The organism is Paracoccus versutus (assembly GCF_029909795.1).
GTDB classification, from domain to species: domain Bacteria; phylum Pseudomonadota; class Alphaproteobacteria; order Rhodobacterales; family Rhodobacteraceae; genus Paracoccus; species Paracoccus versutus.
Genome location: NZ_CP038196.1, coordinates 791,768 through 904,527, shown reverse-complemented (window position 1 = coordinate 904,527; position 112,760 = coordinate 791,768). Strand labels below are relative to the sequence as shown.

At 69.1% G+C, this 112,760-nt stretch carries 102 protein-coding genes, 2 tRNA genes, 1 other RNA gene and 1 pseudogene (2 of these 106 running past the window's edge); 35 read left to right on the top strand and 71 right to left on the bottom strand.

Annotation, left to right across the window (positions count from 1 at the left end):
• The 3 genes from betA to betI all read right to left on the bottom strand — a co-directional run.
• Positions 1-895, bottom strand: partial view of a choline dehydrogenase gene (betA, locus tag E3U25_RS04420; RefSeq protein ID WP_116221702.1) — the 5' portion only. Its footprint begins 758 nt before the window's first position; only the first 895 of its 1,653 coding nucleotides appear in the window; the start codon lies at positions 893-895; its stop codon lies off the left edge, out of view.
• Positions 896-976: 81 nt separating this feature from the next.
• Positions 977-2,422: a betaine-aldehyde dehydrogenase gene (betB, locus tag E3U25_RS04415; RefSeq protein WP_116221093.1), complete on the bottom strand. Its 1,446-nt coding sequence runs from the start codon at positions 2,420-2,422 to the stop codon at positions 977-979.
• Positions 2,419-2,988, bottom strand: a complete 570-nt coding sequence (betI, locus tag E3U25_RS04410) for a transcriptional regulator BetI (RefSeq protein ID WP_116221094.1) — start codon at positions 2,986-2,988, stop codon at positions 2,419-2,421. The genes betB and betI overlap by 4 nt, the downstream gene beginning before the upstream one ends.
• Before the next feature lie 130 nt (positions 2,989-3,118).
• On the opposite strand from betI, the gene choX reads away from it, so the two are divergent.
• The 3 genes from choX (at position 3,119) to choV (ending at position 6,140) form a co-directional block, all read left to right on the top strand.
• Positions 3,119-4,072: a choline ABC transporter substrate-binding protein gene (choX, locus tag E3U25_RS04405; protein WP_116221095.1), complete on the top strand. Its 954-nt coding sequence runs from the start codon at positions 3,119-3,121 to the stop codon at positions 4,070-4,072.
• 159 nt (positions 4,073-4,231) lie between these two features.
• Positions 4,232-5,083 (top strand): choline ABC transporter permease subunit, encoded by an 852-nt coding sequence (choW, locus tag E3U25_RS04400; protein WP_116221096.1) that lies wholly within the window; start codon positions 4,232-4,234, stop codon positions 5,081-5,083.
• Positions 5,076-6,140, top strand: coding sequence for a choline ABC transporter ATP-binding protein (gene choV, locus E3U25_RS04395; protein ID WP_036749460.1), 1,065 nt, complete (start codon positions 5,076-5,078; stop codon positions 6,138-6,140). Before choW ends, choV begins: the two co-directional genes overlap by 8 nt.
• Here the strand turns inward: choV and E3U25_RS04390 are convergent.
• Both E3U25_RS04390 and E3U25_RS04385 read right to left on the bottom strand, forming a co-directional pair.
• A complete protein-coding gene (locus E3U25_RS04390) occupies positions 6,137-7,054 on the bottom strand; it encodes a DMT family transporter (RefSeq protein WP_244294958.1) in 918 nt (305 codons plus the stop codon). The two genes, choV and E3U25_RS04390, sit on opposite strands and share 4 nt — an antisense overlap.
• A gap of 39 nt (positions 7,055-7,093) precedes the next feature.
• The gene (locus tag E3U25_RS04385; RefSeq protein ID WP_114536122.1) at positions 7,094-7,693 is read right to left on the bottom strand and encodes a LysE/ArgO family amino acid transporter; all 600 of its coding nucleotides are present in this window, start codon (positions 7,691-7,693) and stop codon (positions 7,094-7,096) included.
• A gap of 83 nt (positions 7,694-7,776) precedes the next feature.
• On the opposite strand from E3U25_RS04385, the gene E3U25_RS04380 reads away from it, so the two are divergent.
• The gene (locus E3U25_RS04380) at positions 7,777-8,643 is read left to right on the top strand and encodes a LysR family transcriptional regulator ArgP (RefSeq protein ID WP_072460782.1); all 867 of its coding nucleotides are present in this window, start codon (positions 7,777-7,779) and stop codon (positions 8,641-8,643) included.
• Positions 8,644-8,682: 39 nt separating this feature from the next.
• Here the strand turns inward: E3U25_RS04380 and E3U25_RS04375 are convergent, their stop codons facing one another.
• From E3U25_RS04375 to E3U25_RS04335, 9 genes are all read right to left on the bottom strand, one after another.
• Positions 8,683-9,423 carry a YebC/PmpR family DNA-binding transcriptional regulator gene (locus tag E3U25_RS04375; protein ID WP_036749451.1) on the bottom strand — a complete coding sequence of 247 codons (741 nt, stop codon included), beginning with the start codon at positions 9,421-9,423 and terminating at the stop codon, positions 8,683-8,685.
• 65 nt (positions 9,424-9,488) lie between these two features.
• On the bottom strand, positions 9,489-9,737 hold the full coding sequence (locus E3U25_RS04370; protein WP_116221098.1) for a ribbon-helix-helix domain-containing protein: 249 nt from the start codon (positions 9,735-9,737) through the stop codon (positions 9,489-9,491).
• On the bottom strand, positions 9,730-9,936 hold the full coding sequence (locus tag E3U25_RS04365; RefSeq protein WP_072460783.1) for a DUF4169 family protein: 207 nt from the start codon (positions 9,934-9,936) through the stop codon (positions 9,730-9,732). The genes E3U25_RS04370 and E3U25_RS04365 overlap by 8 nt, the downstream gene beginning before the upstream one ends.
• Positions 9,937-9,938: 2 nt before the next feature.
• Positions 9,939-11,336 (bottom strand): class II fumarate hydratase, encoded by a 1,398-nt coding sequence (fumC, locus tag E3U25_RS04360; protein WP_116221099.1) that lies wholly within the window; start codon positions 11,334-11,336, stop codon positions 9,939-9,941.
• 92 nt (positions 11,337-11,428) lie between these two features.
• Positions 11,429-11,893 (bottom strand): SspB family protein, encoded by a 465-nt coding sequence (locus E3U25_RS04355; protein WP_084196773.1) that lies wholly within the window; start codon positions 11,891-11,893, stop codon positions 11,429-11,431.
• Positions 11,894-12,060: 167 nt separating this feature from the next.
• Positions 12,061-12,137 (bottom strand) — tRNA-Asp (locus E3U25_RS04350).
• A 28-nt stretch (positions 12,138-12,165) separates the two neighbouring features.
• Positions 12,166-12,242 (bottom strand) — tRNA-Asp (locus E3U25_RS04345).
• 142 nt (positions 12,243-12,384) lie between these two features.
• Positions 12,385-13,206, bottom strand: a complete 822-nt coding sequence (locus tag E3U25_RS04340) for a PRC-barrel domain-containing protein (RefSeq protein ID WP_072460786.1) — start codon at positions 13,204-13,206, stop codon at positions 12,385-12,387.
• Positions 13,207-13,361: 155 nt separating this feature from the next.
• A complete protein-coding gene (locus E3U25_RS04335) occupies positions 13,362-14,465 on the bottom strand; it encodes an anhydro-N-acetylmuramic acid kinase (protein WP_116221100.1) in 1,104 nt (367 codons plus the stop codon).
• A gap of 58 nt (positions 14,466-14,523) precedes the next feature.
• Here E3U25_RS04335 and tyrS point away from each other — a divergent pair, with 58 nt between their 5' ends.
• Positions 14,524-15,768: a tyrosine--tRNA ligase gene (gene tyrS, locus E3U25_RS04330; protein ID WP_116221703.1), complete on the top strand. Its 1,245-nt coding sequence runs from the start codon at positions 14,524-14,526 to the stop codon at positions 15,766-15,768.
• Between the two features lie 130 nt (positions 15,769-15,898).
• Positions 15,899-16,363: a DUF4177 domain-containing protein gene (locus E3U25_RS04325; RefSeq protein ID WP_116221101.1), complete on the top strand. Its 465-nt coding sequence runs from the start codon at positions 15,899-15,901 to the stop codon at positions 16,361-16,363.
• A gap of 70 nt (positions 16,364-16,433) precedes the next feature.
• Here E3U25_RS04325 and E3U25_RS04320 read toward each other — a convergent pair whose 3' ends face one another.
• Entirely contained in the window at positions 16,434-16,649 is a 216-nt protein-coding gene (locus tag E3U25_RS04320) for a SlyX family protein (protein WP_072460790.1), read from the bottom strand.
• A 48-nt stretch (positions 16,650-16,697) separates the two neighbouring features.
• On the opposite strand from E3U25_RS04320, the gene hisS reads away from it, so the two are divergent.
• From hisS to E3U25_RS04300, 4 genes are read left to right on the top strand one after another with little or no spacing between them, the layout of a single operon-like run.
• The gene (gene hisS, locus E3U25_RS04315; RefSeq protein WP_116221102.1) at positions 16,698-18,233 is read left to right on the top strand and encodes a histidine--tRNA ligase; all 1,536 of its coding nucleotides are present in this window, start codon (positions 16,698-16,700) and stop codon (positions 18,231-18,233) included.
• The gene (locus E3U25_RS04310; RefSeq protein ID WP_116221103.1) at positions 18,230-19,297 is read left to right on the top strand and encodes an ATP phosphoribosyltransferase regulatory subunit; all 1,068 of its coding nucleotides are present in this window, start codon (positions 18,230-18,232) and stop codon (positions 19,295-19,297) included. Before hisS ends, E3U25_RS04310 begins: the two co-directional genes overlap by 4 nt.
• Positions 19,294-19,971, top strand: coding sequence for an ATP phosphoribosyltransferase (gene hisG / locus E3U25_RS04305; RefSeq protein WP_116221104.1), 678 nt, complete (start codon positions 19,294-19,296; stop codon positions 19,969-19,971). Before E3U25_RS04310 ends, hisG begins: the two co-directional genes overlap by 4 nt.
• Positions 19,972-20,026: 55 nt before the next feature.
• Positions 20,027-20,395 carry a hypothetical protein gene (locus E3U25_RS04300; protein WP_116221704.1) on the top strand — a complete coding sequence of 123 codons (369 nt, stop codon included), beginning with the start codon at positions 20,027-20,029 and terminating at the stop codon, positions 20,393-20,395.
• Positions 20,396-20,449: 54 nt separating this feature from the next.
• Here E3U25_RS04300 and ftsY read toward each other — a convergent pair whose 3' ends face one another.
• Together ftsY and E3U25_RS04290 are read right to left on the bottom strand one after the other, a co-directional pair.
• Positions 20,450-21,562: a signal recognition particle-docking protein FtsY gene (gene ftsY, locus E3U25_RS04295; protein ID WP_116221105.1), complete on the bottom strand. Its 1,113-nt coding sequence runs from the start codon at positions 21,560-21,562 to the stop codon at positions 20,450-20,452.
• Between the two features lie 128 nt (positions 21,563-21,690).
• A complete protein-coding gene (locus E3U25_RS04290; protein ID WP_072460903.1) occupies positions 21,691-22,620 on the bottom strand; it encodes a class I fructose-bisphosphate aldolase in 930 nt (309 codons plus the stop codon).
• Positions 22,621-22,758: 138 nt separating this feature from the next.
• On the opposite strand from E3U25_RS04290, the gene E3U25_RS04285 reads away from it, so the two are divergent.
• Positions 22,759-22,974, top strand: a complete 216-nt coding sequence (locus E3U25_RS04285) for a hypothetical protein (protein ID WP_072460793.1) — start codon at positions 22,759-22,761, stop codon at positions 22,972-22,974.
• A gap of 155 nt (positions 22,975-23,129) precedes the next feature.
• On the opposite strand, the gene E3U25_RS04280 is transcribed toward E3U25_RS04285, so the two are convergent.
• Positions 23,130-24,326, bottom strand: a complete 1,197-nt coding sequence (locus tag E3U25_RS04280) for a phosphoglycerate kinase (RefSeq protein ID WP_116221705.1) — start codon at positions 24,324-24,326, stop codon at positions 23,130-23,132.
• 178 nt (positions 24,327-24,504) lie between these two features.
• On the opposite strand from E3U25_RS04280, the gene E3U25_RS04275 reads away from it, so the two are divergent.
• Positions 24,505-25,014: a peptidylprolyl isomerase gene (locus E3U25_RS04275; RefSeq protein WP_011748208.1), complete on the top strand. Its 510-nt coding sequence runs from the start codon at positions 24,505-24,507 to the stop codon at positions 25,012-25,014.
• Complete coding sequence (locus E3U25_RS04270) at positions 25,004-25,609, top strand: peptidylprolyl isomerase (protein ID WP_114534922.1); 606 nt, start codon at positions 25,004-25,006, stop codon at positions 25,607-25,609. The genes E3U25_RS04275 and E3U25_RS04270 overlap by 11 nt, the downstream gene beginning before the upstream one ends.
• A 517-nt stretch (positions 25,610-26,126) precedes the next feature.
• On the opposite strand, the gene gatB is transcribed toward E3U25_RS04270, so the two are convergent.
• On the bottom strand, positions 26,127-27,644 hold the full coding sequence (gene gatB / locus E3U25_RS04265) for an Asp-tRNA(Asn)/Glu-tRNA(Gln) amidotransferase subunit GatB (protein WP_114534921.1): 1,518 nt from the start codon (positions 27,642-27,644) through the stop codon (positions 26,127-26,129).
• A 198-nt stretch (positions 27,645-27,842) separates the two neighbouring features.
• Between gatB and E3U25_RS04260 the strand changes: the two genes are divergently transcribed.
• Positions 27,843-28,454 carry a UdgX family uracil-DNA binding protein gene (locus E3U25_RS04260; protein WP_116221106.1) on the top strand — a complete coding sequence of 204 codons (612 nt, stop codon included), beginning with the start codon at positions 27,843-27,845 and terminating at the stop codon, positions 28,452-28,454.
• Between the two features lie 458 nt (positions 28,455-28,912).
• Positions 28,913-31,456 (top strand): DNA ligase D, encoded by a 2,544-nt coding sequence (gene ligD, locus E3U25_RS04255; RefSeq protein ID WP_116221107.1) that lies wholly within the window; start codon positions 28,913-28,915, stop codon positions 31,454-31,456.
• Here the strand turns inward: ligD and ku are convergent.
• Together ku and E3U25_RS04245 are read right to left on the bottom strand one after the other, a co-directional pair.
• Positions 31,453-32,259 carry a non-homologous end joining protein Ku gene (gene ku, locus E3U25_RS04250; protein WP_116221108.1) on the bottom strand — a complete coding sequence of 269 codons (807 nt, stop codon included), beginning with the start codon at positions 32,257-32,259 and terminating at the stop codon, positions 31,453-31,455. The two genes, ligD and ku, sit on opposite strands and share 4 nt — an antisense overlap.
• Positions 32,259-32,537, bottom strand: coding sequence for a hypothetical protein (locus E3U25_RS04245; RefSeq protein ID WP_072460798.1), 279 nt, complete (start codon positions 32,535-32,537; stop codon positions 32,259-32,261). Before E3U25_RS04245 ends, ku begins: the two co-directional genes overlap by 1 nt.
• A gap of 132 nt (positions 32,538-32,669) precedes the next feature.
• Here E3U25_RS04245 and E3U25_RS04240 point away from each other — a divergent pair, with 132 nt between their 5' ends.
• The 4 genes from E3U25_RS04240 to tam all read left to right on the top strand — a co-directional run bounded on the left by E3U25_RS04240 (position 32,670) and on the right by tam (position 38,853).
• Positions 32,670-33,347: a hypothetical protein gene (locus tag E3U25_RS04240; RefSeq protein ID WP_116221109.1), complete on the top strand. Its 678-nt coding sequence runs from the start codon at positions 32,670-32,672 to the stop codon at positions 33,345-33,347.
• The gene (locus tag E3U25_RS04235) at positions 33,253-34,773 is read left to right on the top strand and encodes a Y-family DNA polymerase (protein ID WP_116221110.1); all 1,521 of its coding nucleotides are present in this window, start codon (positions 33,253-33,255) and stop codon (positions 34,771-34,773) included. Before E3U25_RS04240 ends, E3U25_RS04235 begins: the two co-directional genes overlap by 95 nt.
• A complete protein-coding gene (locus E3U25_RS04230) occupies positions 34,773-38,006 on the top strand; it encodes an error-prone DNA polymerase (RefSeq protein WP_116221111.1) in 3,234 nt (1,077 codons plus the stop codon). Before E3U25_RS04235 ends, E3U25_RS04230 begins: the two co-directional genes overlap by 1 nt.
• A 79-nt stretch (positions 38,007-38,085) precedes the next feature.
• Positions 38,086-38,853, top strand: a complete 768-nt coding sequence (gene tam / locus E3U25_RS04225) for a trans-aconitate 2-methyltransferase (RefSeq protein WP_116221112.1) — start codon at positions 38,086-38,088, stop codon at positions 38,851-38,853.
• A gap of 84 nt (positions 38,854-38,937) precedes the next feature.
• Here tam and rpmG read toward each other — a convergent pair whose 3' ends face one another.
• The 8 genes and pseudogenes from rpmG to E3U25_RS04185 form a co-directional block, all read right to left on the bottom strand.
• The gene (gene rpmG / locus E3U25_RS04220) at positions 38,938-39,105 is read right to left on the bottom strand and encodes a 50S ribosomal protein L33 (protein ID WP_036638206.1); all 168 of its coding nucleotides are present in this window, start codon (positions 39,103-39,105) and stop codon (positions 38,938-38,940) included.
• 199 nt (positions 39,106-39,304) lie between these two features.
• An RNA gene (gene rnpB, locus E3U25_RS04215) (RNase P RNA component class A) lies at positions 39,305-39,674 on the bottom strand.
• A gap of 204 nt (positions 39,675-39,878) precedes the next feature.
• The gene (locus E3U25_RS04210) at positions 39,879-42,269 is read right to left on the bottom strand and encodes an ATP-dependent helicase (RefSeq protein ID WP_116221113.1); all 2,391 of its coding nucleotides are present in this window, start codon (positions 42,267-42,269) and stop codon (positions 39,879-39,881) included.
• Between the two features lie 55 nt (positions 42,270-42,324).
• A complete protein-coding gene (locus tag E3U25_RS04205; protein ID WP_116221114.1) occupies positions 42,325-42,606 on the bottom strand; it encodes a hypothetical protein in 282 nt (93 codons plus the stop codon).
• 20 nt (positions 42,607-42,626) lie between these two features.
• A pseudogene (gene folE2, locus E3U25_RS04200) lies at positions 42,627-43,556 on the bottom strand (GTP cyclohydrolase FolE2); the annotation flags it as partial.
• A 118-nt stretch (positions 43,557-43,674) separates the two neighbouring features.
• Complete coding sequence (gene metZ / locus E3U25_RS04195) at positions 43,675-44,871, bottom strand: O-succinylhomoserine sulfhydrylase (protein WP_116221116.1); 1,197 nt, start codon at positions 44,869-44,871, stop codon at positions 43,675-43,677.
• Positions 44,872-44,940: 69 nt separating this feature from the next.
• Positions 44,941-45,546, bottom strand: coding sequence for an inner membrane-spanning protein YciB (locus E3U25_RS04190; protein WP_036756925.1), 606 nt, complete (start codon positions 45,544-45,546; stop codon positions 44,941-44,943).
• A 93-nt stretch (positions 45,547-45,639) separates the two neighbouring features.
• Positions 45,640-46,758, bottom strand: coding sequence for a DUF1223 domain-containing protein (locus tag E3U25_RS04185; protein ID WP_116221706.1), 1,119 nt, complete (start codon positions 46,756-46,758; stop codon positions 45,640-45,642).
• A gap of 258 nt (positions 46,759-47,016) precedes the next feature.
• Here E3U25_RS04185 and acnA point away from each other — a divergent pair, with 258 nt between their 5' ends.
• Entirely contained in the window at positions 47,017-49,776 is a 2,760-nt protein-coding gene (gene acnA, locus E3U25_RS04180) for an aconitate hydratase AcnA (RefSeq protein ID WP_116221117.1), read from the top strand.
• A 186-nt stretch (positions 49,777-49,962) separates the two neighbouring features.
• Here the strand turns inward: acnA and E3U25_RS04175 are convergent, their stop codons facing one another.
• Together E3U25_RS04175 and rpsD are read right to left on the bottom strand one after the other, a co-directional pair.
• Positions 49,963-50,739 carry a hypothetical protein gene (locus E3U25_RS04175; RefSeq protein WP_281029273.1) on the bottom strand — a complete coding sequence of 259 codons (777 nt, stop codon included), beginning with the start codon at positions 50,737-50,739 and terminating at the stop codon, positions 49,963-49,965.
• 78 nt (positions 50,740-50,817) lie between these two features.
• Positions 50,818-51,438: a 30S ribosomal protein S4 gene (gene rpsD / locus E3U25_RS04170; RefSeq protein ID WP_036756914.1), complete on the bottom strand. Its 621-nt coding sequence runs from the start codon at positions 51,436-51,438 to the stop codon at positions 50,818-50,820.
• A gap of 196 nt (positions 51,439-51,634) precedes the next feature.
• On the opposite strand from rpsD, the gene E3U25_RS04165 reads away from it, so the two are divergent.
• The 5 genes from E3U25_RS04165 to E3U25_RS04145 all read left to right on the top strand — a co-directional run bounded on the left by E3U25_RS04165 (position 51,635) and on the right by E3U25_RS04145 (position 55,496).
• The gene (locus E3U25_RS04165) at positions 51,635-52,006 is read left to right on the top strand and encodes a HesB/IscA family protein (RefSeq protein WP_036756906.1); all 372 of its coding nucleotides are present in this window, start codon (positions 51,635-51,637) and stop codon (positions 52,004-52,006) included.
• Positions 52,007-52,107: 101 nt separating this feature from the next.
• A complete protein-coding gene (gene tpiA / locus E3U25_RS04160; protein WP_116221118.1) occupies positions 52,108-52,851 on the top strand; it encodes a triose-phosphate isomerase in 744 nt (247 codons plus the stop codon).
• 132 nt (positions 52,852-52,983) lie between these two features.
• Positions 52,984-54,030: a methionine ABC transporter ATP-binding protein gene (locus E3U25_RS04155; protein WP_116221119.1), complete on the top strand. Its 1,047-nt coding sequence runs from the start codon at positions 52,984-52,986 to the stop codon at positions 54,028-54,030.
• A complete protein-coding gene (locus E3U25_RS04150; protein ID WP_116221120.1) occupies positions 54,020-54,694 on the top strand; it encodes a methionine ABC transporter permease in 675 nt (224 codons plus the stop codon). The genes E3U25_RS04155 and E3U25_RS04150 overlap by 11 nt, the downstream gene beginning before the upstream one ends.
• A 19-nt stretch (positions 54,695-54,713) precedes the next feature.
• The gene (locus E3U25_RS04145; protein WP_116221121.1) at positions 54,714-55,496 is read left to right on the top strand and encodes a MetQ/NlpA family ABC transporter substrate-binding protein; all 783 of its coding nucleotides are present in this window, start codon (positions 54,714-54,716) and stop codon (positions 55,494-55,496) included.
• Between the two features lie 133 nt (positions 55,497-55,629).
• Here E3U25_RS04145 and scpC read toward each other — a convergent pair whose 3' ends face one another.
• Positions 55,630-57,132: a succinyl-CoA:acetate CoA-transferase ScpC gene (gene scpC, locus E3U25_RS04140; protein ID WP_116221122.1), complete on the bottom strand. Its 1,503-nt coding sequence runs from the start codon at positions 57,130-57,132 to the stop codon at positions 55,630-55,632.
• Between the two features lie 126 nt (positions 57,133-57,258).
• Positions 57,259-57,684 (bottom strand): DoxX family protein, encoded by a 426-nt coding sequence (locus tag E3U25_RS04135; protein ID WP_116221123.1) that lies wholly within the window; start codon positions 57,682-57,684, stop codon positions 57,259-57,261.
• A gap of 103 nt (positions 57,685-57,787) precedes the next feature.
• On the opposite strand from E3U25_RS04135, the gene E3U25_RS04130 reads away from it, so the two are divergent.
• Positions 57,788-58,699, top strand: coding sequence for a LysR family transcriptional regulator (locus E3U25_RS04130; RefSeq protein ID WP_116221707.1), 912 nt, complete (start codon positions 57,788-57,790; stop codon positions 58,697-58,699).
• Here the strand turns inward: E3U25_RS04130 and E3U25_RS04125 are convergent.
• The 10 genes from E3U25_RS04125 to coxB form a co-directional block, all read right to left on the bottom strand.
• Positions 58,662-60,062 carry an FAD-binding oxidoreductase gene (locus tag E3U25_RS04125; protein WP_116221124.1) on the bottom strand — a complete coding sequence of 467 codons (1,401 nt, stop codon included), beginning with the start codon at positions 60,060-60,062 and terminating at the stop codon, positions 58,662-58,664. The two genes, E3U25_RS04130 and E3U25_RS04125, sit on opposite strands and share 38 nt — an antisense overlap.
• Positions 60,062-60,643, bottom strand: a complete 582-nt coding sequence (locus tag E3U25_RS04120) for a GNAT family N-acetyltransferase (protein ID WP_036756879.1) — start codon at positions 60,641-60,643, stop codon at positions 60,062-60,064. Before E3U25_RS04120 ends, E3U25_RS04125 begins: the two co-directional genes overlap by 1 nt.
• Positions 60,643-61,908, bottom strand: a complete 1,266-nt coding sequence (locus E3U25_RS04115; RefSeq protein WP_072460814.1) for a M16 family metallopeptidase — start codon at positions 61,906-61,908, stop codon at positions 60,643-60,645. The genes E3U25_RS04120 and E3U25_RS04115 overlap by 1 nt, the downstream gene beginning before the upstream one ends.
• Positions 61,905-63,293, bottom strand: coding sequence for a threonine synthase (gene thrC / locus E3U25_RS04110; RefSeq protein ID WP_116221125.1), 1,389 nt, complete (start codon positions 63,291-63,293; stop codon positions 61,905-61,907). Before thrC ends, E3U25_RS04115 begins: the two co-directional genes overlap by 4 nt.
• A gap of 10 nt (positions 63,294-63,303) precedes the next feature.
• Positions 63,304-63,975 carry an SURF1 family protein gene (locus E3U25_RS04105; protein WP_116221126.1) on the bottom strand — a complete coding sequence of 224 codons (672 nt, stop codon included), beginning with the start codon at positions 63,973-63,975 and terminating at the stop codon, positions 63,304-63,306.
• A gap of 65 nt (positions 63,976-64,040) precedes the next feature.
• Positions 64,041-64,865, bottom strand: coding sequence for a cytochrome c oxidase subunit 3 (locus E3U25_RS04100; protein ID WP_072460817.1), 825 nt, complete (start codon positions 64,863-64,865; stop codon positions 64,041-64,043).
• 34 nt (positions 64,866-64,899) lie between these two features.
• Complete coding sequence (locus tag E3U25_RS04095) at positions 64,900-65,484, bottom strand: cytochrome c oxidase assembly protein (protein WP_072460818.1); 585 nt, start codon at positions 65,482-65,484, stop codon at positions 64,900-64,902.
• Complete coding sequence (locus E3U25_RS04090; protein ID WP_036756965.1) at positions 65,481-65,738, bottom strand: hypothetical protein; 258 nt, start codon at positions 65,736-65,738, stop codon at positions 65,481-65,483. Before E3U25_RS04090 ends, E3U25_RS04095 begins: the two co-directional genes overlap by 4 nt.
• The gene (gene cyoE, locus E3U25_RS04085) at positions 65,738-66,655 is read right to left on the bottom strand and encodes a heme o synthase (RefSeq protein WP_036756869.1); all 918 of its coding nucleotides are present in this window, start codon (positions 66,653-66,655) and stop codon (positions 65,738-65,740) included. The genes E3U25_RS04090 and cyoE overlap by 1 nt, the downstream gene beginning before the upstream one ends.
• Positions 66,656-66,664: 9 nt before the next feature.
• Positions 66,665-67,561: a cytochrome c oxidase subunit II gene (coxB, locus tag E3U25_RS04080; RefSeq protein WP_036756866.1), complete on the bottom strand. Its 897-nt coding sequence runs from the start codon at positions 67,559-67,561 to the stop codon at positions 66,665-66,667.
• A gap of 160 nt (positions 67,562-67,721) precedes the next feature.
• Between coxB and tldD the strand changes: the two genes are divergently transcribed.
• The 3 genes from tldD to E3U25_RS04065 all read left to right on the top strand — a co-directional run bounded on the left by tldD (position 67,722) and on the right by E3U25_RS04065 (position 72,748).
• Positions 67,722-69,143 carry a metalloprotease TldD gene (tldD, locus tag E3U25_RS04075; protein WP_072460821.1) on the top strand — a complete coding sequence of 474 codons (1,422 nt, stop codon included), beginning with the start codon at positions 67,722-67,724 and terminating at the stop codon, positions 69,141-69,143.
• A gap of 104 nt (positions 69,144-69,247) precedes the next feature.
• On the top strand, positions 69,248-70,480 hold the full coding sequence (dprA, locus tag E3U25_RS04070) for a DNA-processing protein DprA (protein ID WP_370362670.1): 1,233 nt from the start codon (positions 69,248-69,250) through the stop codon (positions 70,478-70,480).
• Positions 70,481-70,588: 108 nt separating this feature from the next.
• Positions 70,589-72,748: an OmpA family protein gene (locus E3U25_RS04065; protein ID WP_116221127.1), complete on the top strand. Its 2,160-nt coding sequence runs from the start codon at positions 70,589-70,591 to the stop codon at positions 72,746-72,748.
• Positions 72,749-73,830: 1,082 nt separating this feature from the next.
• On the opposite strand, the gene phoB is transcribed toward E3U25_RS04065, so the two are convergent.
• The 11 genes from phoB to E3U25_RS04010 all read right to left on the bottom strand — a co-directional run bounded on the left by phoB (position 73,831) and on the right by E3U25_RS04010 (position 88,572).
• Complete coding sequence (gene phoB / locus E3U25_RS04060) at positions 73,831-74,520, bottom strand: phosphate regulon transcriptional regulator PhoB (protein ID WP_116221129.1); 690 nt, start codon at positions 74,518-74,520, stop codon at positions 73,831-73,833.
• A 3-nt stretch (positions 74,521-74,523) separates the two neighbouring features.
• On the bottom strand, positions 74,524-75,234 hold the full coding sequence (gene phoU, locus E3U25_RS04055) for a phosphate signaling complex protein PhoU (protein ID WP_036756850.1): 711 nt from the start codon (positions 75,232-75,234) through the stop codon (positions 74,524-74,526).
• Positions 75,235-75,252: 18 nt separating this feature from the next.
• The gene (gene pstB, locus E3U25_RS04050) at positions 75,253-76,050 is read right to left on the bottom strand and encodes a phosphate ABC transporter ATP-binding protein PstB (RefSeq protein WP_116221130.1); all 798 of its coding nucleotides are present in this window, start codon (positions 76,048-76,050) and stop codon (positions 75,253-75,255) included.
• Positions 76,051-76,070: 20 nt separating this feature from the next.
• The gene (gene pstA, locus E3U25_RS04045) at positions 76,071-77,414 is read right to left on the bottom strand and encodes a phosphate ABC transporter permease PstA (protein ID WP_036756844.1); all 1,344 of its coding nucleotides are present in this window, start codon (positions 77,412-77,414) and stop codon (positions 76,071-76,073) included.
• On the bottom strand, positions 77,411-78,601 hold the full coding sequence (gene pstC, locus E3U25_RS04040; protein WP_036756841.1) for a phosphate ABC transporter permease subunit PstC: 1,191 nt from the start codon (positions 78,599-78,601) through the stop codon (positions 77,411-77,413). The genes pstA and pstC overlap by 4 nt, the downstream gene beginning before the upstream one ends.
• Positions 78,602-78,662: 61 nt before the next feature.
• Positions 78,663-79,691 (bottom strand): substrate-binding domain-containing protein, encoded by a 1,029-nt coding sequence (locus tag E3U25_RS04035; RefSeq protein WP_116221131.1) that lies wholly within the window; start codon positions 79,689-79,691, stop codon positions 78,663-78,665.
• A gap of 253 nt (positions 79,692-79,944) precedes the next feature.
• A complete protein-coding gene (aroC, locus tag E3U25_RS04030; protein WP_072460827.1) occupies positions 79,945-81,045 on the bottom strand; it encodes a chorismate synthase in 1,101 nt (366 codons plus the stop codon).
• Positions 81,046-81,253: 208 nt separating this feature from the next.
• Positions 81,254-82,585, bottom strand: coding sequence for an HlyD family type I secretion periplasmic adaptor subunit (locus E3U25_RS04025; RefSeq protein ID WP_116221132.1), 1,332 nt, complete (start codon positions 82,583-82,585; stop codon positions 81,254-81,256).
• Positions 82,582-84,567 (bottom strand): type I secretion system permease/ATPase, encoded by a 1,986-nt coding sequence (locus tag E3U25_RS04020; protein WP_425355724.1) that lies wholly within the window; start codon positions 84,565-84,567, stop codon positions 82,582-82,584. Before E3U25_RS04020 ends, E3U25_RS04025 begins: the two co-directional genes overlap by 4 nt.
• Before the next feature lie 44 nt (positions 84,568-84,611).
• Complete coding sequence (locus E3U25_RS04015; protein WP_116221134.1) at positions 84,612-86,636, bottom strand: hypothetical protein; 2,025 nt, start codon at positions 86,634-86,636, stop codon at positions 84,612-84,614.
• 106 nt (positions 86,637-86,742) lie between these two features.
• Positions 86,743-88,572, bottom strand: a complete 1,830-nt coding sequence (locus tag E3U25_RS04010; protein ID WP_208861522.1) for a hypothetical protein — start codon at positions 88,570-88,572, stop codon at positions 86,743-86,745.
• 743 nt (positions 88,573-89,315) lie between these two features.
• On the opposite strand from E3U25_RS04010, the gene E3U25_RS04005 reads away from it, so the two are divergent.
• Entirely contained in the window at positions 89,316-89,891 is a 576-nt protein-coding gene (locus E3U25_RS04005; RefSeq protein WP_052095986.1) for a helix-turn-helix transcriptional regulator, read from the top strand.
• A complete protein-coding gene (locus tag E3U25_RS04000) occupies positions 89,888-90,409 on the top strand; it encodes a hypothetical protein (protein ID WP_052095984.1) in 522 nt (173 codons plus the stop codon). Before E3U25_RS04005 ends, E3U25_RS04000 begins: the two co-directional genes overlap by 4 nt.
• 35 nt (positions 90,410-90,444) lie before the next feature.
• Here E3U25_RS04000 and E3U25_RS03995 read toward each other — a convergent pair whose 3' ends face one another.
• The 5 genes from E3U25_RS03995 to E3U25_RS03975 form a co-directional block, all read right to left on the bottom strand.
• On the bottom strand, positions 90,445-91,164 hold the full coding sequence (locus tag E3U25_RS03995; protein WP_036756950.1) for a sulfate/molybdate ABC transporter ATP-binding protein: 720 nt from the start codon (positions 91,162-91,164) through the stop codon (positions 90,445-90,447).
• A gap of 8 nt (positions 91,165-91,172) precedes the next feature.
• Positions 91,173-92,060: a sulfate ABC transporter permease subunit CysW gene (cysW, locus tag E3U25_RS03990; protein ID WP_181180931.1), complete on the bottom strand. Its 888-nt coding sequence runs from the start codon at positions 92,058-92,060 to the stop codon at positions 91,173-91,175.
• Entirely contained in the window at positions 92,053-92,892 is an 840-nt protein-coding gene (gene cysT, locus E3U25_RS03985; protein ID WP_116221137.1) for a sulfate ABC transporter permease subunit CysT, read from the bottom strand. The genes cysW and cysT overlap by 8 nt, the downstream gene beginning before the upstream one ends.
• A 3-nt stretch (positions 92,893-92,895) precedes the next feature.
• On the bottom strand, positions 92,896-93,993 hold the full coding sequence (locus E3U25_RS03980) for a sulfate ABC transporter substrate-binding protein (protein ID WP_370362693.1): 1,098 nt from the start codon (positions 93,991-93,993) through the stop codon (positions 92,896-92,898).
• A gap of 243 nt (positions 93,994-94,236) precedes the next feature.
• Positions 94,237-94,527, bottom strand: a complete 291-nt coding sequence (locus tag E3U25_RS03975) for a hypothetical protein (protein WP_281029272.1) — start codon at positions 94,525-94,527, stop codon at positions 94,237-94,239.
• A 332-nt stretch (positions 94,528-94,859) separates the two neighbouring features.
• Here E3U25_RS03975 and E3U25_RS03970 point away from each other — a divergent pair, with 332 nt between their 5' ends.
• Together E3U25_RS03970 and E3U25_RS03965 are read left to right on the top strand one after the other, a co-directional pair.
• The gene (locus tag E3U25_RS03970; RefSeq protein WP_036756811.1) at positions 94,860-95,606 is read left to right on the top strand and encodes a sulfite exporter TauE/SafE family protein; all 747 of its coding nucleotides are present in this window, start codon (positions 94,860-94,862) and stop codon (positions 95,604-95,606) included.
• A gap of 27 nt (positions 95,607-95,633) precedes the next feature.
• Positions 95,634-95,984, top strand: a complete 351-nt coding sequence (locus tag E3U25_RS03965) for a RidA family protein (protein WP_036756808.1) — start codon at positions 95,634-95,636, stop codon at positions 95,982-95,984.
• Here E3U25_RS03965 and lpxB read toward each other — a convergent pair.
• The 9 genes from lpxB to E3U25_RS03925 all read right to left on the bottom strand — a co-directional run bounded on the left by lpxB (position 95,959) and on the right by E3U25_RS03925 (position 106,182).
• Positions 95,959-97,122: a lipid-A-disaccharide synthase gene (lpxB, locus tag E3U25_RS03960; protein ID WP_036756947.1), complete on the bottom strand. Its 1,164-nt coding sequence runs from the start codon at positions 97,120-97,122 to the stop codon at positions 95,959-95,961. The genes E3U25_RS03965 and lpxB overlap by 26 nt on opposite strands.
• Positions 97,123-97,288: 166 nt before the next feature.
• The gene (locus E3U25_RS03955) at positions 97,289-98,086 is read right to left on the bottom strand and encodes an LpxI family protein (RefSeq protein WP_036756803.1); all 798 of its coding nucleotides are present in this window, start codon (positions 98,084-98,086) and stop codon (positions 97,289-97,291) included.
• Positions 98,087-98,096: 10 nt separating this feature from the next.
• A complete protein-coding gene (lpxA, locus tag E3U25_RS03950) occupies positions 98,097-98,882 on the bottom strand; it encodes an acyl-ACP--UDP-N-acetylglucosamine O-acyltransferase (protein WP_036756798.1) in 786 nt (261 codons plus the stop codon).
• On the bottom strand, positions 98,875-99,303 hold the full coding sequence (fabZ, locus tag E3U25_RS03945) for a 3-hydroxyacyl-ACP dehydratase FabZ (protein WP_370362694.1): 429 nt from the start codon (positions 99,301-99,303) through the stop codon (positions 98,875-98,877). Before fabZ ends, lpxA begins: the two co-directional genes overlap by 8 nt.
• 127 nt (positions 99,304-99,430) lie before the next feature.
• On the bottom strand, positions 99,431-101,548 hold the full coding sequence (locus E3U25_RS03940; protein ID WP_116221139.1) for a hypothetical protein: 2,118 nt from the start codon (positions 101,546-101,548) through the stop codon (positions 99,431-99,433).
• Positions 101,545-102,390, bottom strand: coding sequence for a DUF4159 domain-containing protein (locus E3U25_RS24900; protein ID WP_338117739.1), 846 nt, complete (start codon positions 102,388-102,390; stop codon positions 101,545-101,547). Before E3U25_RS24900 ends, E3U25_RS03940 begins: the two co-directional genes overlap by 4 nt.
• Positions 102,387-104,315 (bottom strand): BatA domain-containing protein, encoded by a 1,929-nt coding sequence (locus tag E3U25_RS03935; RefSeq protein ID WP_338117740.1) that lies wholly within the window; start codon positions 104,313-104,315, stop codon positions 102,387-102,389. The genes E3U25_RS24900 and E3U25_RS03935 overlap by 4 nt, the downstream gene beginning before the upstream one ends.
• The gene (locus E3U25_RS03930) at positions 104,315-105,184 is read right to left on the bottom strand and encodes a DUF58 domain-containing protein (RefSeq protein WP_116221140.1); all 870 of its coding nucleotides are present in this window, start codon (positions 105,182-105,184) and stop codon (positions 104,315-104,317) included. The genes E3U25_RS03935 and E3U25_RS03930 overlap by 1 nt, the downstream gene beginning before the upstream one ends.
• Positions 105,181-106,182 carry an AAA family ATPase gene (locus E3U25_RS03925; protein ID WP_036755694.1) on the bottom strand — a complete coding sequence of 334 codons (1,002 nt, stop codon included), beginning with the start codon at positions 106,180-106,182 and terminating at the stop codon, positions 105,181-105,183. Before E3U25_RS03925 ends, E3U25_RS03930 begins: the two co-directional genes overlap by 4 nt.
• Before the next feature lie 61 nt (positions 106,183-106,243).
• Between E3U25_RS03925 and E3U25_RS03920 the strand changes: the two genes are divergently transcribed.
• Positions 106,244-106,789, top strand: coding sequence for a DUF1285 domain-containing protein (locus tag E3U25_RS03920; RefSeq protein WP_072460837.1), 546 nt, complete (start codon positions 106,244-106,246; stop codon positions 106,787-106,789).
• A gap of 2 nt (positions 106,790-106,791) precedes the next feature.
• Positions 106,792-107,547 carry a hydroxypyruvate isomerase family protein gene (locus E3U25_RS03915; RefSeq protein ID WP_036755700.1) on the top strand — a complete coding sequence of 252 codons (756 nt, stop codon included), beginning with the start codon at positions 106,792-106,794 and terminating at the stop codon, positions 107,545-107,547.
• Positions 107,548-108,821: 1,274 nt separating this feature from the next.
• Here the strand turns inward: E3U25_RS03915 and E3U25_RS03910 are convergent.
• The 3 genes from E3U25_RS03910 to deoC all read right to left on the bottom strand — a co-directional run.
• On the bottom strand, positions 108,822-109,451 hold the full coding sequence (locus tag E3U25_RS03910; protein WP_116221141.1) for an FMN-binding negative transcriptional regulator: 630 nt from the start codon (positions 109,449-109,451) through the stop codon (positions 108,822-108,824).
• A 246-nt stretch (positions 109,452-109,697) separates the two neighbouring features.
• The gene (locus tag E3U25_RS03905; RefSeq protein ID WP_116221709.1) at positions 109,698-112,016 is read right to left on the bottom strand and encodes an aldehyde dehydrogenase family protein; all 2,319 of its coding nucleotides are present in this window, start codon (positions 112,014-112,016) and stop codon (positions 109,698-109,700) included.
• A 2-nt stretch (positions 112,017-112,018) separates the two neighbouring features.
• Positions 112,019-112,760 carry the 3' portion of a deoxyribose-phosphate aldolase gene (gene deoC, locus E3U25_RS03900; protein WP_116221142.1) on the bottom strand. Its footprint extends 203 nt past the window's final position, so 742 of the gene's 945 nt are visible here — the last part of the coding sequence; its start codon lies beyond the right edge, outside the window; it ends in the stop codon at positions 112,019-112,021.

Sequence of the window (112,760 nt, the reverse complement as noted above, 5' to 3'; positions counted from 1 at the left end):
CGGTATATTGCATGTAGACCTCCAGGTGGTCCTGGAGATTCGCGCCCACGCCCGGCCGGTCCGCCAGGATCTCGATGCCATGCGCGCGCAGATGCTCGGCAGGGCCGATGCCCGACAGCATCAGAAGCTTCGGCGTATTGATCGAACTGGCCGAAAGAATCACCTCCTGCCGCGCGCGGAACACGGTGATGCCGCGGGTGTTGCCGACCTCGACGCCCACGGCGCGGCCGTCCTCGAAGACCACCCGCCGCGCCAGCCCGCGCCGCAGCCGCAGCAGCCCGGTCTCCTGCGCCGGGCGCAGATAGGCATTGGCGGCCGACCAGCGCCGCCCCTCCCAGATCGTCGCCTCCATGGCGCCGAAGCCTTCCTGGCGGGCGCCGTTGTAATCCTCGGTCGTCGGATAGCCGGCCTCGCGCCCGGCGCGGATGAAGGCGTCGAACAGCGGGTTCTTGCGCGAACCGCGCGTCACATGCAGCGGCCCCTCGCTGCCGCGATAGTCGCTGACCGCGCCATGCGAGGTCTCCATGCGCTTGAAATAGGGCAGCACGTCGGCATAGGCCCAGCCCGCCGCCCCGCTCTCGGCCCAGAAGTCGAAATCCCTGGCATGGCCGCGCACGAAGACCATGCCGTTGATCGAACTCGACCCCCCGACCACCTTGCCGCGCGGCGTGACCAGCCGCCGCCCGCCCAGATGCGGCTCGGGCTCGGATGAAAACCCCCAGTCATAACGGCGCATGTTCATCGGATAGCTCAGCGCCGCCGGCATCTGGATGAAGGGCCCGACATCGCTGCCGCCATATTCGACGATGTCCACGCGCTTGCCGGCCATCACCAGCCGGTAAGCCAGCGCGCAGCCGGCAGAGCCGGCGCCGACGATCACATAATCCGGGATCACGCCTGCCTCCCCTGCATCGCCCTGGCGGGCTTCTTCGTTGTCCAAATACCCATGCCGACCGTGCCGCCGGCGCGGCGCCGATCAATAGGGCGCATCGACGCCTCCCATGCCGACATAGACCGATTTCAGCTGCGAATAATGCTCGATGGCCGCGGCCGAGTTCTCGCGCCCGATCCCCGACAGCTTGACGCCGCCAAAGGGCGCCTCGACCGGGGTCAGGTTATAGGCATTGATCCAGGTGGTCCCGGCCTGCAAGGCCGCCGCGACCCGGTGGCCACGCGCCAGGTCGCGGGTGAACACCCCGGCCGCCAGTCCATAGGGCGAGGCATTGGCGCGGGCGACGGCCTCCTCCTCGGTCGCGAAACCCAGCACCGACATGACCGGGCCGAAGATCTCCTCGCGCACGATCCACATGTCATCCGAGGCATCGGCAAAGACGGTCGGCGGCACGAAGGCGCCCTCGCCCGGCCCGCCGCAGACCAGCCGCGCGCCCTCGTCGCATCCGCGTTGGATGGCAGCGCGGATCTTCGCCGCCTGGCCTGGGCTGACGATGGGGCCGTGCTGGGTCGCCTCGTCCAGCGGATCGCCGATCTTGATGTTCGCCACCCGCTCGGCCAGCCGGTCCAGGAAGGCGGGCAGGATGCCCTGCTGCACGAAGACCCGCGTCCCGTTCGAGCAGATTTGGCCCGAGGAATAGAAATTCGCCAGCATCGCCGCGCCGACCGCATCCTCCAGCGAGGCGTCGTCGAAGACGACCAGCGGCGACTTGCCGCCCAGTTCCATCGTCACATGCCGCATGCCCTCGGCCGCCGCGGCATAGACCCTTTGCCCGGTCGCGACCGAGCCGGTCAGCGACACCTTGGCCACGCGCGGATCCGTCACCAGCGCCGCACCGACCGCGCCGCGGCCCTGCACCACGTTGAAGATGCCGGCCGGCAAACCGGCCTCGGCCAGGATCTCGGCCAGCTTCAGGGCGCCCAGCGGGGTTTCCTCGCTGGGCTTGAAGACCATGGCATTGCCCATGGCCAAGGCAGGCGCCGCCTTCCAGCAGGCGATCTGGCTGGGATAGTTCCAGGCGCCGATGCCGGCGCAGACCCCCAGCGGTTCGCGAATCGTATAGACGAAATCGCCGCCCAGCGGGATCATCTGCCCGGTGACGGTCGGCGCCAGCCCGCCGAAATATTCCAGCGCATCGGCGCCCGAGGGCCAGTCGGCCACCCGCGTCTCCTGGATCGGCTTGCCGGTGTCCAGCGTCTCCAGCCGCGCCAGTTCCTCGCCCCGTTCGCGGATGATCTGCGCCGCCCGGACCAGCACCCGGCCGCGCTCGACCGGGCGCAGCGCCGCCCAGGCCGGCTGCGCGGCGGCAGCGGCGGCGGTCGCCTGCGCTACCTGCGCCGGGGACGCCTCGCGCAGCCGCGCGATCACCGCGCCGTCATAGGGGTAATGCACCGGCAGCGCCGCGCCCTCGCCCTCGACATGGGCGCCGTCGATGTAAAGGCTTGCCGGCGGTTGCGCGTCATGGCTCATGGCAGCACCTTTTCCAGATAGTCCAGCGTGGTTCGTTCGGCAGCGGCGGCATCGGCCTCGTTGGACAGCGCCGCGCGCAGGTAAAGCCCGTCGATCAGCGCCCCCAGCGTGCGGGCGATGGGCTCGGCCCCCGCCCCGGCCAACGGGCGCAAGGCCGTCAGCAGATTCGAGGCGAGCCGGCGGTGATAGACCCGCAACAGCCGCGCCGCCTCGGGCTCGACCAGCGCCAGCGCATAGAAGTTCAGCCAGGCGGCGATAGTATCGTGTTCGAAATTGGCGCCGTCGAAACTGGCGGCGATGATGGCGCGCAGCCGCTCCTGCGGCGTTTCGGCGCCGCGCAGCGCAGCGCGGGTCGAGTCGCCGTATTGCGCCAGGATATGCCGCATCGCCGCCAGGAAGATCCGCTCCTTCGAGCCGAAATAGTGATGCGCAAGCGCCGAGGACATGCCCGCCGCGCGCGCGATCTGCGCCACGGTGACGTCCAGCGAGCCCGCCCGGCCCACCGTGGCAATCGCGGCGTTGATCAGCGCCGCTTTTCGGATAGGTTCAGCGCCAAGCTTGGGCATGACAGGACACCATGGTGCAATTCCGTTGGAAAATTCGTGCAAGAGACCCGTATCTGGCAGATCATTGATTGACTCGTCAATCAATGAAAGCCTTAATCACATCACCCGTCAACGAACCTAGGAGATAAAGATGACATTTCGCCGCACTTCCGCAGCTCTTGCCGCCGGGCTGGTCGCCTCGCTCGCCACGGCCGGCATCGCTGCGGCGCAAGAGCCGATGGAGTGCCGCAAGGTCGTCTTCTCGGACGTGGGCTGGTCCGACATCAGCGCCACCACCGCGCTGGCCTCGACCGTGCTGGGGGCGCTGGGGTATCAGACCGAAACCAAGATCCTGTCGGTGCCCGTGACCTATACGGCGCTGTCCACCGACGACGTGGACGTGTTCCTGGGCAACTGGATGCCGACGATGGAGGCCGACATCGCCCCCTATCGCGAGGCGGGCACCGTGGACATCCTGCGCACCAACCTGACCGGGGCGAAATACACGCTGGCGACGAACAAGGCCGGGGCCGAGCTGGGCATCGCCGATTTCGCCGGGATCGCCGCGCACAAGGACGCGCTGGAGGGCAAGATCTACGGCATCGAGCCGGGCAACGACGGCAACCGCCTGCTGCTGGAGATGGTGGCCGGGAACAAGTTCGACCTGGGCACCTTCGAGGTCGTCGAAAGCAGCGAACAGGGGATGCTGGCGCAGGTCGCGCGCGCCGAGGCCGCCGGCAAGCCGGTCGTCTTCCTGGGCTGGGAGCCGCATCCGATGAACAGCCAGTTCCAGATGACCTACCTGGCCGGCGGGGACGAGGTCTTCGGCCCCGATTTCGGCGGCGCGCGCGTCGATACCAATACCCGCGCCGGCTATGCCGAGACCTGCCCGAACGTCGGCAAGTTCCTGCAGAACCTGGAATTCACCCTGCCCATGGAGAACGAGGTCATGGGCCTGATCCTGAACGACGGCATGCAGCCGGCCGAGGCGGCGCTGAAATGGCTCCGCGCCAACCCGGAAGCGGCGCAGCCCTGGATCGCGGGCGTCACCGCCGCCGACGGCGGCGATGCGCAGGCGGCGCTGGACAAGGTGCTTTCCGAATAAGGGCCGGGCAGGCGGGGGCGCCGCCGCCTGCTCCGCCTTGCTCATGGGACGGTTTTCTCTACCCTGGCCGGGATGGCGCGTCCGGGCCGTGCCGCCGCGACCCTGCGGCGCAACCCCCTGGAGCCCCGACGATCCCGCACGGCAGAAAGAAAGGGACGCATGGACCAACTGACCGCATTCCTGACCGAGACCAAGATCCCGGTGGGCCGGACCGCCAAGGCGATCTTCGACTGGCTCAACGCCCATGCCGCCGTGGTCTTCAATGCCGTCTCGCGGCTGATGGAGGGGCTGATCGGCGGCATCCTGAGGATGCTGGAATTCCCGCATCCGCTGGTCTTCACCCTGCTGGCCGTGGCCCTGACCTGGGCCTTGCAGCGCAGCTGGAAGACCTGCCTGCTGGTCGCCCTGGGCTTCCTGTTCATCCTCAACCAGGGCTATTGGAAAGAGACGATGCAGTCGCTGACCCTGGTGCTTGCCGCCTGCGTCGTCTGCATGGCGATCGGCGTGCCCATGGGCATCGCCGCCGCGCACCGGCCGCGGCTTTACGCCTGGATGCGGCCGGTGCTGGACCTGATGCAGACGCTGCCGACCTTCGTCTACCTGATCCCGGCCATCGTCTTCTTCGGCATCGGCATGGTGCCCGGCCTGATCGCCACGGTGATCTTCGTGCTGCCGGCGCCGATCCGGCTGACGCATCTGGGCATCTCCTCGACGCCCAGGGCGCTGGTCGAGGCCGCCACCGCCTTCGGCGCCACCCCGCGCCAGCTGCTATGGAAGGTCGAGCTGCCAAGCGCCACGCCGCAAATCATGGCCGGGCTGAACCAGACCATCATGCTGTCGCTGTCCATGGTCGTCATCGCAGCGCTGGTCGGCGCCTCGGGGCTGGGCGTGCCGGTGGTCCGGGCGCTGAACAGCGTGAACACGGCGCTGGGTTTCGAAAGCGGCTTCATCATCGTGGTGGTCGCGATCATGCTGGACCGGATGCTGCGGGTAAGGGGGCGCCATGACTGAGGCCAGGCAAGCCGCGCATAACGCGGTCGAGTTCGACAATGTGAACATCGTCTTCGGCGACGCGCCCCAGGCCGCGCTGCCGCTGATGGACCAGGGCCTGGACCGCGGCCCGATCAAGGCCGAGACCGGGCAGGTGCTGGGCGTCCACAACTGCTCGCTGACCGTGCGCGAGGGCGAGATCCTGGTGCTGATGGGCCTTTCCGGCTCGGGCAAGTCCACGCTCTTGCGGGCGGTGAACGGGCTCAACCCGGTCTGCCGCGGCGAGGTGCGGGTCTGGGACGGCGACCGCATGGCCTCGGTGACCAAGGCCTCGGGCGCCGAGCTGCGCCGGCTGCGCCGCGAATGCATCGCCATGGTCTTCCAGCAATTCGGCCTGCTGCCCTGGCGCTCGGTGCGCGAGAACGTCGGGCTGGGGCTGGAGCTGGCCGGCATCCCCGCCGCCGAACGCCGCCGCCGCGTCGATGCGCAGCTGGCCACCGTCGGCCTGGCCGACTGGGCCGAGCGCAAGGTGGGCGACCTGTCGGGCGGCATGCAGCAGCGCGTGGGCCTGGCGCGCGCCTTCGCCACCGAGGCGCCGATCCTGTTGATGGACGAGCCCTTCTCGGCGCTGGACCCGCTGATCCGCAACCGGCTGCAGGACGAATTGCTGGAATTGCAGAAGCGGTTCCGCCGCACCATCGTCTTCGTCAGCCACGACCTCGACGAGGCGTTCCGCATCGGCAACCGCATCGCGCTGATGGAGGGCGGCCGCATCGTCCAGGTCGGCACCGCGCGCGAGATCATCGCCCATCCGGCGAACGCCTATGTCGAGGATTTCGTCGCCCACATGAACCCCTTGGCGGTGCTGAGGGCCGAGGACATGGCCGAGCCGGGCGAGGCCACCGGCACCCCCATCGACCGCCAGACCCCGGTGCGCCAGGTCATCCAGGCCATGACCGAGACCGGCGCCGAGATGCTGCCCTTGCAGGGCGGCGGCCGGGTGACGCGGCAGGGTATCATGTCGCGCCTGGTGGTGCAGCGCGGCCAGGCCGGCGGCGCGCTGGAACACCCGGCCTAGCTTTCCCGCGTCGCCTCGGCCGGCGGGGTGATCGTGGGGCGCCGCAGCCGCGCCTCGCGCCAGGTGATATAGCTGATGGCGCCGATCATGATCGCGCCGCCGACCAGCACCCACAGGTCGACCGGCTCGGCAAAGGCCAGCGCGCCCAGAAGGCTGGCCCAGATCAGCTGCAGCAGGGTGACGGGCTGCGTCACCGTCAGGGGCGCGGCGGCAAAGGCCCGCGTCATCGCGTAATGCCCGGCGGTGGCGAAAAAGGCGGTGCAGGCCAGCACCGCGCATTGCACCAGCGTCGGCGGCACCCAGACCAGCGCCGCAACCGGCGCCAGGCCGATGCAGACCGTCAGCGACATCATCGCCACCACGACCGAGGCCGGCACCAGTTCCGACAGCCGCTTCGCCACCAGGTAGGAGCCGCCAAAGATCACCGCGGCGCCCAGCTGCGCCAGGTGGCCGGGCTCCAGCGCGCGGATGCCGGGCCGCAGCACGATCATCGCCCCCGCCAGCGCCACGGCGATGGCCAGCCCGCGCCGCCACGAGATCCGCTCGCCCATCAGCAGCGCCGCGCCCAGCGTGACCACGACCGGGTTGAGAAAGCCGATGGCGGTGACCTCGGCCACGGTGATGCGGGCCATGGCATAGAACCACAGGATCACCGCCAGCACATGCAGCCCGCCGCGCAGCGCGAAAAGCGCCCAGATGCGCGGGGCGAAGCCCTGCCGCAGCGCCGGCGCCAGCGCCGGGACCAGGAACAGCAGCCCGAAGGCGAAGCGGATGAAGGCGCCCTCGGCCGCGGGCAGCGCCTGCCCCAGCCAGCGCACCGTGCCGTTGACCGCGACGAAGCACAGACCCGCCACCAGCATCCACAGGATGCCCGGCAGGTCGTTGCGCGCAAGGGAATGGGTTGTCCTGCTCATCCCCACAGCCATGCCCTGCCGGCACGGCCGGCGCAAGGCTCAGCCGCCCAGCAGCAGGCCCAGGGCGATCGACCACATCACCAGCCCGACCAGCCCGTCCAGCACCCGCCAGGCCGCCGGCCGCGCGAACAGCGGCGACAGCCAGCGCGCGCCGTAACCCAGCGCAAAGAAGAACAGCACCGAGCCCGAGACCGCGCCGGCGACGAAGCCCGGCTTGTTCTCCCACCCCGCCGAGACCGAGCCGATCAGCACCACCGTATCCAGCCAGACATGCGGGTTGAGCCAGGTCAGCCCCGCCAGCACCAGAAGCGTGGCGCCCAGCCCCGCGGCAGGGCCCTGCCCGGCCCGCAGCGCCTCGCCGCCGCGCCAGGCGGCGCGAAAGGCGCGCGCGCCATAGGCCAGCAGGAAGGCCGCCCCGCCCCAGCGCATCGCCGCCAGGAACCAGGGCGCCTGCGCGGCGATGGCGCCCGCGCCCAGCACCCCGGCGGTGATCAGCACCGCATCCGAGACCGCGCAAAAGGCGCAGGTGGCCAGCACGTGCCGGCGCATCAGCCCCTGCTTCAGCACGAAGGCATTCTGCGCCCCGATGGCGACGATCAGCGACAGGGCGGTGCCAAGACCGGCGAAATAGGCATGCATGCGGCTCTCCTTCGCCCGCCGTCTTGCCCTGGCCCGTCACTTCAGGCAAATTCAAAATCGTTACGCTGGTTAAGGTTGCCTTAATGCTCGACTATGCCGCCCTGGCCGTGCTGGCCGAGATCATCCGCCGCGGCAGCTTCGAGGCGGCGGCGGCAGCGCTCGGCGTCACCCCCTCGGCAGTGTCGCAGCGCATCAAGGGGCTGGAAGAGCGGCTGGGCCAGGTGCTGGTCCATCGCGGCCCGCCGGCCCGCGGCACCGAAACCGGACTGCGGCTGATGCAGCATCTCGACCAGGTGCGGCTGCTGGAAACCACGCTCGCCGCCAGCCTGCGCCCGCCCGGACCGGCGGTGCTGCGGCTCGCGGTCAATGCCGACAGCCTGGCGACCTGGTTCCTGCCGGTGATGGCGGCGCTGCCGGCGCTCTACGACCTGGTGCTGGACGACCAGGACCATGCCGGCGACTGGCTGCGCCAGGGCCAGGTCTCGGCGGCGATCAGCTCCGACCCCGACCCGGTGCCGGGCTGCGACGCGCTGCCCTTGGGCGCCATGCGCTACCTGGCGCTGGCCACCCCCGATTTCCGCGCCCGGCACTTCCCCGACGGCGTGACCGAGGCCGCGCTGCGCGCCGCCCCCGCCGTCATCTTCAACGCCAAGGACGCGCTGCAATCGCGCTGGGCGCACAGGGCCATAGGCCGGCCGCTGCACCTGGCGGGCCACCTGATCCCGGCCTCGGAACCCTTTGCCCGCGCCATCGAACTCGGTCTCGGCTGGGGCATGGTCCCCGAAGCCATGGCCGCCCCGGCGCTGCGCGACGGCCGGCTGCAACCGCTGCTCCCCGACCTGGCCCTGGACGTGGCGCTCTACTGGCATGTGCAGCGCGCCATGGCGCCCGCCCTCGCCCCGCTGACCGCCGCCATAAGGAAAAGGGCCGCAGCAGAACTGCGACCCTGATTTCTCTGTTCCCCCAATACCCCCGCCGGAGGCGGAAATTCAAAGCTGCGCCGCCACATCCTCGGGAATGTCGAAATTCCCGGTGACGTTCTGCACGTCGTCGTCCTCTTCCAGCGCGTCGATCAGCTTCATCAGCTTCTGCGCCGTCTCCAGGTCGATCTCGGTCGGCGCCTGCGGCTTCCAGATCAGCTTGGCATGCTCGGATTCGCCCAGGGAAGCCTCCAGCGCATTCGAGACCTCGGCCAGGTCGGTGTCCGAGGTATAGATCCAGTGCCCGTCCTCGTCGCTTTCGACATCCTCGGCCCCGGCCTCGATCGCGGCCAGCATCACCGTGTCGGCATCGCCCGCGCCGGCCGGATACAGGATCTCGCCCTTGCGGTCGAACATGAAGCTGACCGAGCCGGTCTGGCCCAGGTCGCCGCCATATTTGGTGAAATAGCTGCGCACGTTCGACGCGGTGCGGTTGCGGTTGTCGGTCATCGCCTCGACGATGATGGCGATGCCGTTGGGGCCATAGCCCTCGTAGCGGATCTCGTCATAGCTCTCGGCATCGCCGCCCTGCGACTTCTTGATGGCGCGGTCGATCACGTCCTTCGGCATCGAGTTCGACTTGGCTTCCTTCACCGCAAGGCGCAGCCGCGGGTTCTTGTCGGGGTCAGGGTCGCCCATCTTGGCGGCGACGGTGATTTCTTTGGCCAGTTTCGAAAACAGCTTCGAGCGCAGCTTGTCCTGCTTGCCCTTGCGATGCTGGATATTGGCCCATTTGGAATGGCCTGCCATGGTATTTCCCGGAAATTTGGATATGTGCTGCGGCTTTTAGTCAGCCAGGGCGCAGGCCGCAAGCATTACGCCCGATTCTTGACGATCTCGGCCAGCACGTAAAGCCGCAGGGCGGTGGCCAGCCCCACCTCGGGCGGGCGGGCGGCGTCGATCTGGGCGATCAGCGCTGCGGTGGTGCGGCCGCCGACGCGGGCCATGCCGCGCAGCTCGCGCCAGAAGGCATCCTCCAGGCTGACCGAGGTGCGATGCCCGCCGATGGTGATCGAGCGCTTCACCGGCGCGGACATCGGCGGCAGCGGCGGCAGGTCACTCATCGCCTTGCTCCGGCCCCTTGCGATGCTGGTCCAGGTGCCGGGCGGCGCGCGCGGCGGCGTCCTGCTCGGCCAGCTTCTGGACCTTGCTGCGGCCGAATTTCGCCGCATTCTCGTCGCCCTGCCTGCGGGCGGAATCGCGGGCGGCGGATTTGCGCGCCGCCCGCAGGTTCACGACCTTGCCTGAACCGGACCCGGCCAAGATCAGTCTTCCGGGCCGATCATCTGCTCGGGCCGCACGATGCGGTCGAAGGTCTCGCCGTCGACGAAGCCGAGCGCGATGGCCTCCTCGCGCAGCGTGGTGCCGTTCTTGTGCGCGGTCTTGGCCACCTTGGTCGCATTGTCATAGCCGATGGTCGGCGCCAGGGCCGTCACCAGCATCAGCGATTCCTTCATCAGCTTCTCGATGCGGGGGATGTTCGCCTCGGTGCCCACGACCATGTTGTCGGTGAACGAACCCGCCGCATCGCCCAGAAGCTGCATGGATTGCAGCACGTTGTAGCTCATCATCGGGTTGTAGACGTTCAGCTCGAAATGGCCCTGCGAGCCGGCGAAGCCGATGGCGGCGTCATTGCCCATGACATGGGCGCAGACCATGGTCAGCGCCTCGGCCTGGGTCGGGTTGACCTTGCCGGGCATGATCGACGAGCCCGGCTCGTTCTCGGGCAGGATCAGCTCGCCCAGGCCCGAGCGCGGGCCCGAGCCCAGCAGCCGCATGTCGTTGGCGATCTTGAACAGAGAGGCGGCCACGGTCTTCAGCGCGCCCGAGAAGAACACCATCGCGTCATGCGCGGCCAGCGCCTCGAACTTGTTCGGCGCGGTGACAAAGGGCAGGCCGGTGATCTCGGCGATCTTGGCGGCGATGGCCGTGTCCCAGCCCTTTTTCGTGTTCAGCCCGGTGCCGACGGCGGTGCCGCCCTGCGCCAGCTCGTAGATGTCGCCCAGGGCCAGCTTCACCCGCTCGATGCCCTTCTGGACCTGATGCGCATAGCCGCCGAATTCCTGGCCCAGGGTCAGGGGCGTCGCATCCTGGGTATGGGTGCGGCCGATCTTGATGATGTCCTTGAATTCCTCGGACTTCGCGACCAGCGCCTTGTGCAGCTTTTCCAGCCCCGGCAGCAGCACGTCGCGCGCCTGCATGGCGATGGCGACATGCATGGCGGTCGGGAAGGTGTCGTTCGACGACTGGCCCATGTTCACGTGGTCGTTCGGATGGACCGGCTTCTTCGAGCCCATCTCGCCGCCCAGGATCTCGATGGCGCGGTTCGAGATCACCTCGTTGGCGTTCATGTTCGACTGCGTGCCCGAGCCGGTCTGCCAGACCACCAGCGGGAAGTTGTCGTCGAACTTGCCCGCCACCACTTCCGCGGCCGCCTGCACCATGGCCTTGCCGATGGCCGGGTCCAGCTTGCCGCTGGCCATGTTCACCTCGGCCGCGGCCTGCTTGATCGCACCCAGCGCGCGGATGATCGGCACCGGCTGGCGTTCCCAGCCGATCGGGAAGTTCTGGATCGAGCGCTGGGTCTGGGCGCCCCAATACTTGTCGGCGGGCACCTCCAGCGGGCCGAAGCTGTCGGTCTCGGTGCGGGTGGTCTTGGTCATGGCATGCTCCCTCACGGTGTTGCGGGGGTTCTAGGCCCGATGGCGCGGATTGGCAATCGGCATGCCGTGGTATGCCATGCGCTAACAGCGCCTCACTTGCGCCATTTGTCCAGGCTGACCACCTCGGCGCCGCCCTTCGCGCCCTCCTCGCCCGGCGCCTCGGCCACGGGCGGTTCTTCCTCTTCGGGCTCGTCCTCTTCCTCTTCGTGGTTCTCGAAACGCAGGCCGAACTCGACCGAAGGGTCCACGAAGGTGCGCAGCGCGTCGAAGGGGATATAGAGCGGCTCGGGCGAATTGCCGAAATTCAGCGTGATGTGAAAGCCCTCGGGCGTGACCGAGAGATCCTCGAACCAATGCTGGATGACGATGGTCATCTCGTCGGGATAGCGCTCGCGCAGCCAGTCGGCCATCTGCACCTGCGAATCGCGGGTGTCGAAGGTGATGAAGAAATGATGCTCGCCCGGCAGCCCCTCGGTGGCCACCGTTTGCAGCACATCCGCGATCAGCCGCTGCATGGCCCGGTGCATCATTCCGCCGTAATCTATTCCGCGTGCCATGGCGTCCTCCGTCGTGATTGGGGGCCAGCATAGGGAATTGAGGCGGCTTGAAAAGCCCCTTGCGCCGCTGCCGGGCGCGACCGCCGGCCGGCTTCTTCGTTCCCCAAATACCCGAAAAACCGCGCCGGAAGCGCGGCCGCAAAGCCATGGAGGATGAAGGGGAAAGATGGCGCGGTTGACGGGGCTCGAACCCGCGACCCCCGGCGTGACAGGCCGGTACTCTAACCAACTGAGCTACAACCGCGCATCTTTTCGGCGATATATGGTGGTGGTGGCGCGGTTGACGGGGCTCGAACCCGCGACCCCCGGCGTGACAGGCCGGTACTCTAACCAACTGAGCTACAACCGCGCAGACCACTTCCCCCGGATCGCCGTCCGGGGTGCGAGGGGGTTTACGCATGGCGGCGGATGCCGTCAAGGCCGATCTTGTGCAAAAAATGCAAGGGCGCCCCGAAAGGCGCCCCGCTTTGGTCCGAAAACGGCCGCAAGCCTTATTTCCGCACGGTCTTCTCGTCGAAATCCGGCAGGGCCTCCAGTTCGGCCTTGGTGTAGTTGGTGGCGAAGAAGGTGTCGTTGCCGATGGTCACCAGGTGGATCGCATCCACGCCCAGCAGCACCTTCTTGGCGCCGATGCCCAGGAAGCCGCCGATATCGGCGACATAGCCGACGACCTGGGCCGAATCATCCAGCACGATGTCGTTCACCTTGGCGATGTCCTGCCATTCGGCCGGTCGCTCCTCGAGCGCGGGCTCGGTCCATTCGGTGGTCGAGGGCTGGTTGGTGGTCCAGATGCGGCGGCTGGTCAGCCAGCTCGACAGCACGCCCGGCTCGGCCTCCGAGATCGCCGGCGGGTTGACGTCGGGCGGCGTCACCGGCGCCTCGGCCGAGGCATCCGCGGCGGCATCGGCCGCGTCGCCCGCGGCATCGGCGGCTTCCTCGGCGGCGCCGGCGGCATCGGTCGCGGCATCCTCGGCCGCTTCGGGCACGGCGTCGCCCGCAGGCGCGCCGGGGGCGGCGCCCATGCCGGCGGCGGCGCCGGTCGCATCATTGGCGGCATCGCTGGCCGCATCGGCGGCCTCGGCGGCGTCCTGGGCGGCCTCGGCCGCGGCGTCGCCGGTTTCCTCGGCCGCCTGGTCGGCAGCCTGTTCCGCCTGATCGGCGGCCTGCTCGGCCTGGTCGGCCGCCTGCTCGGTCGCGGTCGCGGCGTCTTCGACCTGCTCGGCGGGCATCTCGGCCGGCGGCGTGGTCTCGGTCTGCGCAAAGGCAGAACCGGCAAGGGCCAGGGTGGTGGCGGCGATGACAAGAGGTTTCATGGACGATGTCCTTTCCGGTTGTCGTTGTCACGGACGGCGGGTGCCGTCATATGCCCGTCCAACGTCACCATCCGCCGCATCGTTCCCGCGAAATGGCGCCGAAACAATCACAAGGCGGAAATCCGCCTGTGATCGCGCCCCGGCCGCAGGCCGCCTCAGCGCCGCGGCGGATGGCTGATGCGCCCGCCGCAGACCGGCCCCGGCGCCCCGGTGGTGCCCGGCCCCGAGGTCGGCAACCCGCGCAGCACCCGCACCGCCAGCCAGCCGAAGGCCTGCGCCTCGAGCATGTCGCCGTCCAGCCCCGCCTCCTCGACCGGCGCGACGCGGGCCGGCAGCCGCGTCGCCAGCGCCGCCATCATCGCGGCATTGTGTCGCCCGCCGCCGCAGACCAGGACCAGCCCCGGCGCCCGCTCCAGGGCCGCCACCCCCGCCGCCACCGCCGCGGCCGCGGCGTGGGTCAGCGTCGCCGCCGCATCGGCGTCCGAAAGCCCCGCCACCTCGGCCGCAAGCGTGGGGAAAGCGTCGCGGTCCAGCGACTTCGGCAGCGGCCGGGCGAAATGCGGATGTTCCAGGAAGCGGGCGACGACGCCCTCGTCCGGCCTGCCCTGCAAGGCGAGCCGCCCGCCCTCGTCCCGCGCCAGCCCGCGCCGGGCGCGCATCAGGTCGTTCACGGGCGCATTGGCCGGGCCGGTGTCGAAGGCGATGCAGGCCCCCGGCGCCTCGGGCGCCCCGGCGGCGGGATCGACCCAGGTCAGGTTGCCCACGCCGCCCAGGTTCAGGAAGGCCACCGGCGCGCGCGGCAAAAGCCCCCGCCCCATCGCCCATTCCGCGCAGGCCCAGTGGAAGAAGGGCGCAAGCGGCGCCCCCTCGCCGCCTTGCCGCACGTCCTCGCTGCGGAAATCCCAGACCACCGGCCGGCCCAGCTGCGCGGCCAGCGCCGCGCCCGAGCCCGCCTGATGCGTGCCGCGCCCCCCCGGATCATGCGCCAGCGTCTGGCCGTGATAGCCGACCAGTTCCGCCTCGGGGAACCCTTCGGCCAGCGCGGCATGGGCGGCGACCGACAGCGCGGCGGCATCCGCCACGTCCGGCCCGCCCGGCCATTGCCCCAGCGCCGCGTGCAGCAGGCCGGATTCGTTGCCGGAATAGGCGCGATAGGCGCTGCGGCCGAAACCGGCGATCCGCGTCCCGTCGGTCTCGATCATCGCCGCGTCCACCCCGTCCAGCGAGGTGCCCGACATCATCCCCAGCGCTTGGATCATCCTGCTTTCCCTTCGGCCCTTCCCCCGGTATATCCGCGCCAGTCGAAAGGAAAAGCCCATGACCTACCGTGCCAAATCCGATTTCCTGAACGTGATGATCGAGCGTGGCTACCTGGCGGACTGCACCGACATGCAGGCGCTGGACGAGGCCCTGATCGAAGGCCCGGTGACGGCATATATCGGCTATGACGCGACGGCGGCCAGCCTGCATGTCGGGCACCTTCTGAACATCATGATGCTGCGCTGGTTCCAGAAGACCGGCAACCGCCCGATCACGCTGATGGGCGGCGGCACCACCAAGGTCGGCGATCCCAGCTTCCGCAGCGAGGAACGCCCGCTGCTGACCCCGGACGCGATCCAGTCCAACATCGACGGCATGCAGCAGGTCTTCGCCCGCTACCTCGACTATGGCGACGGCCATGCGATGATGCTCAACAATGCCGAATGGCTGGACAGCCTGAACTACCTCGACTTCCTGCGCGACATCGGCCGGCATTTCAGCGTCAACCGCATGCTCAGCTTCGAATCGGTCAAGTCGCGGCTCGACCGCGAGCAATCGCTGAGCTTCCTCGAATTCAACTACATGATCCTGCAGGCCTATGACTTCCTCGAGCTTTACCGGCGCTACGGCTGCCGGCTGCAGATGGGCGGCTCGGACCAATGGGGCAATATCGTCAACGGCATCGACCTGACCCGCCGGGTGCTGGATGCCGATATCTGGGGCCTGACCTCGCCCTTGCTGACCACCTCGGACGGGCGCAAGATGGGCAAGTCGGCCGGCGGCGCGGTCTGGCTCAACGGCGCCATGCTGTCGCCCTACGAATTCTGGCAGTTCTGGCGCAACACCACCGACGCCGATGTCGGCCGGTTCCTGAAACTCTACACCGAGCTGCCGGTCGAGGAATGCGACCGCCTCGGCGCGCTTTCGGGCTCCGAGATCAACGCGGCCAAGATCATCCTGGCCAATGAGGTGACGACGCTGCTGCACGGCGCCGAGGCGGCGGCCTCGGCCGAGGCGACCGCGCGCGAGGTCTTCGAGCAGGGCGGCGCCGGCGGCGATCTCGAGGTGGTGACGGTCAGCGCCGACGCGCTGGCCTCGGGCCTGACCGTGGTGCAGCTGCTGGCGCAGACCGGCATCACCGCCTCGGGCAAGGAGGCCAAGCGCCTGATCGCCGAAGGGGGGCTGCGGCTCAACAACGAAGCCGTCAGCGACCCGCAGCTGGCGGTCGACGCGGCGCTGATCGGCGACGGGCTGAAGGTCTCGGTCGGCAAGAAAAAGCACCGCATGGTGCAGCTGGGATAGGCGCAAGCCGGGCCGGGCCGGGCCGGGCCCCTCCCCGGCCCGCCCCTCACGGCCGCGTGCAACGCGCGGCCCGGCGCTTCCCTTGCCTGCGCATCTCGCCTAACCTGCGGCGCAAAGGAAAGGCCCATGCATGAGCAGCTATGAATACACCGTCATCCCCGCCCCCGCGCGCGGCGAAAAGACCAGGGGCGCGCGCAGCGGCATCGAGCGTTTCGCCGCCACCCTCGCCGATGTCCTGAACGAGATGGCCCGCGACGGCTGGGACTATGTCCGCGCCGAAACCCTGCCGGCCGAGGAACGCTCGGGCCTGACCAGCCGCACCACGGTCTATCACAACCTGCTGGTCTTCCGCCGCCCGCTCGCCCAGGCCGAAGAGCGGCCCACCGCCGCAACGCAGCCGCAGCCGGCCCCAGCCGAGTCCCAGCCGGAACCCGAGCCCCCCGCCCGCGGCCCGTTCAGCCAGCCGATGCGGGCGGCGCCGAAACCCGCGGCCCCGGCCGCGCCGAACCTGCGCCCGCGCATGGCGGAACCGCCGCTGACCGCACCGCAAGCCCCGGCCCCCGCGGGCCCGCGCCTGGGCCCGGCCAGCCGCTGATTTCTCTGTTCTCCAAATACTCCGGGGTGAGCCCCCGGAACGGGGGCGAGGGGCAGAGCCCCTTACCCCCTCACCAATGCGGCGGCCGCTGGTCGGCCAGGGGCACGGTCCCCGCCTCGGCCTCGCGTTCCGCCTCGCGCTCCATCAGCATGCCGACATGGCGCGCCAGCCGCCCGATCTCGCCTTCCTGCCGGGCGACGATGCCCGACAGATCCTCGACGCTGCGCGCCAGATAGGCCACGGCCTCCTCCAGCCGTTCGATCCGTTCCTGCGTCTGCTTGTCCATCCATCCTCCATCCGCTAGACCGCCGCATGGAAAAGCCCGAGGCAAACCATGGCGAAAGATCAGAAGAAACAGCCCCGTCCCAAGGCCGAGACGCCCAAGGGGTTCCGCGACTATTTCGGCGCGGACGTGACCGAACGCAAGCAGATGCTCGACCGCATCGCCGAGATCTATCATCGCCACGGCTTCGAGCCCCTGGAAACCAGTGCCGTGGAAACCGTCGAGGCGCTGGGAAAGTTCCTGCCCGACGTGGACCGGCCCAATGCCGGCGTCTTCGCCTGGCAGGAATCGGACGTCCCCGGCGGCGGCTCCGGCGACTGGCTGGCGCTGCGCTATGACCTGACGGCGCCCTTGGCCCGCGTCGCCGCGCAGTTCCGCAACGACCTGCCCTCGCCCTATCGCCGCTATGCCATGGGCCCGGTCTGGCGCAACGAAAAGCCCGGCCCCGGCCGCTTCCGCCAGTTCTACCAATGCGACGCCGATACCGTGGGCTCGGCCTCGGTCGCGGCGGATGCCGAGATCTGCGCCATGCTGGCGGCGGCGCTGGAACATGCCGGCATCGCTCGCGGCGACTACCTGATCCGCATCAACAACCGCAAGGTGCTGAACGGCATCCTGGAGGCCATGGGCGTCGCGCAGGGCAAGCCCGCCGACGACGTGCTGCGCACCATCGACAAGTTCGACAAGGTCGGCGAGGACGGGGTGCGCCAGCTTCTGACCACCGGCCGCAAGGACGATTCCGGCGCCTTCATCGAGGGCGTGGGGCTGGCCCCCGAACAAGCCGGGCCGGTCCTCGCCTTCCTGACCTCCAAGGGCGCGGACAACGCCGAGACGCTTGCCAACCTGCGCGCCGCCGTCGGCGCCTCGGCCGTGGGCGCCGAGGGGGTCGAGGAACTGGCTCAGATCGCCGAGATGCTTTCCGCCATGGGCGTGGGCGAGGATCGCGCCGTCATCGACCCCTCGATCGTGCGGGGCCTGGGCTATTACACCGGCCCGGTCTTCGAAGCCGAGCTGACCTTCGAGATCCTGGACGACAAGGGCCGCAAGCGCCAGTTCGGCTCGGTCGCCGGCGGCGGGCGCTACGACGGGCTGGTGGAACGCTTCACCGGCCAGAAGGTGCCGGCAACCGGGGTTTCCATCGGCGTGGACCGCCTGCTCGCCGCCCTGCGCGCCAAGGGACTGATGGGCGGGACCGCGCAGGGCCCAGTCGTCGTCACCGTCATGGACCGAGAGCGCATGGCCGATTACCAGGCCATGGCCGCCGAGCTGCGCCAGGCCGGCATCCGGGCCGAGGTCTATCTGGGCAACCCCAAGAACTTCGGCAACCAGTTGAAATATGCCGACAAGCGCAGTTCTGATATTGCGATCATCCAGGGTGCAGACGAAGCCGCCAGGGGTGTGGTTCAGATCAAGGATTTGCATCTGGGAGCAATTATTTCAAATACAAACCTGAGCCATGAAGAATGGAAATCTCATCCTACCCAGATAGAAATTCCTCGCGATGAGCTTGCTGAAGCTGTCCAGGGTCTCGAGCGGACCATTGCTTCACGTAAGCGATCGCAGGCTCGTCTAAGAGGCGAAGGATGAGCAAGCGCGAGAAACAGGCCATCGGCCAGCAGATCCTAGCCGCCTTTCGCGCCGCGGGCGCCGAGGAAGTGGCGCCCGACCTGCTGCTGCCGGCCGAGACGCTGCTGGACCTTTACGGCGAGGACATCCGCGCCCGCGCCTATGTGACGCAAGACCCGATCCGGGGCGAGATGATGCTGCGCCCCGACTTCACCGTGCCGGTGGTGCAGATGCACATGGCGAACGGCGCCGAGCCCGCCCGCTATTGCTACCTGGGCGAGGTGTTTCGCAAGCAGGACCATGGCGAGACCCGGCCCGAGCATCCGCGCGACAACGAATACCTGCAAGCCGGCTTCGAGCTTTTCGCCCGCGACCCCGAGGCCGATGCCGAGGTCTTCGCCCTCTTCCACGCTATCCTCGCGCCCCTGCGACTGCAGGCCAGCATGGGCGACATGGACCTGCTGATGGATGCGGTGCGCGCCCTGCCGCTGTCCGGCGCCCGCCGCGCCGCGCTTCTGCATCACATCTGGCGGCCGCACCGCTTTGCCAAGGCGCTCGCGCGCTTTGCCGCCCCGGCCGAGCCGCGGGAGTTTCCCGAAAGCGCCGCGCCCTGGACCGGGCTGCGTTCGCCGGCCGAGATGCAGGCCCGCATCGACCGGCTGCGCAGCGACGCCGCCGAGGCCCCGCTGCCGCCGCAATGGGTCGAGCGGCTGGAGCGGCTTTTCGCCATCGAGGCCCCGGCGCCCGAGGCGCTGCGGCAGCTCCGCGCCCTCGCCGCCGAGATCCCCGACATCGCCGAGGCCGTGGACCGGCTGGAGCGCAACCTGGCGGCGCTGTCGGCACGCGGCATCGACGTGGGCGCCATCCATTTCGACGCCAGCCACGGCCGGTACACGATGGAATATTACGACGGCATGACCTTCAGCTTTGCCGCGGCGGGGCGCGCGGACTGGCCGCCGGTCGCCTCGGGCGGGCGCTACGACGCGCTGGCGGCGGTGCTGGGACAGGCGCAGGGCCGCTCGATCCCCGCGGTCGGCGGCATCATCCGGCCGGGTCTGGTCCATGAACTGGGAGGCATCGGATGATCCGGCTGGGCGTGCCGTCCAAGGGGCGGCTGATGGAGCAATGTTTCGACTGGTTCGCCGCCCGCGGCGTAACCCTGTCGCGCGCCGGCTCGGACCGCGAATATGCCGGCCGGGTCGATGGGGCGGACAACGTGGCGCTGGTGCTGCTGTCGGCGGGCGAGATCCCGCGCGAACTCATGGCCGGCCGCATCCACCTGGGCGTGACCGGCACCGACCTGATCCGCGAGAAGCTGGCGGGCTGGCGCAGCCATGTCGAGGAACTGGCGCCGATGGGCTTCGGCCATGCCGACCTGATCCTCGCCGTGCCCGCCTGCTGGAGCGATTGCGAGACCCTGGACGATTTCGCCACCATCGCCCGCGATTTCCGCGCCGAGCACGGCTTTCGCCTGCGCATCGCCACCAAGTATCACCGGCTGGTGCGCGCCTGGCTCTCGGCCGAGGAGGTCGCGGATTACCAGCTGGTGGACAGCCAGGGCGCGACCGAGGGCACGGTGGCCAACCTGACCGCCGAGGCCATCGCCGACATCACCTCGTCCGGGAAGACGCTGCGGGCCAATCACCTGAAGATCATCGGCGAGGAACCGATCCTGCGCTCGCAGGCGACGCTTCTGCGCTCGCGCGCGGCGGGGGACGAGGCCGAGGTGCGCGATTTCGCGGCGCGGCTCGGGCTTTAGAAACCCGCGGCCGGGCGGAAGCGTTGATGTCCCGCACCGCCAAGGGAGAAAGATGATGCGCCTGGTCGCCCTGATGCTGATCCTGTCCGCAAGCCCCGCGCTGGCCTCGTCCGAAGAGGCCTGGGAGCAGTTCCGCAAGGATGTCGAGAGCGCCTGCACGGCGCTGGCGCCCGAGGCGGGCGAGACGGCGATCGAGGTCAACCCCTTCGGCTCGGAGAGCTATGGCGCGGCGCTCTTGATCACCACGCTCGCCGATGGCGGGGTGGACCGCTATGTCTGCATCTATGACAAGCAGGCGGGAACCGCCGAGCTGACCGCGCCCTTTACGCCGCCGCAGGACGTGGTCGAGCCCATGGCCGACCCGGCGGGCAATGTGGCGCCGGTCGAGGACACCAGGACGGACGCGCATCTCGTCAAGCCGTGACGCCCGCGCCGGTTGTGCGGTCGCATGGGTATTTGAAGAACGAAGAAGCCGGGGTCAGTCCCCAAGCCCGACCAGCGCGCGGGCGAATTCGCGGGCGTCGAAAGCGTCGAGATCGTCGATCTGCTCGCCCACGCCGATGGCATGGATCGGCAGGCCGAAACGGTCGGCCAGGGCCACCAGCACGCCGCCGCGCGCGGTGCCGTCCAGCTTGGTCATGACCAGGCCCGAGACATCGGCCAGCTTCTGGAAGGTCTCGACCTGGCTCAGCGCGTTCTGGCCGGTGGTGGCGTCCAGCACCAGCAGGGTGTTGTGCGGTGCGCTGGGATCCTTCTTGCGGATGACGCGCACGATCTTGGCCAGTTCCTCCATCAGGTCCTGGCGGTTCTGCAAGCGGCCGGCGGTGTCGATCATCAGAAGGTCGGCGCCCTCGGCCTCGGCCCTGGTCATGGCGTCGAAGGCAAGGCTTGCTGGGTCGGTGCCCTCGGGCGCGGTCATCACCGGCACGCCGGCACGCTGGCCCCAGACCTGCAATTGCTCGACGGCGGCGGCGCGGAAGGTGTCGCCCGCGGCGATCACCACCTTCTTGCCCGCCGCCTTGAACTGGCTGGCGAGCTTGCCGATGGTCGTGGTCTTGCCCGAGCCGTTCACGCCCACCACCAGCACCACCTGCGGCCGCTTGGGATAAAGCGGCAGCGGCTTGGCCACCGGCGTCATGATGCGGGCGATCTCGCCGGCCAGAAGCTCCTTCAGCTCGGTGGCGGAAATGCGGCGTCCCATGCGGCCCTCGGCGATATTGGCGGTGACGCGCAGCGCCGTCTCGACCCCCATGTCGGCCTGGATCAGCATCTCCTCGAGCTGCTCCAGCATCTCGTCGTCCAGTTCGCGGCGCGGCTCGGCGATGGCGGGCGTGCGGCCGAAGATGCGGCCCAGCATCCCCGGACGCGCGTCGGGCGATGCGGCAGGATCGGCGGAGGGTTGGGGCTCCGCGACCGGGGCCGGCATGGGCTGCGCCGCCGGGGCGGGCGCCGGCGCCAGCCCGGCGGGCCGTTCGGGCGCCGATGCCGGCTTTTCCTCGCCGGCGCCGTCCGAGACGATCTCGTCCAGCCCCGCGCCGATCTTCGACGAGGACCGCGTCAGCCGGTCGCGCAGCTTCGAGAAAAACGACATGCACCCATCCTTCTGCTTGTGGCGCAGAACCTAGGGCTTCCGAGGCCAAAGGAAAAGGGCGCCCCGAACCGGACGCCCCTTCTTCGTTCTGAAAATACTCCGGGGTGTGGGGCAGAGCCCCACGGCAATCAGGCCTTGCCCAGGTAGATGTCCACCAGCTTGCCCAGCATCTCCAGCGCATCCTCGCGCGAGCGCTGGAAGCTGTTGCGGCCGATGATCGAGCCGTTGCCGCCACCGTCGCGGATGGCGCGGGCATCGTCGAAGACCGCATCCGCGCCCTTGGCCGCCCCGCCCGAGAACACCACGATGCGGCGGCCGTTGAAGGCCGACTGCATGCAATGCGCCACGCGCTTGGCCTGGGTCGAGATGTCGATGCCCTTGGCCTCGTAGACCTTTTTCGCCTCGCCCAGTTCCAGGTGGTCGGTCGAAAGCTTGATCTTGATGACATGGGCGCCGATCAGCGCCGCGATCTGCGCGGCATAGGCGGCAATGTCGATCGCCGTCTCGCCGTCCTTGCTGATCGCCTCGCCGCGCGGATAGGACCAGACCACGGTCGCCACGCCCTTGGCGGCGGCTTCCTTGCGCATCTCGACGATCTCCTCGATCATGTCGAGCGCCATGTCCGAGCCCGGATAGATGGTGAAGCCGATGGCCGAGCAACCCAGCCGCAGCGCATCGTCGACCGAGGCGGTGATCGCCTGGTTCTTGCCGGCCGTGTCCGACATGAGCGAATTGGCCGAGTTCACTTTCAGGATCGTGGGGATCTGGCCGGCGAAGGTGTCGGCGCCCGCCTCGATCATGCCCAGGGGCGCGGCATAGGCGTTGAGCCCGGCGTCGATCGCCAGCTGGTAATGGTAATGCGGGTCATAGCCGGCCGGGTTCGGCGCAAAGCTGCGCGCGGGGCCATGCTCGAACCCCTGGTCCACGGGCAGGATGATCATCTTGCCGGTGCCGGCCAGCTTGCCGGTCATCAGCATGCGGGCCAGCTGTGCCTTCACACCCGGCGCTTCGCCCTCGTAATTGGCGAGGATCTTGCGGACGGTATCGGTCATCTGCATCGGGAACTCCATGTCTGAATGCGGGCTGATTAACAGACCAGCCGGCAAGGGCAATCGCGATTGCGCTAACGGAACCCCCTGCCGGCGCCGGGCGTTGCTCTTGCGCTGGAACGGGGGGGCAATTGGGGGGAATTTCCAATGGCGAACGAAGATCCCGACGGCATTCCCGAACAGATCCGCCAGAACCGGCCCTTCTTCCTGGTGCTGGGACTGGCCTTCGTGGTCTCGATCGGGGCCTTTCTCTACATCCTGTTCCTCGACACCGACTCGCGCGACGTCTCGCGCAACGCGCCGCCCGCCGCGACCGCGCCGGTCGTGCCGGCCGGCGAAGCCGCGCCGGCCGAGGGGAACTGACCGCAGCCGGCAGGGGACGCATCCGTGCCCCCTGCCGCCGACGCGAATGCGCCTATCCGGCAAGGCCCAGGATTTAAGGCCCAGGATTTAAGGCCCAAGATTTCCGGGCGGAAAAGGCCCCGCAAAGGGCCCTTTCGCAGCCCGTCACGCAGGGCTCAGCGCATTTGCAGGGCCGCCACGCCGGGCAGTTCCTTGCCCTCCATCCATTCCAGGAAGGCGCCGCCCGCGGTCGAGATGAAGGTGAAATCGCCCGAGACCCCGGCCTTGTTCAGCGCCGCCACCGTATCGCCGCCGCCGGCGACCGAGATCAGCTTGCCCTCGCGGGTCAGCCGCGCCGCCTCTTGCGCCGCGGCATTGGTCGCGGCATCGAAGGGCGGGATCTCGAAGGCGCCGAGCGGGCCGTTCCAGATCAGCGTGCGGCTGGCCTCGAAGACCTCGCGGATCTTCGCCACCGTGGCGGGGCCGGCGTCCAGGATCATCGCGTCCGCCGGGCAGGCGTCCGCCGCCACCGTCTCGCTGTCGGCGCCGGCCTTGAATTCGCGCGCCACCACCACGTCCACCGGCAGGTGGATGGTGCAGCCGGTCTTTTCCGCCTTGGCCATGATCTCGCGCGCGGTATCGGCCATGTCGCGCTCGGCCAGCGACTTGCCGACCTCGATGCCCTGGGCGACCAGGAAGGTGTTGGCCATGCCGCCGCCGATGACCAGGTGGTCCACCTTCTCGATCAGGTTGCCGAGCAGGTCGAGCTTGGTCGAGACCTTGGCGCCACCGACCACGGCCGCGACCGGGCGCTGCGGATTGCCGAGCGCGGCGTCCAGCGCCTTGAGTTCCGCCTCCATCAGCCGGCCGGCCGCGGCGGGCAGGAGCCGCGCGATCCCTTCGGTCGAGGCATGCGCCCGATGCGCGGCCGAGAAGGCGTCGTTGACATAGACTTGGCCCAGGGCGGCCAGCGAGGCGGCGCAGGTCGCGTCGTTGGTTTCCTCGCCCGGATAGAAGCGGGTGTTTTCCAAGAGCAGGACATCGCCCGGCTTCAGGTCGGCCACGGCGCGCTTGGCCGGCCCGCCGATGGCCTCGTCCGCGAACTTGACCTCCTGGCCCAGGGCGCGCTCGAGCGAGGGCACCACCACCTTCAGGCTCATGCTGTCCACGCGCTTGCCCTTGGGGCGGTCGAAATGCGCCAGCAGCACCGGGATGCCGCCCTTGGCCTGGATGTCCTTGACGGTGGGCACGATCTTTTCGATCCGCGTGGCATCGCTGACCTGGCCGTTTTCGACCGGGACGTTCACGTCCACGCGGACAAGCACCACCTTGCCGTCAAGCTCCAGGTCGTCGATCGTGTTGAAATCCGCCATGCTCATGTCCCTTTCATGTTGGGCTGACCGTCCCCCGCCGGGGTTTTCCCGCATCATGACATTTTCGTCAACCGGCGGCAGAAGCCGGGCATGCGGCGAAACGCGCGGCGCCGGCGGGCGTTGTCTGGGCGGGGCGAAACGCTTATGCCTTTGCCCAAGCCATCAGAAGGAGACCCCCATGGCCGAGATCAAGGATCCCGAGAACACGGTCATCATCGAGCTGAAGGACGGCCCGGTGGTGATCGAGCTGCTGCCCGACGTGGCGCCGAAACATGCCGAGCGCATGAAGGAACTGGCCCGCGCCGGGAAATACGACAACGTGGCCTTCCACCGCGTGATCGAGGGCTTCATGGCCCAGACCGGCGACGTGGAACATGCCAACATGGAGAACAACTACAATCCGGGCCGCGCCGGCACCGGCGGCTCGGACCTGCCCGACCTGCCGGCCGAGTTCTCGCGCCTGCCGCATGACCGCGGCACGCTGGGCGCGGCGCGCTCGATGAACCCGAACTCGGCCAACAGCCAGTTCTTCATCAATTTCAAGGACAACCATTTCCTGAACGGCCAGTATACCGTCTATGGCCGGGTCATCGAGGGCATGGAGCATGTCGACAAGATCGCCCGCGGCGAGCCGCCGGCGAATCCCGACCGGATGATCTCGGTGAAGGTTGCGGCCGATGTGGAATAAGCTGCTGGTTCCCGCCCTGGTGCTGGCCGCCGGCGCCGCCGCCCATCCAGCCCTGGCCGAGGGCCTGCCGGGCGTCACCGACGGGCCGGGCCCGAACCTGGTGATCGAGGTGGCCGATTCCAAGGGCGCCGCCAAGGGCCGGATCGTGCTGGACCTTTACAACGACAAGGCGCCGAACCATGTCGAGCGCCTGGTGACGCTGGCGAAATCGGGCGCCTATGACGGGGTGGTGTTCCATCGCGTGATCGACGGCTTCATGGCCCAGACCGGCGATGTCGAATTCGGCAAGCACGGCAGCGATACCGCGCGGGCGGGCATGGGCGGCTCGAACATGCCGGACCTGGCGGCCGAGTTCAACGATGTCAGCTTCCAGGCCGGCACGGTGGGCATGGCGCGGGCGCAGGATCCCAACAGCGCCAACAGCCAGTTCTTCATCGACCTGGCGCCGGCGACCTTCCTGGACGGGCAATATACCGTGGTCGGCCAGCTGGTCGACGGCTGGGACGTGCTGAACGCGATCAAGAAGGGCGACCCGGCCGCCAATGGCGCGGTGGTCGAGCCCGACTACATGGTCAAGGTGACGGTCGAGGAGTGATCCCCGGCCCCGCCTGACCACGGCCCCGCGTTCCGGCGCGGGGCCTTTTCCATGGGGGGTGTCCGCCAAGGTCATCCGAGGATGACCCGCCTGCGATGCAGGACGAGGCGGCCAGTCGCGAAACGGCTCCGGTATCAGCAGCTGCCGGCCCGGATGCCAGCCAGACGGCTTGTCTATCTCGGGCCAGACCTCGTGCCAGCCATCCTGAACGATGGCTGAGGGCGCCCTCAGGGGTCTGATCTTGATACCCAAACTCGCCCCCGCAGCACGAGCATATCGCCCAGGATGGGCAATCTCCCGCTGGCCCATAGTGAAGGCTGCTGCAGACCGCAGACATGGCGGAAAGGTGCGGGTTTTTCATGCCAGGCGGGAATGGCGGAGGCTTGCCGATAGGCCGGACCGCGTGGCGGAAAACGGCCGAAGGGCTTGCCCTTGCGCGGCTGGGCGGGGCCGGAAAGGCCCCTTGCCCTGCCCCGCCCAAGCCGCGCCGCGGCGTGGGCCGGCTGTCCGCGGCGGATCAGGCCAGGGCGAGCTTCTTGGCCACCAGTTCGTTCACCGCGGCCGGGTTGGCCTTGCCGCCGGTGGCCTTCAGCACCTGGCCCACGAACCAGCCGGCCAGCTTGGGATTGGCCCGCGCCTTTTCGACCTGCGCCGGATTGGCGGCGATGATCTCGTCCACCGCCGCCTCGATGGCGCCCAGGTCGGTGACCTGCTTCATGCCGCGCGCCTCGACGATCTGGGCCGGATCGCCGCCTTCGGTCCACAGGATCTCGAACAGCTCCTTGGCGATCTTGCCCGAGATCGCGCCCGAGCCGATCAGGTCGATCACGCCGCCCAGTTGGGCGGCCGAGACGGGCGAGGTCTCGACGCTCAGCCCTTCCTTGTTCAGCCGGCCGAACAGCTCGTTGATGACCCAGTTCGCCGCCTGCTTGCCGTCGCGCCCGGCGGCGACCTGCTCGAAATAGTCGGCGCTTTCGACCTCGGCGGTCAGCACGCCGGCATCGTATTCGGACAGGCCCAGTTCGGTGACGAAACGCGCCTTCTTCTCGTCCGGCAGTTCCGGCATCGCGCCGGCGATCTCGTCCACCCAGGCCTGCTCGATCTCCAGCGGCAGCAGGTCGGGATCGGGGAAATAGCGGTAGTCATGCGCCTCTTCCTTGGAGCGCATCGAGCGGGTCTCGCCCCGGTCGGGGTCGTAGAGCCGGGTTTCCTGCACCACCTTGCCGCCGTCCTCGATGATGGCGATCTGGCGGCGGGCCTCGTAGTCGATGGCGGCCTGGATGAAGCGCAGCGAGTTCATGTTCTTGATCTCGCAGCGGGTGCCGAGATGGCTGAAATCGCCGGTCTCCTGGTAGCGCTCATAGGCGCCGGGCGCGCAGACCGAGACGTTCACGTCGGCGCGCAGGTTGCCGTTCTGCATGTTGCCGTCGCAGGTGCCCAGGTAGCGCATGATCTGGCGAAGTTTCGCGACATAGGCGGCCGCTTCCTCGGGGCCGCGGATATCGGGGCGGCTGACGATCTCCATCAGCGCGACGCCGGTGCGGTTCAGGTCGACGAAGGACATGTTCGGGTCCATGTCGTGGATCGACTTGCCGGCATCCTGTTCCAGGTGGATGCGCTCGATCCTGACGCGGCGGGCGACGCCGGGGGCCATGTCCACGATCACCTCGCCCTCGCCCACGATGGGGTGATAGAGTTGGCTGATCTGGTAGCCCTGCGGCAGGTCGGGATAGAAATAGTTCTTGCGGTCGAAGGCCGAGACCAGGTTGATCGCCGCCTTCAGGCCCAGCCCGGTCTTGACCGCCTGCGCCACGCAGAATTCGTTGATGACCGGCAGCATCCCCGGCATGGCGGCGTCGACGAAGGCGACATGGCTGTTCGGCTCGGCCCCGAAGCCGGTCGAGGCGCCGGAAAACAGCTTGGCGTTCGAGGCGACCTGGGCATGGACCTCCAGCCCGATGACCAGTTCCCAGTCCTGTTTCGCACCCTGGATGGTTTTCGGTTCGGGGGCGGTATAGGTCAGATGGTCGAGCATGGCATTTCCCCTGGCAAGGCTGCCCCGCCTTCTAGGCGCTTGGCGCGCGGCTCGCAAGGGTCGCGCGGGCGGTGGAACAAAGCCGCGGCCGGAAGGTTGGCCCCGACATGGACGGGATGAAAGCCATGGGATTTTTCCACGCCGCCCGGCTGCGTGCGCCCAGGCCGCAGGGCCGCGGGACCGGGAAGGAGGCGGCGCATGTCCACCGCGGAAGTTGAGGCCGGCTCGCTTGCCGAACTGGCCCAGGCCGAGGCGGCCTGCACGCGCTGCCCGCTTTATCTCCACGCCACGCAGGTCGTTCCGGGCGAAGGGCACCGGCAGGCGCGGATGATGGTGGTAGGCGAACAGCCCGGCGACAAGGAAGACCTTGCCGGCCGCCCCTTCGTCGGTCCGGCCGGGCAGCTTTTCGACCAGATCCTGGCCGAGGCGGGCATCCCGCGCGGGCAGGTCTTCGTCACCAATGCCGTCAAGCATTTCAAGTTCGCGCCCCGCGGCAAGCGCCGCCTGCACCGCCGCCCCAATGCCGGCGAGATCGACCGCTGCAAATGGTGGCTGGGGCAGGAACTCAAGCTGGTGGCCCCCGCCGTCCTGGTGGCGATGGGCGCGACGGCGGTGCGCAGCCTGCTCGGGCGACCGGCGACGATCTCGTCCCTGCGTGGCGAGATCCGCCGGCTGGAGGGCGGCATGCCGATGATCGTGACCATCCATCCCTCCTGGCTGCTGCGCATCCGCGATGCGGCCGAGCGGGAGACCGAGCGCAGGCGGTTCCTGGCCGATCTGAAGCGGGGCTGGGGGCTGGTGGGCGGCTGACCGCGCATTTGCGGGAACATTCGCGCGCTTGGCCGGTTCACATTCACCTTGGAAGCACAGGCCGGCGCAAGCGATGTCCCTCTCGTGCCCCGACAAGTCGGGACGCAATCGCAAAAGCGGTGGCGGTCCCGGTCGCGGCCGGCGGTTTCCGGGGTCGAGGCGGCCCTGCCCCTGGCGGTCGCGGCCCCGCTGCCGGATACGGCAGGGGCTGGACGGCTGCCGAACGGGCCGCCTCGATTTCGCTTGGTCCTGCGCCTTGCACGGGAACCAAGGCCGGCGCAGGGGGTTTGGAAAATCCCCCTGCCGGAACGCCCCCTCAACCGGAATGAGGCCCCAGCATGAGACCACCGCTTGCCGCAAAGGCCCGAACCAACCCGCCAATCGGGCGGCAGGACCGGCCGGCAGCGGGCCTGCGCGTCCCGTGGTCCGGCCGCTTTCAGCAACGCGGCGGCTGAGCCATGGCGCTGGAGACCTATCGCAAGAAACGCGATTTCGCCGCGACGCCGGAACCCAAGGGCGGGCGCATCCGCAAGGGCGGCGACGCCTTCGTGGTCCAGAAACATGCGGCGACGCGGCTGCATTACGATTTCCGGCTGGAGCTGGACGGGGTGCTGAAAAGCTGGGCCGTCGCCAAGGGGCCCAGCCTGGTGCCCGGCGAAAAGCGCCTGGCGGTGCATGTCGAGGACCACCCGCTGGAATATGGCGATTTCGAGGGCACCATCCCCAAGGGCGAATATGGCGGCGGCACCGTCATCCTGTGGGACCGCGGCACCTGGACGCCGGTCGGCGATCCGCATCAGGGCTATGCCAAGGGCCATCTGGAATTCACCCTTCATGGCGAAAAGCTGCATGGCCGCTGGCATCTGGTCCGCATGCGCGGCAAGCCGCGGGAAAAGCGCGAGAACTGGCTGCTGATCAAGGGCGAGGACGAATTCGCCCGGACAAAGGACGCGCCCGACATCCTGGAAGAGCGGCCGGAATCGGTCAAGACCGGCCGGCAGATCGCCGATGTCGCGGGCGAGGCGCCGGGCTGGTCCTCGAAGACCGGGCGCATCCGCAAGCCGGCCGGGCGGGCGAAAAAGCCGAGGGCCGCGCCGGAGCCGGACCCCGAGCCGCCCGAACCGGCGGCGGTCAAGGGCGCGCGCAAGGCGGCGATGCCGGGTTTCGTCGAGCCGATGCTGGCCACGCTGGCCTCGGCCGCCCCGCAGGGCGAACGCTGGCTGCACGAGATCAAGTTCGACGGCTACCGCCTGCAAGCGCGGATCGAGGCGGGACGGGTCAAGCTTCTGACCCGCAGCGGGCTGGACTGGACGACGCGCTTCGGCAAGGCCGTGCCCGCCGCCCTGCGCGACCTGCCGGTGGGCGCGGCCATCCTGGATGGCGAATTGGTGGTCGAGACCGATGCCGGCGCCTCGGATTTCTCGGCCCTGCAGGCAGATCTCAGCGCCGGGCGGTCCGACCGCTTCGCCTTCTACGCCTTCGACCTGCTTTATCTGGACGGATACGACCTGTGCAGGGTGCCGCTGGTCGAGCGCAAGGCGCTGCTCGGCCGGCTTCTGAGCCAGGAAGGCGGCATCCTGCGGTTCAGCAGCCATTTCGACGAAGGCGGCGCGCTGGTCCTGCGCCATGCCTGCCGGCTGAGCCTCGAGGGGATCGTGTCGAAGCTGCGCGACGGGCCCTATCGCGCCGGGCGCGGCCGGGCCTGGATCAAGTCGAAATGCTCGGCCCGGCAGGAATTCGTGGTGGCGGGCTATGTCCCCTCGTCGGTGTCGCGCCGCGCCATCGGCTCGCTGATCCTGGGCGTTTACGAGAATGGCGGCTTGCAGCATGTCGGCCGCGTCGGCACCGGCTTTTCCGCCGCCGTGGCCGAGGATCTGTTCCGCCGGCTGGAGCGGATGCGCATCCCCGACAGTCCCTTTGCCCAACGCCTGACCACCGACGAGGCGCGGCAGGCCCGCTATGTCCGCCCCGAACTGGTGGCCGAGGTCGAGTTCCGCGCCTGGACCGCCGACGGCCACCTGCGCCACGCCGCCTTCCGCGGCCTGCGCGAGGACAAGCCCGCGGCCGAGATCGTGCGCGAAACCGCGCAGCCTGCCGCGAAACCCCCGGCGCCGCAGCGGCGGCGGGTGCGGCTGACCCATCCCGACCGGCTCTATTGGCCCGAGGAAGGCGTGACCAAGGAAGGGCTGGCCGATTACCATGCCGAGGTCTGGCGCTGGATCGCGCCCTGGATCACCGGCCGGCCGCTGGCGCTGCTGCGCTGCCCGAACGGCATCGACGGCGAGCGGTTCTTCCAGAAGCACGCCTGGAAGGGGCTGAACCCGCATATCTCGCTGCTGCGCGATCCCAAGGAGCCGCAGGGCGAGCCGCTGATCGGCATCGAGGATCTGGACGGGCTGATGGGGCTGGTGCAATCGGCCGCGCTGGAGATCCACCCCTGGGGCGCGACCGCCGCCGATTGGGAACGGCCGGACATGATCACCATGGACCTCGACCCCGGCGAAGGCGTCGCCTGGCCGCTGGTGGTCGAGGCGGCGCGGGAGTTGCGCCGGCGGCTCGAGGATCACGGCCTTGCCGGTTTCGTCAAGACCTCGGGCGGCAAGGGGCTGCATGTGGTCGCGCCCCTGCGCCCGCAGGCGGAATGGCCGGCGGTCAAGGCCTTCACCAAGGCGCTGGCCGATGCCATGGCTGCCGACGATCCCGGCCGCTATGTCTCGACCATCAGCAAGGCGCGGCGGCGGGGCAGGATCCTGATCGACTATCTGCGCAACCAGCGCGGCGCGACGGCCGTCGCCGCCTATTCCACCCGCGCCCGGCCCGGCGCCGCCGTCTCGGCCCCGCTGCGCTGGGACGAGCTGGACGCCGGCATCGGCCCGGCCTGGTTCACCCTGCAGAACATGCCGACGCGGCTGGCCACGCTGGGCTCGGACCCCTGGGACGGCTTTCGCGCCGCCGCCGCACCGCTCGAGGCACCGCGCAGCCGCCGCCGGAAGGCAGGCTAGCGCCGCCTGGGCTTGCTTTCCGAGGCGATGCTTTTCTTCAGCGCCTCCATGATGTTGATGACATTGCCCGCCGTGGCCGGCGCCTCGGGCTTCGCCCTGACCGCGCGCTTGCGTCCCTTGGTCTTGGCCGCGATGATGTCCAGAAGCTTCTCCTGCACCGGATCGGCCACCAGCGAGGGCTCCCAGGGCACGCTACGCTCCTCGATCAGCCGCGTGACCAGTTTCAGCAGCCCGGCATCGACCTTTTCGTCGCCGATCCGGTCGAAGTAATCCGCCTCGGGCCGCACCTCGTCGCCATAGCGCAGGGTCCACAGCACGATGCCCTTGTCGCGCGGCTCCAGCATCACCGCGCGCTCGCGGCGGTAAAGCACCAGCCGCGAGATGCCCACCGTCCCGGTCGCGCCCATGGCGTCGCGGATCACGCCATAGGCTTCCTCGCCGATGGGATCGTCCGGGACCAGGTAATGCGGCTTGTCATACCAGATCCAGCCGATCGAATCGGCCGGCACGAACATGTCGATATCGATGGTGCGGGCGCTTTCCAGCGCCACCGAGGCGATCTCGTCATCCTCCAGCAGCACGTGGTCGTCCTCGCCGCGGGGATAGCCCTTGACCTCGTCCTCCTCGGCCACGGGCTTGCCGGTCTCGGCATCGACATAGCGGCTGACGACGCGGTTGCCGGTGCGGGCGTTGAGCGTGTGGAAGCGCAGCTTCTCGCCCTCGCCGGTGGCCGGCATCATCGACACCGGGCAAGTGACCAGCGACAGCTTCAGATAGCCCTTCCAGAAGGAACGCGGCGCCATCAGGGTTCGTCGCGGATGGGCCCGTCATCCGGGCGGCGGTCGGGCAGGTCGCCCCCCTCCGCGCGCTCGCGGTTGCCGGCGTGGTCGTGGTGCTGCTGGTTCTGCACATGCCGGCTGTCGAGCCCGCGCTGCTGCGAATGCCGCGCGGTGTCGCGGTTGGACAGAACCTCGTTCTCGGGCAGGTTCTCGGCCGTGCCGGGGGTCATGCCGCCCGAGGCGTCGCCCTTGCCCTGATCCTGCTGCCCTGCCCCGAATTTCTTGCGACTTGCATGGGCCATGGCGCTTTCCTCCTGCATCTCTGGCGTCAGGGGTCTCAACCGCGCTGGCGGTGCAATGTTCCCTGGTGCGGCCGGATTGACGAATCCCTGGACAAGGGATAGGAACAAATCAGGAACACATTGACTGAAACCATGTCCGCTCGCCCTTTCCCATCCGGGGTGGCGCCTTTCGGACGGGCGCCAGTCCCCGCGGCGCCGCAGCCGACCGCGCCGACCCTGTCCGAAGCCTTCGGCACCCGTCCCCTGGCGGGCGCGGCGCCCGGATTCGTCCTGGCCGCCCTGCCGCCGGGGCTGGTGCTTTGGGCGCAGGACCGGCTGAGCCGGGCCGAGTTCGGCGCCCCCTTCCTGCCCGGCATGGGCCGCGATCTGCTGCGGCTGGACCTGACGCGCCCCGCCGATGTGCTGGCGGCGCTGGAGGACGGGCTGCAAGGCCGCGCCCTTGCCGCCGTGGTGGGCGAGATCCATGGCCCCGCCCCGGCGCTGAGCTTTACCGCCAGCCGCCGCCTGGCGCTGCGGGCCGAGGCGGCGGGCCTGCCCTGCTGGCTGATCCGCCATGCCGCCCGGCCGGAACCCAGCGCGGCGCGGATGCGCTGGCGGCTGGCGCCGCTGCCCTCGGTCCCCGACCCGGACGACCCGCAGGCGCCGGGCGCGCCGCGCTGGCTGGCGGAACTGTTCCGGGCGCGCGGCCGGCCGCCCTCGACCTGGGTGGCGCGCCATGACCGGGCGGCGGATCGTCTCGATTTCTCTGCCCCGCCTCGCGATCGAGAGTTGGCAGAGCCGCGCCGCGCGCCGGGGCGACGCCTGGCCTGACGAGATCCCGCTGGCCCTGGCCGCGCCCGGCCCGCATGGGCCCGTGATCCATGCCGCGAACCGGGCCGCCGAGCAGGCGGGCGCCCGGATCGGCGCCCGCGCCGTGGATTGCCGCGCCATCTGCCCCGCATTGCGCATCGAGCCGGCCGAGCCCGACCGCGACGCGGCCAGGCTGGCGCGGCTGGCCTTCTGGGCGCGACGCTGGGGGCCCTGGAGCACGCCCGACGGCGATGACGGCATTGTCCTCGACACCACCGGCGCCGCGCATCTGTTCGGCGGCGAGGCGGCGATGCTGGCCCAGATCCAGGCCGGCTTCGCCCGCGCCGGGCTGACGGCCGGGCTGGCGCTGGCGCCGACGCGCGGCGCGGCCTGGGCGCTGGCCCGCCTTGGCCCCGAGCGCGCGATCTGCACCGATCCGCTGCCGGCGCTGGCGCCGCTGCCGGTCGCGGGGCTGCGGCTGTCGGACGAGACCCTGCTGCTCTTGCGCCGGCTGGGGCTCAGGACCATCGGCGACCTGGCCGTCATTCCGCGTCTGTCGCTGATGCGCCGCTTTGCCCGCGCCCTGCCGCAGGACAACCCGCTGGTCCGGCTCGACCAGGCGCTGGGGCGGGCGGCCGAGCCGCTGGACGCGCCCGAGCCCGCGCCCGAATACAGCGCCGAGGCCCGGCTGGCCGAGCCGGTGATGGACCCATCCGACTGGCTGCCCGGCCTGCTGGAGGCGCTTTGCGCGCAGATGGCGGCGGCGGATCGCGGCTGCCGGCGGCTGTGCCTGTCGGTCTTTCGCGTCGATGGCGAGCGGCGCGACATCCGCGTCGCCATGGCTGCGCCCACGCGCGATCCCGGCCACCTGCTGCGGCTGTTCGACGGCCGGCTGGAGCGGCTGGACCCCGGCTATGGCTTCGACCTGATCCGGCTGGCCGCCGAGGCGGTCGAGCCGCTGGCCCAGGCCCAGCCCGGCCTGGACGGCGCCGCGCCCCAGGGACTGGCGCTGGCGCGGCTGGTGGACCGGCTGGCGGCGCGCTTCGGCACGGCTGCGATCAGCCGCCCGCTGCCGCGCGAAAGCCATGTCCCCGAACGCGCCGAAACCCCCGGCCCGCCGCTGGCCGCCGACCCGGCCCCGCCCGCGCGCCCCGACCGGCCCATCCGCCTGCTCAACCCGCCCGAGGAGATCCGCGTCCTCTACGTCATCCCCGAGGGGCCGCCGGCGCAGTTCGTCTGGCGTCGGCAGACCCTGCGCGTCGCCCGCCATGCCGGGCCCGAGCGCATCGCCCCGGAATGGTGGCACGACCGCGCCGGCACGCGGCTGCGCGACTATTTCCGCATCGAGGACGACAGCGGCCTGCGGCTGTGGATCTATCGCGAGGGGCTGGTCCATGACGGCCGCGGCGGCACGCCGCGCTGGTTCCTGCACGGGATATTCGCCTGATGCCCGACCATCATTCCCGCCCCGAGATCCTGCTGCCCAAGGTCGAGGTCCCGAACCCGCCCGCGGATTACGTCGAACTGGCCGTGACCAGCGCCTTCAGCTTCCTGCACGGCGCCTCGCATCCGCGCGAACTGGCGCTGGCGGCGCATCTGATGGGCTATGACGCGCTGGGGATCGCCGACCTGAACAGCCTGGCCGGCGTGGTGCGGCTGCATGCCGCGGCGAAGAAGCTGCAGCTGCGCCCGGTGATCGGGGCGCGGATCGTGCTGGCGGACGGCACCGCCTTCCTGGCCTATCCCACCGACCGCGCCGCCTATGGCCGGCTCGCCGCGCTCATCACCAAGGGGCGGCGGCACGACCTGGACGGGAAATGGCAGCAGAAGGGGCGCTGCGACCTGAGCCTTGGCGACCTGGCCGCCCATGCGCAGGGGCTGCGGCTGGTCTGGCTGCCGGGCGAGGATCTGTCGCCCCTGCCCGGACTGGCCGCGCGCCTGCCGCAGCTGTCCCATGTCGCGACAAGCTGGCTTTATCGCGGCGACGACCGGGCGCGGATCAACCGGCTGGACCGGGGGGCGCGGGCCTCGGGGCTCTCCATCGTCGCGGTGAACGACGTGCATTACCACGCGCCCGACCGCCGCCCGCTGCAGGACGTGATGACCTGCATCCGCGAGGGCACCACCATCGTAGAGGCCGGCCTGCTGTTGGCGCAGAACGCCGAGCGTTACCTGAAACCCCCGGCCGAGATGGTGCGCCTGTTCTCCGACTGGCCCCATGCCATCCGCGCCACGCGCGAGATCGCCGACAGCTGCCGCTTTTCGCTGGACGAATTGCAATACGAATATCCCAAGGAGACCGTGCCCGCCGGCCTGACCCCGCAACAGCATCTCGAGGATCTGACCTGGCGCTGTGCCCGCCGGCGCTATCCCGACGGCATCCCGCCGCAGGTCCAAGCCACCATTCGCAAGGAACTGGATCTGATCGCACGCAAGGAATATGCGCAATATTTCCTGACCATCCACGAGATCGTGCGCTTTGCCCATGATGCGGCGATCCTGCACCAGGGCCGCGGCTCGGCGGCCAATTCGGCGGTCTGCTACGTCCTTGGCATCACCCCGGTCGATCCCGCCAAGCATCAGCTGCTGTTCGAGCGCTTCATCAGCGAAAACCGCAAGGAGCCGCCCGACATCGACGTGGATTTCGAACATGAGCGGCGCGAGGAGGTCATCCAGCACATCTATGACGAATACGGCCGCGACCGTGCCGGCCTCTGCGCCACGGTGATCCACTATCGCCCGCGCAGCGCCATCCGCGAGGTCGGCAAGGTCATGGGCCTGTCCGAGGACGTGACCTCGGCGCTTGCCGACACGGTCTGGGGCAGCTGGGGCAAGGACATCTCCGCCGCCTCGACCGACCAGGCGGGGCTCGACCTGGACGACCCGCTGCTGCGGCGCGCGGTCAGGCTGGCCGACGAGATGATCGGCATGCCGCGCCACCTGTCGCAGCATGTCGGCGGCTTCGTGCTGACCGAGGGGCCGCTGTCCGAGACCGTGCCCATCGGCAATGCCGCCATGCCCGAGCGCAGCTTCATCGAATGGGACAAGGACGACATCGACGAATTGCGCATCCTCAAGGTCGATGTGCTGGCGCTGGGGATGCTGACCTGCATCCGCAAATGCTTCGAGCTGGTCCGGGTGCATTACGGCAAGGCGCTGGCGCTTTCGGACTTCGACCATGACGACCAGCCGACCTATGAGATGCTGAAAAGGGGCGACAGCATCGGCACCTTCCAGGTCGAAAGCCGGGCGCAGATGGCCATGCTGCCGCGGCTGAAGCCCAAGGAGTTCTACGACCTGGTGATCCAGGTCGCCATCGTCCGTCCCGGCCCGATCCAGGGCAACATGGTCCACCCTTATCTGCGCCGCCGGGCGGGGTTGGAGACGGTCGATTACCCCGGCCCCAAGGATGGCGACCCGGACGAGCTGAAAAATATCCTGTTCCGCACCGAAGGCGTGCCGATCTTCCAGGAACAGGCGATGAAGATCGCCATGGTCGCCGCCGAATTCACCCCCGACGAGGTGGACGAGCTGCGCAAGGCCATGGCCACCTTCCGCTCGCGCGGGACCATCGGCCGGCTGGAGGTCCGCATGGTCGGCCGCATGGTCGAACGCGGCTACACCCGCGACTTCGCCGAGCGATGCTTCAACCAGATCAAGGGTTTCGGCGATTACGGCTTTCCCGAAAGCCATGCGGCGGCCTTTGCGCACCTGGCCTATGTCTCGGCCTGGCTGAAATGCCATCACCCGGCCGCCTTCGCCGCGGCGCTCTTGAACAGCCAGCCGATGGGCTTCTACGCGCCCGCCCAGATCGTGCGCGACGCGCGCGACCACGGCGTCACCGTGCTGCCGGCCGATGTGAACATCAGCGCATGGGACAATACGCTGGAGCCCTGCGACGGCGCCTTCGCCCTGCGCCTGGGCCTGCGCCAGATCGACGGGCTGTCCGAGGCGCTGGCCGGCAGGATCACGGCGGCACGGGACGAACCCTATGCCGACCTGGCCGACCTGAAGGCGCGCGCCGGACTCGATGCCCGCGCCATCCGGCTGATCGCGGCGGCGGACGGGCTGCGCTCGATGGGGCTCGACCGGCGGGCGGGGCTGTGGCAGGCGCGCGGCTTGCGCGACGCGCCGGAACTGCCGCTGTTCGGGCGCCGGGACGAGGGGGCCGAGCCCGCCGTCGCCCTGCCTGCCATGGCCCTGTGCGAACATGTCGCCGCCGATTACCAGACGCTGCGCCTGTCGCTGAAGGCCCATCCCATGGCCTTCCTGCGCCGCAGCCTGACGGCGCAGGGCTATGTCCCGGCGGCGGGCCTGGCGCGATTGCCGAACCGCGCCAGCCTGCGCATGGCCGGCATCGTGCTGGTGCGCCAGCGTCCCGGCAGCGCCAACGGCACCTGCTTCGTCACGCTGGAGGATGAGACCGGGGTGGCGAACCTGGTGATCTGGGAAAAGACCTTCGCGCGTTTCCGCAAGGTGGTGATGACCGCCCGCCTGCTGGAAGTGCATGGCCAGCTGCAGCGCGCCGCGGGCGTGACCCATATCGTCGCGCATTGGCTGGGCGACCGCTCCGACGCGCTGCTGCGCCTGGCCGGAGAGACCTCCCCGGCCCTGCCGGCCCCGCGCGCCGGCCATCCGCGCCAGGTCAGGGTGCTGCCGAAATCGCGCGATTTCCACTAGGGCCGCGACCGGCGCGCGCCCTGTTTCCGCCGCGGCCCATCCGCTAGGCTGCGGACGAATCGGGGGCGGAGGAAACGCCGTGCAATGGTCGGCCGCACAATATGCAAAATTCCTGGGCGACCGCACCCGCCCGGCGCGCGACCTGCTGGCGGCGGTGCCGCTGGAGACGCCGGGCCTGGTGGCGGACATCGGCTGCGGGCCGGGCAATTCCACCGCGCTGCTGGCCGAGCGTTTTCCCGGCGCGCAGATCGTCGGCCTTGATCCCGACGCCGACATGATCCGCACCGCCCAGGCCGCCCTGCCCGGCTGCCGCTTCGTGCAGGGGGATGTCGAAAGCTGGCGTCCCGAGGCACCGCCCGAGCTGATCTTTGCCAATGCCTCGCTGCAATGGGTGCCCGATCACCGGGCGCTGCTGCCGCATCTGGTCGGGCTGCTGCGCCCCGGCGGCGTGCTGGCGGTGCAGATGCCCGACAATCTGGACGAGCCGAGCCATGTGGCCATGCGCCGCGCCGCCGGCGATCCGCGCTGGTCGGCCCGGCTGGCCGGGGCGGCGGGGCAACGCCGGCCGCTGCTGTCGCCGGCAGAACTGCATGCCCTGCTGCGCCCGTCCTGCGCCCGCGTCGATGTCTGGCGCACGGTCTATCATGTCGAGCTGGACGGGCTGGAAGGGATCGTGGAATGGTTCCTCGGCTCGGCGCTGCGACCCTATCTGGACCGGCTGGACAAGGCCGAGCGGCCCGAGTTCCTTGCCGCCTATCGCCGCGGGATCGCGCCCCATTACCCCGAAGCCGCGGGCCGGGTGCTGCTGCCCTTTCCGCGCAGCTTCCTGGTCGCCACGGCCGCCTGAGGGGCTGGCGGAGCGGCGGCCCAAAGGAAAAGCCGCGCCCGTTGCGGGGCGCGGCCTTGCATGGTCCCGTCGAAGGGGCAGATCCTACTTGATCTTGCCTTCCTTGTATTCGACATGCTTGCGCGCAACCGGGTCGTATTTGTTGACCGTCATCTTTTCGGTCATCGTGCGGGCGTTCTTCTTGGTGACATAGAAATGCCCGGTCCCGGCCGTCGAGTTCAGACGGATCTTGATCGTCGTCGGCTTCGCCATCTCTTTCGCTCCTGCTGCGGGGCAAAATGCGTCTCGCCAACCCCGTGGAATTCTCTTGAAGCCCGCCTTTTAGCGGCAGAACGGGCGAAGTCAACCGGGAATCGGCCGGAAATCGACAGCCTTGCGGCGAAAATCGACCGCCCCCGAACCGTGCCCGCCAAAGGCCCGCGGGCCGCTTGCCGGAGCGATCAGGAAAGATTTGCGCGGATGGCCTGTAAGCCGGATTTTGTTCCGGGGTCGCCCCCTTCGATGACCATTCCTCTGGCCCCGCCATTGCTGACGGGGTCTAGCTGCCAACCCGGACCTGCTGGGGCGAAGGCGGCCCTGTCTTGCGACGCGCGGTCCCTATTCGGCATTGCTCCCGGTGGGGCTTGCCGTGCCGGGACTGTTGCCAGCCCCGCGGTGGGCTCTTACCCCACCGTTTCACCCTTGCCTGCGGCGTGCCGCCGGCGGTCTCATCTCTGTGGCGCTTTCCCTGGGGTTGCCCCCGCCGGGCGTTACCCGGCACCGTGCCTTCATGGAGTCCGGACTTTCCTCGACGTTGCCGCCGCGGTCATCCGGCCATCCGCGCAAGGCTCAGATAGGGCGCGGCGCCTTCGGGGTCAAGCGCCGCGCCGGTTGCGCCGCCGGATGAGTATTTGAAGAACGAAGAAGACGGCTGCGGCGGTGCAACCGCGCGGGATGGCCGGAGGCGCGGTTGTAGAGGATCCGCCGGTTCAGCGGGTGCAATCGGGGGGCGCGGCCGGGATGGCGGGGTGCGCGGCGCAGGCGCTTCAGAACGGCACGTCGTCCAGCGCGCCGCCGCCGGACGAGGGCTGCACGTAGCCCGCCTTCACCGTCTTGAAGCCGGTGGGGAACTGGATGGTCAGCGTGTCCTCGGCGATGCCCATGATGGTGCCATTGCCGAATTTCTGGTGGAATACCCGGTCGCCGACCGAAAACCGCGCCGCCGGCTCGGCGTCGATGACGACCGGGGTGCGATGCACGGGCTGGGCCCGCTGGGCGGAGCGTTCCTGCATCCGCTTCCAGCCCGGCGAGTTGTAGACATCGGCCCGCGCCGCGCGTTCGTGCATCACCGATTGCGCAAAGGGCTGGGCCGCCGCGCCATAGCCGCCGCCATAGAGGCCCGGCGGCGTCAGCACCTCGACATGATCCTCGGGCAGTTCGTCGATGAAGCGCGAGGGCAGGCTGGACTGCCATTGCCCATACATGCGGCGGTTGCCGGCAAAGCTGATCGTCACCAGCTCCTCGCCGCGGGTGATGCCGACATAGGCCAGGCGCCGTTCCTCCTCGAGCCCCTTCATGCCGCTTTCGTCCATGCTGCGCTGGCTGGGGAACAGCCCGTCCTCCCACCCCGGCAGGAAGACGATGGGATATTCCAGCCCCTTGGCGGCGTGAAGGGTCATGATACTGACCTCCTCGGACTGCTCGCCCTTGTCATTGTCCATGACCAGCGCGACATGTTCCAGGAAGCCCTGAAGGTTTTCGAATTCCTCCAGCGCCTTGACCAGTTCCTTGAGGTTGTCGAGCCGGCCCGGCGCGTCGGGGTTCTTGTCGTTCTGCCACATGGCGGTATAGCCGGATTCGTCCAGGATGCGCTCGGCCAGCTCGACATGGTTCACGCGGCTGTCCAGCGCATCGGCGTGCCAGCGGCCCATCGCCTCGGTGAACTGGCGCAGCGCCCCCGCGCCCTTGCCGCCAATCGCGCCGGTGGCGACGGCCGAGGCCGCGCCCTCCAAGAGCGACAGCCCGCGTTCGCGCGCCTCGACCTGGATCTTCTGCACCGCCTTGTCGCCCAGCCCGCGCTTGGGGACGTTCACGATGCGCTCGAAGGCCAGGTCGTCGGTGGGGCTGACCGCCAGGCGGAAATAGGCCATGGCGTCGCGGATTTCCTGCCGCTCGTAGAAGCGCGGGCCGCCGATCACCCGATAGGGCAGGCCGATGGTCATGAAGCGGTCCTCGAAGGCCCGCATCTGGTGGCTGGCCCGCACCAGGATGGCGATGTCGTTCAGGCTGCGCCGGCCGACGCTGTGGCGATGGCCGCCGTGGAAGGCCTCGATCTCCTCGCCGATCCAGCGCGCCTCGGCCTCGCTGTCCCAATGGCCGATCAGGCGGACGCGCTCGCCCTCTTCGGCCTCGGTCCAGAGCGTCTTGCCCAAGCGCCCCTTGTTCGCCGCGATCAGCCCCGAGGCGGCGGCGAGGATATGCGGGGTCGAGCGATAGTTCTGTTCCAGCCGGATCACCTGGGCGCCGGGGAAATCGCTTTCGAAGCGCAGGATGTTGCCGACCTCGGCGCCGCGCCAGCCATAGATCGACTGGTCGTCGTCGCCGACGCAGCAGATGTTGCGATGCGCCTGCGCCAAGAGCCGCAGCCACATGTATTGCGCGGTGTTGGTGTCCTGGTATTCGTCCACCAAGATATAGCGGAAGCGGTCCTGCCAGCCGCGCAGCACGTCGGGATGCGCCTGGAACAGGTTCACGCAATGCATCAACAGGTCGCCGAAATCGACCGCGTTCAGCTCCAGCAGCCGGCGCTGATAGGCGGCGTAAAGCCGGCCGCCGCGGCCGTCGAAGGCGCGTTCCTCGCCCTGGGGCAGCTTGGCGGGGGACAGGCAGCGGTTCTTCCAGCCGTCGATCAGATGCGCGAGCTGGCGCGCCGGCCAGCGTTTTTCGTCGATATTCTCGGCCTGGATCAGCTGCTTGAGCAGCCGGACCTGGTCGTCGGTGTCCAGGATGGTGAAGCTGGGCTTCAGGTGCAGCGCGCCATCGCCGATCAGTTCCGCGTGGCGGCGCAGGATCTTGACGCTGATCGAATGGAAGGTGCCGAGCCAGGGCATGCCCTCGACCATCTCGCCCAGAAGACGACCGATGCGGTTCTTCATCTCGCGCGCGGCCTTGTTGGTGAAGGTCACGGCCAGGATCTGCCCCGGACGCGCGCGACCAAGGTTCAGCAGATGCGCGATGCGGGTGGTCAGGGCGCGGGTCTTGCCGGTGCCGGCGCCGGCCAGCAGCAGCACGGGGCCGTCCAGCGCCTCGACCGCGGCGCGCTGCGCCGGGTTCAGCCCGTCCAGATAGGGCGCGGGCCGCACGCCCATGGCACGCTGGGAAAGCGGAACCGGGGCGGCTGCGGCCTCGAAGGCGTCCGAGTCGTCGAAATTGCTCATGCCCGCACCATAGCCCCGCAGCCGCGCTCGGGAAAGCCCGTCGTTCTCATTTCGTTCACAGGCCGCCTACCGCGGCGGTGAGTCCCCAGAAAACCAGAAAGGCCAGGGCGAGAAAAACCGCACCGACCGCGTAGCACCGGATGCGTTCGCGGCGGTTGCGCGGGTGGTACCAGTCCAGAAACCCGTGGCCGTCGAACAGCGGATTGGCATGGAGCATCCCGAACGCGAGGGGACCGGACGCCCGCCCCTCGGCCAGCCGTCGCCGGTGCCATTCAGGATAGCGATGGCCCAGACAAAGCCAGATTGCCGCCAGCCGGGCCGTCAGGAGACAGGCCATTCCGCTGGACAACCACAGCATTACGCCCTGAGGCCGGCGAAGATCGCAGGGTCCAGGCTGGCATGGGCGAAGGTCTCGCCCCGGGTCAGCACCGAGACCGCGTCATGGGAATGCAGCGATTCCTGGTGGCTGGCGACGACGCGGAAATCGCCGATGCGCGGCTCGGCCATCAGCTCGGCGGCAAAGGCGCGCACCGCATCCTCGACGAAGATCGGGTTGGCGGCGTTCAGCTCGGCAAAGGCCTGCTCGTCCTCGCGCTTGACCATGACCTGGGTTTCGGTGGCGACGGCGCGGCGGCACAGCGCCACCATGTCCTCGAACCACAGCGTATCGCCCTGCATCACCGCCGAGATGCGCGCCACCGACCGCTGCGAATGCGGCGTCGCCAGCTGGCCGCGCATCTGGCGCGCATGTTCGCTGAGTTCCAGCGAGCAGGGGCAGGTCGAGGAATACACGTAGTCGAAATGCATGATCCGCAGCCGCTGCCCGGCCCGTTCGGCCAGTTCCAGCGCGATGTCGTAATATTGCCAGCCCGACAGGCCCGAGCGCAGCGATTCGACCCGCATCGGATAGCTGAGCCGCATCATGATGCGGGCGTCGAAACTGCCCAGGTCGGATTTGTAATCCTCCAGCGCCGCCTCGAGCACGCCCATCGAGAACTGCTTTTCCGCATGGGCGTAGAACGAGCGCATGATGCGGCTCATGTTGATGCCCTTGCGGTCGGCTTCCAGGCTGACGGTGCCGGTGACGCTGGTTTCCAGCGCGATCTCGCCGCCCTCTTGCGTCAGGTAGCGGATCGGCAGGCGGAAGTTCGAGATGCCGACATGCTGGATCGGCGCGCGGGCGCCGACGATCAGGCTGGCCGGGCCGTTCTGCAGGTCCGGCAGGCTGGCCTTGTAGCTGTCGTCCACGCGGAAATCGGCCGGGTATTCGCGGCTCAGCGCCGGATAGGCGCGCTCGGTGGCGACGGGACGGGCGTCGGTCATGGTCGTCTCCCTGTCAGGACGGCTCCTATCTGGGGGCTCGGTGCCGGAAAAGAAAGGGGTCTCCGGCACTTCCGCGCGATGCTCAGCCCAGCGACCGGCGGATGTCGGCGATCAGGTCGCCGGCATCCTCCAGCCCGATCGACAGGCGCAGCAGGCCGGGCGTGATGCCAAGCGCAAGGCGCGTCTCTTCGGGCAGGCGCTGATGCGTGGTGGTCGAGGGGTGGGTGACGATGGATTTCGCATCGCCCAGGTTGTTCGAGATCTGGAAGATGCGCATCCGGTTCATCGCCGCGAAGGCCGCCTCCTTGGAGCCGAGGTCGAGGGCGACCATGGTGCCGCCCGCGCCCATCTGCCGCATGACCAGGTCGTGCTGCGGATGCTCGGGCAGGCCCGGATAGATCACGCGGGCGATCCCGGCCTGGTCCTTCATCGCGGCGGCAAGCTGCAGGGCGCTGTCGGTCTGGGCGCGCACGCGCAGCTCCATCGTGGCCAGCCCGTTCAGCATCAGCCAGGCGTTGAAGGGGCTGATCGCGCCGCCGGTGTGTTTCAGATAGGGCTCGGCCACCTCGCGCACGAAGGCCCGCGTGCCGCAGATCACCCCGCCCAGGCAGCGGCCCGAGCCGTCGATATGCTTGGTCGCGGAATAGACCACCACGTCGGCGCCCTGCCGGGCGGCGCGGGAATAGACCGGGGTGGCAAAGACATTGTCCACCACCACCAGCGCGCCGACCGCATGGGCCAGTTCCGCGACGGCGGCGATGTCCACCACCTCGAGCGTGGGGTTCGACACCGATTCGAAGAACACCGCCCGCGTGTCGGGCCGCAGCGCCGCGCGCCATTGGTCGATGTCGGTGCCGTCGACATAGGACACCTCGACCCCGAACCGGGCCAGCAGGTCCAGCACGTAGAGGCAGGAACCGAACAGCGCCCGCGACGAGACGATGTGATCGCCGGGCTTGAGAAAGCACATCAGCGCGCCGTTGACCGCCGCCATGCCGCTGGCGGTGGCAAAGGCGTCCTCGGTGCCCTCGAGGTCGGCGATCCGGTCCTCGAACATGCGCGAGGTCGGGTTGCCGTAGCGGGCATAGATGAACTCGTCCGGGCCGGCCCCCAGAAAGCGCGCCTCGGCCTGTTCGGCGCTGTCATAGGAAAAGCCCTGGGTCATGAACAGCGCCTCGGCCATCTCGCCATACTGGCTGCGGCGGATGCCGTGATGGACCGCGCGGGTGCGCGGATGCAGAGGCTGGTTCGGCTCCTGGGACTTCGACTCCGGGGACATGGCTCGCTCCTGATGCTCAGGGATTCGGGTTAAACCCGCCCGGCCAGCCATGCAAGGGTGCAGCCGGCGCTATTCGCCGTCGCGGGGCTGGGCGTGGCGCTCGAACAGGCGGGCGTTGGCGACGAAGAAGACCACCATGATCGCCGGCAGGCCGAAGGTCTTGAAGTTCACCCAGGCGGTTTCCGACATCAGCCGCCAGACCGCCTCGTTCGCCGCGGCAAGGGTCAGGAACAGCAGCGCCATGCGCAGGGTCAGGATGCGCCAGCCCTCGGCGTTCATCGGCAGCGCCTCGGACAGGACCAGCTCCAGCCAGTTGCGGCGCAGGACCAGGCTGGCGCCCAGAAGGCCCGCAAAGATCAGGTAGATGATCGTCGGCTTCATCTTGAAGAATTTCGGGTCGTTGAGCCAGACCGACAACCCGCCGAAGACCACGACCAGCACCAGCGTCGCGATCTGCATCGGCGACAGCCTGCCCGTCAGCCGCCACAGCGCCAGCGTGCTGAGCGCCAGCACCGGCACGAAGACCAGCGTGGCCAGGATGAAGCCGGAATAGTCCCGCCCCGCCAGGCTGACGGTCTGGTCGCGAAAGCGCATGAAGACCAGGAAGAACAGGATCAGCGGGCCGAATTCCAATGCGGCCTTGAGCCAGGGGGCGATCTTGCGCGATTCGGTCAAGGGAGGCTCCTGTCTGGGATGGTCGTCTGCGGCACGGGCCGGGTTTTGCCCCGGAGCCTGCGCCGGCGCAAGCCGGGGCGGCGCAGGCGCGGTTCAGTCCAGCCGGATCGCGGCCAGGATCGGCCCGCTGGCCGAGCGCGGGTCGCCCCGCCCCAGTTCCTGCGCCAGGATGGCATGTCGGGTATCGGCCGGGAAATCGGCGCTGTTCTGGCTGTCGCGGCGGACGGTCATGCGCAGCGGCGTGCGGCCGTCCCATTCGGCGATGCGCTCGGCCGCCAGCACCACGTTGCGGTATTCCAGCGCGATGCCGCGGTTCTCGCCGGCCTTGATCGCCACCCGCCGCTGCGGCGCATAGCGCACCAGGATGATCGCCACCCGGTCGGCGATGGCGCCGCGCGGCGTCAACTCGATGCGAAAGCCGTCCTTGCCCTGGCTGGACGAGACCATGACCGGCGCAGGCCGCGCCATCTGGGTCTGCAGCAGGCCCATCAGCTCGGCCGGGCGCAGCGCGATCAGCGTATCGGTGCCGCCGACGACGATCTGCGGCGTATAGATCGCGCGCTCGCCGGCCTGGTGGGCATAGACCTGCTGGCGGCGGGTGAATTCGGGGCGGGCGAATTCATCGGCCCAGCCCAGATAGTCCCAGTAATCGACATGCCAGGACAGCGCCAGGACATCCTCGCGGTCGGCCAGGTCGGCCAGCAGCTCGTCCGCCGGCGGGCAGGACGAGCAGCCCTGCGAGGTGAAAAGCTCGACCACCACCGGCGGGTGGCCGATGGGGCCCATCATGCCGGCGCGCGGCTGCACCTCGGCAAAGGAAACCATGGCCGAGGCGGCCAGCGCGCCGGGGTCGATGACCGGCGGCATGCCCTCGGCGGGAACGCCCGGCGCGCCCTCGGGCGCCTCGATCAGGCCGATGATGCCGTCGTCCTCATCCTCGGACAGGGCGGATTCGGACATGGCGGCGGGCGGGGCCAGGGGCGCGAAGGCGGCTCCATCGCCGCCGGTCCCGGAGGATGGCCCCTGGGGCGATTGCGGCGCCGCGGCAGCGGCCGGCGCGGGATCGGGGGCGGCCGCCCCGCCTGCGTCCTGCGCCAGGGCGGGCGCGGCAAATCCGCCCAGCAGCACCCACAGGGCGCAGGCCAGCCCCGGCAGGATCGCCGCCTTCCGCCCCTGTCCCCAAGCCGTCGTCTTGATGCGCCTTGCCGTCATGTCGCCCGTTTTCCCGGCCCCTTCGATCCGCAACAGCTAAACCGCCGCGCCGGGGAACGACAAATCAATGCTTTGTTAGTGCCCCGTTCCCGCAGCGTGACCGTGATGGAAAACCCACATCTTGCCGCCGCAGCGAAAATTTGGCATACAATGGCATACAAAGCCTGTCCCGCCCTCTTGAACCCCATCCCGAAAAGGGGCAAATGGCAGGCAGCACCGCCATTCAGCCACCTTTTTCAAGGATAGGGAGCCGAGTCCATGCCCATCGAAACCGGAACCGATACCGCCAAGACGCGCCGCCAGCTTCAGGTGGGCTCTCGGAGCTATGCCTATTACTCGATCGACGCCGCCACCCAGGCCGGCCTGGGCGATTTCTCGAAGCTGCCGGCCTCGCTCAAGGTGGTGCTGGAAAACCTGCTGCGCTTCGAGGACGGCGGCCGCACGGTCAGCGTCGAGGACATCAGGGCCTTCGCCGAATGGGCGCGGCAAGGCGGCCAGAACCCGCGCGAGATCGCCTATCGCCCGGCCCGCGTGCTGATGCAGGACTTCACCGGCGTCCCGGCGGTGGTGGACCTGGCCGCGATGCGCGACGGCATCAAGGCGCTTGGCGGCGATGCGCAAAAGATCAACCCGCTGAACCCGGTGGACCTGGTCATCGACCACTCGGTGATGATCGACGATTTCGGCAACCCCCGCGCCTTCCAGCGCAACGTCGAGCTGGAATATGAACGCAACCTGGAACGCTACACCTTCCTGAAATGGGGGCAGAAGGCGTTCAACAACTTCCGCGTGGTGCCGCCCGGCACCGGCATCTGCCACCAGGTGAACCTGGAATACCTGGCCCAGACCGTCTGGACCGACACCGATCAGGCGGGCGAGACCGTCGCCTATCCCGACACGCTGGTCGGCACCGACAGCCACACCACCATGGTCAACGGTCTGGCCGTGCTGGGCTGGGGCGTCGGCGGGATCGAGGCCGAGGCGGCGATGCTGGGCCAGCCCGTCTCGATGCTGATCCCCGAGGTCGTGGGCTTCAAGCTGACCGGCAAGATGATGGAAGGCACCACCGCGACCGACCTGGTGCTGAAAGTCGTGGCCATGCTGCGCAAGAAGGGCGTCGTCGGCAAGTTCGTCGAGTTCTACGGCGAGGGGCTCGACCACCTGCCGCTGGCCGACCGCGCCACCATCGCCAACATGGCGCCCGAATACGGCGCGACCTGCGGCTTCTTCCCCATCGACGCCGAGACGCTGCGCTACCTGCGCAACACCGGCCGCGACGAGGACCGCATCGCCCTGGTCGAGGCCTATGCCAAAGAGAACGGCTTCTGGCGCGGCACGGATTACGAGCCGGTCTATACCGACACGCTGCACCTGGACATGAGCGACATCGTCCCCGCGATCTCGGGTCCGAAGCGTCCGCAGGACTATACGCCGCTGAACCTTGCCGCCCGCGCCTTCTACAAGACCGTGGCCGAATATCGCGGCGTGGACATGTCGGCCGCGGCCGAGGAGATGGTCGAGGAAGGCGGCGGCGTGGTCGCCACCTCGGGCACCGACGTGCGCAAGAGCGTGGCGGTCGAGGGCAAGGACTATGCCATCCGCGACGGTTCGGTGGTGATCGCGGCGATCACCTCCTGCACCAACACCTCGAACCCCTATGTGATGATCGGCGCCGGCCTGGTGGCGCGCAAGGCCCGCGCGCTCGGCCTGACCCGCAAGCCCTGGGTCAAGACCTCGCTGGCCCCCGGCTCGCAGGTGGTGGGCGAATACCTGGAGGCCGCCGGCCTGCAGGAAGACCTGGACGCCATCGGCTTCAACCTGGTCGGCTATGGCTGCACCACCTGCATCGGCAACTCGGGGCCGCTGGGCGATGCGGCGATCTCCAAGGCGATCAACGACAACGACCTGGTCGCCACCGCCGTGCTGTCGGGCAACCGCAACTTCGAGGGCCGGATTTCGCCGGACGTGCGCGCGAACTACCTGGCCTCGCCGCCGCTGGTCGTGGCCTATGCCATCGCCGGCGACGTGAACATCAACCTGACCAAGGATCCGATCGGCCAGACGCCCGAGGGCAAGGACGTCTACCTCAAGGACATCTGGCCGACCTCGCAGGAGGTCGCGGAACTGGTCGAGGCCACCGTGACGCGCGAGGCCTTCCAGAAGAAATATGCCGACGTGTTCAAGGGCGACGAGCGCTGGCAGGCGGTCGAGATCACCGACAGCGAGACCTATGACTGGCCGCCGACCTCGACCTATATCCAGAACCCGCCCTATTTCCGCGGCATGTCCAAGAATCCGGGCCAGATCAGCAATATCGACGGCGCCCGCATCCTGGCAATCCTGGGCGACATGATCACCACCGACCACATCTCGCCCGCCGGCTCGTTCAAGCCGACCACCCCGGCCGGCAAATACCTGACCGAGCGCCAGGTCGCGCCCAAGGACTTCAACAGCTACGGCTCGCGCCGCGGCAACCACGAAGTGATGATGCGCGGCACCTTTGCCAACATCCGCATCCGCAACGAGATGCTGGACGGGGTCGAGGGCGGCTATACCCTGGGCCCGGACGGGCAGCAGACCTCGATCTTCGACGCCTCGATGGCCTATCAGGCGCAGGGCACGCCGCTGGTGATCTTCGGCGGGGTCGAATACGGCGCCGGCTCGTCGCGCGACTGGGCGGCCAAGGGCACCAACCTCTTGGGCGTCAAGGCGGTCATCGCCGAAAGCTTCGAGCGCATCCACCGCTCGAACCTGGTCGGCATGGGCGTGATCCCCTTCGAGTTCACCGGCGGCGAGAACCGCAAGACGCTGAACCTCAAGGGCGACGAGGTGATCTCGATCGACGGGCTGGCGGGCGAGTTCAAGCCGCTGTCGCAGGTCGCCTGCACCATCCGCTATGCCGATGGCAGCGAGAAGGTGATCCAGCTCAAGGCCCGCGTCGATACCGAGGTCGAGATCGAATACCTGGAGAATGGCGGCGTGCTGCATTACGTGCTGCGCAACCTGGCGAAAGCCTGATCCAGGGCCATCGGCCAGGAATGCCGGAGGCCAGGAATGACGGGCCGTCCCTTCGGGGGCGGCCTTCGCTTTTCCGGCGCCGTCGCAGGGAGTATTTGAGGAACGAAGAAGCCTGGGCCTGCCGGGATGGCCGGCGGAGTATTTGCAAGACGGTGAAGGCGGATGCCGCGCCCGGCGGCGGCGAGCCTATTCCTCGGTGCAATACCACAGGCTTCCGCCCACGGCGGCCGAACCGATCACCAGCGAACCCACCGCTACCGGCGAGGCCGCCATGCCCATCGCCGCTGCCCCCGCCGCCTCGAGCGTGCCGACCATCTGCCCCGAGGTCGCGGCCAGGATCGTGGCGCCGGGCCGTTGGGTCACCGCATCATAGCCGGCAACCGCCAGCGCATTGGCATTGCGGAAAGTCGCCTGCCGCGCCGTGTTCACCCGTTCGCAAAAGGTCTTGCGGCATAGCGCATTCCCTTTGCGCGGCCCCTTCTGCGCGCCGATATAGGTGTCGTGCTGCTTATCCCAGAGCAGGCAATAGCTGCCGTCGTCCGCCATCTGGTTGCGCCGCAGGATCTCGCGCAGGGTGACGTAGCCGGGACAGGAGATCCGTCCCCAACCGGAGAAATTCTTCTCCAACCGGCCGACATTCGCGCGGAACTCGTCATCGCGGAGATAGTTGATCGCTGTCCGCTCGCCGGCGATCGAGGTCTCGCAGGTCCAGAGCCGCTCGTCCCTGGCCGGATTCTCCTGCGCGCCCGCCGGCGCAGGCAATCCCATCGCCCCGATCAAAGCCACCACCAGCCCGCGCATCGCCTTCCCCATATCTGCCCTGCGTGCCGATTTGCCAGAATGTTTCGTCGCCATGCAAGCCGCTCGCCCCGCGCTTGCCCGATTGTGAACGGCGCGGCGCTGCACCGTTTTCCAAATATTCTGCCGGCCACACCGGCAGGCCCAGGCTTCTTCGTTCTTCAAATACTCCCTGCGACGGCGCCGGAAAAGCGAAGGCCGCCCCCGAAGGGACGGCCCGGCATTCCTGCGATCCTGAAGGGATCAGTTCTTCGCGTAGAATTCGACGACCAGGTTCGGCTCCATCTGCACGGCATAGGGCACGTCGCCCAGGGCCGGGGTGCGCACGAAGCTCGCGGTCATCTTGTTGTGGTCCACTTCCAGGTAGTCCGGCACGTCACGCTCGGCCAGGCCGACCGACTCCAGCACGATAGCCAGCTGGCGCGACCGCTCGCGGATCGAGATCACGTCGCCTTCCTTGACGCGATACGAGGCGATGTTCACGCGCTTGCCGTTCACCTCGACATGGCCATGGTTCACGAACTGGCGGGCGGCGAAGATGGTCGGCACGAATTTCGCGCGATAGACCACCGCGTCCAGGCGGCGCTCCAAGAGGCCGATCAGGTTCTCGCCGGTGTCGCCCTTGACGCGCTCGGCCTCGGCGTAGATGCGGCGGAACTGCTTTTCGGTCAGGTCGCCGTAATAGCCCTTGAGCTTCTGCTTGGCGCGCAGCTGGGTGCCGAAGTCCGACAGCTTGCCCTTGCGGCGCTGGCCGTGCTGGCCGGGGCCGTATTCGCGGCGGTTGAGCGGCGACTTGGCGCGGCCCCAGATGTTCTCGCCCATGCGGCGGTCGATCTTGTACTTGGCAGCGGTGCGTTTGGTCATCGCTGATCTCCTTCTTTATGTTATGTTCTCGAAGGGCGTTGTCCTTTGGCATATTGCCCGACAGGATTCCCCTTGCGGGGTCCACCAACACCAATGAAGCGGCGCTTATAGCCGCCCCGTGCCCGGAGTCAAGCACCCCTTGAGCGGCAGCCTCGATGCTCCTAAATGAGAGACAGCGAACAGAAAAGGGCCCGAGATGTTTTCGATCCCCGGCAAATCCCCCGTGACCATCACCCAGGCGGCCGAGCGGCAGATCGCCCGGCTGATGGCCCAGAAATCCGCCAGCGGGCTGCGCATCGGCCTGAAGAAGGGCGGCTGCGCCGGCATGGAATACACCATGGAGCTGGCCGAGACCGCCGCCCCCGGCGACGAGGTGGTCGAGCAGGGCGCGGCGCGGGTGCTGATCGCCCCTACCGCGCAGATGTTCCTGTTCGGGACCGAGATCGACTATGAATCCGGCCTGCTGGAATCCGGCTTCAAGTTCCGCAACCCCAATGTCACCGACAGCTGCGGCTGCGGCGAATCGGTCAGCTTCACCCCGCTGGAGGGTTCGGCCGCCAAAGCCTGAGCCTTTTTGCCGCAAGTTAGCGCCCACATCGCCCAGCCGTCTTGATCGCGCGAAATCCCCGGCCTAATCCCCTGTCAGTCCATGAAAAGGGAGAGAGGCAGATGGCCCCGCGCAAACTCGCCGCCGGCAACTGGAAGATGAACGGAACCCTGGCCTCGCTGGCCGAGATCGACCGGCTGCTGGCCGATCATCCGGCACCGGGCTGCGACGTGCTGATCTGCCCCCCCGCCACCCTGGTCCATGCCATGGCCGTCCGCGCGCAGGGCCGCATCGCCACCGGCGGCCAGGATTGCCACGCCAGGACCTCGGGCGCCCATACCGGCGACATCGCCGCCGCGCAGCTGAAGGATGCGGGCGCGAGCCATGTGATCCTCGGCCATTCCGAGCGCCGCACCGACCATGCCGAAACCGACGCCCAGGTCACCGCCAAGGCCGTCGCCGCGCATCAGGCGGGCCTGGTCGCGGTGATCTGCGTCGGCGAGACCGAGGCGCAGCGCGACGCCGGCCAGACGCTCGACGTGATCTCGGCCCAGCTTGCCGGTTCCGTCCCCGATGGCGCGACGGCCGCGAACACGGTGATCGCCTATGAGCCGGTCTGGGCCATCGGCACCGGCCGCACCCCCACGAACGACCAGATCGCCGAGGTCCACGCCCTGATGCGCGACCGCCTGGCCGCGCGCTTCGCCGACGGCGCCGACTTCGCCCTGCTCTATGGCGGCTCGGTCAAGCCCGGCAATGCGGCCGAGATCTTTGCCATCCCGCATGTGAACGGGGCGCTGGTCGGCGGCGCCAGCCTCAAGGCCGAGGATTTCGGCCCGATCATCGCCGCGCTTTCCGCAGCGTAACGCCGGCGAAAGGAACGCCATTCCATCCGAACCCTCCGGTTTGGAATGGCATTGCCCTTTTGCCGGGCACCTGCCCCTTGCCAAGCCCGGCCCGGCGGGCATAGGTCTCGCCTGACATTCAAGGCAGGGGCGATGACAGGGCCGGCAATCTCATTCCAGGGCGTGACGCGCCGCTATCCGCAGAAGGGCGGCAGCGACGTGGTGGCGCTGCACGACATCTGGCTGGACGTGCCGCAGGGCGCGATCACCGGCATCATCGGCCGGTCCGGCGCCGGCAAGTCGACGCTGTTGCGCATGGTGAACGGGCTGGAACGCCCCAGCGCCGGCAAGGTGATCGTGAACGAGCGCGACGTGGGCGCCGCCTCGGATGCCAGCCTGCGCCGGATCCGGCGCGAGGTCGGCATGATCTTCCAGCATTTCAACCTGCTGGCCAGCCGCACCGTGGCCGAGAACATCGCCCTGCCGCTGGAGATCGCCGGCGAGGAGCGCGCCAGGATCGCCCCCCGCGTCACCGAGCTGATCGAGCGCGTCGGCCTGACCGCGCAGGCCGGCCGCTACCCGGCCGAGCTGTCCGGCGGACAGAAGCAGCGCGTCGGCATCGCCCGCGCGCTGGCGACCGGGCCGCGCGTGCTTCTGTCGGACGAGGCGACCTCGGCGCTCGACCCCGACACCACGCGGCAGGTGCTGGACCTGCTGCAGGCCATCAACCGCGACCTGGGCCTGACCATCCTGCTGATCACCCATGAAATGGCGGTGGTGCGCGACATCTGCAGCCACGTGGCGGTGATCGAGGGCGGCCGCATCGTCGAGGCGGGCGAGACCTACGCGGTCTTCTCGAAGCCCGCCCATCCCACCACGCGCTCGTTCCTGACCGGCGTGACCGGCGTCGCCGTGCCGCAATTCGTCGCCGGCCAGATGCGGGACGCGCCCCAAGCCCCCGAGGCCGAGGCGGTGGTGCAGATCACCTTCATCGGCAGCCATGCCACCGACCCGATGCTGGCGCGTCTGACCTCGGAACGCGGGGTCAGCGTGAACATCCTGGCCGGCGCCATCGAAGAGATCGGCACCAGGCCCTTCGGCAGCCTGATCGTCGCCCTGCCCGCCCCGCGGCTCGAGGAATCGCGCCGCTTCCTCGAGGAACACGGGCTTCTGACCGAGGTGCTTGGCTATGTCGGCTAACCTGATCCCGATCCTGTGGCAGGCGACGCTGCAGACGCTCTACATGGTCGCCCTCTCCACCCTGCTCGGCACGCTGATCGGCGGGCCGCTGGGCGTGTTCCTGGCCACCTCGCGCCGGGGCGAGCTGCTGTCGGCGCCCTGGCTGAACACCGTCCTCGGACTGGTGGTGAACGCCACCCGCTCGCTGCCCTATATCATCCTGATCATCGCGATTATGCCGTTCACCAGAAAGCTGGTCGGCACTTCCATTGGCACCAATGCGGCCATCGTGTCGCTGACGCTGGCCGCCGCCCCCTTCATCGCCCGGCTGATCGAGACCGCGATCCGCGAGGTCGATTCCGGCCTGATCGAGGCCGCCCGCGCCATGGGCGCCACGCCCATGCAGATTGTCAGGAAGGTGCTGATCCCCGAGGCGATGCCCGGCATCATCCTGGGCCTGACGCTGGCCGTGGTCAGCCTGATCGGCTATTCCGCAATGGCCGGAACCGTCGGCGGCGGCGGCCTGGGCGATCTCGGCATCCGCTACGGCTACCAGCGCTTCATGCCCGAGGTGATGCTGGCCGTCGTGGTGATCCTGATCGTGCTGGTGCAACTGGTGCAATCGGCCGGCGAATGGATCGCCGCCCGTTTCGACAAGCGCGCGCCCCGCAACCGGGGCCGATAACCTGAAAGGACCAAGACCCATGCGCAAATTCAGCCTTGCCGCCCTGACCTCGGCGCTCGCCCTCTCCGCGACCCTGGCCGCGGCCGAGGAAATCAAGGTCGGCGTCTCGCCGGGCGAGCATGGCGAGATCATGGAAGAGGTCGCCAAGGTCGCCAAGGACAAGGGCCTGACCATCGACATCGTCGAATTCACCGATTACGTGGTGCCGAACCAGGCGCTGGCCGATGGCGACCTGCAAGCCAACAGCTTCCAGCACCAGCCCTATCTGGACAACCAGATCAAGGACCGCGGCTTCGATCTGGTCAGCATCGCCAAGACCATCACCACGCCGATGGGGGTCTATTCCGACAAGCTGAAATCGCTGGACGAACTGCCCGAGGGCGCCAAGGTCGCGATCCCGAACGACCCCACCAACGGCGGCCGCGCGCTGCTGCTGCTGCAGGACAAGGGCGCGATCACCCTGGCCGAGGACACCGGCCTCACCCCCTCGCCGCTCGACGTGACCGGGAACCCGAAGAACCTGAAGTTCCTGGAACTCGACGCCGCCCAGCTGCCGCGCGCCCTGGCCGATGCGGACATCGCCATCATCAATACCAATTATGCGCTGGATGCCGGGCTGAACCCGAACGAGGACGCCATCGCCATGGAAAAACCCGACAGCCCCTATGCCAATATCATCGTCGTGCGCAAGGGCGACGAGGACGCACCCTGGGCCAAGCAACTGGTCGAGGCCTATCACGACCCGGCGGTGAAGCAGTTCATCGAAGAGAAATACCAGGGCGCCGTCATCCCGGCCTGGTGATCTTCTTTGTTGTGAAAATACCCCGGGGGACGCCGATCCGACCCCGTCGAGGGGTCGGATCGGCGGGGGGCAGAGCCCCCGCCACCGCCTGACACGCAACGCGTCCGCGCAGGATCGGCCGGGCGCGTTTGCCTCATTCCGGCCTCATGCTGCCGGTCCGGCGCAGCCGGTCGTGCCAACTCAGCGCCTCCTCGACCAGATGCGGCGTATGCCCGCCCCGCGCCAGCGCGCGGGCATGGTAATCCTCCAGCCCGTCGCGCCATTCCGGCGCCACGCAGTTCTGCAGGACCACCCGCGCCCGCTCGCGCGGCGCCAGCCCGCGCAGGTCCGCCAGCCCCTGCTCGGTCACCAGGATGTCCACGTCATGCTCGCTATGGTCGACATGGCTGACCATCGGCACCACCGACGACACCGCCCCACCCTTGGCCATGGACTTGGTGACAAAGACCGACAGATAGGCATTCCTCGCGAAATCGCCCGAGCCGCCGATGCCGTTCATCATCTGCGTGCCCATGACATGGGTCGAGTTGACGTTGCCGTAAAGATCGAATTCCAGCGCCGTGTTGATGCAGATCAGCCCCAGCCGCCGCACCACCTCGGGGTGGTTCGAGATCTCCTGCGGGCGCAGCACCAGCCGGGGCTTGAACTCGTGGAACCGCGCCATCACGTCGCGGTATTTCGCCGCCGAAAGCGTGATCGAGGAGCCCGAGGCAAAGACCATCTTGCCCGCATCCATCAGATCGAAGGTCGAATCCTGCAGCACTTCCGAATACATCGTCAGGTCGTGGAACGGGCTGTCGATGAAGCCGTGCAGCACCGCATTGGCGATGGTGCCGATGCCGGCCTGCAGGGGATGCAGGTGGCTGGGCAGGCGCGAGCGCGCTACCTCGTGCTTGAGGAACTCGGTCAGGTGGCTGGCGATGGCGCGGGTCTCGGCGTCCGGGTCGTGGATGGTCGAGGAACTGTCCAGCTTAGTCGAGATCACGATGGCCGCGATACGCTCGGGCGGGACCGGGATGAAGGGGAAGCCGACCCGGCTTTCCGGCGTCACCACCGGGATCGGCGTGCGCGTCGGGCGATAGGTGGGGATATAGATGTCGTGCAGCCCCTCCAGCGCCTCGGGCTGGCTCAGGTTGATCTCGACGATCACCTTCTCGGCCAGAAGCGCGAAGCTGGCAGAATTGCCGACCGAGGTGGTGGGGACGATGCCGCCGGTCTCGGTGATCGCCACCGCCTCGACGATGGCGATGTCCACCGGCGGCAGTTGCCCGGTGCGCAGCTGCTCGACCGTCTCGGACAGGTGCTGGTCGATATACATCACCTCGCCCGCATTGATCGCCCGCCGCAGGGCCGGGTCGGACATGAAGGGGATGCGGCGCGACAGCACATGCGCCTCGGCCAGGGTCTTGTCGAGGTCGTTGCCAAGCGACGCCCCGGTCATCAGCGTCACCTTCAGCGGCTCGCGCCGGGCGCGTTCGGCCAGCGCCAGGGGCACGGCCTTGGCCTCGCCGGCACGGGTAAAGCCCGACATGCCCAGCACCATGCCGTCGCGGATCAGGCTGGCGGCCTGATCGGCGCCAACCACGCGCTGGCGCAGGGCCTTGTGGCGGATGCGGTGAAGGTAATCCTCGGTCATGGCGGCCTCCCTGGAACTCGGGCGATGATTAGAGCCATCGCGCAGGACTGACAAATCAACCCAGCCATGCGCGCAAGGAAAGGCCGGCCCGAAGGCCGGCCGCCGCAAGATCGTTTCGCGCCCGGATCAGCGGCGCTTGCCCAGCGACCAGGCCCCGTCGCCCAGCAGCGCCAGCGCGACCATGGTGACGGCCCAAAGCACCGGATATTCCCAGCCGCCGCCGGGATTGCCGAAGGCAAAGCCGTTGCCGCCATGGCCGAACCAGGCCGCGCCCAGCAGGACGGCGGCCAGGACCAGCGCGACCTGGCGGGTGAACAGGCCGGCGACCAGCACCAGCCCGCCCAGGATCTCGGCCAGCATGGTCAGGTAGCCGAGCGCGCCCGGCAGGCCGACGGACTGGAAATAGCCGGCGGTGCCGGCAGGCGTGAAGACCAGCAGCTTCGTCAGCCCGTGGACCAGGAACCACAGGCCGGTCGAGACCCGCAGGATGAAGGCGGCAATGTCGGCATTGCGCGTGGCGGCGGTCGTGCCGCCATGGCTAAGGTCGGTCATGATGCGTTTCCTTGAACTGTTCGCTGGTCCTCAGATAGCCCTTGGCGATTGTCGCGAAAACGGCCATATTCATGGAAATATTATCGCCGCCATGGAGATTGCGATGGACAGGATCGACGGCATCCGCGCCTTTGTCGCCGTGGTCGATGCCGGCTCGTTCACGCGGGCGGGCGAGCGGCTGGGGATCTCGAACAAGCTGGTCAGCAAATATGTCGCCGCGCTGGAGGGGCAGCAGGGGGTCACGCTTCTGAACCGCACCACCCGCGCCCTGTCGCTGACCCCCTCGGGCGAGCGTTACCTGGCCGCCGCGCGCCGCGTGCTGGCCGCGGTCGAGGAACTGGACGCCCAGGCCCATGCCGAGGAAGGCGCGCTGGCCGGCCGGCTGCGCGTGACCGCGCCCGTGACCTTCGGCGAGATGTTCGCGACCACCCTGACCCGCGATTTCACCCGCGCGCATCCGGGGGTCGAGATCGACCTGAACCTGTCGGACCGCTATGTCGACCTGGCGGCCGAGGGCTTCGACCTGGCGCTGCGCATCGGCCAGCTGCCCGATTCCAGCCTGATCGCCCGCCGCATCGGCCAGACCGAGGCCTGGGCCGTCGCCAGCCCCGCCTATCTGGGCGCGCATCCCCGCCCCGCCCGGCCCGAGGATCTGCGCGACCATGCGAATATCCGCGACAGCAATGCCCAGAACCCCGGCCGCGCCGTTTTCCTGGTGGATGGCAAGGCGGTCAGCGTCCCCCTGCCCGGCCGCATCACCGTGAACAGCGCCCAGGCGGTGCGGCACCTGGCGCTGGAGGGCGAGGGAATCGCGATGATCCCCAGCTTCGTCGTCGCCCGCGACCTGGCCGAGGGCCGGCTGGAACGGCTGCTGCCCGATTTCCTGCGGCCGCAGCTGGACATCCAGGCGCTGTATCTGCCGCAGCCCTTCATGCCGCCGCGGCTGACGGCCTATCTGGACCACCTGCGCATGGCGCTCAGCCCGCTGCTGAAAGAACCGCGCCCGGATTCATGATCCCCAGCGGATCGAGCGCCGCCTTGATCGCCCGCATCGCCTTGAGCCGCGCCGGATCGCCCCAGCGCTCCAGGTCGCCGACCTTCAGCCGCCCGACGCCATGCTCGGCCGAGAACGAGCCTCCGCGCGCAACCACCATGCCATGCACCAGCTCGGACAGCGCCTTGCGCCGGTCGTCGTATTCGGCACGGCTGCGACCTGGCGCCGGGAACAGGTTGTAATGCAGGTTGCCGTCGCCCAGATGGCCGAAACAGTTGATCCGCAACCCCTCGCCCGCCAGCCGCTCGCCGGCGTCGCGGATGAAGCCAGCGATCTCGGACAGGGGCAGGCTGATGTCGTGGCTGGCAACGGCGCCGATGCGGCGGTTCGCTTCGGGGATATGTTCGCGCAGGTGCCAGAAGCCCGCCGCCTGCGCACCCGATTGCGCGATCACCCCGTCGGTGACGAGGCCGCGCTCCATCGCGTCCACCAGTAGCCCCTCCAGCGCCGCCTCGGGGGGCAGCCCCTCGGGCAGGCCGACCTCGACCAGCACCGACCATTCGGCGCCGGGCAAGGGCTGGCGGATCTCGGGCAGAACCTCGGCCAGGAAGGCCAGCCCCTGCCCGCCGATCAGCTCGAAGGCGGTGACGCCGCCGGCCATGCGCCCCTCGGCCAGAGACAGCAGCGTCAGCGCCGCCTCGGGGCCGGGCACCTGCAGCATGGCGGTGCCGATGTTCGGCGGCGGCACCACCAGCTTCAGGCTGGCGGCGGTGATGATTCCCAGGCTGCCCTCGGCCCCGATCAAGAGGTCGCGCAGGTCATAGCCGGTATTGTCCTTGCGCAGCCGCTTGAGGTCGTGAACCACGGAGCCGTCGGGCAGCACCGCCTCGATCCCCAGGCAGAGCGCCCGCGCCGTGCCATAGCGCAGCGCGGTGACGCCGCCGGCATTGGTCGCAAGGCAGCCGCCGATGGCGGCGGTGCCCTGGCTGGCCAGCGACAGCGGGAACAGCCGGCCGGCGGTTTCGGCCGCGTCGCGCACGGCTTGCAGGGTCATGCCGGCCTCGGCCACCAGCACGTTCTCTTCGGGCCAGATGCCGCGCAGCGCCGTCATCCGTTCCAGCGACAGGATCAGCGCCGCAGGGCCGTCGGGCATGACCTGGCCCGCGACCAGGCCGGTGCCGCCACCGCGGGGCACGATGCCCACGCGCGCCGCGGCGCAGGCGCGGACCACGGCGGCGACCTCATCCGTGCTGCGCGGGGCGGCGACCAGCCCGGCCCGGCCCAGGTAGCGGCCGCGCGGCTCTTCCAGGTAGGCGGGTGTCACCTCGCGCAACACCCCTGCGGGCAGCATCGCGGCCAGGGCGTCATCGGCCTGGTTCAGCATCAGCGCACCTCGGTCTTGCCGCGCCGGTCGTGGCGCAGGTTGGCGTAAAGCACATGGTTGCGCCAGCGCCCGTTGATCTGGAGATAGCTTTGCGCCACGCCCTCGTATTTGAAGCCGGAACGCTCAAGCACACCGCGCGAAGGGGTGTTTTCCGGCAGGCAGGCGGCCTCGATCCGGCTCAGGTCCATCTCGCCGAAGGCGTGCTGCACGAGCGCGCCGATGGCCTCGCGCATATAGCCCTGCCGGGCAAAGGGCTGGCCGATCCAATAGCCGATGGTCGCCGATTGCGCCGGGCCGCGGCGGATGTTGTCCAGCGTGATCGCGCCCAGCAGCGCACCGTCGCGCCGGATCAGGAACAGGGGCAGCGCCGTGCCGTTGCGGCTGGCACGCTGCGCCCAATAGACCCGGTTGGTAAAGCCGCGCTTGGTCAGGTGATCGGGCGCCCAGACCGGCTCCCATGGGGTCAGGAAGGCGCGGCTTTCGGCCCGCAGCCCCGCCCAGAGGGCGAAATCCGCATGCGCCGGCAGGCGCAGCACCATCCGCTCGGTTTCCAGGCGCGGCGGACGGCGGCGCGAGAACATCAGGCGGCAAGCCTTTCGGCCAGCACCTCGCGCGAAGGCGCGCCGGCGACCGGCCCGTAAAGCGCCAGCGCCGGGCGGGCATGGGCGATCAGATGCTCGGCATGGGCGCGGATGTCGGCCACGGTCACGGCGTCGATGCGTTCCGCCACCTCGGCCGGGTCGGGCACCCGGCCCCAGATCGCCAGCGACCGCGCCATGCGCTCGGCCTGGCCGGTCGGGCTTTCCAGCCCCATCAGCAGCCCGGCCTTGAGCTGGGCGCGCGCGCGGGCCACCTCGGCCTCGGTCATGTCCTCGGCCGAGCGCTTCAGCTCGTCCACGGTCAGGTTGGCCAGGTCGGCGATCTGCTCGCCCGAGGTGCCGGCATAGATCGTCACCATGCCGGTATCGTCGTGGAAACCGGACTGCGCGAAGATCGAATAGCACAGGCCCTTTTCCTCGCGCAGCTTCTGGAACAGGCGCGAGGACATGCCGCCCCCCAACGCCGAGGTCCAGATCTGCGCGGCATAGAAATCGGGCGCCTGGTAGCCCGGCCCCTCGAAGGCCAGCGCGAAATGCGCCTGCTCCAGCCCCTTGACGCGGCGCGCCTCGGCGCCCTGCCAGCGGGCGGGCTCGCGGGTGGTCAGGGCGCGCGCCGGCAGGCCGCCGAAGATCGCCTCGACCTGGCGCAGGATGCGGTCGTGATCGACGGCACCGGCGGCGGCGACGATCATGCGCTCGGGGCCGTAATGCTCGGTGATGAAGCCCGACAGGTCGGCGCGGTCGAAGCGGCTGACCCGCTCGGCCGGGCCCAGGATGGTGCGGCCCATGGGCTGGTCGGGATAGGCCGCCTCTTGCAGCCAGTCGAAGATCACGTCGTCAGGCGTGTCCAGCGCCTGGCCGATCTCTTGCAGGATCACGCCGCGCTCGACCTCGATCTCGCGCTGGTCGAAGACCGGATTCATCACGATGTCCGAGATCACGTCCAGCGCCAGCTCCACATCCCCCGCCAGCACTCGCGCATAATACGAGGTCACGTCGCGCGAGGTATAGGCGTTGATATAGCCGCCGACATTCTCGATCGACTCGACGATCTCCAGCGCGCTGCGCCGGGCGGTGCCCTTGAAGGCCATGTGTTCGAGGAAATGGGCGATGCCGTTCTGCTCGGCGCGCTCGTCGCGGCAGCCGGCATTGACCCAGATGCCGATGGCGGCGGAATGCAGGCCGGGCATGTCGCGGCTGACGACGCGCAGCCCGTTGGGAAGGATGCTGTTGCGGATCTGGCTCACACTGTTCTCCGTTCAAGGATCAGCGATTTAATGGCCTCGGCGTCGTTTTCAATGCGGGTGATGCGCTCGTCGCGCTCGAACAGGTCCGCCATATGCGGCGGCAGGGGCGGGCGGATGGCGGTCGCGGCCTCGACCGCGTCGGGGAATTTCGCCGGATGCGCGGTCGAGAGCGAGATCATCGGCACACCCGGCCGCAGATGCTCGCGCGCCACCTTCACGGCGACGGCGGTATGCGGGCAGATCACCTCGCCGGTCTCGGCGCGGATGGTGGCGATCATCGCCGTCGTCTCCGCCTCCGAGGCGCGGCCCGAGACATAGGTCTCGCGCAGCGCCTGCAATGCGCCCTGGCTGATGACGAAGCCGCCGGATTTCAGCTCGTCCATCAGCCGCGACACCGCATTGCCGTCATGGTCATAGGCCAGCCACAGCGCCCGCTCGAAATTCGAGCTGACCTGGATGTCCATCGACGGGCTGATCGAGGGCTCGACCGTGCCCACCCGGTATTCGCCGCCAGTCAGCGCCCGGTGCAGGATGTCGTTCTGGTTGGTGGCCACCACCAGCCGGCCGATGGGCAAGCCCATGGCCTTGGCGATGGAGCCGGCGAAGACGTCGCCGAAATTGCCGGTCGGCACGGTGAAATCCACCTCGCGCCGCGGCGCGCCCAGGCTGACGGCGGCGGTGAAGTAATAGACGATCTGCGCCAGCACCCGCGCCCAGTTGATCGAGTTGACGCCGGCAAGCCCGACCGCGTCGCGGAAATCGTGGTCGTTGAACAGATCCTTCAGCCGTGCCTGGCAATCGTCGAAGGTGCCGTCGACGGCCAGGGCATGGACATTGGCGTCGGCGGGCGTCGACATCTGCCGGCGCTGCACCTCGCTGACGCGGCCATGCGGATACATGATGAACACATCGACGTTCGACAGGCCCCGGAACGCCTCGATCGCGGCCGAGCCGGTATCGCCCGAGGTCGCGCCCAGGATCGTGACCCGCTGCCCCGAACGCGCCAGCGCCAGCTGGAACAGCTGGCCGATCAGCTGCATGGCGAAGTCCTTGAAGGCCAGCGTCGGCCCGTGGAACAGCTCCAGCAGGTGATGGCCCGGCGCAAGCTGGACCAAGGGCGCGCGGGCGATATGGTCGAAGCCCTGATAGGCGCGGGCGATGGCGCCGCGCAGCTCGGCATCGCTGAAGCTTTCGCCGACGAAGGGGCTGATGACGCGGCGCGCGACCTCTTCATAGGGCAGGCCCTCGAAGCGGGCGATCTCGTCGGCCGAGAACATCGGGATCGCCTCGGGCAGGTAGAGCCCGCCGTCGCGCGCCAGCCCGGTCATCATCGCCTGTTCGAAGTCCAGGACCGGAGCCCGCCCCCGAGTCGAAACGTAACGCATCGCGTCTCCCCTAGTATTGCCGCTGCCTGATACGCCAGATCAGCGCCACTGTCATCCCTGCCCAAACCGCAGCGATCATGAACCATTGCACGGCATAGCTCAGGTGGTTGTTCGGAATGCCCTCGACCGCGACCGGGATCGGCTGCACGCCCTGGGCGTCGCCGCGAACCTCGGCCGCGACAACCAGGATCGGCTCGGTCCCCAGCTGCGCGGCCATGGCGGGCACGTCGCGGGCGAACCAGATGTTCTCGGCCAGGTTGGGCTCGGGCGTGGCGCTGCCCTTCTCGTCGGGCCAATGCAGGTTGCCCGCGACCTGCAGCCGCACCGGGGGGCGCGGGTCGCGCTTGTGGTCCTGGTCGACGAAGCCCCGGTCCAGCAGGATCCGGCGCCCGTCGTCGGTCAGGAAGGCCGAGACCACCTGGTAGCCCCCGCCCAGCTCGCGCGTGCCGGACAGCACGTTGATTTCCTCGCCCGTGGTCTGGCCCGAGACCAGCACCGGCATGTATTTCATCGACGGGTCCACCGCGGCCGGCAGGGCCACGGGCGCGCCCTCGATCCTTTGCTGGATCTGCGCGATCATCCCCTCTTTCCAGTCCAGCCGCTGAAGTTGCCAGACGCCCAGCGAGATCAGGATGGCGCAGCCCAGCACGCCGACGATCAGCGGGAACAGGTAACGGCGCATGGGCGGGCCTCCAAAGCAAACGGCGCGGGAACATCTGCCCCGCGCCGTGGAAATGTCTGTCGGGATCAGCGGCCCCAGATATAGATCACGACAAAGAGGAACAGCCAGACCACATCGACGAAGTGCCAGTACCAGGCGGCGGCCTCGAAGCCGACATGCTGCTGCTGGGTCATCTGGCCCTTGATCAGGCGGATCAGGCAGACGAACAGGAAGATCGTGCCGATGATGACGTGGAAGCCGTGAAAGCCCGTGGCCATGAAGAAGGTGCCGGCATAGACCGTGTCGGCCATGCCGAAGGCGGCGTGGCTGTATTCATAGGCCTGCAGCGCGGTGAAGCAGACGCCCAGGATCACGGCGACGATCAGCCCGTTGATCGTCGTCCTGCGGTCGCCCTCATGCACGAAGGCGTGGTGGGCCCAGGTCACGGCGACGCCCGACAGCAGCAGGATCAGCGTGTTGATCAGCGGCAGGTGCCAGGGGTCGAAGGTGACGATGCCTTCCGGCGGCCAGACGCCGTCCTTGATCGGGCTGTCCGGCCCCATCGGATACATGGCGTTCTTGATGAAGGCCCAGAACCAGGCGACGAAGAACATCACCTCGGACATGATGAACAGGATGAAGCCGTATTGCAGGCCGATCCGCACCACCGGGGTATGTTCGCCCGACTCGCCCTCGTTCACGACATCGACCCACCAGCCGAACATGGTGTAGAGAACGGCGGCCAGGCCGATCAGGAACATCCACGGCCCCTCGACCGGCAGCCCGAAGACCGTGATTCCCTTCATCCAGGCGACCGCGCCAGTCAGCATCACGAAGGCGCCGATCGCGCCGAGGAAGGGCCAGATCGATGGCGGCAGGATCTGATAATCGTGGTTCTTTACATGGGCCATGGCTGCGTTCCCGGCTGTTGCTGGTTCTTGTTGCTCAGTTTACGGTCGGTTCCGTTTTCGCGTCCAGCGCCGCCTGCTTGGGCGCGGGAGGATCGGTCCGGTGGAAGGTATAGGACAGGGTGATGTCGCGGATGCGGCCCGCGTCGCGGTCGTTCACCAGATCGGCATCGACGAAGAAGCTGACCGGCATCTCGACCCGCTCGCCCGGTGCCAGCGTCTGCTCGGTAAAGCAGAAGCACTCGATCTTGTTGAAGAAATAGCCGGCCGCATCGGGCGCCACGTTATAGCTGGCGGTGCCGGTGACGGGCTGGTCGGTATTGTTGATCGCCTCGTAGAAGGCGATGGCGTTCTCGCCGATCTTCAGCTCCATCTCGCGCTGCATGGGGCGGAAGGTCCAGCCGAGGTTGCTGTCGGCATTGGCGTCGAAGCGCACGCGGATCTTTTCCTCCAGCACGGTATCCGAGGCGGCCTCGGCCACGTTGGTCGTGCCGGCAAAGCCCGTCACCTTGCAGAACCAGGAATAGAACGGCACCGCCGCCCAGGAAAGCGCGCCCATCAGCACGACGACGCCGGCCAGCATGGCCACGGTGCGGCCGTTCGACCTCGGTTGCCCGCTCATTCGCCTGCCTCCTGGTTGGCCGCCGGCGTGCCCGGCGCCGCGACCGGCGCGGCATTGGCCGCCGGCGGATCGGGATCCTGCGGCAGCATCGAGGCGCGCGGCCGGTGGTCATAGCCCTGCATCATGTCGCCCTGGGTGATCTTGACCACCGAGAGCCCGAAGACCAGCGCAACGAAGGCCAGCAGCACGACCAGCAGCCCGATGTTGCGGCTGCGGCGGCGCTTGTGCAGCTCGTGTTCGACCTGGGGCAGCATCACCACCCCCCGATCCAATGCTGGACCAGAAGCGCCAGGAAATGCAGGAAGGTGTAGTAAAGCGACAGGCGGAAATAGCGCTTCTCGACCCGGTAGCCGTCGGCCTGGGCCTGGTCCTCGTCGCGGCGCAGGATCTGCCAGCCACCGGCGATGAACAGCACGTTCAGCACAGCCGAGACCGCCAGGTAGAGCGGCCCGCCGACCGAGGTGAAGCCCAGCCAGATCGCAAAGGGCGCCAGCACCAGCGTATAGGCGAAGATGTGGCAGCGCGTCACCCTGCGGCCATGCGTCACGGTCAGCATGGGGACGCCGGCCTTGGAATAGTCGTCCTTCATGAACAGCGCCAGCGCCCAGAAATGCGGCGGCGTCCAGAAGAAGATCAGCGCGAACATCAAGAGCGACTCGATGCCGATGCCGCCGGTGGCGCAGGCCCAGCCGATCATCGGCGGAAACGCCCCCGCCGCGCCGCCGATGACGATGTTCTGCGGCGTCGAGCGCTTCAGCCAGATCGTGTAGACCACGGCATAGAAGAAGATGGTGAAGGCCAGGAACCCGGCCGCGAACCAGTTCGCCGCCAGCCCCAGCATCATCACCGACAGGCCCGACAGCGCGATGCCGACCGCCAGCGCCTCGCCCGAGGTCACGCGGCCCGAGGGCACCGGACGGCCCGCCGTGCGGCGCATCACCGCGTCGATGTCGGCGTCATACCACATGTTGAGGGCGCCCGAGGCGCCGCCCCCCAGCGCGATGAACAGCACCGCGCAGAAGGCGACGAAGGGGTTGACCGGCTGCGGCGCGATCCACAGCCCGACGAAGGCCGTGAACACAACCAGCGACATGACGCGCGGCTTCAGCAGCGCGACATAGTCGCCGAAGCCCGCCTCGGCGGGCCCCTCGTATGCGTTGATATCGGCCACGGCCCGACCTTACTCTGCCGAGGCCAGCTTGATGGGGCTGGCGGGCAGGTAGTCCGAGGCGTCGGCGGCGAATTCCTCTTTCGCGCCGGCAAGCCAGGCGTCGTATTTCTCCTGGCTGACCGCCTTGACGACGATGGGCATATAGGCGTGGTTGATGCCGCAAAGCTCGGAACACTGGCCGAAATAGACGCCTTCCTGGTCGACCGAGAACCACAGCTGCGCGATGCGGCCCGGCACGGCGTCCTGCTTGACGGCAAAGGCGGGCACGGTCCAGGCGTGGATCACGTCGGTCGCCGTCACCTGCACCAGCACCTTCTTGCCGACCGGAACCACGACGGCATTGTCGGTGGCCAGCAGGTATTCGTCCTCGGAATAGCCGGCGTCGGCCAGGGCTTCCTTTTCCAGCATCAGCGCATCGAAGGCGATGGCGTCGTTGGGATATTCATAGGACCAATACCACTGGTGGCCGATGGCCTTGATCACCAGGTCGGGATCGTTCGGCATCTCCTGGCTGCGGAACAGGATCGGCAGCGAGAAGGCGCCGATGGCGACCAGGATCAGCACCGGGACCAGGGTCCAGATCACCTCGATCGGGGTGTTGTGGGTAAAGCGCGCCGGCACCGGATTCGCCCGGCGGTTGAAGCGCACGATGCAGATCAGCAGCAGCAGGCAGACGAAGATCGTCACGGCCGTGATGATGTAGAGCACGAAATGATCCAGCCATTGCTGGTCATGCGCCAGCGGGCTCGACGCCGGCTGGAAGTTCATCCCGCCGTTCACCGGCTTGCCGATCACCGGCAGATCGCCCAGCACGTCCTGCGCCCAGGCCGGCACGGCCGTCATCGTCGCAACTCCCAGGCTCATCACCGCCGCCACCCCGCGGCGCTTGGTCGCAATTGCCATCATCCCATCCCGTTGCCTATCATGCCACCGGCAGACCCCTGTCCCAGAGCCCCCAGCATTCGGTCCTGCACCAGAACCATATCTTACCCCGGCGGGCAAGCCATACCTATCGACTTCTTGTCAAAAAACCCCTAGGCCGGGCGACATGACAAGGACCGGTTCCATGACAGACGCCTCGTTTTCGCCCTTTCGGACGCATCTCGATCAGGACCGCGCGCTGCGCATCCTGCGCGACGCCCTGGCGGGCGCGGATGACGGCGAACTTTTCCTGGAACGCGCGCGTTCCGAGGCGCTGGTCTTCGACGACGGCCGGCTGCGCACCGCCAGTTATGACGCCGAACAGGGCTTTGGCCTGCGCGCCGTGCGCGGCGAGGTGACGGGCTATGCCCATTCGACCGAGATCGACGAGGCCGCGCTGAAGAAGGCGGCCCAGACGGTGCGGCTGGCGGTCGGCGCCGGCGGCGGCACGCTGGCCTTGCCACCGCAAGGCGAAATCCGCCCGCTTTACGCCGCCATCGACCCGGCCGAAGAGGTGCCCTTTGCCGCCCGTGTGGCGCTTCTGCGGCAAATCGACGCATTCGCGCGCGGACTGGACCCGCGGGTGGTCCAGGTCTCGGCCAGCATCGCGACTTCGGTGCAGGAAGTGGCGATCCTGCGCCCCGAGGGCGGGCTGGCCACCGACATCCGTCCGATGGCGCGGCTGAACGTCTCGGTCATCGTGGAATCCAACGCGCGGCGCGAATCGGGAACCGCCGGCGGCGGCGGGCGCATCGGCCTTACGGGCCTGGTCGCGGCCGAGCATTGGCAGGGGCTGGTGCGCGAGGCGCTGCGCATCGCGCTGGTCAACCTGCGCTCGGTCCCGGCGCCTGCAGGCGTGATGGACGTGGTGCTGGGGCCGGGCTGGCCCGGCATCCTGCTGCACGAGGCCGTGGGCCACGGGCTCGAGGGGGATTTCAACCGCAAGGGGCACTCCGCCTTTGCCGGGCTGATGGGCCGGCGCGTCGCCGCGCCCGGCGTGACCGTGGTCGACGACGGCACCATTCCCGACCGGCGCGGCTCGATCTCGGTCGATGACGAGGGCACGCCCCCCGGCCGCAACGTCCTGATCGAGGACGGGATCCTGGTCGGCTACATGCAGGACCGGCAGAACGCCCGGCTGATGGGGGTGGCGCCGACCGGCAACGGGCGCCGGCAAAGCCATGCCCATGCGCCCATGCCGCGCATGACCAATACCTTCATGCTGGCGGGGTCCGAGGATCCGGCCTCGATCCTTGCCGGGCTCGAGGACGGCATCTATGCGGTCGGCTTCGGCGGCGGGCAGGTGGACATCACCAACGGCAAGTTCGTGTTCTCCTGCACCGAGGCCTATCGGGTGAAGAACGGCCAGGTCGGCGACCCGATCCGCGGCGCGACCCTGATCGGCGACGGCGCGACCGCGCTGGGGCAGATCCGCGCCATCGGCAACGACCTGTCGCTGGATCCGGGAATCGGCAATTGCGGCAAGCAGGGGCAATGGGTTCCGGTCGGCGTCGGCCTGCCCACGCTGCGCATCGGCGGGCTGACCATCGGCGGCTCGGCGACCTGAACAGCCGCGATTCCAAGGGGTTGAAGAAATTCTTCGCCGGCTAACCCATTCTTAACCTTTGCCATGCGATGTTTCGGCCTGCGGATCAGGCAGAGGCATGGAACATGATGGCAAGGCAGCTTTCCTTGGACCCCCACCACGGACCCCGCCCAAAAGGGGAGGGGCTTGCGGCCTTGCGCCTCATCCGCTCTCGCAAGGTGGGGCCGGCGACCTTCCACCGGCTGCTGGGCGAACATGGCAGCGCCCAGGCGGCGCTGGCCGCCCTGCCCGCGATGGCCCAGGCCGCGGGGATCCAGGACTACACCCCCTGCCCCCTTTCGGTCGCCGAGGCCGAGATCGCGGCCGGCCGCCGCGCCGGCGCCCGGCTGGTGACCTGGGGCGACCCGGATTACCCCGCCCTGCTGCGCACGGTGGCCGAGGCGCCGCCGGTGCTGTGGCTGCGCGGCGACATGGCAGTGCTGCAACGCATGCCCGTGGCGGTGATCGGCGCGCGCAATGCCTCGTCGCTGGGCCTGCGCATGGCGCGGGGCATGGCCGCGGGCCTGTCGCAATCGGGCACGGCGGTCGTCGCCGGGCTGGCGCGCGGCATCGACACCGTCGCGCATGAGGCCGCGCTGCACGGCGGCACCATCGCGGTCATGGCCGGCGGCATCGACATGATCTATCCCAGCGAAAACGCGGCCCTGGCCGAGGCGATCTGCGAAACCGGCCTGCTCGTCACCGAACAGCCGCCGGGGACGGAACCCGTGGCCCGGCATTTCCCGGCCCGCAACCGCATCATCTCGGGCCTGTCGCGCGCCGTGGTCGTGGTCGAGGCCGCGCATCGCTCGGGCAGCCTGATCACCGCGCGCTGCGCGCTGGACCAGGGGCGCGAGGTGATGGCGGTGCCGGGCCATCCGATGGATGCGCGGGCCGCCGGCTGCAATGCGCTGATCCGCGACGGCGCCTTGCTGGTGCGCAATTCCGCCGATGTGCTGGCGGCCTTGCAATCGAACGCCCCGGCGGCCGCGGCGGAACAGCCCGCGCCGGCCCCTACCCCGACCGCCCCGGTCTCCGGGCGGGTCAGGCAGCCGGCCGCCGTCGCCCGCCGGCTTGCGGAACTGGGCCACGACACCCCCCGCCCGGTGGCGACGCACCAGCCGCGCGACGCCGGCGGCCCGGTGAACCTGGAGGGGCGGATCCTGGCGCGGCTTGGCCCCAGCCCGACCGAAGAGAACATGTTGATCCGCGACCTGGGGGTGCCCGCCGCGGTCCTTGCCCCCGCGATCCTGGCGCTGGAACTGTCGGGCCGGGTGCAGCGCATGGCCGGCGGCAGGCTGGCGTTGAGCGGCGGCTGAGGCCCCTCGCCTCTCCGATCACGCTGCGGTCACGCGCTTGTTGGGGAACTGCACCGATGGCCGACGGTTGATCCGGGATCAAGCGACCATCGGAAAAAGAGGACCGACATGCGCCGCATCTACAAGACCACGACCGCGATGGTGACCTGCCTGTCCCTGATCGCCCCGCAACTGGCGGTGGCGCAGGACCAGCAGGGCCAAGGCGCTGACGAACAGGTCATCCTGCCGCCGGACCAGCAAGCTGGGGCCGAGGCCGGGCAGCCGCAAGAGCCGCCCGAACCCGCGGCAGAGCCTGCCCCGGAACCGGCCGAACAGCCGCAGGCCGAGGGCGAGGCCCCCGCCGAGCCGCAGGCGCAGGGCGCCGAAACCGAAGCCCCCGCGGAACCTGCCGCAGAACCCGGCGCCGAACCGGCCGCAGAGCCGCAGGCCCAGGGCGAGGTCGCACCGCAAGAGCAGCCGGCCCCTTCCCCCGCACCCAAGCCCGAAGTGACCCAGGCCGAGGAGCCGCAACCCAAGCCCCCGGTGGTCGAGGCGGCCGAGCCGCCGGCCAAGCCCCAGGTCGCGCAACCCGAGCAGGCGGCCCCGCAAGGCGAGCCTGCGCCCAAGCCGGATACGCCCGAAGCCGTGACCACGACCGATCCCGCCCCCGCGCAAAAGCCGGATGCGGCCACGCCGCAGGATGCCGGCCAGGCCGGGCAGGCCGAACCGGCCCAGGACGCCGAGGCGCTGAAGAAGGCGCTCGAGGCCGAGACCTCGGCCGAACAGCCGCAATCGGCCGGGCAGGCGGAACCGCCGGCCGACCCGGCCCGCGCGGATGAGGCCCAGCCTTCCCAGACCCCCGATGCGCAGGAACTGGAACGCCGTCTGCAAGAGCAGGCGCAAGAGACCGGGCCCGAATCGGACCAGCCCTCGGAGCAGGCCCTGCCCGGCGAACAGGCCACGGGCGAAGAACCGCGCCCCGATGCACAAGAGCTGGAGCGCCGCTTGCAGGAACAGGCCGACGGCCAGCCCACGCAACCCGAAGAGACCGCGCCCGAGCAAGGCCAGACCGGGCAGGCCCAAACCGGGCAGGCCCAACCGGAGCAGCCCCAACCCGAGCAAGGCCAGCCGGAACAGGCCGCCGAGGTGCAGGCACCCGAGGCCCAGGCGCAGCCGAACGCCGTCGCGCAGCGCGCGGCCGAGGAAGCGGCCCCCGCGGCAGCCGCCGCCCTGGCCGCCGGCGATGCCGAACCGGCGCAGGGCCAGTTGGACGAGATGCAGATCACCGAGGAAAACGCCCGCAGTTCGGCCGAGGAATTCGCCACCTCGGTCATGCAGGGCATGCAACAGCAACAGCAGCCCGCCGCCGATCCGCAAGCGCAGGAGGCGCGCCAGGACGACGATGACGACGACACGGTCAAGGACATCGCCAAGCTGCTGCTTGCCGGTGCGGCCGGGATGGCGGTCGGCAAGATGCTGTCCAACGACCGCCATGTGGCGCTGAACACCGGCGACCGGGTGGTCGTCACCCTGCCCGACGGCAGCCAGCAGGTGATCAAGGACGACAATACCCTGCTGTACCGGCCCGGCTCGAACGTGCAGACGGAAACCTTCGACGACGGCTCGACCCGGACCACGGTGGTGCGTGCCGACGGCAGCCGGGTCGTCACCATCCGCGACGCGAACATGAACATCCTGCGCCGCACCCTGCTGCGTGCCGATGGCACCGAAACCCGGCTGATCGACGATACCCAGGCGCAGCCGGTGCAGATCTCGACCCTGCCGGCGCCGCCGCCGGTCCGCATCAACCGCGAGCGGCTGGACGAGGCCGCGCTGCGCGAGGCGCTGAACCGCGAGGCGGCGGTGGACCGCCGCTTCAGCTTGGGCCAGGTCCGCAACATCCCCGAGGTCCGCGCCCTGGTCGCGCCGGTGAACGTGCCCGAGATCACCTTCGACACCGGCTCCTCGGCGATCACCCCCGACCAGGCGCAGCAACTGGCGACGCTGGGCAAGGTGATCCGCGACAGCATCGACCAGAACCCGCGCGAGATCTACATGATCGAGGGCTATACCGATGCCGTCGGCTCGGATGCCGCCAACCTGGCGCTGTCCGACCGCCGGGCGGAATCGGTGGCGCTGGCGCTGGCGGAATATTTCCAGGTGCCGCCCGAGAACATGGTGGTGCAGGGCTATGGCGAGCAGTTCCTGCTGGTGTCGACCGACGGGCCCGAGCGGCAGAACCGCCGCGTCGCCGTGCGCCGCATCACCGACCTGCTGGCGCAGAACTGACTGCGGGCGTGGGGTGCGGGAGCTCAAGCCCGCAGCCGCGAGACCGAAAGCCAGCCGCGGGACCAGTTCCCGCGGCTGGCGGTTGCCGTCTGCACGACCCGGCAATCGGAAGGGAAGTTCCCCGGATCGGCAAGACCCGTAGACCCGTAGACCCGTAGACCCTAGCGGCAGATGGCTGCTGGGTCGAGCGATCGCTGGACCTTGCGGTCGCGCTGGGTGGGGATCTGGGCTTGCCCGTCCCGTCGGGCAACCAGATCGACCAGGTGCTGCCCGTGATAGCCGCGACCGGCAGCGACGATGCAGGCGGCGGGCGGCTGTTCAAGCAGCGCGGGCGCCGCACCTTGTCGGAAGCCTGGCCCGCCGCAGGAACGAGGCGAACCGGCAGTCCGCTTTCGTCGAGCACAACATGGATTTTGCTGGTCAGTCCTCCACGAGAGCGGCCAATGGCATGATCCGGGGCCCCTTTTCGCCGGCGGCATGCTGGTGAGCCCGGATGATGGAACTGTCGATCAACGGCATCGACTGGAGCGAAGCGGCCGCCAATGCCTCGAAAACCCCAAGCCAAACGCCCACCCTGACCCATCGGCTGGAAGCGGTCGCATGTGGACCGTAACGCTTGGGAAGGTCGCGCCAGGGCCGGCGCTGTCCGCAGGATGGAGAAGATCCCGTTCAGGACGCGCCGGTCGTCCGTCCGCGCAAGGCCACGAGGCTTGTCGGGAAGAAGCGGTGCAATCCGCGCCCATTCCCGATCCCTCAGCGCGAGAGGTGCCATTCAAGCTCCGCAAGACGCTCGAAGCACGAACCGTTCCCAAACGGAAGCCCGCTTGCGAGTGCAGAACCTGGAAGCCACGCGGCACTCCCGAACCGCCGGCGCTCCTCTGCGAAGGCTTGGCGCGCTGCGGTCCGCCGGGCATCCGCCAGCTCAGGACCGGGCCGGAGCTGCGGCCGCAGGATTTCGCGGATCGAGGCTCCCTGGCGAGGTAAGCCTGGAAAGCTCTAAGCCCCTTGGCCGCACCGGCCCCGCATGCAGGCGGGGGCCGCCAGCCATGGCAACGGGCGGGAAAACGGCGGTGGCCGGATCCTCAGCCCAGCGAATAGCCGGTGCCGCGCACCGTGCGCACCGGGTTGTCGCCGCCATGGGCCATCAGCGCCTTGCGCAGCCGGCCGACATGGACGTCGATGGTGCGGGTGTCGACATAGATGTCGCGGCCCCAGACCCGGTCCAGCAATTGCTCGCGCGTCCAGACCCGGCCGGGCTTTTCCATCAGCGTCGAGAGCAGGCGGAATTCGGTCGGGCCCAGGTGCAGCGGCTGGCCGGCGCGGAACACCCGATGCTCGCCCGCATCCAGGATGATGTCGCCGAAGCTGAGCCTTTCGCCCATCGAGGCCGGCCGGGTGCGGCGCAGCTGGGTGCGCAGCCGCGCCATCAGCTCGACCACGGAATAGGGCTTGACCACATAGTCGTCGGCACCGGTCTCCAGCCCGCGCACCCGGTCCACCTCTTCGGAACGCGCCGACAGCATGATGATCGGGATCTGCCGCGTCGAGGGATCGGCCTTGACCCGGCGGCAGATCTCGATGCCGCTGACATTGGGCAGCATCCAGTCCAGCACGATCAGGTCGGGCTGCTCCTCGGCCACCAGCAGCATGGCCTCGTCGCCGTTCTCGGCCAGCACGACGTCGAAGCCCTCGGCCTCGAGGTTGTATTTCAGCACCTCGCGCTGCGCGCCCTCGTCCTCGACGACCAGGACACAGGGTTGGGTCTGCGCCATGGATCAGGCCCCCTCCATGCGCGGCACGCTTTCGCCCTTGGGGCGCGGATCCTCGGGCAGCTCGCCCGTGGCCAGGTAGATCACCTGCTCGGCGATGCCGGTGGCGTGGTCGCCCATGCGCTCGATGTTCTTGGCGATGAAATGCAGGTGCATGCAGGCGGTGATGTTGCGCGGGTCTTCCATCATATGGGTCAGGAACTCGCGAAACAGCGCGTTATACATCTGGTCCACCTCGAGGTCGCGCTTGCGCACGTCGGCGGCCAGCGCGGCGTCGCGCTGGATATAGCTGTCCAGCGCGTCCTTCATCATCGCCTCGACCGTGGCGGACATGCGCCGCAGCGCCATGCCGGCGCCGTCGATGGCGGGCATGTCGGCCAGCACGTTGCTGCGCTTGGCGATGTTCTTGGCGTAATCGCCCACCCGCTCGAGGATATGCGAGATCTTGATGACCGACAGCACCATGCGCAGGTCGGTCGCCCGCGGCGCCCGCAGCGCGATCAGGCGCGCCGCCTCCTCGTTGATCTGATGCTCCAGCGCGTCGATGGCCTTGTCGCGGCGGCGGATGTCGTCGGCCAGCTCGCCGTCGCGGGTTTCCAGCGCGATGGCGGCGTCGTGGATGGCGCTTTCGACCATGCCGCCCATCTTGACGACCAGGGCCTGCACGGTTTCCAGGTCACGGTCGAAGGCGGACAGGATGTGGCGTTCGTTGTTCATGTCAGATCCCTTTCCGGCCTAGCCGATGCGGCCCGAGATATAGCTTTCGGTGCGCGGATCGCGCGGATTGGTGAAGATGTCGTCGGTGTTGCCGTATTCCACCAGGTTGCCCAGGTGGAAGAAGGCGGTCTTCTGGCTGACGCGGGCCGCCTGCTGCATGGAATGGGTCACGATCACCACCGAGAACTGGGCGCGCAACTGGTCGATCAGCTCCTCGACCTGGCTGGTGGCGATGGGGTCCAGCGCCGAGCAGGGCTCGTCCATCAGCAGCACCTCGGGCTGGGTCGCCACGGCGCGGGCGATGCAAAGCCGCTGCTGCTGTCCGCCCGACAGGCCGGTGCCGGGATCGTTCAGCCGGTCCTTGACCTCGTTCCACAGCGCCGCGCCGCGCAGCGATTTCTCGACGATCTCTTCCAGCTCGGCACGGTTGCGGGCCAGGCCGTGGATGCGCGGGCCATAGGCCACGTTGTCATAGATCGACTTGGGAAAGGGGTTCGGCTTCTGGAACACCATGCCGACGCGGGCGCGCAGCTGCACCGGGTCCACGCGCTTGTCGTAGATGTCCTCGCCGTCGAGCGTGATCTTGCCCTCGACCCGGCTGATGTCGATGGTGTCGTTCATGCGGTTCAGGCAGCGCAGGAAGGTGGACTTGCCGCAGCCCGAGGGACCGATGAAGGCGGTCACGGTCTTGTCCAGCAGATCGACGTTCACGTCCTTGATCGCGTGCTTTTCGCCATACCAGACCTGCACGTCGCGGGCGGCGATCTTGATTTCCGACTGGTCCACGCTGCGCTCCAGAAGTCTCATGTCGTTCATATCGGGTCTCCTTCCCGAGATTACCACCGGCGCTCGAACTTGCGGCGCAGGAGAATGGCAAGCAGGTTCATGCAGAGCAGGAACACCAGCAGCACGATGATCGCCCCCGAGGCGCGCTCGATGAAGGCGGGGTCGGCGCGCTGGGTCCAGTTGTAGACCTGGACCGGCAGGGCCGAGGCGGGTTCGAACAGCCCGTCCGGCGGGGCCGAGGGGAAGTTCTTGACGAAGGCCACCATGCCGATCAGCAAGAGCGGCGCGGTCTCGCCCAGGGCCTGGGCCAGGCCGATGATGGTGCCGGTCAGGATGCCCGGCATGGCCAGCGGCAGGACGTGGTGGAACACCGACTGCATCTTGGACGCCCCCACCCCCAGCGCCGCGTCGCGGATCGAGGGCGGCACCGCCTTCAGCGCCGCGCGGGTGGCGATGATGATGGTGGGCAGCGTCATCAGGGTCAGCACCAGGCCGCCGACGATGGGCGCCGATTGCGGCAGCCCGGCGAAGTTGATGAAGGCGGCAAGGCCCAGGATGCCGAAGACGATCGAGGGCACCGCGGCCAGGTTCGAGATATTCACCTCGATGATGTCGGTCCAGCGGTTCTTGGGCGCGAACTCCTCCAGGTAGATCGAGGCGGCGACGCCGATCGGCACCGACAGCACCAGCACCACCAGCATCATGTAGAGCGAGCCGAGGATGGCGATGCCGACGCCGGCGGCCTCGGGGCGCTGGTCCGAGGCGTCGGGGCTGGTCAGGAAGGACCAGTTCCACTGGGTCGCCAGCATGCCCTGCGCCTTCAGCGCATCGGCCAGTTGCAGCTGCGCCGGCGAGGTATTGGCGTCGCGCGCCGCGCTTTCCATGCTGACGCGGCCCTTGTAATAGCCGTCGACCCGGCCGTTCACCAGCACGCGGGCCTCGACGGTCTGGCCGATCAGCTCGGGGTCGGCCAGCACGCGGTTGCGCAGCTGCGCCGAGGCCTCTTTCGAGATCAGGCCCGAGACGTCCTTGTCGGACAGCTCGGCGATGGCGATGCCCTTGTCGGCGATGGACTGTTCCAGCGATTGCTGCAGGATCTTGCCATAGGTCAGGGTCAGGACCTTGCGCAGGTCGGCGGGGTCGCGGTTGCCGTTCTTGTCCAGCTGCGCCGCGTCCAGCGCGACCGGGATTTCCAGGTAGGTCTGGCGAAAGGCGCCGATGCCGCCGGTCAGGATGGTGAAGAGCAGGATCACCAGCATCACCATGGAGACCAGGATGGCGCCCAGCCCATAGGCGCGGAACCGCGCCTCGGCGGCGTTGCGCTTGCGGGTGCGCGGGTCGGCGGCCAGCAGCGACGGGCGGGGCTGCGCGCCTTGCAGGGTTGCGTCGCTCATTCGTATTGCTCCCGGTATTTGCGCACGACGTAGAGGGCGACGATGTTCAGCCCCAGCGTGATGACGAAAAGGGTCAGCCCCAGCGCAAAGGCGACCAGCGTCTCGGGCGCGGCGAAATCGTTGTCGCCGGTCAGCTGGCTGACGATCTTGACGGTGATCGTGGTCATGGCCTCGAACGGGTTCAGGTCCATGCGGGCGGCGGCCCCCGCGCCCAGCACGACGATCATCGTCTCGCCGATGGCGCGGGACGCGGCCAGCAGGACGGCGCCGACGATGCCCGGCAGCGCGGCGGGCAGCACCACCTTGCGCACGGTTTCCGATTGCGTCGAGCCCAGGCCCAGCGCGCCGTCGCGCAAGGATTGCGGCACGGCGTTGATGATGTCGTCCGACAGCGAGCTGACGAAGGGAATCAGCATGATGCCCATGACCAGCCCCGCCGTCATCACCGACGAGCCGGAATTGCCCAGGCCCAGCGGCTGGGCGAAGTAGTCGCGCAGCATCGGGCCCACGGTAATCAGCGCGAAAAGGCCGTAGACGATGGTCGGGATGCCGGCCAGCACCTCGATCATGGGCTTGGCCACGCCGCGCAGCCTGGCCGAGGCGTATTCGGACATGTAGATCGCCGCGAACAGCCCGATCGGCACCGAGACCGCCAGCGCGATCAGCGAGATGTAGATCGTGCCCCACAGCAGCGGCAGGATGCCCAGCTGCGAGCCGCCGCCGAAACGCGGCGACCAGGTGGTGCCAAAGAAGAACTCGTGCCAGGAATATTTCTGGAAGAAATGCCCGGTTTCGAACAGCATCGAAAAGACGATCCCGGCGGTGGTCAGGATGGCGATGCTGGAACACAGGATCAGCAGGCCCTTGACCATGGTTTCGACCGCGTTGCGGGCGCGAAAGCCCGGCGCGGCGCGGAAAAGCGCAAGGCCCAGCCCGGCCGCGGCCAGCACCAGCGCCAGGATGGCGACGGGCGTCGGGTTCGCCGCCGGCTGCACGAAGCGCCAGATCGCGATCAGGAACAGCGCCGGCAGCGCCGTCAGCAGGGCGGCGTTCCAGCCGTGATAGCTGGGCCGCGAATGCAGCCGCCGCACATCGCCCCCGGCCATCGCGACGACGCGCGCGCGGGCGACAAGATAGCCCGCGCCGGCAAGGGCAAGGACGACGAGCAAGGTCCATGAGACAGGCATGTGAGCCCTCGAGCCAGGGAAACGGAACGGGCGCGGGGGGCAGCCCCCCGCGCCCGGCAGGTCATTCGGAAAGGATCGCCTCGTCGGCGACGGCGGCCTGGGTCACGGCCAGTTCCGGGTCGGCCACCAGCCCATAGGCGGCCAGCGGCCCTTCCGGCCCGGCCAGCTCGTCCGAGACGAAGAATTCCGCGAATTCCTTCAGCCCCGGCACGGTGCCGATATGCTGCTTCTTGACATAGAAGAACAGCGGACGCGAAACCGGGTATTCGCCCGAGGCGATGGTCTCGGTCGAGGGGTTGACCCCGGCCATGGTCGCGACCTTCAGCTTGTCGGTGTTGTTCTCATAGAAGGACAGGCCGAAGACGCCGATGCCGTTCTTGGCCGACTGGATGCGGGCCAGGGTCTCGGTATAGTCGCCGTCGATGTCGATGGACTTGCCGTCGGTGCGCAGCGCCATGCAGGCCGATGCGCCCTCGTCCTCGCCCTTCTCGGCCTTCAGCACCTCGGCGGCGCCCGATTCCTCGCAGCCCGCGGCGATCACCTTTTCCTCGAAGACCTCGCGGGTGCCGTGCTTGGTGCCGGGCACGAAGGCCAGGATCTCCTGGTCGGGCAACTCGGCGCGGATGTCGCTCCACTTGGCATGGGGGTTCGCAACGACCTTGCCGTCGACCACGACTTCGGCCGCCAGCGCGTTGAACCAGTCGGCCGGGGTGAAGGCAAAGTCGTTGCCTTCGATGTCGCTGGCAAAGACGATGCCGTCATAGCCGATGCGGACTTCCATGATCTCGGTCACGCCGGCGGCCTTGCAGGCCTCGATCTCGCTGGCCTTGATCGGGCGGCTGGCGTTGGCGATGTCGATGGTGTTCTCGCCCACGCCCTCGCAGAATTTCTTCAGCCCGGCCGAGGAGCCGCCCGATTCCACCACCGGGGTCGGGAAATCGGTATTCTCGCCAAAGGCCTCGGCGACGATGGTCGAATAGGGCAGCACCGTGGACGAGCCCGAGACCTGGATCTGGTCGCGGGCGGCGGCAGCCGTGGCCGAAGCGGCGATCACGGCCAGCGCCGACACGGTGAATTTCGCGGATTTCATAGGATCACTCCTGACATTTCCATGGGGCCGGATTCGGCCTGTGCGTTCTCTAGAACGCCGGTGCGACGGTTATGCGAAAGCAATGTAACAGTTCCGCAACAATGCAGGGGTATCTGCAAAACGGTGAACGGCTGAAACCCGCCGCGCCAGGGCCTTCTCCGTTTTCCAAATACCCCATGGGGTGAATTGGCCCGGAACGGGCCAAGAGGGGAACGGCGTTCCCCTCCCCTTCCCCGCCCGTCGCGCGCCTTGCCTAGCCGATCCGGCCGCGCTGCCCGCCGGTCTGCGCCCGGTCGAGCAGCAGGTGGTCCAGGATCACGCAGGCCGCCATGGCCTCGGCGATGGGCACGGCGCGGATGCCGACGCAGGGATCGTGGCGGCCCTTGGTGATCAGCTCGATCTCCTCGCCCCGCCGGTCGATGGTGCGGCGCGGGGTCAGGATGGAGCTGGTCGGCTTGACGGCGAATCGCACCAGGATGTCCTGCCCGGTCGAGATGCCGCCCAGGATGCCGCCGGCATGGTTCGAAAGGAAGCGCGGGCCTTCGTTACCCATGCGGATCTCGTCGGCATTCGCGGTCCCGGTCAGGGCGGCGGCGGCCATGCCCTCGCCGATCTCGACGCCCTTGACCGCGTTGATCGACATCATCGCGGCGGCCAGGTCGGTGTCCAGCTTGGCATAGACCGGCGCGCCCAGCCCCGGCGGGCAGCCCTGGACCAGCACCTCGACGGCGGCGCCGACGCTGTCCTGCGCCTTGCGGATGGCGTTGAGGTAATCCTCCCAGGCCGGCACGGCCGAGGCGTCGGGCAGAAAGAACGGGTTGTTGCCGATCTCGGCCGCGTCGAAATTCGCCCGGTCCAAATGCAGCTCGCCCATCTGCACCATGTAGCCGGTGATCTTCAGCCCCGGCGCCAGCTCGCGCAGCACCGCCTGGGCGACGCCGCCCGCCGCGACCCGCGCCGCCGTCTCGCGCGCGCTGGAACGGCCGCCGCCGCGATAGTCGCGGATGCCGTATTTCAGATGATAGGCGATGTCGGCATGGCCAGGGCGGAAGGCCTGGGCGATCTCGCCGTAATCCTTGCTGCGCTGGTCGGTGTTCTCGATCATCAGCTGGATCGGCGTGCCGGTGGTTTTTCCCTCGAAGACGCCCGAGAGGATGCGCACCCGGTCCGGCTCCTGCCGCTGCGTGGTGAATTTCGAACTGCCGGGGCGGCGGCGGTCCAGGAATTGCTGGATCCAGCCCTCGTCTAGCGCCACGCCCGGCGGGCATCCGTCCACCGTGGCGCCCAGCGCCGGGCCGTGGCTTTCGCCCCAGGTGGTGAAGGTGAAGACGCGACCGAAGGTGTTGAAGCTCATGATTGCCGGACCCCTTTTTGCCTGCGATAGCCGCAGGCCGGGCAAGGGGCAATCCCCAGCCCGGCCCGCCGCCGGACCGGCCCGCAGGGGTGCCGCGGCAAACCGGGCCGCTGCGCGGGAAATTATCCTTTCCTTTCAATGCCAAGGCCGGTTCCGCGCCGAAAGCCACGCCAACCGGCACTGCCGGGCCGGCCCGCCGCCGCCAAGGCTAATTCTCGCGGAAGGCCCGCGACAGGCTGTCCTCGATCGGCTTGACCAGGTATTGCGCGAAGGTCCGGGCCGAGGTCTCGATCATGACCTCCGCCGGCATCCCCGGCGTCGGCCGGAAGCCATGCACCCGCCCAAGCTCCGAGGGCGGCAGGTCGATGCGCACCACATAGACCTCGCGCTGGATACCGTCGGTCTGCGTGGCCAGCGCATCGGCCGAGACATAGACCAGGTGGCCCTGAAGCACCGGGGTGGTGCGCTGGTTCAGCGAAGTCAGCCGCACCGCCGCCTTCTGCCCGACCTCGATCTCGTCGATGTCGGTGCGCGCGACATGGGTCTCGATGATCAGCGGCGCATCCTGCGGCAGGATCTCGAGGATCGGCTTGCCCGCCTCGATCACCCCGCCGGGCGTGTGGTAATGCATGCGCACGATGGTCCCCGACACGGGCGAGGTGATATAGGCCCTCTCCAGCACGTCCTGCGCCTTCAGCGATTGCTCGCGGACGCTGTCCAGCTCGGCCTCGATGCCCTGGCTTTCGTTCAGCGCGGCCTGCTTGTGCTGGGTCAGCGCCTGCTCGATCTCGCTTTCGGCCTTGCGCACGGCCTCTTCCGTCTCGGCGATCAGCGCCCTGATGCGGCCCCCCTCGCCCACGGCATCGGCGATGGCCCGCGCCAGGACGTTGACGTCGCTGCGCCGCACCAGCCCGCGCTGCAGCAGCGTGTCGCGAGCGCCGTGATCCTCGCGCAGCAGGGCAAGCTGGGTCTCGATGGCGGCCAGCTGGCCCTGGTAGCCCTCGATGCGCGACCGGCTGGCGGCGATATTGCTTTGCAGCAGGATGACCTCGCCATCCAGCCGGGCGCGGGCGGCGCGAAAGGCCGCCTGCTGTTCGGCCATGATGGCGGCAAAGCTGGGCTCGTCCTCATATTCCTGCAGGAAGCCGTCGAAGACCAGCGTCTCGGCGCCGGCATATTCCGCCCGCAGCCGGGCGCTGATCGCCTCGAGCCGGGCGCGGCGCAATTCCAGCTCGCGCCGGTTGGCGATGGCGGCGGTGCGGTCCAGCTGGATCAGCACCTGGCCCTCGGTCACTTCCTCGCCCTCGTCGACCAGGATCTCGCGGATGATGCCGCCTTCCAGGTGCTGGACGATCTTGTTGCGGCCGGTGGCGACGAAGCTGCCCGGCGCCATCACCGCCGCGGCAAGCGGCGCCCGGAAGGCCCAGGTGCCGAACCCGCCCAGGGACAGCACCAGCAGGGCGATGCCAAAGACCAGATGCCGCGTCACCGAGCGCGGAACCCGGTCATAGAGGCCGTCGGGGTCGGATCTGCTGGTCATCGGCCTGCCTCCGGTGCGGGGGGTGTCGCGGGCTGCCGGCCCGGCCCTGCCTGGGGCGGGGCGGCTTGCGGCTGGGCAGCCTGGGGTTGCGGGGCCTGGGCCTGCGGGGCTTGCGGCGGGCGGGCCATGGCGGGGGGCTGGTTGCCCGGCGGCTGCTTGCGGCTCGCCAGCCGCTCCAGCATCTGGTCGCGCGCGCCGAAGGCGGCGATCTGCCCGTCGGCCAGCAGCATGATGTTGTCCACGTCCTGGAGCAGCTGGTATTTCTGCGTCACGACGATCATGGTGATGCCGTCCTTCTTGGCCAGCGCCATCGCCCTGGACAGCGCGCGGTCCCCCGCCGTGTCGAGGTTCGAGTTCGGCTCGTCCAGCACCACCAGGCGGGGGCCGCCGAAAAAGGCCCGCGCCAGGCCGATGCGCTGCTTCTGCCCGCCCGACAGCGGCGATCCGTCGGCGGCCACGATGGTCTCGTAGCCCTCGGGCAGCTTGGCGATCATGTCGTGGACATCGGCCAGCACCGCGGCCTGGTAGATCTCTTCGTCGCGGGCGTCGGGCCGCATCCGGGCGATGTTGTCCTTGATGGTGCCGGGGAACAGCTGCACGTCCTGCGGCAGATAGCCGATGCACTGGCCCAGCTGGCGCTGGTCCCAGTTGCGCAGGTCCATCAGGTCCAGCCGCACGCTGCCCGAGGTGGGCAGGATCGAACCGACCAGCATCTTGCCCAGCGTCGTCTTGCCGGCGCCGGAATTGCCGACGATGGCCAGCGATGCGCCGGGGTTCAGCGAGAATGTGATCGCGTTCAGCACCACCCGCTTGGTCCCGTTCGGGACGTAGAGCAGCCGCTCGACATCCAGCCGCCCCTCGGGATGGGGCAGCTTCAGCCGCTGCTGGTTCAGCGGCGAGGATTTCAGCAGCGCCGAGATGCGGCCATAGGCGGCGCGCGACAAGAGCACGTGGTTCCAGCCCTCGATGGCGCCCTCGATGGGGGCCAGCGCGCGGCCGGCGATGATCGAGGCGGCGATGACCATGCCGCCGGTGATCTCGCCGTGCAGCGCCAGGTAGGCGCCCCAGCCCAGCAGTCCCACCTGCGTCAGCAGCCGCACCGCACGCGAGGCGCCGGCAAAGGCGATGTTGCGGTCCTGGGCGCGCACCTGCGCCGTCATCGAGCTGGCGGCGTCGCGGCCCCAGATGGTCACGGCCTCGGGGATCATCGCCAGCGCGTTGATGATCTGCGAATTGCGCATCATCGAATCCAGGTGCAGGTTGGCGCGGCTGAGGTGCCGGTTCGCCTCGGCAAAGGATTTCGCGGTGGCGCGCTGGTTCATCATCGCGATGGCCATCAGCAGGACCGCCGTGGTCAGCACCATCAGGCCCAGGTGCGGATGGACCAGGAAGATCGCCAGGATGAACAGCGGCGCAAAGGGCAGGTCCAGCAGCGACAGCAGCGTGCCCGAGACCAGGAAGCTGCGCACCTGCTGCAGATCGCCCAGCGTCTGGTATTCCTGCCCGGCGCTTTGCAGCGAGGCGCGCGCCGCCGCCGACAGGATGGGCGCGCCCAGCCGGGCCGAGATGTCGACCGAGCTGCGCAGCAGCATGCCGCGCCGGATGGCGTCGAACACCACCTGCAGCAGCACGGCGCCGACGATCACCACCGTCAGCATGACCAGCGTGTCGATCGAGCGGCTGGTCAGCACCCGGTCCGAGATCTGGAACAGGTAGATCGGGATCGCCAGCACCAGCATGTTCGAGACGCCGCTGAACAGCAGAACCCCCAGGATATTGGCCCAGATCCGGCGGATCGTCGCGCCCAGCGCCCCGGCGATGTCGGGCTCGGACACCCGCTTGTGGAAGGCGGCGCCGTCCTTTGCCTGCACCGTGGCGGGCGCCGGGGGAATGCGCCCGGCCTGCCGCTCGATGGTGGGGCCGGTGCCCATGGGCTTCGAGGCCGGCGGGCGGGGCTTCTCGCCCTGCCAATCGACGCACATCTCGGGTTCGAGCACCAGCCGCTCGCTGGTCTTGTCGGATCGGGTCATGCCAGCACCGTTTGCATGATGTCGGCGGGCACATCGGCATTCGTGCCGATCGGCACGAAATCGCCGTCGCCGGCATCGTCGCCGAGCATCCCCTCGGCCAGGAAAAGCACCGCCTCGCTGGCCAGGCCGGGCGGCGGGGTGGGCATCAGCGGATCGTGGGTCATGACCAGTTCGGCCTGGTGCAGCAGCGCGTCGGAATAGACCTCGCCACCGGCATAGATCGTCGCATCGACGCCGAACTCGGCGATCACCGCCGCGTTCACCAGCAGGTTCGAGCCGGTGACGACGTTGATCTCGCCCCCCGCCTGCAGAAGGTCGTCGCGATAGACCTCGATCTGGTCGGCATCGCCCAGCACGTTCGTCTGCCGCACCAGGTTGACCGAAACCATGTCGCCCTTGATATGCAGCACCCGCACCAGGTCCAGGCCCTGGAAGGCGGGATCGTTCAGCACCGATTGCGGCAGGCTGACATCGCCCGCCGCCGCCCCCGCCAGCATCGCCGCATGGTCCGCGCCGGTCGCGACCACGCCGGACAGGCCGACCTGATGGATGGTCGCATCGTTGATCAGCAGGTTGTCGCCCGAACTGATCCTGCCGCCATGGCCGTCGCTGACCATGATGCGGTCGTCGTCCAGCAGCACGTTGGTTTGCAGGATCGCGTTCAGGTTGATGACCTGGCCATCGACGATGATGAGATCGTAGCTCATCCCCAGCTCCAGCAGCGAGACGTGGTTCAGCGCGCCGTTCTCGCCCATCAGCAGCAGGGTCTGGTTGGCCTGAAGCGTGATCGAGGCGATGTCGTTGTCCGACATCAGGTTGAACTGCTCGATCCAGTTCATGCTGATGAGGCTGCCCTCCAGCGTCGCCGTCACCCAGTATTGCGGCGCATCATCGTCGCCCTGCGGCACCGGCATCGGGTTCGAGAAGCTGGTGTAGCTGGCGAAGTTCAGCCCCTGCGTCGGGCTGGCCTGGCCCTGCGCGGCGGCGGCAAGGCCGCCCAGCGCATCCGTATCGCTCCAGACATTGGTCTGGCTGATGATGTTGTAGCTGTAGACGCCCCCCGCCACGGCGACGACCGGCGCCGTCACCGCGGCGGAATGGATCGTGACCTGGTTGATCAGCGTATTGTTGCCCAGGATCAGGTCATGGCCCTGCCCGATCTCGCCGGGGCCGGCAACGCTGGTGGGACCGGCCGAGGTCGGGCCGTCGCGGCTGGTGACCGGGGCGCCCTCCTGCGCCTCGCGCGCCTGCTCGGCCGCCACCTCCTGGCGGTATGCGGGCATGAGCGCGTCGATGTCGGGACGGGCATCGACCTTGACGCCGTTCTGGTACAGGCCCTCGGCATCGGCGCCCTGGCGCGCATGGACCTCGGCGCCGGGGGCTTCGGTCTCGGGCAGGTCGGTCTGGCGGAAGGTCTCAGCGATCAGGCGAAAGGCGGGCTCGTCCGCCGGCATCGCCACCGGCAGGGCGATGCCCAGCTGCTCGGCCTGCGCGGCCAGCGATTCCAGCCGGTCCGTCAACAGCTGCAGATCGACCACCCCCTCGCGCATGGCGTCGGCATTCACCTGGTCGTCATCGGCCAGCCGGGTCTTCTGGACCACGATGACGGCGACCGAGCCCGGCACCGGCAGAACCCATTCCGGCACCGGCGTCACCACGCCGCCCGGCGGCTTGGCGGACCAGGGCACGCCGGCATTGGGCATGCTGGCGGACATCACCTCGGGCGAAACCGAGGCGCGCGGGAAATGGTGGTCCAGCACCAGCACGGGCGGGGCCGGATCGGCCGAAAGCCCCTCGCCGGGGCGATAGGGCGGTGCGTAGCGGATCTCGGGCTGGTAATCGAGCGGCTGATAGGAATGGTCGGCCGCCTGGTGGGTCGGTTCGACCGGGCCCAGGTCGGGGCCGGCCTTCCGGGCGGTCAGGCGATCGTATTCGATCCGCATCCGCCCATGTTCTTCCGCAAGGTGGAAAATTCCGATGAAGTGCCAGATCGCTTCTTCTGTCGCGTCGATCACCAGCATGTCTGCCACCTTCCTCGATAAAACAATTCCGGCAAGGCCGAGGGAAATCAATTAAACGGAAACCTGCGCAGGAAGACCCTGCGCAGGACGTTCGCGTGGGGGCCTGTCAGCCCAGATCGTCCTGGCCGATCACCGACGAGCTGAGATCGCCGCCGACCACGGTCATGTCGACGGTGTTGCCCAGCACGTTCGCACCCATCACGATGCTCTGGTTGAACGCCGAGGTATCCAGGATCGAGTCGGCCGAAGCGGTCGAATAGCCGTTGACATAGCCGTCATCGCCATTGTTCGACCCCCAGGTGCCGGCATGAGCATAGCCACCGTCGCCCGACATCACCTGGCCGCCGTCGCCGCCATTGCCGCTGCTGGTGTTCATGCCGCTGCCGCCCAGGGCATAGCCGCCGGTCGAGCTGGCCGCGCCGCCGGCGCCGCCGGTGGTGCCATTGGCCGCACCGCCCAGGCCGTTGCCGCCCACGGCATCGCCGTAGCCTTCGCCGGTGCCGTCCGCACGGCCGCCGTTGCCGGCCGCCGACAGGGCAGCGCCGAAGCCCGCGCCGCCGGCATCGCCCGAGGTCGCATCGCCCGCCATGGCCGCCGCGGCGGAAAGCGCCGCACCGATCCCGGCACCGATGCCGCCGGCGCCGCCCGCGTCACCCGCACCGCCGTCGCCGCCGTCGCCGGAGGTGCCGCCATTGCCGCTGTCGCTGTTGACGCCCACGCCGACCAGGCCCAGGCCAAGCGCGCCGGTCGGACCGGCATCGGCCGAGCCGGTGCCGCCGCCCGAGCCACCGGCCCCGCCAGCACCACCCGGACCGCCGGCCCCGGCGCCAAGCGCGCCTGCCAGGCTGCCGGCCCCGGCGTCGCCGCCGCTTGCGTCACCGCTCAGCCCGGCACCGATGCCGGCGCCAAGGCCCGCCGCATCGCCGCCATTGGCCGAGCCGCCCTGGCCGGCGCCCAGGCCAAGCCCAAGGGCCCCGCCGCCGTCGCCGTCGCCGCCCCAGGCCGCGGCGTCGCCGCCGTTGCCGCCATCGGAATGGCTGCCCGAGGCCAGCGCCTTGCCGCCATCGGCATCCGCATCGCCCGAGCCGCCGTCGGCGCTGCCGCCGCTGCCGCCCCGGCCGCCTTCGCTGCCGGCATCGATGCCGCGCTCGGCCGTGGCCGTGCCGCCGTTGACGCTGCCGTTCTGGTTGAAGTCGGCATTGTTCGAGACATGGGCGTCGCTCAGGTCGTCCTGGTCGTTCATCGTCCCGGATTGCGGGATGATGATGCCCACGTCGGCACCGCCGCCGTTCAGGGCATTGTTCAGCACGTTCTCGATATTGATGTCGTCGGTGCCGATGCTGATGTTGCCGTCGCGGTTGACCAGGAAATCGCCCATGCTGCCATGCGCGTTGTTCAGGTCGATGTCGGCATAGTCATTGTCGGTCGGCTGCCATCCCTCCAGGTCGAGGCCCACGCTGACATTGGTCGAGACGTTGGTCTCGACATCGGTATTGTTATAGGCCGTGTTCACCGCCTTGTTGTAGGCGTCGTTCGTCGCATCGTTGCGCGCGTCGTTGTTGGCGTCGTTATGCGCATCGTTGCTGGCGTCGTTGTCGGCCTTGTTCTTGGCCGCATTGCCGGCAAGGTTGCCCGCCACGTTGCCCGCAGCGTTATAGGCAAGCGTCTCCGAGGCGCTGCTGTTCGCATTGGCATTGGAGTTCGCGTTGTCGTTCGCGTTGCTCTGGGTCTGGGATTGGCCCTGGTCCTGACCCTGGCCCTGATCCTGGCCTTGACCCTGGTCCTGGTCCTGATCCTGGCCCTGCTTGTTCAGCTGGCCCTGTCCCTGGCCCTGACCTTGACCCTGGCCCTGATCCTGGTCTTGATCCTGGTCCTGATCCTGGTTCTGGTTGTTGATCGGCCAGGCGAAGAGATTCATGTTGCGGCTGCCAACCATCGTCATTTCCTCCTCTAGAGGCGGGGAAGATGCGGCCAGATCCTTCACAAGCACGCCTGCCCGCCCGGTTTCGGTGGATGAAGGCAAGCCGGTTGCGGTCGCCGGGCAAATGCCCACCGTCACGACGGCACGACCGTCCCCGTCCTGCTGCTGATAAGGGGGATCCGCATACCACCCTGCGCGGCCCCCTGCGGCCGGCCCGGAGGAAACCCGGTTCGCCGACCTGAAGGAAGGCTACGCCCCGCCCACCGATTCGGCCTAGCTGCTCGAAAAGGCTAGAGGGGGGGCTGCCCGAATACCCGAAGAACCCCTATTGGGCCTATAGCCGACCGGCCCCGGACATCCCCCCCATCGCCCGAAAGGATTAATCCCTTTCGCCAGGGGCACCGGGCCCGGCCCCGGCCGACCTCGCCAAAAGGACAAGCGCCGAAGCGGGGCCTCTACCTTGGAGGGAGTGGCCCGGTCATATTACAACTAAGTTGTGGTGATTCTTGAACTTATCTTTCGCTCTTTCCTTTAAGGCCGGGCGAAAACTTGCTAGGCTGAACCGTCCGGTCGGCTTGGGAGGGCCGACCGGGACGGGGGAGTAAAACCATACGCAAGAAGGTAGGAATGACATGAACATGGCATCTTGCGATGGCGTATCCAGTGAAATTCGTACGCTGTCTGGCCGGCCTGCGCGTGGAACGGCAGAGGTTCTCTTTGTCGGAACGCAATGCAACTTTTCCCACAGCCTGATTTCAGTGACCAGTCAGGAGCTGGGTCATATCACCGTGGCGGCCGCACTGTCCTTCGACGACTTCCGCAGCCTGTCCGAACTGACCGGCGAAAGGCCGACGCTGCTGGTTCTGGACGAACCGACCATGCGCGGATTGACCGAGGAGGATCGCACCTATCTACTGGCCTTGAACGACGTGGCGCTGGCCATCGCCTTTTGCACCGGCGCCTTCGGCCGGGCCTGCTACGAGGATGCCGAGCTGCGGCGGCGCGCTGCCAGCATCCTGCCGCTGAACATCCGGCTCGACGTCTGGCTTTCCGTCATCAAGCTGGTGGCGCATGGCGGCAACTACATCTTTCCCGAGATCATGTCCTCGGCCGGCGTCGCGATGCCGGCCGCGGTCCCGGACGAGCTTGGCCTGACCCAGCGCCAGCAGGACGTGCTGCGCCTGGTCGCCGACGGCCAGTCCAACAAGCGCATCGCGCTGAGCCTGGGCCTGTCGGTCCATACGGTCAAGCTGCACCTGCGCAATGCCAGCCTGCGCCTGGGTGCCCACAACCGCACCGAGGCCGCCATGCGCTATCGCGCATTACGATCGTGACGGCGCCGCCGCCGACAGCCGGGGCCAGCGCGGTCGAACCCGACCTGGATGCCGTGTTGCTGCGGGTCGGGCGGCTGAACTATGCTTGGAGCAATACCGAAAGCCTGCTCATCCACATGCTCGCCGGGCTGACCGGGATGGACAAGAGCGCCGCGGTGGTGGTCTTTCTGTCGGTCACGTCGACGCGCGGCCGCATCGAGATGGTCGAGCGTCTTGCGAAGCTGCGCCTGCCCGCCGGGCAGGAGCAGCAGGAACTGCTGGAGCTGACGGCGCGCTTCGCCCGGCTGTCCGCCGTCCGCCACCGCTACAACCACAGCATCTGGTCCTTCCAGGAGGACGGCTCGGTCTCGACGATCCTGATGCGGATCGCCGACCGGCGCGACCGCATCCACATGGGCCGCAAGCAGACCCTGGGCAGCGACGAGATGCTGCGGCTGGACCAGGACCTGGAGATGCTGTCCCAGCTGAACCGCAACATCTGGCGCTTCCTGCGCCAATACGACTATCCGATCGACTGAGGGCACGCACGGGATGCGCGCGCGCCGCCGCCGCGTCAGGCGTCGATGAACTCGCGCACGAAGGGCGTCGCCGGGCGAGCGCGGATGTCCTGCGGGCGGCCGACCTGCTCGATCCGGCCCATGGACATCACCACCACCAGGTCGGCCAGTTCCATCGCCTCGTCCTGGTCGTGGGTGACGAAGACCGTGGTCAGGCCGGTGCTGTCGTGGATCTCGCGCAGGCCCTGGCGCAATTCCTTGCGCACGCGGGCATCCAGCGCGCCGAAGGGCTCGTCCAGCAGCAGCATGCGTGGCTCGATCGCCAGCGCGCGGGCCAGGGCGACGCGCTGGCGCTGGCCGCCCGACAGCTGGCTGGGAAAGCGCCCGCCGATCTGCGGCAGCTGGATCAGGTCCAGAAGCCGGGTCACGCGGCGCCCGATTTCGGCCCGGTTGGGGCGCGAGCGGCGCGGGCGGGCGCGCAGGCCATAGGCGATGTTTTCGAACACAGTCATGTGTCGAAACAGCGCATAGCTTTGGAAGACGAAGCCGGCGCGGCGCTCTTGCACCGTCAGCCCCGTCGCGTCCTGCCCGTCGAAAAGCACCCGGCCGGACGTCGGGAACTCCAGCCCGCCCAGGATGCGCAGAAGCGTGGTCTTGCCCGAGCCGGAGGGCCCCAGCAGCGCCACCAGCGCCCCCGAGGGGATGGCCAGGCTGACCGGGTGCAGCGCGGTGGTGGAACCGAAGCTCTTGGCGATTTCGTCGATCTCGATATGCATGGGACACCTCAATGGCGGCGCGTTGCGGCAAGCTGGTCGGCGTGGCGCCATTCCAGCACGGTCTTGAGCGCCAGCGTCAGCAGGCCCAGTGCCGCCAGCACCGCGGCCAGGCTGAAGGCGGCGACCGAAAGATATTCGTTGTAGAGCATCTCGATGGTGATCGGCATGGTCGCGGTCTGGCCGCGGATCTTGCCCGAGACCACCGCGACGGCGCCGAACTCGCCCATGGCGCGGGCATTGCACAGCAGCACGCCGTAAAGCAGCGCCCATTTGATGTTGGGCAGGGTCACGGTCAGGAAGGTGCGCCAGCCCGAGGCGCCCAGCGTCAGCGCCGCCTCTTCCTCGGCCCGGCCCTGCTCGATCATCACCGGGATCAGCTCGCGCGCGACGAAGGGGAAAGTGACGAAGATCGAGGCCAGCACGATCCCCGGCAGGGCGAAGATGATCGGGAAGCCGCTGGCGACCAGCCAGCCGCCGATCAGGCTGTTGGTGCCGAACAAGAGCACCAGCGCCAGCCCCGCCACCACCGGCGAGATGGAAAACGGCAGGTCGATCAGCGTGATCAGGAAGGCCTTGCCGCGAAAGTCGAACTTGGTGATCGTCCAGGCGGCGGCGATGCCGAAGACCGCGTTCACCGGCACCGAGATCGCCGCGACGATCAGCGTCAGCCGGATGGCCGAGGTCGCCTCGGGCCGGGTGAGCGAGGCAAGCGCCTGGCCCGCGCCGCGTGCAAGGGCCTCGGCAAAGACCACGGCCAGCGGCGCCACCACCAGGACGGCCAGCCCGCCCAGCGCCAGGGCGATCAGCAGGACGCGGACCGGCCGGCTTTCCTCGGCCACCGGACGCCATTTCGCGGGTTTTTCGCTGGCGGCAGCGTGCAGCGTGCTGTCAAACATGACCAATCCTCCGCCGGCTCCAGATCTGGATCAGGTTGATCGCCAGCAGCATGGCGAACGAGATCAGCAGCATGGCGATGCCGATGGCCGCCGCGCCGTCATAGTCGAACTCCTCGAGCTTGATGACGATCAAGAGCGGCGCGATCTCGGTCTTCATGGGCAGGTTGCCGGCGATGAAGATGACCGAGCCGTATTCGCCGACCGCGCGGGCCAGGGACAGCGCAAAGCCGGTCAGCGCCGCGGGCAGCAGCATGGGCAGGATCACCCGGCGCAGGGTATGGAACCGCCCCGCCCCCAGCGTGGCCGAGGCTTCCTCGACCTCCTGCTCGATCTCGGCGATCACCGGCTGCACGGTGCGGGTGACGAATGGCAGGCCGACGAAGATCAGCGCGATCAGGATGCCCCATTGCGTATAGGCGACCTTGCCGCCCAGATCCCGGACGATGCTGCCGAAGACGCCGTTCGGCGCGTAAAGCGCGGTCAGCGCGATGCCCGCCACCGCCGTCGGCAGGGCAAAGGGCAGGTCGACCAGCGCGTCGACCAGCCGCCGGCCCGGAAAGTCATAGCGCGCCAGCACCCAGGCCAGCAGCGTGCCGAAGACCAGGTTGACCAGGGCGGCCAGAAAGGCCAGGCGGAAGGACAGGTAAAGCGCCGCCCAGACCCGCGGCGTGTTGATCGTGGCCCAGACCGCCTCGGGGCCGTAGCTGATGTCGCGTGCCAGCAGCGCGCCGACCGGCAGGATGACGATCAGCGACAGCATGGCCAGGGTGATGCCCATGCCGAGGCCAAAGCCCGGCATGGGGGATTTCTGCAAGCGGAACGCCAGCGCCATCGGTCATTGCCCCGAATAGATCTGGTCGAAGGTGCCGCCGTCGCCGAAATGCTCGGGCTGGGCCTGTTTCCAGCCGCCGAAATCGGCGATGCTCACCAGATCGAGCTGCGGGAACCGCGCCACGTCCTCGGGATCGGCGGCGCTGTCGTCCCAGGCGCGATAGTAGTGCTTGTAGGCCAACGCCTGCCCCTCGGGCGAATAGAGAAAGGCCAGATAGGCATCGGCCAACGCCTTCTGCTCGTCATCGGCGATGTTCTTGTCCACGATGGCGACCGGCGGCTCGGCCAGGATCGAGACCGAGGGCACGACGATGTCGAACCTGTCCTCGCCCAGCTCGTTCAGCGCCAGGTAGGCCTCGTTCTCCCAGGCCAGCAGCACGTCGCCGATCTCGCGCTGGGTGAAGGTGGTGGTCGAGCCGCGCGCACCGCTGTCAAGCACCGGGACATGCTTGAACAGCTCGGTCACGAAGCCCTTGGGGTCCTGGCCGTTCTTCTGCGCCCAGGCCCAGGCGGCAAGATAGTTCCAGCGCGCCCCGCCGCTGGTCTTGGGGTTCGGGGTGATGACCTCGACGCCTTCCTTGACCAGGTCGCCCCAGTCCTGGATGCCCTTGGGATTGCCCTCGCGCACCAGGAAGACGATGGTCGAGGTATAGGGCGCGCTGTTGTGCGGCAGGCGCGACTGCCAGTCCTCGGGCAAGAGGCCCCGCGTCGCGATCTGGTCGATGTCCGAGGCCAGCGCCAGCGTCACCACCTGCGCCTTGAGCCCGTCGATCACCGAGCGCGCCTGCGCGCCCGAGCCGCCATGCGAGGTCTCGATGGTCGGCGCCGCATGCCCTTCGGCCTGCCATTTCGCGGCGAAGGCGGCGTTCACCTCGCGATAAAGCTCGCGCGTGGGGTCGTAGCTGACGTTCAGCAGGCTGTTGTCGGCATGGACCGGACCGGCCAGCCCCAGCCCGACCACGCTGGCCACGATCGCCGCGATGCGCCGCAATCCCGGTGCCGCCGGACCGGCACCCCTGCACCTGGACTCCTCCGCGCCGCGAGAGCGAATCGACCGGCCATCGGCCGTCGGATTATCGGTTGCGGGAACGATGCGGGTCATGATGCTTGTCCTCCTTGCTCTGCTTACGGGAGCTTCATGACCATAATTACGACAGAGTTTATCGTTTATTGCAAGATAAAGACGCGTTCCCCCATCGTTTTTATTATAAATAAATATCAATGCTTTACATTGTGTATGGAAAATTTCCCGCAATCGCCGTTCATGCGGCAGGGGCGCTGACGGGACAAGGCCGGCCCGTTCGGGGCCGGCCTTGCTAGCGGATCGGGCGAGTTCGCCCCCTTCTCAATCGTCGTCGTCATTGTCGTCGTCGCGATCCCGCCTCCGCCGCCGCCTCGGGCGATCATCGTCGTCGTCATCGCCCCATCCGCGATGGCGGAAGGCGCGGCGGTCGTCGTCGCCCTGCCACCAGCCGCGATAGGCCCAGCCGTCCGGGACGCGCAGAAACAGCCGCTCGACCCCATCCCGGTGGAAACGGCGGGGAAAGTCGTCGTCATCCGCCAGGGCCGCTGCCGGAAGGGTCGCCGCGAATGCGGCCGCCGTCAGAATCACGCGAAAATGTGCCATGCGCTTCATCCTTTGATCCGAAGGTTGCAGGGGGATTACGCGGCACGGCGCGATCCATTCCCGGCGGATGGCGATTTTTTCAGGCAAGGCGCCGCGGGAACCATCGCCCTCGGGTCGCGTTCCGCTTTCGACCAGCAAGGGAGAGAATAATGAAAGGCATCATCGCCTGGCTTCTGGGCGTTCCGATCTTCGTCATCATCCTGCTTTACCTGACCGGCATCTTCTAGCCGACAGCGCCCGGAGCCCCCTCCGGGCGCTTTCCCGTCTGGCCCGCGGCGGCTGGACGCCCGAGGGCCGCAGGGCTAAGCATGGGCGCCCGCCACGAAGAGGAGCCGCCCGGCATGACCGATACCCTGCTGATGCTTGCCGCCGGTTTCCTTGGCGGAATGCTGAACGCCGTCGCCGGGGGCGGCACCTTCATCACCTTCCCTGCGCTGGTCGCCAGCGGCGTGCCGGTGGTCTCGGCCAATGCCACCAGCACGGTCGCCGCCCTGCCCGGCTATCTGTCCGCCGCGCTGGGGTTCCGGCGCGAGATCGCGCAGATCGAACGCGCGCTGGTGCTGCGGCTGACCTTCTGGACGCTGGCCGGCGGCATCGTCGGCTCGTGCCTGCTGCTGGTCTCCTCGAACCAGGCCTTCGCGGTGCTGGTGCCCTTCCTGCTGCTGGCGGCGACCTCGGTCTTCATCTGGGGCGCGCAGGTGCGGGAATGGGCGGCGCAGCACCGCAACGCGGCCGCGCCCTTCGGCGCCGGGACCATGGTGCCGGTGGCGATCTATGGCGGCTATTTCAACGGCGGGCTGGGCATCGTGCTGCTGGCGCTGTTCGCGCTTTGGGGCATGACGCAGCTGAACCAGATGAACGGGCTGAAGAACTGGCTGTCCTTCGCGCTATCGGTGATCTCGCTGGCGATCTTCGCGGCGGGCGGGCAGGTCGCCTGGTGGCCCGCGGCGGTGATGAGCCTCGGCACCATCCTGGGCGGCTACCTGGGCGCGCCGGTGGCGCGGCGCATCCCGGTCCCGGCGCTACGGGCATTGATCGCGGCCATCGGCTTTGGCATGACGGCACTGTTCTTCTGGCGGCTCTTCTGACGCCAGCCCAACCCGAAAGGATTTTCCATGTCCGAGATCAAGCGCATCGAGACCGGCCCCCGCATGAGCCAGGCGGTCGTCCACAACGGCACCGTCTACCTGGCCGGCCAGGTCGGCAAGCCGGGCGAACCCGTGGCCGAGCAGACCCGCGAGGTGCTGGCCCAGATCGACCGGCTGCTGGCGGAATGCGGCTCGGACAAGACCCGCATCCTGTCGGCGCAGGTCTGGCTGGCCGACATGGGCGATTTCGCCGAGATGAACGCGGTGTGGGACGCCTGGGTCGCCCCCGGCCACGCGCCTGCCCGCGCCACCGGCGAATCGGCGCTGGCGACGCCCGACTACAAGGTCGAGATCATCGTGGTCGCGGCGCAGAACTGATCGCCGCCATCACCGACCGCGCGGCGCGCAGGCCCGGAGCCTCGCCGCCGCGCCCCAGCCGCTCCATGGTCAGCGCCATCGCCGCCAGTTGCTCGGCCCGCTCATCGCCGTTCTCGATCAGCCGGAACAGCGCCTGCGACATGGGGCCGGGCTGGCAGTTGCGGCCCAGGAATTCCGGCACGGCGCGGGTCTCGCTGACCAGGTTGACCAGCGTCACCGTATCGGTCCGCAGCAACAGCCCGATGACCAGCCGGCTCAGCGGCGCCACGTCATAGCCGATCACCATGGGCACGTCGTTCGCGGCCAGGTCCAGGCTGACCGTGCCCGAGGCCGCCAGCGCCAGGTCGGCGGCGGCAAAGGCGGCGCGCTTCTCCTCGGGGTTCTCGACCACGACTGGCGCTGTAGGCCAGCGCCGCGCCATGTCGCGCACCAGGACCGAGACGCCGCGCACGGTCGGGATCACCACGCGGATCTCCGGCACCCGGTCGCGCAGCCGGATCAGCGCCTCGTCGAAGCGCGGGCCAAGCCGGCCCACCTCGGTCCGGCGCGAGCCCGGCAGGCACAGGACCAGCGGCGCATCCGGCGCAATGCCGTTCGCGGCGCGAAAGGCCGCCGCCTCGGCCGCGCCCGCCACCGGCTCGGCGGCGATGGGATGGCCGACGAAATCGCAGCTCATGCCGGCCGCCCGCATCAGCGGCGGCTCGAAGGGCAGGATGGCCAGCACATGGTCGATCACCTCGGCCATCTTCCCGGCCCGCCCCGCCCGCCAGGCCCAGACCGAGGGCGCGACATAATGGATGGTGCGCAGGCCGGGGTGCAGCGCCCGCGCCTGGCGCGCGACGCGCAGGCAGAAATCGGGGCTGTCGATGGTGATCAGCGCATCGGGCCGGGCCGCGGCGACGGCGCGGGCGGTCTCGGCGATCCGCGCCTTGAGCGCGCGATATTTCGGCAGCACCTCCCAGATGCCCATCAGGCTCAGCTCTTCCATGGGAAAGCGGCTCTCCAGCCCCTGCGCCGCCATGGCAGGACCGCCGACGCCCAGGAATTCGGCGCCGGGATCAAGGCTCTTCAGCCCGGCCATCAGGGCACCGCCCAGGTTGTCGCCCGAAGGCTCGCCCGCGATCAGGAAGAATTTCATCGCGCCGCTCCGCTTGCCATGCCCCGACATGGGTATTTGAAGAACAGAGAAGCGACCTGGACTTCTTCGTTCTCCAAATACCCTCCCGCCGCTCTCGCGGCCCTGTCACTTGAGTATTTGCGAAACGGTGAAGCAAGCCTCTTTCACCGTGTCCCGAATACTCATGTCACCCGCGCGCCCAGAGAAACAGCCCCGCCGCCTGGGCGCGGCGCATTGCCTCGGTCCGGTCCAGCAGGATGACGCTGCCCGCCTCCCAGGCGATCCCGGCCAGCCCGGCCTCGGCGGCCTGGGTCACGGTCTCGGGGCCGATGGTCGGCAGGTCGATGCGCCGGTCCTGGCCGGGTTTCGGCGCCTTGTAGAGCACGCCGCCAGCCCCCTTGGGATCGGGTTTCAGCCCGGCATGCAGCCTTGCGAATTCCAGCATGGCCTGGGTGCCCGGCAGCGCCTCGACGGCAAGGCAGAGCCCCTGAGCCACCACCGCGCCCTGGCCGATGTCCAATGCGCCGAGCCCGGCGACGATCTCGGCGGCGCGGGCCGCGTCCTTCTGGTCGCGCGGGCCGGGCTCGCCCACCAGGACGCCTTCGCCGGGCACCAGGTCCGGCAGGATCTGGTCGACGGAACAGATGGATATTCCCGCTTCCTCGAAGACGTCGAGGACCGCGCGCAGCGCCGCGTCGTCGCCCGACTGCATCCCCATCAGGATGCGCGGCACGATGGTCAAGGTGCGGGGGTCGAAAAGCTCGGGCTCGATCTTGGGGCGGCGGATGGCGCCGGCGAAGACCGCCTGCGTCACGCCCTGGTCGGCCAGCTCGTCCAGGAAGGGCACCAGCCGTTCGAGGCGAAAGGGCTTCGCCTCGACCTCGGGCCTGAGGTTGTCCAGCGCATAGACCAGCGGTTGGTCCAGCGCCGCGGCGATGGCGGGGGCGAGGCTGCCCTCGCCGGCGATCAGGGCGATGCGGCTCATGGATGCGCTCTCACGGATGGGGGGCCAGGAAGCTGCGGTCCGAGGGGCCGAGGATGAAATCCAGCACCTCGCGCACCATCGGCCCGTTCTCGGCCTCGGCCAGGTGCCGGGCGGTGTCGCGGAAGCTGCCCCGGCCCAGCTGCGCCAACATGTCGCGCAGCGCGTGGATGTCCTCGCGCGAGGCGCCGCGGCGCTTCAGCCCCACCAGGTTCAGCCCGTCCAGATGGCCGCGCGGCCCCTGCACCAGGCCAAAGGGGATCACGTCCGCCGTCACCATCGTCACCGCGCCGATCATCGCGCCGCGGCCGATGCGCACCCATTGATGCACGCCCGACAGCCCGCCCACGATCACGTCGTCCTCCAGTACGCAATGGCCGGCGACCGAGGCGTTGTTGACCAGGATCACCCGGTCGCCGATCCGGCAATCATGCGCGACATGGCTGCCGGCCATGAAGAGCCCGTCGTCGCCGATGCGGGTCACGCCGCCGCCGCCCTCGGTGCCGGGGTTCATCGTCACATATTCGCGGATGCGGTTGCGGGCGCCGATTTCCAGCCGCGTGCGCTCGCCCCGGAACTTCAGATCCTGCGGCACCTCGCCCAGAGAGGCGAAGGGAAAGACGATGGTTTCGTCGCCGATCGCGGTCTCGCCCGCCACCACGACATGCGATTTCAGCACCACGCCCCGGCCGAGGCTGACCTCGGGGCCGAGGACGCAGAAGGGGCCGATCTCGCATCCCGCGCCGATCTTCGCGGCAGGGTCCACGACGGCCGAGGGATGGATGCGGGTCTCAGCCATTCTCGCCACGGTTCAGCATGGCCATGACCTCGGCCTCGGCGGCGAGTTGGCCGTTCACCAGGGCGCGGCCCTCGAACTTCCAGATCTTGCCGCCGCCGCGCAGGGTTTTCATGTGCAGTTCCAGCACGTCGCCCGGCACCACCTTCTGGCGGAAGCGGCATTTGTCGATGGACATGAAATAGGTGCCCATGCCCTTGTCGGCGAGGTCCAGCGTCACCCCGACCAGCACCGCGGCCGATTGCGCCATGGCCTCGATGATCAGCACGCCGGGCATCACCGGCTCCTGCGGGAAATGGCCTTCGAAATGCGGCTCGTTCGAGGTCACGTTCTTGACGCCGACGCAGCTTTCGCCCGGCACGATGTCGCGCACCCTGTCCACCAGCAGGAAGGGATAGCGATGCGGCAGGATGCGCTTGACCATCGCCAGATCGACTTCGGTCGGCGGGATATAGGCGGTCTGGTCATCGTTCGGGGCGGCGGCCATGCGGTCCTCTTGGAATGTTTTCATTTGCCTAGCAACGGCGCGCGATCTTGGCAAGTTTCGCGCGTCAGCCCCCTGCCGCCGCCTGGGCGCGCAGCCGGCCGCGGCCCTCGGCCAGCCAGCCGGCCAGCGCCAGCCCGGCGATCAGCGCAAGCCAGGCCCAGCCGGGCAGCAGCGGGCGATGGGTCATGCCGCTGACCGAGGCCGCATTGCGCGGGGTGATGGCGATCCACGCCCCGCCCACGCCCTGGCCATGCGCCGGCCGTCCCTCGCGCACCGTGCGCAGGCCGGGCATGCCGTCGGAAAGCGGCAGCACCGCGCCCTGCGTGGCCTGGGCCAAGGGGCCCAGCACGGCGCCCGAGGCGACGGTTTCCTCGAACTCCCGCGGCGCGGCGGGGCCGAGCGCCAGAACCCGGCTGATCTCGCCATCCGCCAGCCGGTAGAGCCCAGGCCCCGGCGCGGTCCAGCGCGCGGTGAAGCGGCCGGGGCCGGCCTCGGCCAGCGCCACCTCTTCGGTCCGGCCATCGGGGCGGGTGATCGTCACCGGGCCGGCGGTCGGGTTCATGGTGCGGCGGGTGATCGTCACCGTCAGCTCGCCGCCGACATCGGCCAGCAGCGCCTCTTCTTCCAATTCCGGCTCCTGCATCGACCAATGCGCGATGCGGCGCAGCAGTTCGAGCTGCGGCCCGCCGCCCTCGAAGCCGCGGCCCCAGAGCCAGACCTGGTCCGAGGTCAGCATCGCCACCCGCCCCTCGCCCACCCGGCTGAGCAGCAGCAGCGGCTCGTCCCGCGCCCCGCTCAGCACCACCTGGGTGCGCGGGTCGGGGATGACCTGGGACATGCGCAGCCAGCGGCCCCAATGGCTTTGCGAACCTTCGACCGGGGCGCCCTGCAGGCCGGCGGTCACCGGGTGCCGCTCGCCCTCGTCGGTCAGGCGCGGCAGGAACGGCTCGTCATAGACCCGGCCGGTCGGGCGCGCAGGCAGGATCGCGCCCAGCGGCGACAGGTTCAGGCTTTCGACCGAGGACATCTCGGGCCCGGCCGAGACCAGGATCGCGCCGCCCTCTTCGACATAGCGCCGGATGTTGTCGTAATATTGCGGCAGCAGGATGCCGCGCACCCGGTAGCGGTCGAAGATGATCAGGTCGAAATCCCGGATCCGCTCCATGAACAGCTCCTGGGTCGGAAAGGCGATCAGCGACATCTCCTCGACGGGGACCGCGTCCATCTTGTCCGGCGGCCGCAGGATGGTGAAGTGGATCAGGTCCACGTTCGCATCCGATTTCAGCAGGTTGCGCCAGGTCCGTTCCCCCGCGTGCGGGGCGCCCGAGACCAGCAGCACCCGCAGCCGGTCGCGCACGCCCTGGATCTGCACGGCGGCCGCATTGTTGCGGTCGGTCAGTTCCGGCACCGCCGCCTCGGGCGGGTCGAATGCGATCGAGACCACGTTCTGCCCGGCATGTTCCGGCACCACCGGCAGGTCCAGCGTCACCCCCGGCGGCAGGTCGAGGCTGCGCATCTCTTCTCCGTCCAGCAGGATGCGCAGCCGGGCGGGGGTCTGCGCCACCTCGACGGGAACGGCGCCCTGGTCCTCGACGCGCAGGCGGATGGTGACGGGCTTGCCGATCAGCCCGTAGGCCGGCGCTTCCTCGATCACCAGCCGGCGATCCCAGTCCTGGGCCTGCCCGGTCAGCAGCACATGCACCGGCGCCGGGGCCGAGGCCGGGACCATCGGCGCATCATGGGCCAGCCCGTCGGTGACGGCGATCACCCCGGCCAGCCGGGCCTGCGGCTCGGCCGCCAGCGCACGGGTCAGCGCGGTGCCGGCCTGGGTGCCGTCCGGGTCGTCGCCCACGGTCACGCGGCGGATTTCCGTATCGGGCAGGGCGGAAAGCTGGCGGGTCAGTTCCTCGACGGCGGCATCGGTCTGTTCGGCCCGGCCCGGCAGCGACTGGCTGGCGCTGCGGTCGTCGAGCAGGATCACGATGTCCGACAACTTGTGGCGGATGCCCGATTCCAGCGCCGGCCCGGCCAGCGCCGCCGCCGCCGCCAGCCCGGCGATGCCGCGCCAGGCCCAGCCACGCAGGCCGCGCCACAACGACCACAGCGCCACCAGCAGCGCCAGCGCCGCAAGCCCGCCGACCAAGGGCCAGGGCAGCAGCGGATCGAAGGCAAGGCCACTCATTGCACGACCTCCTCCTGCCGCAGCCGCTCCAGCAGGGCGGGCACATGCACCTGGTCGGATTTGTAGTTCCCGGTCAGCACATACATGATCAGGTTGACGCCGAAGCGATAGGCCATCTCGCGCTGCCGCTCGCCCTCGAAGCCCGAGCCGATGCTGAACATGGGCAGGCCGTTCTCATCCATCGCCCAGGCCTCGGCCCAGGCATTGCCGCCGATGATGACCGGCGAGACGCCGTCGTTGAGATTGCGGAAGGGCACGCCCTCGGCCGCCTGGGCATCGGCGGGGGGCGCCTCGGCCCAGACCTCGCGGCCCTGGTAGCGGCCGGGAAAATCCCTGAGCAGGTAGAAGCTGCGGGTGATGACGTGATCGGCGGGGATCGGCGCCAGCGGCGGGATGTCCAGCGGCGCCGCCAGCCCCTGAAGCGCGGCGCCGCCGTCCGGCCCGCCCAGCCCGGCGATGTCGCCGTCGCGGGTGTCGAAGAGGATCATCCCGCCCGAGCGCAGGAAATGGTTCAGCCGGACATAGGCCTGGGGCGAGGGCGGGGCCTGCGCCTCGGTCACCGGCCAGTAAAGGAAGGTCAGCAGCGACAGGTCGTCCCGTTCGGGGTCGATGCCGATGGGCGTGCCCGGCTCGACCGTGGTGCGGGCGGTCAGGACATGGGACAGGCCGCGCAGCCCCGCTTCCGAAGCGGCATCGACCTCGGCATCGCCGGTGATCACATAGGCCAGCGCCACCTCGTCGGCGGCGCGCATCAGATGGGGGTCGGGCGGGGCCGCGGGATCGTCCTGCGCCCAAAGCGCGCCGGCCCAGATCAGCGCGGCCAGGGTCAGAAGCCACCTCATGCCGTCGCCCCCTGCCTGCCGCGCGCCAGCCAGGCGCTGCCAAGCGCATCCAGCGCGAAAAGGACCGCCGCCAGCGCGACCAGCCAGCCGCGCAGGTCGAGGCCCGGCGCCTCGGCCGCGCGCTCGATGCGGGCGCCGGGCCAGTCGGCGGGCGACATCGGCCCGCCCGCGTTCAGCGCCGCCACCCGCTCGCCGCCGCGATAAAGCCCGGCCGGGGCGCCCGGCGCCGGGCCGCGCGCGAAATCGGCCGCGGCGACCGGCGTGGCATCCTGCGGCTCGGTCGTGCGGCCGAAGCCGTCCAGCACCAGTTCGGGCAGCCAAAAGGGCTGTTCGGCGCGATCCGCCTCGGGCGCCGCGCTGCCGACCCGCGCGCTGCGCACCAGCCGGTCCAGCATCTCGACGAACAGGCCCGAGATCGCCAGGTTCGACCATTCCGCATTGGCCGTGGTGTGGAACAGCACCAGCTGCCCCTGCCCCAGCGCCGCCCGCGTCACCAGGGGCGTGCCGTCGGAAAGCTGGGCGATGGTGCGGTCGCCCAGGTCGGGCGCGGGCTCGGCCAGAAGCTGGGCGCGCACGGTGGCGTCCTGGGGCACCGAAAGCCCGGCAAAGGGCCCGTCGGCGGCAAAGGGCGCGACGCTGCGCGGCTCGCCCCAGGCCAGGGCGCCGCCGATGTCGCGCCCGCCGGCGCGCAGCCGCACGGGCAGCAGCGGCTCTTCGGCCAGCCGTTCCGAGGCGGCCATGCGCGGCCCGGCAAAACGGATCAGCAGCCCGCCGCCCTCGACCCATTCGCGCAGGCCCGGCTCTTCGGCCAGGCCGAACTGGTCGGCCAGCACGATCACGTCGGGCGAGGCTTGCAGCACGTCGCCCAGCCCCCCCTCGATCAGGTCGGTGGTCGGCGCCAGGGCCCGGCGCAGGTAGTGCAGCGGCGAGAGCAGCCGCTGGCCCTCGCCGGCGCGGTCGTCGCCGGCCAGCGCGACCTTGCGCCGGCGCAGGGAATCGTCGGCCAGCAGCACCGCCCCGGCCGAGCCATGGCCCTCGACCTCGAAGCGGGTGATGCGGTTGCGCAATTCCGAGGGCAGGTCGATGGGCACCAGCCAGCTGGTCACGCCCGCATCCGCCGAAGCCCCGCCGCCCTCGCCGGGGCGCAGCCGCGCCAGCTCGCGCGGCGTGCCCTGCGGGTCGAGGCCGATGGCCAGCACATCGGCAGCGGCCGCCCCGGTCGAGCGCAGCCGCAGCGCCGGCTGGTCGCCCGCCACCAGTTCCAGCGACTGCCGCGGGCCGTCGGGCGGCACCACGGTCACGCTGCCGCGCCCGGCAAGCGCCGCCAGCCATTCCCCCCGGCCGGGATGGTCCAGCCCGTCGCTGAGCCACAGCACCGACAGGCCCGCGGGCGCCTCGGCCAGCGCCGCCTGCGGGTCGGGGGGATAGCGCGTCTCCCATGCCGCGGGACGCAGGGCGCGCAGCTGCGCCGCAAGCTCGGGCGCGGGCAGGAAGGGCAGCGCGCCCGTCGCGGTGCCGTCGGCGACCAGCAGCGCCGCCGGCTGCCCCGCCGCCGCCGCGCGGTCCAGCGCGCGCAGGGCGCGGGCCTGGCGCTGCGGCCAGTCTGGCGCCGCCGCCCAGCCGGCATCCATCACCACCAGCAAGGGCCCCTGCCCGGCCTGATCCGGCGAGGGCTTCCACACCGGGCCGGCAAAGCCCAGGATCAGGGCCGCGATCGCCAGCACCCGCAGCAGAAGCAGCCACCAGGGCGTGTGCCGCGCCACCGGATGCGGATCCTTGAGCCCCAGCAGCAGCCGCGTGCCGGGAAAGCGCACCAGCTTCGGCGAAGGCGGCATGGCGCGCAGGATCAGCCACAGCACCGGCAGCGCCGCCAGCGCCGCCAGGATCCAGGGCGTCAGGAAGCCGATGGGACCGATCAGCAGCATCAGCCCTCCAGCACCGACCAGAGCCACAGCAGCGCCTGCGACGGCGCCGCCCCGGTGTCATGCGTGCCGAAATGCCAGCCCGCCATGCGCGCGGCGCCCGTCAGTTGCGCCCGGCGCTCGGCCAGCCGCGCCAGATAGGCCGCGCGCAGCCCGGCCGCGTCGCGCGTGTCGTGGCGCAAGGCCCCCGAGGCTGAGCGGAACAGCACCGCCCCCCGCCAGGGAAAGCCCTCTTCGTCCGGGTCCAGCACCTGCATCAGCGCGCCCTGCACGCCCAGGCCGGCGGCACGGGCCAGATAGTCCAGCACCGGCTGCGGATCGCCCAGGAAATCGTCGAACAGGATGACGCGCTGGCCGGGACGCAGGGCCTCGGCCGGGGGGGCGTCCTCGTCGCCCGGCAGGGGCGCGCGCGCGACCAGCGCCTCGGCCATGCGCTCGGCCTGCAGGCGGCCGGGGCGCGGCGGCTGGCCGGCCAGCGCCACCCGCTCGCCACCCGCCAGCAGCGCCATGGCCAGCGCCAGCGCCAGCAGGTCGGCGCGGTCGCGCTTGCTGGGCCGCTCGGCGCTGCCGGTGTAATCCATGCCCGCCGCGGCCGAGACCCAGATCGCCGCCGATTGCGCCACCTGCGCCTCGCGGTCGCGCACGAACTGCGCATCCGACCGGGCCGAGCGGCGCCAGTCGATGCTGCGCGCCGTATCGCCCGCCGTGGCCGGGCGGTATTGCCAGAAATCCTCGCCCATGCCGGCGCGGCGCTGGCCATGCGCGCCGGGCACCAGCGCCGCCGCCAGCCGCTCGGCCGACAGCATCAGCGCAGGCAAGGCGGCCGAGGCAGCCTCGGCGCCGGCGCGCAGCTGATCGGCCTGGGGTTTCACGCCGCCGCCCGCATCCGGTCGCCGAGCAGGCGCGCGATCACGCCCTCGATGGTCTCGCCGCGGGCGCGGGCGGCAAAGCTCAGCGCCATGCGGTGGCGCAGGACCGGGGCGGCCATGGCCTCGACATCGTCGAGCGTCGGCGCAAAGCGGCCGTTCAGCGCCGCCCGCGCCCGCGTGACCAGCGTCAGCGCCTGCGCCGCGCGCGGCCCCGGCCCCCAGACCAGCGTGTCGGCGATCCAGCCCGGCGCCTCGGGCGCGCCGGGACGCGCCGCGCGCACCAGGTCCAGGATCGCGTCCAGCACCGTCTCTCCCACCGGCATGCGCCGGATCAGCGCCTGCGCCGCGACCAGCCCCTCGGCGTCGAAGACGGCATGGGCCCGGCCCTGCTCGACCCCGGTCGTCGCCAGCAGGATGGCGCGCTCCGTGTCGCGGTCGGGATAGTCCACGTCGATCTGCAACAGGAAACGGTCGAGCTGCGCCTCGGGCAGCGGATAGGTGCCCTCCTGCTCGATCGGGTTCTGGGTGGCCAGCACGTGGAAGGGCCGGCCCAGCGGGCGATGCTCGCCGCCGATGGTGACCTCGCCCTCCTGCATGGCCTGCAGCAGCGCCGATTGCGTGCGCGGGCTGGCGCGGTTGATCTCGTCGGCCATCAGCAGCCGGGTGAAGACCGGCCCCTCGATGAAGCGGAAGGCGCGGGTGCCGTCGGGCCGGATGTCCAGCACCTCGGAGCCCAGGATGTCGGCCGGCATCAGGTCGGGGGTGAACTGGATGCGCGCCGAGTCGAGCCCCAGCACGGTGGCCAGCGTATCGACCAGCATGGTCTTGCCCAGCCCCGGCTGGCCGACCAGCAGGGCATGGCCGCCCGACAGGATCGCCGCCAGAACCTGCTCGACCACGGCATGCTGGCCGACGAAGCGATGCTCGACGCTGGCGCGGGCCTGGGCCAGGCGGTCGGTCAGCGTCAGGACTTCGGAAACCAGTTTCTCATTCTCGGCCATGACAATGCCCCGTTTCTGTTCTAGGACAACATAAAGGCAGGTGTGACGGGGTCCACAGGGAATGGAGGAAAAGACTGACAATGCCGTGAGCGATGCGGCCGGAATCGCCGCCGCGGCCAGCCGCGCCTCGAAAAAGGGGCCGCCGCCGGTGCATCTGTGGAACCCGCCCTTCTGCGGCGACCTGGACATGGAGATCCGCGCCGACGGCAGCTGGTTCTACAACGGCACGCCCATCGGCCGGCCGGAAATGGTGCGGCTTTTCGCCTCGATCCTGAAGCGCGAGGGGGATGGCTATTTCCTCGTCACCCCGGTCGAAAAGGTCGGCATCCGCGTGGTCGACGCGCCCTTCATCGCCGTCGATGCCGAAATCGGCGAAGACATCGTCTTCACCACCAATGTGGGCGACCGGGTCAGCGCCGGCCCCGAGCATGCGATAGAAATGCGCGGGACGCCGGAGGAGCCGCGGCCCTATGTCCATATCCGCCGCGGTCTTTGGGCACTGATCGACCGCAAGACATTCTACCGACTGGCCGATGCGGCTATGCCCGGCGAAAACGGGCGTATGGAATTGCACTCGGGAGGGACGGTCTTTCCCCTGGAGCCCTGACCATGGCGCGATTCGCCGCCAACCTGACCTATCTGTTCACCGAAATGCCCATGCTGCAGCGCTTCGCCGCCGCAAAGCGCGCGGGCTTTCGCGGGGTGGAAATCCTGTTTCCCTATGACCTCGCGGTCAAGGAACTGGCCCAGGCCGCGCAGGCGGCGGGGGTGGAGTTCGTGCTGATGAACACGCCGCCGCCGAACTGGGCCGGCGGCCCGCGCGGCTTTGCCGCCGAGCCGGGCAACGAATCGCGCTTTCGCGGCGATTTCGACCGTGCCCTGCGCTTTGGCCGGGCGCTGGGGGTCAAGCACCTGCATGTGATGGCCGGCAAGGCCCAGGGCGGGCTGGCGCGGCGCACCTTCGTCGAGAACCTGAAATGGGCCTGCGCCCGCGACGCCCGCGCCAGCCTGACCATCGAGCCGATGAACCGCAACGACATGCCGGGCTATTTCCTCGACAGTTTCGAACTGGCGGCCGAGATCCTGGACGAGGTCGGGGCCCCGAACCTGGGCCTGCAATTCGACGTCTATCATGCGCAGATGATCCATCGCGATGCGCTGACCGTCTGGCAGCGCCATGCCCGCCGGGTGCGGCACATCCAGATCTCGGACTGGCCCAGCCGGCACGAGCCGCGGCAGGGCGACATCGACTTCGCCGAACTGTTCCGCGCCATCGACGCCTCGGGCTATGGCGGCTGGGTGAGCGCCGAATACACCCCCCGCACCTCGACCGAGGCCGGGCTGCGCTGGCTGCGCCTGGCCTGACCGAGCGGCGGCGCGCGTCTGCCTGCGGTTTTCGGCCGTGTGCGCGCCGCACGGACCGCGTCCCCTCGGCTTGGACGGCAGGCGTTCGGCGGATTGGAGGCTTGCAGCCCTCGGCACCGGCCAAGCCACCCTGGACCTCGACCGAGGCCAAGCTGCGCTGGCTGCGCCTCGCCAGACCGGGCGGCGGGGCGCCCCTGCCTGCGGTTTTCGACCGCGTACCACCCACACGGACCGCGTCCCCTCGGCCTGGACGGCAGGCGTTCGGCGGATCGCGGGCTTGCAGCCCTCGGCACGGGCCAAGCCACCCGGCACCGCGACCGAGGCCAAGCTACACTGGCTGCGCCTGGCCCGATCGGGCGGCGGAGCGCCTCTGCCCGCGGTTTTCGACCGCGTGCGACCCGCCCGGACTGCGCCCCCTTGGTCTGGACGGCAGGCGTTCGGCGGATCGCGGGCTTGCAGCCCTCGGCACGGGCCAATCCACCCGGCACCGCGACTGAGGCCAAGCTGCGCTGGCTGCGCCTCGCCTGACCGGGCGGCGGGGCGCCTCTGCCTGCGGCTTTCGGCCGCGTGCGCCGCACGGACCGCGTCCCCTCGACCCGGACGATGCGTCGGCGGATCGCGGGCTTGCAGCCCTGGGGCACGGCCAAACCGCCCGGCACCGCGACAGAAGCCGGGCTTGCCGCGGCGGGGCGCTGTCCTTTGCGTTCCCCTCATGAGATTTGTCAGCCTGCTGGCGACTGTTCCTTGCGATCCCATGGCGGGGCTTGTCGGCCTTCGGATGAATGTCCTTTGCCACCCCCGGCAAGGCTTGCCGGCCTGCGAACAAATGGCCTCCGCGATCCCATGGTGGGATTTTCCGGTCGGCGGGCGAATATCCTTTGCGATCCCCTCGCAAGGTTTGCCAGCCCTCGAACCAAAGGCAGGTTCGGCGGAACCGATCCGCAGCACGCCGCCTCCGAACCGGAGTCGCAGCCCTGCGGCGAGCCGAGGTTTCGGCGCCAGGACCATGAGGGCGGCCCGTGGCAGGGAAAGAACGCCGCCGCAAAGCGCGTGGTGTTCGTCGGCGAATGCCGTGATCTTTGCGCTTCGCCGGCGCAGGATGCCACGGAAGGTCGGGGATAGCCGTTGCAATGCAACCGATCGACCCGCCGAGGGATCGAAGCCCTCGTTCTCCGGCAATGGCGCAGGCGCGGACCGGCGTGCCGCGCCGTTCGAATCCCGCCGTCCAGCCGCTTGTCGCGCCTGTCCCGGCCGCCGTTATCGAGGCTCAGCGGCTAGGCATCCCCCGGCCGCCGCCTTGCCATCGTTTCGGCCATCGCCGCGTGCCCGCTGGCCCTCAGCCCTGCGATGGCGCCCTGGTAATCGCGCGCCTCGCGGTTCTGGCTCAGCTTGGACTTTGCCAGCGTCCGGCGGATCTCGATGCGAAAGGCGACGATGCCGGCCAGCATCTGCTGCATGTAATCGGCCGGCGCATCGGCCATGCGCCAGGCATCGGCGCCGTTCAGCCGCCGCTCGTGGCTGCGGGTCAGCAGGCCGACCGCCGCGCGCTTGGCCCGCTCGTCATGCTGGAAGGCGATGCCGCCATGGACATGGACCACTTGGTAGTTCCAGGTCGGGACGTGGCGATGGTGCTCGGGCTTGGTCGGGTAGAAATTGGGCGAGACATAACCGTCCTCGCCGCGAAAGATCGCCAGCACCTCCTGGCCCTCGGCGATCAGCCGGTGCATGTCGTTGGCCAGCACCACATGGCCGATCAGCGTGCCGTCGGGGCCGGCCAGCAGCGGGACGTGGTTGGCGACCAGCCCCTCGGGGGTCTGCGCCACGATGCAGGCCAGGGGCGCCGCCTCGATGAGCGCGGCGATCTCCTGCGGGTCGATCTCGTGGAAATGCGGCGGGATATACATGGGCGATTCCGATGCTGGGACCGCCCGAGTTTGTCCGCTGGGCGCGCGGATGACAACGCCATCCGCCCACCGCAGTCGATGAACTAACAGGCTGCTGAAAAAGTCCTTGCGACAGGACAGCGCGGGCGGGGAGCCGGGAAATCCGCCTCAAATTTGCCGAAAACACCCCATTTTCGGGCCGATATTAGCTGGATCCAGAACGATTTCCGCTTCGCCGCCCTCTCAAAATCCTTTTTCAGCAGCCTGCTAATAGGCCGCGCTGCCGGTGCCGGCGGGAAGCGCGCCATAGGGAAGCCAGACGGTCTTGGTCCGGCTGGCGGCGCGCAGGAACTCGCGGCCCTGCGCCTGCGGATCGCTCCAGTCGCGCGGCGCCGGGGTCCAGACCGGGATCAGGGTCTCGGCCGCGGCGCGCTGCACCTCGGCCAGCCCCTCGCCCTGGCCGGCATGCCAGATCGCCGAGACGCCGTCATGGCCGGCCAGCGCCCGCGCCAGTTCGTCACGCGGGCCGGTGACGATATTGACCACGCCGCCCGGCACGTCCGAACAGGCCAGCACCTGCGCCAGCGTCAGCGCCGCCATCGGCCGGTCCTGCGACGGGATCGCCACCACCGCATTGCCCATGGCGATGGCCGGCAGCACCAGCGCCATGAAGCCCGCCAGCGGCGCGGCCGTGGGCGCGACCAGCCCCATGACGCCATGCGGCTCGGGCTGGACGTGGCACAGGTGGCCGGGCTTGGCCGAAACCGTGGCGCCGTCGTATTTGTCGGCGAAACCGGCATAGAAGAAGCAGCGGCGGATCGCCGCATCGACTTCGGCCGGGCTGGCGTAGCCGGCGAACTCGGCGCGGCGCTGCGCCAGGTTCTCGGCCAGGAAATACAGCACCTGCGCGCGGCCGTGGCCGCCCAGGCCCTGCCATTTCGTCAAGGCCCCCTGCGCCGCTTCGACCGCGTTGCGGATGTCCTTGCGGTTGCCCAGGGGCACCAGTTCGTCCTGCGCCGCATAGCTGGCGCCGCCGTCCGGGCGCTTCTGCGCGCCGCCGATGTAAAGCTTGACCGTGCGGTCGATCTCGGGCGCCTCGGCCGGGGCGATTTCCGACGGCGCCGGGTCGCGCTGCGCGGCGACCGGGGCGGCCAGATAGTCCAGCATCCCCTCGCGCCCGCCCTCGCGGCCATAGCCCGAATCGCGCAGGCCGCCAAAGGGCGCGGCGGCGTCGAAGAGGTTGGCGCAATTCACCCAGACCACGCCCGCCTTGATCCGCGCCGCCATGTCGGTGGCCACAGTCGCGCTTTCCGACCAGACCGAGGCCGCCAGCCCATAGCGGGTATTGTTGGCCAGGTCCGCCGCCTCGTCCGGGGTACGGAAGGTCGAGAACGTGGCGATGGGGCCGAAGATCTCCTCGACCATGCCGGGATTGGCGGGGGCGATGTTTCGCAGATAGCCCGGCGCGATGAAGCAGCCCGGCGCCGCGGCGCCGCCGACCAGTTCCGCCCCGGCGGCGGTCGCGCGGTCCAGGATGCGCAGGATGCGGTCCTTTTGCACCGGATCGACGATGGCGCCGACATCGGTGGACTTGTCGAGCGGCGCGCCCAGCCGCAGCTTGCCCATCCGCGCCCGCAACAGCGCCTCGAACCGCGCGGCGACCGATTCGGCGACCAGGATGCGCGAGCCGGCGCAGCAGACCTCGCCCTGGTTGAACCAGACCCCTTCGACCACGCCCTCGACCGCGGCGTCCAGGTCGGCGTCCTCCATGACCACGAAAGGCGACTTGCCGCCCAGTTCCAGCGTCAGCCGCTTGCCCGAGCCGGCGGTGGCACGGGCGATGCCGCGCCCGACCTCGGTCGAGCCGGTGAAGGCGATCTTGTCCACCGGGGCCTGAACCAGCGCCGCGCCGGTCTCGCCATCGCCGGTGACGATGTTCACCACCCCGGCGGGCAGGCCGACATGGGCGCAGATCTCGGCGAATGCCAGCGCGGTCAGCGGCGTGTATTCGGCAGGCTTCAGCACCACGCAATTGCCGGCGGCCAGGGCCGGCGCCACCTTCCAGGCCAGCATCAGCAGCGGAAAGTTCCAGGGGATGATCTGGCCGCAGACGCCCAAGGCGGCATGGCCGGGAAACTCGGTCTCGGCCAGTTCGGCCCAGCCGGCATGGTGGTAGAAATGCCGCACCACCAGCGGCACGTCGATGTCGCGGCTTTCGCGGATCGGCTTGCCGTTGTCCAGGCTCTCCAGCACCGCAAGGAAACGCTCGCGCTTCTGGATGGTGCGGGCGATGGCATAGAGAAAGCGCGCCCGGTCGTGCCCCGGCATGGCGCCCCAGCTGCGCTGCGCCCGGCGGGCGGCGCGCACCGCCTTTTGCACATCGCGGGCGGTGCCCTGCGTGACCTGCGCCAGTTCCTCGCCACTCGAGGGATCGCGGCTGGCGAAGGTCTCGCCCGGCCTGGTGAAACGCCCGGCGATGAAATGGCCGAAGCTGCCGCGTTCGCGCAGCCAGTCGCGGACGGCCGAGGCGTCCTCGGGCGCGGGACCGTATTCCATGCTTTCCATGATCTCGCTTACCTTCGGCATCATCACCCCGCGGCCAGACGATGGGCGGCTGCATAGCGCCCGGTGACGTGATGGGAAACCTGCCGCTCGATGTCGGAGAGCAGCGAGCTGGCACCGATGCGGAAAAGGCTCGGGTCCAGCCAGTCGCGGCCCAGCTCCTCGGCCATCAGCACCTGCCAGTTCAGCGCGTCCTTGGCCGTCTTCAGCCCGCCCGCCGGCTTGAAGCCGACGGCGAAGCCGGTCCGGTCGCGATAGTCGCGGATCGCCCGCAGCATGACCAGCGACACCGGCAGCGTGGCGTTCACCGGCTCCTTCCCGGTCGAGGTCTTGATGAAATCGGCGCCGGCCTGCATGGCGACATGGCTGGCCCTGGCGACATTGGTCAGGGTCTTCAGCTCGCCCGTCGCCAGGATCGCCTTCATCCGGGCCGCGCCGCAAGCCTCGCGCATCTCGCAGATCTCGTCGTAAAGCGCCGCCCATTCGCCGCGCAGCACCAGCGCGCGGGAAATCACGATGTCGATCTCGTCCGCGCCCTGGTCCAGCGCATAGCGGATCTCGGCCAGCCGCAGGTCGAGCGGCATCAGCCCGGCAGGAAAGCCGGTCGCGACCGAGGCGACGGGGATCGCGCTGCCCCGCAGCGCCCGTTTCGCCGCCGCCACCATGGTCGGATAGACGCAGACCGCGCCGGTGGTCAGGTGATCGACCCCCAGCGCCGCCAACTGGCCGGCATCGACCGGCTGGCGCGCCTTGGCGCAAAGCCGCGCC

Bases quoted from the DNA above. Each gene is read 5' to 3' on its own strand.
- E3U25_RS04010 (WP_208861522.1), bottom strand. From the start codon at position 88,572: ATGGTTGGCAGCCGCAACATGAATCTCTTCGCCTGGCCGATCAACAAC.
- lpxA (WP_036756798.1), bottom strand. From the start codon at position 98,882: ATGGCTGAGACCCGCATCCATCCCTCGGCCGTCGTGGACCCTGCCGCG.
- E3U25_RS04240 (WP_116221109.1), top strand. From the start codon at position 32,670: ATGTCCGCTCGCCCTTTCCCATCCGGGGTGGCGCCTTTCGGACGGGCG.
- E3U25_RS04245 (WP_072460798.1), bottom strand. From the start codon at position 32,537: ATGGCCCATGCAAGTCGCAAGAAATTCGGGGCAGGGCAGCAGGATCAG.
- E3U25_RS04300 (WP_116221704.1), top strand. From the start codon at position 20,027: ATGCGCCTGGTCGCCCTGATGCTGATCCTGTCCGCAAGCCCCGCGCTG.
- phoB (WP_116221129.1), bottom strand. From the start codon at position 74,520: ATGGCGCAGACCCAACCCTGTGTCCTGGTCGTCGAGGACGAGGGCGCG.
- E3U25_RS03980 (WP_370362693.1), bottom strand. From the start codon at position 93,993: ATGACCCGCATCGTTCCCGCAACCGATAATCCGACGGCCGATGGCCGG.
- dprA (WP_370362670.1), top strand. From the start codon at position 69,248: ATGATGGCAAGGCAGCTTTCCTTGGACCCCCACCACGGACCCCGCCCA.
- tpiA (WP_116221118.1), top strand. From the start codon at position 52,108: ATGGCCCCGCGCAAACTCGCCGCCGGCAACTGGAAGATGAACGGAACC.
- E3U25_RS04185 (WP_116221706.1), bottom strand. From the start codon at position 46,758: ATGACGGCAAGGCGCATCAAGACGACGGCTTGGGGACAGGGGCGGAAG.
- ku (WP_116221108.1), bottom strand. From the start codon at position 32,259: ATGGCGCCGCGTTCCTTCTGGAAGGGCTATCTGAAGCTGTCGCTGGTC.
- E3U25_RS04310 (WP_116221103.1), top strand. From the start codon at position 18,230: ATGAGCAAGCGCGAGAAACAGGCCATCGGCCAGCAGATCCTAGCCGCC.
- E3U25_RS04325 (WP_116221101.1), top strand. From the start codon at position 15,899: ATGAGCAGCTATGAATACACCGTCATCCCCGCCCCCGCGCGCGGCGAA.
- E3U25_RS04125 (WP_116221124.1), bottom strand. From the start codon at position 60,062: ATGCTGAACCAGGCCGATGACGCCCTGGCCGCGATGCTGCCCGCAGGG.
- gatB (WP_114534921.1), bottom strand. From the start codon at position 27,644: ATGCTCGACCATCTGACCTATACCGCCCCCGAACCGAAAACCATCCAG.
- E3U25_RS04370 (WP_116221098.1), bottom strand. From the start codon at position 9,737: ATGAGTGACCTGCCGCCGCTGCCGCCGATGTCCGCGCCGGTGAAGCGC.
- fumC (WP_116221099.1), bottom strand. From the start codon at position 11,336: ATGACCAAGACCACCCGCACCGAGACCGACAGCTTCGGCCCGCTGGAG.
- choV (WP_036749460.1), top strand. From the start codon at position 5,076: ATGACTGAGGCCAGGCAAGCCGCGCATAACGCGGTCGAGTTCGACAAT.
- E3U25_RS03935 (WP_338117740.1), bottom strand. From the start codon at position 104,315: ATGCTGCTGATCGGTCCCATCGGCTTCCTGACGCCCTGGATCCTGGCG.
- acnA (WP_116221117.1), top strand. From the start codon at position 47,017: ATGCCCATCGAAACCGGAACCGATACCGCCAAGACGCGCCGCCAGCTT.
- tldD (WP_072460821.1), top strand. From the start codon at position 67,722: ATGACAGACGCCTCGTTTTCGCCCTTTCGGACGCATCTCGATCAGGAC.
- pstA (WP_036756844.1), bottom strand. From the start codon at position 77,414: ATGAGCGACGCAACCCTGCAAGGCGCGCAGCCCCGCCCGTCGCTGCTG.
- E3U25_RS04390 (WP_244294958.1), bottom strand. From the start codon at position 7,054: ATGAGCAGGACAACCCATTCCCTTGCGCGCAACGACCTGCCGGGCATC.
- rpsD (WP_036756914.1), bottom strand. From the start codon at position 51,438: ATGACCAAACGCACCGCTGCCAAGTACAAGATCGACCGCCGCATGGGC.
- E3U25_RS04380 (WP_072460782.1), top strand. From the start codon at position 7,777: ATGCTCGACTATGCCGCCCTGGCCGTGCTGGCCGAGATCATCCGCCGC.
- E3U25_RS04120 (WP_036756879.1), bottom strand. From the start codon at position 60,643: ATGTTCTCGCGCCGCCGTCCGCCGCGCCTGGAAACCGAGCGGATGGTG.
- E3U25_RS03910 (WP_116221141.1), bottom strand. From the start codon at position 109,451: ATGTATATCCCGCCGCATTTCCACGAGATCGACCCGCAGGAGATCGCC.
- E3U25_RS03965 (WP_036756808.1), top strand. From the start codon at position 95,634: ATGTCCGAGATCAAGCGCATCGAGACCGGCCCCCGCATGAGCCAGGCG.
- E3U25_RS04100 (WP_072460817.1), bottom strand. From the start codon at position 64,865: ATGGCCCATGTAAAGAACCACGATTATCAGATCCTGCCGCCATCGATC.
- E3U25_RS03920 (WP_072460837.1), top strand. From the start codon at position 106,244: ATGGAGGAAAAGACTGACAATGCCGTGAGCGATGCGGCCGGAATCGCC.
- E3U25_RS04210 (WP_116221113.1), bottom strand. From the start codon at position 42,269: ATGAGCAATTTCGACGACTCGGACGCCTTCGAGGCCGCAGCCGCCCCG.
- E3U25_RS04260 (WP_116221106.1), top strand. From the start codon at position 27,843: ATGTCCACCGCGGAAGTTGAGGCCGGCTCGCTTGCCGAACTGGCCCAG.
- E3U25_RS04205 (WP_116221114.1), bottom strand. From the start codon at position 42,606: ATGGCCTGTCTCCTGACGGCCCGGCTGGCGGCAATCTGGCTTTGTCTG.
- ftsY (WP_116221105.1), bottom strand. From the start codon at position 21,562: ATGTCGTTTTTCTCGAAGCTGCGCGACCGGCTGACGCGGTCCTCGTCG.
- E3U25_RS03915 (WP_036755700.1), top strand. From the start codon at position 106,792: ATGGCGCGATTCGCCGCCAACCTGACCTATCTGTTCACCGAAATGCCC.
- E3U25_RS04095 (WP_072460818.1), bottom strand. From the start codon at position 65,484: ATGAGCGGGCAACCGAGGTCGAACGGCCGCACCGTGGCCATGCTGGCC.
- cysW (WP_181180931.1), bottom strand. From the start codon at position 92,060: ATGTTTGACAGCACGCTGCACGCTGCCGCCAGCGAAAAACCCGCGAAA.
- E3U25_RS04340 (WP_072460786.1), bottom strand. From the start codon at position 13,206: ATGAAACCTCTTGTCATCGCCGCCACCACCCTGGCCCTTGCCGGTTCT.
- rpmG (WP_036638206.1), bottom strand. From the start codon at position 39,105: ATGGCGAAGCCGACGACGATCAAGATCCGTCTGAACTCGACGGCCGGG.
- ligD (WP_116221107.1), top strand. From the start codon at position 28,913: ATGGCGCTGGAGACCTATCGCAAGAAACGCGATTTCGCCGCGACGCCG.
- E3U25_RS04285 (WP_072460793.1), top strand. From the start codon at position 22,759: ATGGCGAACGAAGATCCCGACGGCATTCCCGAACAGATCCGCCAGAAC.
- E3U25_RS04105 (WP_116221126.1), bottom strand. From the start codon at position 63,975: ATGCGCCGTTACCTGTTCCCGCTGATCGTCGGCGTGCTGGGCTGCGCC.
- E3U25_RS04145 (WP_116221121.1), top strand. From the start codon at position 54,714: ATGCGCAAATTCAGCCTTGCCGCCCTGACCTCGGCGCTCGCCCTCTCC.
- E3U25_RS04385 (WP_114536122.1), bottom strand. From the start codon at position 7,693: ATGCATGCCTATTTCGCCGGTCTTGGCACCGCCCTGTCGCTGATCGTC.
- betB (WP_116221093.1), bottom strand. From the start codon at position 2,422: ATGAGCCATGACGCGCAACCGCCGGCAAGCCTTTACATCGACGGCGCC.
- coxB (WP_036756866.1), bottom strand. From the start codon at position 67,561: ATGATGGCAATTGCGACCAAGCGCCGCGGGGTGGCGGCGGTGATGAGC.
- aroC (WP_072460827.1), bottom strand. From the start codon at position 81,045: ATGAGCTTCAACACCTTCGGTCGCGTCTTCACCTTCACCACCTGGGGC.
- pstB (WP_116221130.1), bottom strand. From the start codon at position 76,050: ATGAACGACATGAGACTTCTGGAGCGCAGCGTGGACCAGTCGGAAATC.
- E3U25_RS04015 (WP_116221134.1), bottom strand. From the start codon at position 86,636: ATGCTGGTGATCGACGCGACAGAAGAAGCGATCTGGCACTTCATCGGA.
- E3U25_RS04130 (WP_116221707.1), top strand. From the start codon at position 57,788: ATGGACAGGATCGACGGCATCCGCGCCTTTGTCGCCGTGGTCGATGCC.
- metZ (WP_116221116.1), bottom strand. From the start codon at position 44,871: ATGTCCCCGGAGTCGAAGTCCCAGGAGCCGAACCAGCCTCTGCATCCG.
- E3U25_RS04290 (WP_072460903.1), bottom strand. From the start codon at position 22,620: ATGCAGATGACCGATACCGTCCGCAAGATCCTCGCCAATTACGAGGGC.
- E3U25_RS04020 (WP_425355724.1), bottom strand. From the start codon at position 84,567: ATGTGCGTCGATTGGCAGGGCGAGAAGCCCCGCCCGCCGGCCTCGAAG.
- lpxB (WP_036756947.1), bottom strand. From the start codon at position 97,122: ATGAAATTCTTCCTGATCGCGGGCGAGCCTTCGGGCGACAACCTGGGC.
- E3U25_RS04155 (WP_116221119.1), top strand. From the start codon at position 52,984: ATGACAGGGCCGGCAATCTCATTCCAGGGCGTGACGCGCCGCTATCCG.
- E3U25_RS04335 (WP_116221100.1), bottom strand. From the start codon at position 14,465: ATGATCCAAGCGCTGGGGATGATGTCGGGCACCTCGCTGGACGGGGTG.
- betI (WP_116221094.1), bottom strand. From the start codon at position 2,988: ATGCCCAAGCTTGGCGCTGAACCTATCCGAAAAGCGGCGCTGATCAAC.
- E3U25_RS24900 (WP_338117739.1), bottom strand. From the start codon at position 102,390: ATGAGGTGGCTTCTGACCCTGGCCGCGCTGATCTGGGCCGGCGCGCTT.
- scpC (WP_116221122.1), bottom strand. From the start codon at position 57,132: ATGACCGAGGATTACCTTCACCGCATCCGCCACAAGGCCCTGCGCCAG.
- E3U25_RS03955 (WP_036756803.1), bottom strand. From the start codon at position 98,086: ATGAGCCGCATCGCCCTGATCGCCGGCGAGGGCAGCCTCGCCCCCGCC.
- hisG (WP_116221104.1), top strand. From the start codon at position 19,294: ATGATCCGGCTGGGCGTGCCGTCCAAGGGGCGGCTGATGGAGCAATGT.
- hisS (WP_116221102.1), top strand. From the start codon at position 16,698: ATGGCGAAAGATCAGAAGAAACAGCCCCGTCCCAAGGCCGAGACGCCC.
- E3U25_RS04025 (WP_116221132.1), bottom strand. From the start codon at position 82,585: ATGACCAGCAGATCCGACCCCGACGGCCTCTATGACCGGGTTCCGCGC.
- choW (WP_116221096.1), top strand. From the start codon at position 4,232: ATGGACCAACTGACCGCATTCCTGACCGAGACCAAGATCCCGGTGGGC.
- tyrS (WP_116221703.1), top strand. From the start codon at position 14,524: ATGACCTACCGTGCCAAATCCGATTTCCTGAACGTGATGATCGAGCGT.
- E3U25_RS04065 (WP_116221127.1), top strand. From the start codon at position 70,589: ATGCGCCGCATCTACAAGACCACGACCGCGATGGTGACCTGCCTGTCC.
- E3U25_RS04280 (WP_116221705.1), bottom strand. From the start codon at position 24,326: ATGGCGGATTTCAACACGATCGACGACCTGGAGCTTGACGGCAAGGTG.
- E3U25_RS04165 (WP_036756906.1), top strand. From the start codon at position 51,635: ATGTTTTCGATCCCCGGCAAATCCCCCGTGACCATCACCCAGGCGGCC.
- E3U25_RS04135 (WP_116221123.1), bottom strand. From the start codon at position 57,684: ATGACCGACCTTAGCCATGGCGGCACGACCGCCGCCACGCGCAATGCC.
- E3U25_RS04150 (WP_116221120.1), top strand. From the start codon at position 54,020: ATGTCGGCTAACCTGATCCCGATCCTGTGGCAGGCGACGCTGCAGACG.
- E3U25_RS03970 (WP_036756811.1), top strand. From the start codon at position 94,860: ATGACCGATACCCTGCTGATGCTTGCCGCCGGTTTCCTTGGCGGAATG.
- phoU (WP_036756850.1), bottom strand. From the start codon at position 75,234: ATGAACAACGAACGCCACATCCTGTCCGCCTTCGACCGTGACCTGGAA.
- E3U25_RS03905 (WP_116221709.1), bottom strand. From the start codon at position 112,016: ATGCCGAAGGTAAGCGAGATCATGGAAAGCATGGAATACGGTCCCGCG.
- E3U25_RS04275 (WP_011748208.1), top strand. From the start codon at position 24,505: ATGGCCGAGATCAAGGATCCCGAGAACACGGTCATCATCGAGCTGAAG.
- E3U25_RS03975 (WP_281029272.1), bottom strand. From the start codon at position 94,527: ATGAAGCGCATGGCACATTTTCGCGTGATTCTGACGGCGGCCGCATTC.
- E3U25_RS04230 (WP_116221111.1), top strand. From the start codon at position 34,773: ATGCCCGACCATCATTCCCGCCCCGAGATCCTGCTGCCCAAGGTCGAG.
- cysT (WP_116221137.1), bottom strand. From the start codon at position 92,892: ATGGCGCTGGCGTTCCGCTTGCAGAAATCCCCCATGCCGGGCTTTGGC.
- E3U25_RS04035 (WP_116221131.1), bottom strand. From the start codon at position 79,691: ATGAAATCCGCGAAATTCACCGTGTCGGCGCTGGCCGTGATCGCCGCT.
- thrC (WP_116221125.1), bottom strand. From the start codon at position 63,293: ATGCGTTACGTTTCGACTCGGGGGCGGGCTCCGGTCCTGGACTTCGAA.
- E3U25_RS03925 (WP_036755694.1), bottom strand. From the start codon at position 106,182: ATGGCCGAGAATGAGAAACTGGTTTCCGAAGTCCTGACGCTGACCGAC.
- E3U25_RS04090 (WP_036756965.1), bottom strand. From the start codon at position 65,738: ATGCTGCCCCAGGTCGAACACGAGCTGCACAAGCGCCGCCGCAGCCGC.
- E3U25_RS04375 (WP_036749451.1), bottom strand. From the start codon at position 9,423: ATGGCAGGCCATTCCAAATGGGCCAATATCCAGCATCGCAAGGGCAAG.
- choX (WP_116221095.1), top strand. From the start codon at position 3,119: ATGACATTTCGCCGCACTTCCGCAGCTCTTGCCGCCGGGCTGGTCGCC.
- E3U25_RS03940 (WP_116221139.1), bottom strand. From the start codon at position 101,548: ATGAGTGGCCTTGCCTTCGATCCGCTGCTGCCCTGGCCCTTGGTCGGC.
- E3U25_RS04235 (WP_116221110.1), top strand. From the start codon at position 33,253: ATGACCGGGCGGCGGATCGTCTCGATTTCTCTGCCCCGCCTCGCGATC.
- E3U25_RS04270 (WP_114534922.1), top strand. From the start codon at position 25,004: ATGTGGAATAAGCTGCTGGTTCCCGCCCTGGTGCTGGCCGCCGGCGCC.
- E3U25_RS04320 (WP_072460790.1), bottom strand. From the start codon at position 16,649: ATGGACAAGCAGACGCAGGAACGGATCGAACGGCTGGAGGAGGCCGTG.
- fabZ (WP_370362694.1), bottom strand. From the start codon at position 99,303: ATGGTCAAGCGCATCCTGCCGCATCGCTATCCCTTCCTGCTGGTGGAC.
- pstC (WP_036756841.1), bottom strand. From the start codon at position 78,601: ATGCCTGTCTCATGGACCTTGCTCGTCGTCCTTGCCCTTGCCGGCGCG.
- E3U25_RS04355 (WP_084196773.1), bottom strand. From the start codon at position 11,893: ATGGCACGCGGAATAGATTACGGCGGAATGATGCACCGGGCCATGCAG.
- E3U25_RS03995 (WP_036756950.1), bottom strand. From the start codon at position 91,164: ATGCATATCGAGATCGACGAAATCGCCAAGAGCTTCGGTTCCACCACC.